This is a genomic window from Arthrobacter sp. 92, assembly GCF_050260325.1.
Lineage (GTDB): Bacteria > Actinomycetota > Actinomycetes > Actinomycetales > Micrococcaceae > Arthrobacter.
This window is the reverse complement of the sequence record NZ_CP189863.1, coordinates 1762820-1875605: the sequence shown is the minus strand read 5'-3', so window position 1 is coordinate 1875605 and position 112786 is coordinate 1762820. Positions and strand designations below refer to the sequence as shown.

At 65.5% G+C, this 112786-nt stretch carries 106 protein-coding genes, 6 tRNA genes, 1 pseudogene and 1 riboswitch (2 of these 114 cut by a window edge); of the genes and pseudogenes, 49 read left to right on the top strand and 64 right to left on the bottom strand.

Features of this window, described 5'->3' with window-relative positions:
• The 6 genes from trpB to hisI all read right to left on the bottom strand — a co-directional run.
• Positions 1–980, bottom strand: partial view of a tryptophan synthase subunit beta gene (gene trpB, locus ACP4XC_RS08650; protein ID WP_427174500.1) — the 5' portion only. 340 nt of this gene lie to the left of the window's left edge; 980 of the gene's 1320 nt are visible here — the first part of the coding sequence; its start codon is at positions 978–980; its stop codon lies off the left edge, out of view.
• A gap of 88 nt (positions 981–1068) precedes the next feature.
• The gene (trpC, locus tag ACP4XC_RS08645; RefSeq protein WP_427174499.1) at positions 1069–1887 is read right to left on the bottom strand and encodes an indole-3-glycerol phosphate synthase TrpC; all 819 of its coding nucleotides are present in this window, start codon (positions 1885–1887) and stop codon (positions 1069–1071) included.
• A 2-nt stretch (positions 1888–1889) separates the two neighbouring features.
• Positions 1890–2177, bottom strand: a complete 288-nt coding sequence (locus tag ACP4XC_RS08640) for an HGxxPAAW family protein (RefSeq protein ID WP_427174498.1) — start codon at positions 2175–2177, stop codon at positions 1890–1892.
• Positions 2178–2243: 66 nt separating this feature from the next.
• Positions 2244–2888 (bottom strand): Trp biosynthesis-associated membrane protein, encoded by a 645-nt coding sequence (locus ACP4XC_RS08635; RefSeq protein WP_427174497.1) that lies wholly within the window; start codon positions 2886–2888, stop codon positions 2244–2246.
• Positions 2888–4474: an anthranilate synthase component I gene (locus ACP4XC_RS08630; protein WP_427174496.1), complete on the bottom strand. Its 1587-nt coding sequence runs from the start codon at positions 4472–4474 to the stop codon at positions 2888–2890. Before ACP4XC_RS08630 ends, ACP4XC_RS08635 begins: the two co-directional genes overlap by 1 nt.
• Before the next feature lie 88 nt (positions 4475–4562).
• On the bottom strand, positions 4563–4988 hold the full coding sequence (gene hisI, locus ACP4XC_RS08625; protein WP_427174495.1) for a phosphoribosyl-AMP cyclohydrolase: 426 nt from the start codon (positions 4986–4988) through the stop codon (positions 4563–4565).
• 101 nt (positions 4989–5089) lie between these two features.
• On the opposite strand from hisI, the gene ACP4XC_RS08620 reads away from it, so the two are divergent.
• Positions 5090–5734 carry a TIGR03085 family metal-binding protein gene (locus ACP4XC_RS08620; protein WP_427175060.1) on the top strand — a complete coding sequence of 215 codons (645 nt, stop codon included), beginning with the start codon at positions 5090–5092 and terminating at the stop codon, positions 5732–5734.
• A gap of 126 nt (positions 5735–5860) precedes the next feature.
• On the opposite strand, the gene hisF is transcribed toward ACP4XC_RS08620, so the two are convergent.
• The 13 genes from hisF to ACP4XC_RS08555 form a co-directional block, all read right to left on the bottom strand.
• On the bottom strand, positions 5861–6637 hold the full coding sequence (gene hisF / locus ACP4XC_RS08615) for an imidazole glycerol phosphate synthase subunit HisF (RefSeq protein WP_427174494.1): 777 nt from the start codon (positions 6635–6637) through the stop codon (positions 5861–5863).
• Positions 6638–6683: 46 nt separating this feature from the next.
• A complete protein-coding gene (gene hisG, locus ACP4XC_RS08610; protein WP_427174493.1) occupies positions 6684–7526 on the bottom strand; it encodes an ATP phosphoribosyltransferase in 843 nt (280 codons plus the stop codon).
• A 135-nt stretch (positions 7527–7661) separates the two neighbouring features.
• On the bottom strand, positions 7662–7925 hold the full coding sequence (locus ACP4XC_RS08605) for a phosphoribosyl-ATP diphosphatase (RefSeq protein ID WP_427174491.1): 264 nt from the start codon (positions 7923–7925) through the stop codon (positions 7662–7664).
• A gap of 106 nt (positions 7926–8031) precedes the next feature.
• Positions 8032–8517 (bottom strand): 6,7-dimethyl-8-ribityllumazine synthase, encoded by a 486-nt coding sequence (ribH, locus tag ACP4XC_RS08600; RefSeq protein ID WP_427174490.1) that lies wholly within the window; start codon positions 8515–8517, stop codon positions 8032–8034.
• 35 nt (positions 8518–8552) lie between these two features.
• Positions 8553–9272 carry a GTP cyclohydrolase II gene (gene ribA / locus ACP4XC_RS08595; RefSeq protein ID WP_427174488.1) on the bottom strand — a complete coding sequence of 240 codons (720 nt, stop codon included), beginning with the start codon at positions 9270–9272 and terminating at the stop codon, positions 8553–8555.
• Positions 9269–9973 (bottom strand): 3,4-dihydroxy-2-butanone-4-phosphate synthase, encoded by a 705-nt coding sequence (gene ribB, locus ACP4XC_RS08590; protein ID WP_427175059.1) that lies wholly within the window; start codon positions 9971–9973, stop codon positions 9269–9271. The genes ribA and ribB overlap by 4 nt, the downstream gene beginning before the upstream one ends.
• 35 nt (positions 9974–10008) lie before the next feature.
• Positions 10009–10653 carry a riboflavin synthase gene (locus tag ACP4XC_RS08585; RefSeq protein ID WP_427174487.1) on the bottom strand — a complete coding sequence of 215 codons (645 nt, stop codon included), beginning with the start codon at positions 10651–10653 and terminating at the stop codon, positions 10009–10011.
• Positions 10653–11846 carry a bifunctional diaminohydroxyphosphoribosylaminopyrimidine deaminase/5-amino-6-(5-phosphoribosylamino)uracil reductase RibD gene (gene ribD / locus ACP4XC_RS08580; protein ID WP_427174486.1) on the bottom strand — a complete coding sequence of 398 codons (1194 nt, stop codon included), beginning with the start codon at positions 11844–11846 and terminating at the stop codon, positions 10653–10655. The genes ACP4XC_RS08585 and ribD overlap by 1 nt, the downstream gene beginning before the upstream one ends.
• A gap of 207 nt (positions 11847–12053) precedes the next feature.
• A riboswitch (FMN riboswitch) is annotated at positions 12054–12209 on the bottom strand.
• A gap of 117 nt (positions 12210–12326) precedes the next feature.
• The gene (gene rpe / locus ACP4XC_RS08575) at positions 12327–12983 is read right to left on the bottom strand and encodes a ribulose-phosphate 3-epimerase (protein ID WP_427174485.1); all 657 of its coding nucleotides are present in this window, start codon (positions 12981–12983) and stop codon (positions 12327–12329) included.
• A 63-nt stretch (positions 12984–13046) separates the two neighbouring features.
• Complete coding sequence (locus tag ACP4XC_RS08570; protein ID WP_427174484.1) at positions 13047–14627, bottom strand: RsmB/NOP family class I SAM-dependent RNA methyltransferase; 1581 nt, start codon at positions 14625–14627, stop codon at positions 13047–13049.
• Entirely contained in the window at positions 14624–15544 is a 921-nt protein-coding gene (gene fmt / locus ACP4XC_RS08565; protein ID WP_427174483.1) for a methionyl-tRNA formyltransferase, read from the bottom strand. Before fmt ends, ACP4XC_RS08570 begins: the two co-directional genes overlap by 4 nt.
• A complete protein-coding gene (gene def / locus ACP4XC_RS08560; RefSeq protein ID WP_427174482.1) occupies positions 15541–16128 on the bottom strand; it encodes a peptide deformylase in 588 nt (195 codons plus the stop codon). Before def ends, fmt begins: the two co-directional genes overlap by 4 nt.
• A gap of 94 nt (positions 16129–16222) precedes the next feature.
• Positions 16223–17071 carry a cytochrome gene (locus ACP4XC_RS08555; protein WP_427174481.1) on the bottom strand — a complete coding sequence of 283 codons (849 nt, stop codon included), beginning with the start codon at positions 17069–17071 and terminating at the stop codon, positions 16223–16225.
• A gap of 261 nt (positions 17072–17332) precedes the next feature.
• Here ACP4XC_RS08555 and ACP4XC_RS08550 point away from each other — a divergent pair, with 261 nt between their 5' ends.
• From ACP4XC_RS08550 to ACP4XC_RS08515, 8 genes are all read left to right on the top strand, one after another.
• Positions 17333–18433 (top strand): tyrosine-type recombinase/integrase, encoded by a 1101-nt coding sequence (locus tag ACP4XC_RS08550; protein WP_427174480.1) that lies wholly within the window; start codon positions 17333–17335, stop codon positions 18431–18433.
• 397 nt (positions 18434–18830) lie between these two features.
• Positions 18831–19031 carry a helix-turn-helix domain-containing protein gene (locus ACP4XC_RS08545; RefSeq protein ID WP_427174478.1) on the top strand — a complete coding sequence of 67 codons (201 nt, stop codon included), beginning with the start codon at positions 18831–18833 and terminating at the stop codon, positions 19029–19031.
• A 524-nt stretch (positions 19032–19555) separates the two neighbouring features.
• Positions 19556–20287, top strand: a complete 732-nt coding sequence (locus ACP4XC_RS08540; protein WP_427174477.1) for a hypothetical protein — start codon at positions 19556–19558, stop codon at positions 20285–20287.
• On the top strand, positions 20284–21522 hold the full coding sequence (locus ACP4XC_RS08535) for an AAA family ATPase (protein ID WP_427174476.1): 1239 nt from the start codon (positions 20284–20286) through the stop codon (positions 21520–21522). Before ACP4XC_RS08540 ends, ACP4XC_RS08535 begins: the two co-directional genes overlap by 4 nt.
• 38 nt (positions 21523–21560) lie before the next feature.
• On the top strand, positions 21561–22109 hold the full coding sequence (locus ACP4XC_RS08530; RefSeq protein WP_427174475.1) for a hypothetical protein: 549 nt from the start codon (positions 21561–21563) through the stop codon (positions 22107–22109).
• 258 nt (positions 22110–22367) lie between these two features.
• Positions 22368–23525 carry a hypothetical protein gene (locus ACP4XC_RS08525; protein ID WP_427174473.1) on the top strand — a complete coding sequence of 386 codons (1158 nt, stop codon included), beginning with the start codon at positions 22368–22370 and terminating at the stop codon, positions 23523–23525.
• Between the two features lie 53 nt (positions 23526–23578).
• Positions 23579–23707, top strand: coding sequence for a hypothetical protein (locus tag ACP4XC_RS08520; RefSeq protein WP_427174472.1), 129 nt, complete (start codon positions 23579–23581; stop codon positions 23705–23707).
• Positions 23704–25236 carry a hypothetical protein gene (locus tag ACP4XC_RS08515; protein ID WP_427174470.1) on the top strand — a complete coding sequence of 511 codons (1533 nt, stop codon included), beginning with the start codon at positions 23704–23706 and terminating at the stop codon, positions 25234–25236. The genes ACP4XC_RS08520 and ACP4XC_RS08515 overlap by 4 nt, the downstream gene beginning before the upstream one ends.
• A 160-nt stretch (positions 25237–25396) precedes the next feature.
• Here ACP4XC_RS08515 and ACP4XC_RS08510 read toward each other — a convergent pair whose 3' ends face one another.
• Together ACP4XC_RS08510 and ACP4XC_RS08505 are read right to left on the bottom strand one after the other, a co-directional pair.
• Positions 25397–25885 (bottom strand): acyltransferase, encoded by a 489-nt coding sequence (locus tag ACP4XC_RS08510; protein ID WP_427174469.1) that lies wholly within the window; start codon positions 25883–25885, stop codon positions 25397–25399.
• Between the two features lie 140 nt (positions 25886–26025).
• Positions 26026–26712 carry an SGNH/GDSL hydrolase family protein gene (locus ACP4XC_RS08505; protein ID WP_427174467.1) on the bottom strand — a complete coding sequence of 229 codons (687 nt, stop codon included), beginning with the start codon at positions 26710–26712 and terminating at the stop codon, positions 26026–26028.
• Positions 26713–26830: 118 nt separating this feature from the next.
• Here ACP4XC_RS08505 and ACP4XC_RS08500 point away from each other — a divergent pair, with 118 nt between their 5' ends.
• Positions 26831–27121: a hypothetical protein gene (locus ACP4XC_RS08500; protein WP_427174466.1), complete on the top strand. Its 291-nt coding sequence runs from the start codon at positions 26831–26833 to the stop codon at positions 27119–27121.
• A gap of 234 nt (positions 27122–27355) precedes the next feature.
• Positions 27356–27553, top strand: coding sequence for a hypothetical protein (locus tag ACP4XC_RS08495; protein ID WP_427174465.1), 198 nt, complete (start codon positions 27356–27358; stop codon positions 27551–27553).
• A 42-nt stretch (positions 27554–27595) separates the two neighbouring features.
• Here ACP4XC_RS08495 and ACP4XC_RS08490 read toward each other — a convergent pair whose 3' ends face one another.
• The gene (locus ACP4XC_RS08490; RefSeq protein WP_427174464.1) at positions 27596–28324 is read right to left on the bottom strand and encodes an HNH endonuclease; all 729 of its coding nucleotides are present in this window, start codon (positions 28322–28324) and stop codon (positions 27596–27598) included.
• 162 nt (positions 28325–28486) lie between these two features.
• Between ACP4XC_RS08490 and ACP4XC_RS08485 the strand changes: the two genes are divergently transcribed.
• The 4 genes and pseudogenes from ACP4XC_RS08485 to ACP4XC_RS08470 all read left to right on the top strand — a co-directional run bounded on the left by ACP4XC_RS08485 (position 28487) and on the right by ACP4XC_RS08470 (position 30633).
• Positions 28487–29182 carry a recombinase family protein gene (locus ACP4XC_RS08485; RefSeq protein ID WP_427174462.1) on the top strand — a complete coding sequence of 232 codons (696 nt, stop codon included), beginning with the start codon at positions 28487–28489 and terminating at the stop codon, positions 29180–29182.
• Between the two features lie 299 nt (positions 29183–29481).
• Positions 29482–30057, top strand: a complete 576-nt coding sequence (locus tag ACP4XC_RS08480; RefSeq protein WP_427174461.1) for a hypothetical protein — start codon at positions 29482–29484, stop codon at positions 30055–30057.
• Positions 30058–30309: 252 nt separating this feature from the next.
• Positions 30310–30417 (top strand): annotated as a pseudogene (locus tag ACP4XC_RS08475) (recombinase family protein); the annotation flags it as partial.
• A gap of 57 nt (positions 30418–30474) precedes the next feature.
• The gene (locus ACP4XC_RS08470; protein ID WP_427174459.1) at positions 30475–30633 is read left to right on the top strand and encodes a recombinase family protein; all 159 of its coding nucleotides are present in this window, start codon (positions 30475–30477) and stop codon (positions 30631–30633) included.
• A gap of 764 nt (positions 30634–31397) precedes the next feature.
• Here ACP4XC_RS08470 and ACP4XC_RS08465 read toward each other — a convergent pair.
• The 4 genes from ACP4XC_RS08465 to ACP4XC_RS08450 form a co-directional block, all read right to left on the bottom strand.
• Entirely contained in the window at positions 31398–31652 is a 255-nt protein-coding gene (locus tag ACP4XC_RS08465; protein WP_427174458.1) for a hypothetical protein, read from the bottom strand.
• A gap of 414 nt (positions 31653–32066) precedes the next feature.
• Positions 32067–32333, bottom strand: coding sequence for a hypothetical protein (locus tag ACP4XC_RS08460; protein WP_427174457.1), 267 nt, complete (start codon positions 32331–32333; stop codon positions 32067–32069).
• A 122-nt stretch (positions 32334–32455) separates the two neighbouring features.
• A complete protein-coding gene (locus ACP4XC_RS08455) occupies positions 32456–32770 on the bottom strand; it encodes a hypothetical protein (protein ID WP_427174456.1) in 315 nt (104 codons plus the stop codon).
• Positions 32767–33438: a hypothetical protein gene (locus ACP4XC_RS08450; RefSeq protein ID WP_427174455.1), complete on the bottom strand. Its 672-nt coding sequence runs from the start codon at positions 33436–33438 to the stop codon at positions 32767–32769. The genes ACP4XC_RS08455 and ACP4XC_RS08450 overlap by 4 nt, the downstream gene beginning before the upstream one ends.
• 60 nt (positions 33439–33498) lie before the next feature.
• On the opposite strand from ACP4XC_RS08450, the gene ACP4XC_RS08445 reads away from it, so the two are divergent.
• On the top strand, positions 33499–34158 hold the full coding sequence (locus ACP4XC_RS08445; RefSeq protein ID WP_427174454.1) for a recombinase family protein: 660 nt from the start codon (positions 33499–33501) through the stop codon (positions 34156–34158).
• 13 nt (positions 34159–34171) lie between these two features.
• On the opposite strand, the gene ACP4XC_RS08440 is transcribed toward ACP4XC_RS08445, so the two are convergent.
• The 5 genes from ACP4XC_RS08440 to ACP4XC_RS08420 all read right to left on the bottom strand — a co-directional run bounded on the left by ACP4XC_RS08440 (position 34172) and on the right by ACP4XC_RS08420 (position 36207).
• The gene (locus tag ACP4XC_RS08440; protein WP_427174453.1) at positions 34172–34546 is read right to left on the bottom strand and encodes a hypothetical protein; all 375 of its coding nucleotides are present in this window, start codon (positions 34544–34546) and stop codon (positions 34172–34174) included.
• 75 nt (positions 34547–34621) lie between these two features.
• Positions 34622–34840, bottom strand: a complete 219-nt coding sequence (locus ACP4XC_RS08435) for a hypothetical protein (protein ID WP_427174452.1) — start codon at positions 34838–34840, stop codon at positions 34622–34624.
• Between the two features lie 74 nt (positions 34841–34914).
• A complete protein-coding gene (locus ACP4XC_RS08430; protein ID WP_427174451.1) occupies positions 34915–35157 on the bottom strand; it encodes a helix-turn-helix domain-containing protein in 243 nt (80 codons plus the stop codon).
• A gap of 313 nt (positions 35158–35470) precedes the next feature.
• On the bottom strand, positions 35471–35893 hold the full coding sequence (locus ACP4XC_RS08425; RefSeq protein WP_427174450.1) for a hypothetical protein: 423 nt from the start codon (positions 35891–35893) through the stop codon (positions 35471–35473).
• Positions 35894–36135: 242 nt separating this feature from the next.
• A tRNA-Val gene (locus ACP4XC_RS08420) sits at positions 36136–36207 on the bottom strand.
• A 297-nt stretch (positions 36208–36504) separates the two neighbouring features.
• Here ACP4XC_RS08420 and ACP4XC_RS08415 point away from each other — a divergent pair.
• The 6 genes from ACP4XC_RS08415 to ACP4XC_RS08390 all read left to right on the top strand — a co-directional run bounded on the left by ACP4XC_RS08415 (position 36505) and on the right by ACP4XC_RS08390 (position 37522).
• Positions 36505–36577: transfer RNA gene (locus ACP4XC_RS08415), tRNA-Gly, on the top strand.
• 46 nt (positions 36578–36623) lie between these two features.
• A tRNA-Cys gene (locus tag ACP4XC_RS08410) sits at positions 36624–36694 on the top strand.
• 39 nt (positions 36695–36733) lie between these two features.
• Positions 36734–36808, top strand: a tRNA-Val gene (locus ACP4XC_RS08405).
• Positions 36809–36864: 56 nt separating this feature from the next.
• A tRNA-Gly gene (locus tag ACP4XC_RS08400) sits at positions 36865–36937 on the top strand.
• Positions 36938–36990: 53 nt separating this feature from the next.
• Positions 36991–37065 (top strand) — tRNA-Val (locus tag ACP4XC_RS08395).
• Between the two features lie 169 nt (positions 37066–37234).
• Positions 37235–37522: an antitoxin gene (locus ACP4XC_RS08390; protein ID WP_427174449.1), complete on the top strand. Its 288-nt coding sequence runs from the start codon at positions 37235–37237 to the stop codon at positions 37520–37522.
• A gap of 87 nt (positions 37523–37609) precedes the next feature.
• On the opposite strand, the gene zapE is transcribed toward ACP4XC_RS08390, so the two are convergent.
• Entirely contained in the window at positions 37610–38647 is a 1038-nt protein-coding gene (gene zapE / locus ACP4XC_RS08385; protein WP_427175058.1) for a cell division protein ZapE, read from the bottom strand.
• A 218-nt stretch (positions 38648–38865) separates the two neighbouring features.
• On the opposite strand from zapE, the gene ACP4XC_RS08380 reads away from it, so the two are divergent.
• The 3 genes from ACP4XC_RS08380 to ybaK all read left to right on the top strand — a co-directional run bounded on the left by ACP4XC_RS08380 (position 38866) and on the right by ybaK (position 40845).
• Positions 38866–39783, top strand: coding sequence for a sulfurtransferase (locus tag ACP4XC_RS08380; RefSeq protein ID WP_427174448.1), 918 nt, complete (start codon positions 38866–38868; stop codon positions 39781–39783).
• Positions 39784–39859: 76 nt separating this feature from the next.
• Complete coding sequence (locus ACP4XC_RS08375; RefSeq protein ID WP_427174447.1) at positions 39860–40321, top strand: SufE family protein; 462 nt, start codon at positions 39860–39862, stop codon at positions 40319–40321.
• Positions 40322–40347: 26 nt separating this feature from the next.
• Positions 40348–40845 (top strand): Cys-tRNA(Pro) deacylase, encoded by a 498-nt coding sequence (ybaK, locus tag ACP4XC_RS08370; protein WP_427174446.1) that lies wholly within the window; start codon positions 40348–40350, stop codon positions 40843–40845.
• Here the strand turns inward: ybaK and ACP4XC_RS08365 are convergent.
• The gene (locus ACP4XC_RS08365) at positions 40842–42065 is read right to left on the bottom strand and encodes an alpha/beta hydrolase family protein (RefSeq protein ID WP_427175057.1); all 1224 of its coding nucleotides are present in this window, start codon (positions 42063–42065) and stop codon (positions 40842–40844) included. The genes ybaK and ACP4XC_RS08365 overlap by 4 nt on opposite strands.
• 321 nt (positions 42066–42386) lie before the next feature.
• Here ACP4XC_RS08365 and ACP4XC_RS08360 point away from each other — a divergent pair, with 321 nt between their 5' ends.
• The 9 genes from ACP4XC_RS08360 (at position 42387) to ACP4XC_RS08320 (ending at position 52643) form a co-directional block, all read left to right on the top strand.
• Positions 42387–42878: a hypothetical protein gene (locus tag ACP4XC_RS08360; RefSeq protein ID WP_427174445.1), complete on the top strand. Its 492-nt coding sequence runs from the start codon at positions 42387–42389 to the stop codon at positions 42876–42878.
• A 14-nt stretch (positions 42879–42892) separates the two neighbouring features.
• Entirely contained in the window at positions 42893–43423 is a 531-nt protein-coding gene (msrB, locus tag ACP4XC_RS08355; protein WP_427174443.1) for a peptide-methionine (R)-S-oxide reductase MsrB, read from the top strand.
• A 160-nt stretch (positions 43424–43583) separates the two neighbouring features.
• Positions 43584–44996 carry a DUF6421 family protein gene (locus tag ACP4XC_RS08350; protein ID WP_427174442.1) on the top strand — a complete coding sequence of 471 codons (1413 nt, stop codon included), beginning with the start codon at positions 43584–43586 and terminating at the stop codon, positions 44994–44996.
• Positions 44993–45715 carry an SDR family oxidoreductase gene (locus ACP4XC_RS08345; RefSeq protein WP_427174441.1) on the top strand — a complete coding sequence of 241 codons (723 nt, stop codon included), beginning with the start codon at positions 44993–44995 and terminating at the stop codon, positions 45713–45715. Before ACP4XC_RS08350 ends, ACP4XC_RS08345 begins: the two co-directional genes overlap by 4 nt.
• Before the next feature lie 69 nt (positions 45716–45784).
• Positions 45785–46873, top strand: a complete 1089-nt coding sequence (locus ACP4XC_RS08340; protein ID WP_427175056.1) for a threonine aldolase family protein — start codon at positions 45785–45787, stop codon at positions 46871–46873.
• Positions 46874–46934: 61 nt separating this feature from the next.
• Positions 46935–47585 (top strand): DUF3000 domain-containing protein, encoded by a 651-nt coding sequence (locus tag ACP4XC_RS08335; protein ID WP_427174439.1) that lies wholly within the window; start codon positions 46935–46937, stop codon positions 47583–47585.
• Positions 47586–47642: 57 nt separating this feature from the next.
• Positions 47643–48983 (top strand): HRDC domain-containing protein, encoded by a 1341-nt coding sequence (locus ACP4XC_RS08330; RefSeq protein ID WP_427174437.1) that lies wholly within the window; start codon positions 47643–47645, stop codon positions 48981–48983.
• A 157-nt stretch (positions 48984–49140) separates the two neighbouring features.
• The gene (locus tag ACP4XC_RS08325; RefSeq protein WP_427174436.1) at positions 49141–50463 is read left to right on the top strand and encodes a thiolase family protein; all 1323 of its coding nucleotides are present in this window, start codon (positions 49141–49143) and stop codon (positions 50461–50463) included.
• Complete coding sequence (locus ACP4XC_RS08320; protein ID WP_427174435.1) at positions 50460–52643, top strand: 3-hydroxyacyl-CoA dehydrogenase NAD-binding domain-containing protein; 2184 nt, start codon at positions 50460–50462, stop codon at positions 52641–52643. The genes ACP4XC_RS08325 and ACP4XC_RS08320 overlap by 4 nt, the downstream gene beginning before the upstream one ends.
• 77 nt (positions 52644–52720) lie before the next feature.
• Here ACP4XC_RS08320 and ACP4XC_RS08315 read toward each other — a convergent pair whose 3' ends face one another.
• The 12 genes from ACP4XC_RS08315 to ACP4XC_RS08260 form a co-directional block, all read right to left on the bottom strand.
• Entirely contained in the window at positions 52721–53677 is a 957-nt protein-coding gene (locus ACP4XC_RS08315) for a hypothetical protein (RefSeq protein WP_427174434.1), read from the bottom strand.
• A gap of 58 nt (positions 53678–53735) precedes the next feature.
• Positions 53736–55286, bottom strand: a complete 1551-nt coding sequence (locus ACP4XC_RS08310; protein WP_427174433.1) for an ABC transporter ATP-binding protein — start codon at positions 55284–55286, stop codon at positions 53736–53738.
• Positions 55283–56041 carry an energy-coupling factor transporter transmembrane component T gene (locus tag ACP4XC_RS08305; RefSeq protein WP_427174432.1) on the bottom strand — a complete coding sequence of 253 codons (759 nt, stop codon included), beginning with the start codon at positions 56039–56041 and terminating at the stop codon, positions 55283–55285. The genes ACP4XC_RS08310 and ACP4XC_RS08305 overlap by 4 nt, the downstream gene beginning before the upstream one ends.
• Positions 56042–56878, bottom strand: coding sequence for an ECF transporter S component (locus ACP4XC_RS08300; protein ID WP_427174430.1), 837 nt, complete (start codon positions 56876–56878; stop codon positions 56042–56044). It lies immediately after the preceding gene.
• 121 nt (positions 56879–56999) lie between these two features.
• Complete coding sequence (locus ACP4XC_RS08295; RefSeq protein ID WP_427174429.1) at positions 57000–58058, bottom strand: nucleoside hydrolase; 1059 nt, start codon at positions 58056–58058, stop codon at positions 57000–57002.
• Positions 58058–59035: an aldo/keto reductase gene (locus tag ACP4XC_RS08290; RefSeq protein ID WP_427174428.1), complete on the bottom strand. Its 978-nt coding sequence runs from the start codon at positions 59033–59035 to the stop codon at positions 58058–58060. The genes ACP4XC_RS08295 and ACP4XC_RS08290 overlap by 1 nt, the downstream gene beginning before the upstream one ends.
• An 83-nt stretch (positions 59036–59118) precedes the next feature.
• The gene (locus ACP4XC_RS08285; protein ID WP_427174427.1) at positions 59119–59337 is read right to left on the bottom strand and encodes a hypothetical protein; all 219 of its coding nucleotides are present in this window, start codon (positions 59335–59337) and stop codon (positions 59119–59121) included.
• Between the two features lie 36 nt (positions 59338–59373).
• Positions 59374–59934, bottom strand: a complete 561-nt coding sequence (locus ACP4XC_RS08280; protein ID WP_427174426.1) for a hypothetical protein — start codon at positions 59932–59934, stop codon at positions 59374–59376.
• Between the two features lie 181 nt (positions 59935–60115).
• Positions 60116–62092, bottom strand: a complete 1977-nt coding sequence (gene dxs, locus ACP4XC_RS08275; RefSeq protein WP_427174425.1) for a 1-deoxy-D-xylulose-5-phosphate synthase — start codon at positions 62090–62092, stop codon at positions 60116–60118.
• 155 nt (positions 62093–62247) lie between these two features.
• Positions 62248–65058 carry an aconitate hydratase gene (locus ACP4XC_RS08270; protein ID WP_427174423.1) on the bottom strand — a complete coding sequence of 937 codons (2811 nt, stop codon included), beginning with the start codon at positions 65056–65058 and terminating at the stop codon, positions 62248–62250.
• A 170-nt stretch (positions 65059–65228) separates the two neighbouring features.
• The gene (locus tag ACP4XC_RS08265; RefSeq protein WP_427174422.1) at positions 65229–66593 is read right to left on the bottom strand and encodes a class I SAM-dependent RNA methyltransferase; all 1365 of its coding nucleotides are present in this window, start codon (positions 66591–66593) and stop codon (positions 65229–65231) included.
• The gene (locus ACP4XC_RS08260) at positions 66590–68566 is read right to left on the bottom strand and encodes an APC family permease (RefSeq protein WP_427174421.1); all 1977 of its coding nucleotides are present in this window, start codon (positions 68564–68566) and stop codon (positions 66590–66592) included. Before ACP4XC_RS08260 ends, ACP4XC_RS08265 begins: the two co-directional genes overlap by 4 nt.
• 152 nt (positions 68567–68718) lie before the next feature.
• On the opposite strand from ACP4XC_RS08260, the gene ACP4XC_RS08255 reads away from it, so the two are divergent.
• Both ACP4XC_RS08255 and ACP4XC_RS08250 read left to right on the top strand, forming a co-directional pair.
• Positions 68719–69390 carry a potassium channel family protein gene (locus tag ACP4XC_RS08255; protein WP_427174420.1) on the top strand — a complete coding sequence of 224 codons (672 nt, stop codon included), beginning with the start codon at positions 68719–68721 and terminating at the stop codon, positions 69388–69390.
• Entirely contained in the window at positions 69391–70128 is a 738-nt protein-coding gene (locus ACP4XC_RS08250; RefSeq protein ID WP_427174419.1) for a potassium channel family protein, read from the top strand.
• A gap of 74 nt (positions 70129–70202) precedes the next feature.
• Here the strand turns inward: ACP4XC_RS08250 and ACP4XC_RS08245 are convergent, their stop codons facing one another.
• The 4 genes from ACP4XC_RS08245 to dut are packed head-to-tail and all read right to left on the bottom strand — an operon-like array spanning position 70203 to position 72616.
• A complete protein-coding gene (locus ACP4XC_RS08245) occupies positions 70203–70940 on the bottom strand; it encodes a DUF3159 domain-containing protein (protein WP_427174418.1) in 738 nt (245 codons plus the stop codon).
• Positions 70937–71332, bottom strand: coding sequence for a hypothetical protein (locus ACP4XC_RS08240; protein WP_427174417.1), 396 nt, complete (start codon positions 71330–71332; stop codon positions 70937–70939). The genes ACP4XC_RS08245 and ACP4XC_RS08240 overlap by 4 nt, the downstream gene beginning before the upstream one ends.
• Positions 71325–72038 carry a DUF3710 domain-containing protein gene (locus ACP4XC_RS08235; protein ID WP_427174416.1) on the bottom strand — a complete coding sequence of 238 codons (714 nt, stop codon included), beginning with the start codon at positions 72036–72038 and terminating at the stop codon, positions 71325–71327. The genes ACP4XC_RS08240 and ACP4XC_RS08235 overlap by 8 nt, the downstream gene beginning before the upstream one ends.
• Before the next feature lie 47 nt (positions 72039–72085).
• The gene (dut, locus tag ACP4XC_RS08230) at positions 72086–72616 is read right to left on the bottom strand and encodes a dUTP diphosphatase (protein ID WP_427174415.1); all 531 of its coding nucleotides are present in this window, start codon (positions 72614–72616) and stop codon (positions 72086–72088) included.
• 107 nt (positions 72617–72723) lie between these two features.
• Between dut and ACP4XC_RS08225 the strand changes: the two genes are divergently transcribed.
• Positions 72724–73212 (top strand): DUF3093 domain-containing protein, encoded by a 489-nt coding sequence (locus ACP4XC_RS08225; protein ID WP_427174414.1) that lies wholly within the window; start codon positions 72724–72726, stop codon positions 73210–73212.
• A 70-nt stretch (positions 73213–73282) separates the two neighbouring features.
• Here ACP4XC_RS08225 and ACP4XC_RS08220 read toward each other — a convergent pair whose 3' ends face one another.
• Positions 73283–73582: a DUF4193 domain-containing protein gene (locus ACP4XC_RS08220; protein WP_427174412.1), complete on the bottom strand. Its 300-nt coding sequence runs from the start codon at positions 73580–73582 to the stop codon at positions 73283–73285.
• A 324-nt stretch (positions 73583–73906) separates the two neighbouring features.
• Here ACP4XC_RS08220 and sepH point away from each other — a divergent pair, with 324 nt between their 5' ends.
• On the top strand, positions 73907–75376 hold the full coding sequence (sepH, locus tag ACP4XC_RS08215; RefSeq protein ID WP_427174411.1) for a septation protein SepH: 1470 nt from the start codon (positions 73907–73909) through the stop codon (positions 75374–75376).
• A 69-nt stretch (positions 75377–75445) separates the two neighbouring features.
• Here the strand turns inward: sepH and ACP4XC_RS08210 are convergent, their stop codons facing one another.
• The 4 genes from ACP4XC_RS08210 to ACP4XC_RS08195 are packed head-to-tail and all read right to left on the bottom strand — an operon-like array spanning position 75446 to position 80876.
• A complete protein-coding gene (locus ACP4XC_RS08210; RefSeq protein WP_427174410.1) occupies positions 75446–76174 on the bottom strand; it encodes a thymidine kinase in 729 nt (242 codons plus the stop codon).
• Positions 76167–77405 carry an alkaline phosphatase family protein gene (locus ACP4XC_RS08205; protein WP_427174409.1) on the bottom strand — a complete coding sequence of 413 codons (1239 nt, stop codon included), beginning with the start codon at positions 77403–77405 and terminating at the stop codon, positions 76167–76169. The genes ACP4XC_RS08210 and ACP4XC_RS08205 overlap by 8 nt, the downstream gene beginning before the upstream one ends.
• A 1-nt stretch (position 77406) precedes the next feature.
• A complete protein-coding gene (locus ACP4XC_RS08200; protein WP_427174408.1) occupies positions 77407–78150 on the bottom strand; it encodes a DUF5998 family protein in 744 nt (247 codons plus the stop codon).
• Positions 78151–78182: 32 nt separating this feature from the next.
• The gene (locus ACP4XC_RS08195; RefSeq protein ID WP_427174406.1) at positions 78183–80876 is read right to left on the bottom strand and encodes a GNAT family N-acetyltransferase; all 2694 of its coding nucleotides are present in this window, start codon (positions 80874–80876) and stop codon (positions 78183–78185) included.
• A 54-nt stretch (positions 80877–80930) separates the two neighbouring features.
• Between ACP4XC_RS08195 and ACP4XC_RS08190 the strand changes: the two genes are divergently transcribed.
• Positions 80931–83459 carry a DNA gyrase/topoisomerase IV subunit A gene (locus tag ACP4XC_RS08190; RefSeq protein ID WP_427174405.1) on the top strand — a complete coding sequence of 843 codons (2529 nt, stop codon included), beginning with the start codon at positions 80931–80933 and terminating at the stop codon, positions 83457–83459.
• A 76-nt stretch (positions 83460–83535) separates the two neighbouring features.
• On the top strand, positions 83536–84054 hold the full coding sequence (locus tag ACP4XC_RS08185; protein ID WP_427174404.1) for a DinB family protein: 519 nt from the start codon (positions 83536–83538) through the stop codon (positions 84052–84054).
• A gap of 174 nt (positions 84055–84228) precedes the next feature.
• Here the strand turns inward: ACP4XC_RS08185 and cydD are convergent, their stop codons facing one another.
• From cydD to ACP4XC_RS08170, 3 genes are read right to left on the bottom strand one after another with little or no spacing between them, the layout of a single operon-like run.
• Entirely contained in the window at positions 84229–87831 is a 3603-nt protein-coding gene (gene cydD, locus ACP4XC_RS08180; RefSeq protein ID WP_427174403.1) for a thiol reductant ABC exporter subunit CydD, read from the bottom strand.
• Positions 87832–87837: 6 nt separating this feature from the next.
• Positions 87838–88887 carry a cytochrome d ubiquinol oxidase subunit II gene (gene cydB, locus ACP4XC_RS08175; RefSeq protein WP_427174402.1) on the bottom strand — a complete coding sequence of 350 codons (1050 nt, stop codon included), beginning with the start codon at positions 88885–88887 and terminating at the stop codon, positions 87838–87840.
• A 21-nt stretch (positions 88888–88908) separates the two neighbouring features.
• Complete coding sequence (locus ACP4XC_RS08170; RefSeq protein WP_427174401.1) at positions 88909–90510, bottom strand: cytochrome ubiquinol oxidase subunit I; 1602 nt, start codon at positions 90508–90510, stop codon at positions 88909–88911.
• A gap of 271 nt (positions 90511–90781) precedes the next feature.
• Here ACP4XC_RS08170 and ACP4XC_RS08165 point away from each other — a divergent pair, with 271 nt between their 5' ends.
• Positions 90782–91168, top strand: a complete 387-nt coding sequence (locus ACP4XC_RS08165; protein ID WP_427174400.1) for a BlaI/MecI/CopY family transcriptional regulator — start codon at positions 90782–90784, stop codon at positions 91166–91168.
• A gap of 6 nt (positions 91169–91174) precedes the next feature.
• Positions 91175–92164 carry a M56 family metallopeptidase gene (locus tag ACP4XC_RS08160; protein WP_427174399.1) on the top strand — a complete coding sequence of 330 codons (990 nt, stop codon included), beginning with the start codon at positions 91175–91177 and terminating at the stop codon, positions 92162–92164.
• Between the two features lie 61 nt (positions 92165–92225).
• Here ACP4XC_RS08160 and ACP4XC_RS08155 read toward each other — a convergent pair whose 3' ends face one another.
• Positions 92226–94334, bottom strand: a complete 2109-nt coding sequence (locus ACP4XC_RS08155) for a DNA gyrase/topoisomerase IV subunit B (RefSeq protein WP_427174398.1) — start codon at positions 94332–94334, stop codon at positions 92226–92228.
• A 223-nt stretch (positions 94335–94557) separates the two neighbouring features.
• On the opposite strand from ACP4XC_RS08155, the gene ACP4XC_RS08150 reads away from it, so the two are divergent.
• A complete protein-coding gene (locus ACP4XC_RS08150) occupies positions 94558–94779 on the top strand; it encodes a DUF7455 domain-containing protein (RefSeq protein ID WP_427174397.1) in 222 nt (73 codons plus the stop codon).
• Between the two features lie 308 nt (positions 94780–95087).
• Here ACP4XC_RS08150 and ACP4XC_RS08145 read toward each other — a convergent pair whose 3' ends face one another.
• The 4 genes from ACP4XC_RS08145 to ACP4XC_RS08130 all read right to left on the bottom strand — a co-directional run bounded on the left by ACP4XC_RS08145 (position 95088) and on the right by ACP4XC_RS08130 (position 100499).
• Entirely contained in the window at positions 95088–96425 is a 1338-nt protein-coding gene (locus ACP4XC_RS08145; protein WP_427174396.1) for an RNA polymerase sigma factor, read from the bottom strand.
• A 319-nt stretch (positions 96426–96744) separates the two neighbouring features.
• The gene (locus ACP4XC_RS08140; protein WP_427174395.1) at positions 96745–98091 is read right to left on the bottom strand and encodes a DUF4192 family protein; all 1347 of its coding nucleotides are present in this window, start codon (positions 98089–98091) and stop codon (positions 96745–96747) included.
• 102 nt (positions 98092–98193) lie between these two features.
• The gene (locus ACP4XC_RS08135; protein ID WP_427174394.1) at positions 98194–99525 is read right to left on the bottom strand and encodes an MFS transporter; all 1332 of its coding nucleotides are present in this window, start codon (positions 99523–99525) and stop codon (positions 98194–98196) included.
• A 35-nt stretch (positions 99526–99560) separates the two neighbouring features.
• A complete protein-coding gene (locus ACP4XC_RS08130) occupies positions 99561–100499 on the bottom strand; it encodes a proteasome assembly chaperone family protein (RefSeq protein ID WP_427174393.1) in 939 nt (312 codons plus the stop codon).
• A gap of 309 nt (positions 100500–100808) precedes the next feature.
• Between ACP4XC_RS08130 and ACP4XC_RS08125 the strand changes: the two genes are divergently transcribed.
• The 5 genes from ACP4XC_RS08125 (at position 100809) to ACP4XC_RS08105 (ending at position 106995) form a co-directional block, all read left to right on the top strand.
• Entirely contained in the window at positions 100809–102338 is a 1530-nt protein-coding gene (locus tag ACP4XC_RS08125) for a leucyl aminopeptidase (RefSeq protein WP_427174392.1), read from the top strand.
• A 246-nt stretch (positions 102339–102584) separates the two neighbouring features.
• The gene (lpdA, locus tag ACP4XC_RS08120; protein WP_427174391.1) at positions 102585–103970 is read left to right on the top strand and encodes a dihydrolipoyl dehydrogenase; all 1386 of its coding nucleotides are present in this window, start codon (positions 102585–102587) and stop codon (positions 103968–103970) included.
• A gap of 115 nt (positions 103971–104085) precedes the next feature.
• Positions 104086–105846, top strand: coding sequence for a 2-oxoglutarate dehydrogenase, E2 component, dihydrolipoamide succinyltransferase (gene sucB / locus ACP4XC_RS08115; RefSeq protein ID WP_427174390.1), 1761 nt, complete (start codon positions 104086–104088; stop codon positions 105844–105846).
• A 99-nt stretch (positions 105847–105945) separates the two neighbouring features.
• A complete protein-coding gene (locus ACP4XC_RS08110; RefSeq protein ID WP_427174389.1) occupies positions 105946–106314 on the top strand; it encodes a hypothetical protein in 369 nt (122 codons plus the stop codon).
• A gap of 252 nt (positions 106315–106566) precedes the next feature.
• Positions 106567–106995, top strand: a complete 429-nt coding sequence (locus ACP4XC_RS08105) for an OsmC family protein (RefSeq protein WP_427174388.1) — start codon at positions 106567–106569, stop codon at positions 106993–106995.
• A 203-nt stretch (positions 106996–107198) separates the two neighbouring features.
• Here the strand turns inward: ACP4XC_RS08105 and ACP4XC_RS08100 are convergent, their stop codons facing one another.
• Positions 107199–110804 carry a S41 family peptidase gene (locus ACP4XC_RS08100; RefSeq protein ID WP_427174386.1) on the bottom strand — a complete coding sequence of 1202 codons (3606 nt, stop codon included), beginning with the start codon at positions 110802–110804 and terminating at the stop codon, positions 107199–107201.
• A 73-nt stretch (positions 110805–110877) separates the two neighbouring features.
• Between ACP4XC_RS08100 and ACP4XC_RS08095 the strand changes: the two genes are divergently transcribed.
• The gene (locus ACP4XC_RS08095; protein WP_427174385.1) at positions 110878–111777 is read left to right on the top strand and encodes a TIGR01777 family oxidoreductase; all 900 of its coding nucleotides are present in this window, start codon (positions 110878–110880) and stop codon (positions 111775–111777) included.
• Here ACP4XC_RS08095 and ACP4XC_RS08090 read toward each other — a convergent pair.
• Positions 111774–112786 carry the 3' portion of a protein kinase domain-containing protein gene (locus ACP4XC_RS08090; protein WP_427174384.1) on the bottom strand. 748 nt of this gene lie beyond the right edge of the window, so the window shows 1013 of its 1761 coding nt (coding positions 749–1761); the start codon falls outside the window, past its right edge — the gene reads right to left on this strand; its stop codon occupies positions 111774–111776. The genes ACP4XC_RS08095 and ACP4XC_RS08090 overlap by 4 nt on opposite strands.

The window sequence follows — 112786 nt, the reverse complement described above, 5'->3', positions numbered from 1 at the left end:
CCGGCCGAGATGGAGTGGGACTCGATGGTCTGGCCGTCGTCGTCCTGCATGAGGTAGGAGCGCGCGCCATGGAGGACGCCGGGCTTGCCGAGGGTGATGGTGGCGGCGTGACGGCCGGTGTCCACGCCTTCGCCGCCGGCCTCGAAGCCGTAAATCTTCACGGACGGGTCATCCAGGAAGCCATGGAAGATGCCGATGGCGTTGGAGCCGCCGCCGATGCAGGCGCAGACGGCGTCCGGAAGCCGGCCTGTCTGCTCCAGGATCTGGGCGCGGGCTTCCTCGCCGATGACCTCGTGGAAGTAACGGACCATAGCCGGGAAGGGGTGGGCGCCTGCGGCCGTTCCGAGGAGGTAGTGGGTGTTGTCGACGTTGGCCACCCAGTCCCGGAGCGCCTCGTTGATGGCGTCTTTCAGGGTCTGTGAGCCGCTGGTCACTGGAATCACGGTGGCGCCGAGGAGTTCCATGCGGGCCACGTTCAAGGCCTGGCGCCGGCAGTCCTCGGCGCCCATGTAGACAACGCACTCGAGGCCAAGCAGCGCGGCTGCCGTTGCGCTGGCAACCCCGTGCTGGCCCGCGCCGGTTTCGGCGATAACGCGGGTCTTGCCCATGCGCTTGGCCAGCAGAGCCTGGCCCAGCACGTTGTTGATCTTGTGCGAGCCCGTGTGGTTGAGGTCCTCGCGCTTCAGGAAGATGCGGACTCCGCCGGCGTGCTGGGAGAAGCGCTTGGCCTCAGTGAGCAAGGAGGGGCGGCCGGAGTAGTTCTTGTTCAGGTCCGCGATCTGAGCGATGAACTCCGGATCCGCCTTTGCCTTCTCGAAGGTGTCCTCAAGCTCATCCAGGGCGGCAATGAGCGATTCGGGCATCCAGCGCCCGCCGTAGGAGCCGAAGTAGGGACCCGGCGCGTGGCGCAGGGACCGGTCTCCTTGCAGAAATGCGTCCGCGGTGCTCTCATCAGAGCCGGCTGTTGGCGCGTCGACCATCGGTCTCACCATCCTGTTCCACTGTTTCATAAGAAATTTTCGGGCAGCGTCCAGACCGCAGCTGCCTGCGGCCCGGACGGGCCTCCTGTCAGAGCCGGGCTGCGATGGCTTCCGCGCCTGCAGCGGCAAATTCGCCAATCCGCTCGCGCGGCGTCGCGTGGCTCACCAGCGCCTCGCCCACGAGAATGGCGTTGGCGCCGTTCGCGGCGTAGTGCCGCACGTCCTCAACGCCGCGGACCCCCGATTCGGCAACCACGAGCGCTTCCGGCGGTATCCCGCCGGCCAGCGACGCGAAAACGGAGTGGTCGACGTCGAGCGTCTTCAGATTGCGCACGTTCACCCCGATGATGCGGGCTTCGGCAGCAACGGCGCGTTCGATTTCCTCGGCCGTGTGGGTTTCCACCAGGGCATTCATGCCCAGCTCCCTGGTGAGCTGGCTGAAGTCGCGGAGCTCGGAGTCCGAAAGAGCCGCGACGATGAGCAGGATGAGGTCGGCCCCGTGCGCGCGCGCTTCCCAGATCTGGTATTCGTCCAGGGTGAAGTCCTTGCGCAGCAGCGGGATATCCACAGCCGCCCGGACAGCGTCCAGGTCTGCGAGGGATCCGTTGAAACGCCGCTGTTCGGTGAGGACACTGATCACGGAAGCTCCGCCATCGGCGTACTGAACCGCCAATTCGGCGGGGTCGGCGATGCTCGCAAGGTGGCCCTTGGACGGGCTGCGCCGCTTGATCTCAGCGATCACCTTGAGCTCGTTGCGCGGGGATGCGTTGCCGCCCAGGACGGACCAGGCATCCCGGGCCGGCCCGGCAGCGTCCGCGCGTTCCTTCAGCTCCGCGAGTGAGACGAGCCGCTTGCGTGCCGCCATATCCTCCCTGACACCGGCATTGATGTCATCGAGAACTGTCACTACTAGTGGCCGGAGTTCTTGAGCTTGCTGCCGTCCACGCCGTAGCCGGCCTTGCGCATGATCCAGCCGAGAAGCAGTCCGATGACCATAACGACGGCGCCGCCAATGAAGATGGGCGTGCTGGCGATGACAAACGCGATCGCCGCGATAAGCGCGCCGACCAGCATAACGATCACGCACGTCCATGCTGCCGGGCTGTTGCCGTGGCCGAGGTCTGCGCTGTGGTCGACGCCGGTGTTTACTCCCGCAGGGGCAGCGGACTTGGATGCGGAAACAGTGGCTTTGCTCATGTGAATCTCCTCAGGATGAATACTGCTTACATTCTGCCATTTTTTAGCCGGGCCTTGGACATCGGCTTACGTGGGGTCATCGCCCCGTGACAGCCTGTCCCAGCTGTCAATCTCGTCCGTCGGGCCGGCCTGCTGGCCGGAGGCGCCGCGCGCCCCGGCAGCCGCGGCGTCGTACTTGGTCCGGGTCTTCCAGTAACGGCTCGCGGGAATGATCAGCAACGCGGCGAGTCCCAGGAACAGACCGCTGACGACGGCGAGGGCCGGGAACACGCTGGCATCCACCTGCACGCTGCTCCCGGTAATGCCGGTGGCCGAGGCGATGGAGCCCTGGGCCGCAGCCAAAGGATTGGCAAGGACCGTCGCGGCCGCGGCGGCAATCCCCGCGGAGGCCAGGACGATGATGGCGGTGATGATCCAGCGCGAAACCCGCCCTGCGATTGATGCGGCGAGTCCGCCGGCCAGCGCCACCAGCGCAAGAGCGGTGACGGTGGTGGCGGCCTTGCTGCCTTGGACCTGCAGGCCGTCCTGGGTGCTGACCGCCTGGCCCAGCTGGGCCGGATCAAGGTGAACGAACAGCCACGTCTGCGTGGTGGTTCCAAAGGCGGCCAATGCCATGGCGGCAATGAGCAGAACGAGCGTGGACTTGCGGGCCCAGGCTGGCGGTCCGCTCCTTGCCGGCTTGACTCGTGTGGTTTCCGGTTCGACGTTCATCAGTGCCCTGCCACGGCGGGGCCGGTCGAATCGCCCTGCTCCGTGACCGATTCGGCGGTGACGTTGTGCAGGGAGCCCGCCGTGTGCACGGCGCGCAGCGGCGCGGCGGCCTTGTTGACGGTTTCCAGGGCTTCGGTGGGGTTGACGGAGTCAGCCACGATCCCGCCGCCGGCCTGGACGTACGCCCGGCCTTCACGCAGCAGGGCGGACCGGATGGCGATGGCCATGTCCATGTCGCCGGCAAAGTCCAGATAGCCCACCACCCCGCCGTAGATCCCCCGGCGGTGCGGTTCGAGTTCGTCCAGGAGCCGCATGGCCCGGGGCTTGGGCGCGCCCGACAGCGTGCCGGCCGGGAAGGTGGCTTTCAGGACGTCGTAGGCCTTGGCCTTCGGGGAAAGCTTGCCCACCACGGTGGAGACCAGATGCATGATGTGGCTGAAGCGCTCCACCTCCATGAACTGGGTGACATCGACGGTGCCGGCCACGCAGACCTTGGAAAGGTCGTTGCGGGAGAGGTCCACCAGCATCAGGTGCTCGGCGCGTTCCTTCTGGTCCGCCAGGAGTTCTTCGGCGAAGGCCTTGTCCGCTTCGACGGTCTTGCCCCTCGGCCTGGAGCCTGCGATCGGATGGGTGATGACCTCCTCGCCTGTGACTGTCACGAGCGCTTCCGGGGAGGAGCCAACAATGCTGTAGCCGCGGCCTTCGGCGTCTTCGAGGCTGAAGATGTACATATACGGGCTCGGGTTGGTGTTGCGCAGCACCCGGTACACATCCAGGGGGTCGGCGTTGCATTCCATTTCAAAGCGGCGGGAGATGACCACCTGGAAGACTTCGCCGTCGACGATTGCCTCTTTGCCGCGGTCAAGGGCGGCGAGGTAGTCGGGTTCGTTCCAGCGTTCCTGCACGCTGGAGGCGAAGTCCAGGGCAGCCGGTTCCAGGACCGAAACGGGCTGCCGGACGGGGGCGCTGATCCGGGCAAGGAGATCCTTGACGCGCGCCACTGCGTCGTGCCACGCCTCGTCCACGCGCTCGGAGCTGTTGTCGAAGTTGATGGCGTTGGCGATCAACAGCACGGTGCCGTCCATGTTGTCGTGGACGGCCATGTCGGTGACGAGGTTCAACGCCATTTCCGGGAGTTCCAGGTCATCCTCGGGCGGGCTGGTGAGCTTCTCCCAGTGGCGGACAGTCTCCCAGCCCAGGAATCCCACCAGTCCGGAGGTGAAGGGCGGCAGGCCGTCAAAACGCTCGGTGCGCAGCGCCTCGATGGTGTCGCGGATCGCTTCCACCGGGTTTCCGCTCACGGGCACGCCCGCGGGCGGCTCGCCCTGCCAGTAAGCCTGTCCGTCCTTGGTGGTGAGGGTGGCGCGCGACTTTGCGCCGATGAAGGAGTAGCGCGACCATGATCCGCCCACGGCCGCGGATTCCATCAGGAAGGTTCCCGGCTGGCCCTGGGCCAGCTTCCGGTACAGGCCGATGGGCGTTTCCGCGTCGGCCAGGACTTTGAGCCGCACGGGGATGACCCGGCTGTGGCCTGCGAGTTCCCGGAATTCCTCCAGGCCCGGGCTGATGATTCCAAGGTCCTGCATGGTTATGGTTCTCCGCCTGTTCTTCTGTAATGCCTGAGTCTGCTGCCCGGCTGATGCGCGGGCCAGCGGTGGTTGTCCGGTCTTCCGGCTAGCCGGCGTTCCCGGTCACGACGTCGAGGTCCCGGCCGTCGAAGCAGGTCCGCGTCCCGGTGTGGCAGGCAGCGCCCACCTGGTCCACGCGGACCAGCAGGGCGTCCCCGTCGCAGTCAAGGGCCACGGACTTCACCCATTGGACGTGGCCGGAAGTATCGCCCTTGCGCCAGTATTCCTGGCGGGAGCGTGAGTAAAACGTCACCCGGCCGGTGGTCATGGTCCGGTTCAGGGCTTCGTCATCCATCCAGCCCAGCATCAGCACCTCGTGGGTGTCGTACTGCTGGACGATGGCCGCGACGAGGCCGGCGCTGTCGCGTTTGAGGGTGGCGGCCAGCCCGGCAGGAAGGACGTTTCCGGCCGGTTCAGGGGCTCCAAGGGATCCTGGAACGCTTGCGGGGGCGGGGGCGGGCTGCTCAGACATCAGCTCAAGTCTAGTGCCTCACCGAAGTGTGAAGATGAGCACCGACTTCTGCGGCGCTTCCACTGCGCAACCGGCGCCGTCTCGTGCTAGTTTCACAAGTGATGCATTTCGTCGATCCGTCCCGAGAAGTCCTGGCCGAAACCCTGCTTGCGGCCGGCCCTGACTCACCCACGCTCTGCAGGGGTTGGCGCACGCGCGACCTCGCCGCCCACCTCTACTTGAGGGAGCGCAAAGCGGCCGTTGGGCTCGGCCTGCTGATCAAGAGGCTGGCAAAGGCCTCGGATGAAGCCACCGCCAAGTTGGCCGCGAAACTGAAGACCCCCGAGGACTACACGCGGCTTGTCAACGCCTTCCGCGCGGGTCCTTCGGCGCTCTCGCCGCTGAAGATCAAGGCCCTGGACGAGAGCGCGAATCTCATCGAATATTTCGTGCATACCGAGGACGTCCGGCGCGCGGTGGATCGCTGGGCGCCGCGGGCCCTGGACGAGGCCTATTCGGATGCACTGTGGGATGAACTCATCAAGCGCGCCGCCATCCTGTACCGCGGCGTGGACCTCGGCATTGTGCTGGTGCGTCCGTCCGGGCCCCGGCATGTGGCCAAGCGCGCGCCGGTGTCCGTCGCAATCGTCGGCGAGCCCGGGGAACTGCTGATGCATGCCCACGGCCGCACCCGCCACGCGCTGGTGACCTTCGAGGGCCAGCCCGACGCCGTCGCGCTCCTCCAGTCCGCCGAAGTGGGCCTCTGAGGACGCTCCGTCAGACGACGTCCGTCAAGAACACACTCCTCAAACGATCAACGCGGGACCCCTGACTCCGGTCAGGGGTCCCGCGTCTTGAATTCTGGATTGTCCTGGCCGAACTGGCCGGGCCTGCTAGCGGACTTCGAAGCCTGCGTCCCGGATGGCCGCCTTCACCTGCGAGATCATGTCCAGTGGTCCGAAGTGAAAGACCGACGCCGCCAGGACGGCGTCCGCTCCGGCCGCAACGGCAGGCGGGAAGTGCCCGGGTTTCCCGGCACCGCCGGAAGCGATGATGGGGACCCGCACCGCGGCCCGGACCAGCTTGATCAGCTCGAGGTCGAAGCCGTCCTTGGTGCCATCGGCATCGATGGAGTTCAGCAGAATTTCGCCCACGCCGCGGTCGGCGGCCTCGCGGGCCCACGCGACGGCGTCAATGCCGGTCCCCTGCCGGCCGCCGTGGGTGGTGACCTCAAAGCCCGACGCCGTTGGTTCGGATCCGGGGCGGGTGCGGCGGGCGTCAACGGACAGCACCAGGACCTGGGAGCCGAAGTGCCTGGTGATTTCGTCGATGACATCCGGACGGGCCACGGCCGCGGTGTTGATGGAGGCCTTGTCCGCCCCGCAGCGCAGGAGCTTGTCCACTTCGGCGACGCCCCGGACTCCCCCGCCCACGGTAAGTGGAATGAAGACTTCCTCGGCGGTCCGGCGGACCACATCGAAGGTGGTCTCGCGGTTGCCGGACGACGCCGTCACGTCCAGGAAGGTCAGTTCGTCAGCACCGCCGTTGTCGTAACGGTGCGCAAGCTCCACGGGGTCCCCGGCGTCGCGGAGACCTTCGAAGTTGATGCCCTTGACCACGCGGCCGGCATCCACATCCAGGCACGGAATGACTCGTACGGCTACAGCCATGATTTCTCCTGAGGATTGCTGGAGGGGAATTGCGTAGTGGTCAGGCTCAGATCCGGCAGGCGTGGATGCTGCTGACCAGGATCGCCCGGGCGCCCAGGTCGTAGAGCTCGTCCATGATCCGGTTGGTGTCCTTTTTCGGGACCATGGCCCGGACTGCGACCCAATCGGAATTCCGGAGGGGCGAGACGGTGGGCGATTCCAGGCCCGGGGTGAGCGCGGCGGCCTGTTCCACGAGGTCCTTGCGGACGTCGTAGTCCATGAGCACGTACTGCCTCGCCACCAGGACGCCCTGGAGGCGCCGGATGAGGACGTCGGCGGCGGGGTTGCGTTCTCCCTTGCGGCCAATGAGCACAGATTCCGAGCGGAGGATGGGTTCCCCGAAGATTTCCATGCCTGCGGCTTTGAGCGTGTTGCCCGTCTCGACGACGTCCGCGATGGCGTCCGCCACGCCCAGGCGCACGGAGGATTCCACCGCGCCATCGAGGCGGACCACCTTGGCGGTGATCCCGCGTTCGGCGAGGTAGCCGCGGAGCAATCCGTCGTAGCTCGTGGCCAGGCGCTTGCCTTCGAGCTCTTCGACCTTGGAGAAGTCGCCCACGGGTCCCGCAAACCGGAACGTTGAAGCGGCGAAGCCCAGCGGAAGCAGTTCTTCTGCCTCCACCTCGGCGTCCAGCAGCAGGTCGCGGCCGGTGATTCCGACGTCGAGCGTTCCCTGGCCGACGTAGACGGCGATGTCACGCGGGCGGAGGAAGAAGAATTCAATGTCATTGTCAGGATCCACCATGACCAGCTCCCGGGTATCGCGGCGCTGGCGGTAGCCGGCTTCGGCCAGCATGGCGGAAGCGGCTTCGGACAGGGATCCCTTGTTGGGGACGGCAACTCGCAGCATGAGTGGTTCTCTCTTGGTTAGGACGTTTGTTGAGTCAGGCAAAGCGGGCCACGCAAGGCACCGGCTCTCCGGCGCCCGGGTGTCTCCGGGGAGCCGGTGACACCCGTAGGCCGGGGCGATCCGGCCGCAGCGTGGCTAGAGATGCTTGTAAACGTCTTCCAGGCTTAGCCCCTTGGCCAGCATCAGAACCTGCAGGTGGTACAGCAGTTGGGAGATCTCCTCAGCGGCCGCTTCATCGGATTCGTACTCTGCAGCCATCCACACTTCGGCGGCTTCCTCCACGACTTTCTTGCCGATGCCGTGGATTCCGGACTCCAATTCGGCGACGGTGCGGGAGCCTGCCGGACGGGTGGCTGCCTTCTCACTCAGTTCTGCGAACAGCGTCTCGAAATTCTTCACGCCCTCCAGCCTACTTGCTCAGGGCAGGAGAGCGCCTGCCCTGCCGTTCCATGACGGCCGGGATGTGAGTGAACACACAAGGTGAACGGCGACGCCGCCGGCGCCACTAACGGTACTGCTTCAGGGTGACGGCGGTGGCCAGCGCGGCAGTGACGGCCTCGTGGCCCTTGTCCTCGGAGGAGCCCGCCAGCCCCGCGCGGTCCAGGCCCTGCTGCTCGGTGTCGCACGTCAGCACACCGAAGCCCACGGGGACACCGGTCCGGACGCTGACGTCCGTCAGTCCCATGGTGGCCGCCTCGCACACGTATTCGAAGTGCGGCGTGCCGCCACGGATGACCACGCCCAGCGCCACCACGGCGTCAAAGTGCGGTGCCAGCCTGGCGGCGGCGACCGGCAGCTCAAAGCTGCCGGGAACGCGGAGGACGGTGGGCTCGCTGATTCCGGCGTCTTTGGCCGCGCGCAGGGCGCCGTCCAGGAGCCCGTCCATGATCTGGGTATGCCAACTGGCGGCCACGATGGCAAGTTTCAGCTTGGACGTCTCCGCCGGGTTGAGGGTTGTGAGGTCGATCTGGGGTGCGCCGTGTCCACTCATTAAGAAATCTCCTGGTCCTAAGCCTTGTTGTGTCTTCAGTCTTGTTCGTGCTTGAAAGTGCCCGGCGGGGTGACGGTGACAGGCAGCGCCGTCACCGGTGCGCCCTTGTGGCCATCGAGGCTCAGGCGGTGGTCCATCCGGTCCTTTTTAGTCTGCAGGTACCGGATATTCTGTTCGCGCGAGGGGACTTCAGTGGGGACCATCTCCACCACCGTGACCCCGGCGGCAGCCAACCGGTTCTGTTTGTCGGGGTTGTTGCTCAGCAGCCGGACTTCGTGCAGTCCCATCTCGGCCAGGATCTGAGCCGCCGCGTTGTAGCAACGGGCATCCACGGGAAGGCCCAGCTGCTCGTTGGCTTCAACTGTGTCGAAGCCGGCCTCCTGCAACGCGTAGGCCTTGATCTTGTTGGCGAGGCCGATTCCGCGGCCCTCCTGGCCGCGAAGGTACAACAGAGTGCCGCCCTCTTCGCTGATCTTCTCAAGGGCGTAGGCCAGCTGCTCCCCGCAATCGCACCGGTAGGACCCAAAGACGTCACCGGTCAGGCATTCGGAGTGCAGGCGCACCAGCGGCGGGTGACCGTCCATGGGAGGGATGGGTGAACTGACCGCGAGGTGTTCGGCCCCGGTGACCAGGTCGGTCCAGGCCTGTGCCACAAACTCCCCGAATTCGCTGGGCAGCTGGACGATGGGTCCGGAGCTTACCGGATGGGGCCGCCGTTCGGCCTTCACGACTTTTCGTGCCTCTGATGCGGTCATCGTCTTTCCTCATTCCATGCCGTGCCGGATACCTGCCCAACCCGCTGCGGTGCTCCCAGGTATGCCACCAGATCCTCGATCGAGATCAAAGGGCAACCATGCTCCGCAGCGAATGAACGAAGCCCATCCAGGCGCATCATCTCTCCGTTGTCATATACCAGTTCCGCAATCACACCCACGGGTTCCACGCCGGCAAGCCTGCACAGATCCACGGCCGCTTCGGTGTGGCCGGGGCGTTCACGCACTCCACCGTTAACGGCGCGCAACGGAAAAACATGCCCGGGCCGCGTGAGGGAACCGGGCCTGCTGCCGGGGTCCGCCAGCACGCGGGCGGTCAAGGCCCTGTCCGTGGCAGATATGCCTGTGCTCACGCCGGCCGACGCATCACAGGAAACGGTGTAGGCGGTCCCCTTTGAGTCCTCGTTGATCTCCACCATGGGCGGGAGCGCCAGGGCGTCGGCGCGGGCGCCATCGAGCGGCACACAGATCACTCCGGAGCTGTACCGGACCGTCCAGCCCATCAGTGCCGGCGTGGCGAACTGCGCGGCGAAGATGATGTCGCCTTCGTTCTCGCGGTCCTCGTTGTCCACCACCAGCACCGGACGCCCCGCCGCCATGGCCCGTACCGCCTCCTCGATCGGATCGAGGCGCGCGGCACCGTTCTCCGTCGGGGCCGGAAGGGTGTGGTTGGACGTCACCACAGCCTGCAGCACGTCGGGAGTGTGCTTGACCTGGCTCACTTTGCCTCCTCCGCGCGTCGTCCGGAAGGACGTCCGGCGAAGGCGAGCAGCCGCTCGGTGTACTTCGCCAGGACGTCAACTTCAACGTTGACCTTGCTTCCCACGGATTTTGCCCCCAGTCCCGTCTCGGCCAGGGTGGTTGGGATCAGTCCCACTTCGAACCACGGCGCTGTCTCGCCGGCGTGGCTGACCGCAGTCACCGTAAGGGATACGCCGTCGACGGCGATGGAACCCTTTTCGGCGATGTACCGGGCCAGCGGACCGGGAACTCCAAAGCGGAGCCGGTCCCAGTTGCCTAGGGCCTGGCGCTCCAGGAGTTCGCCGACTCCGTCCACATGCCCCTGGACCACGTGTCCGTCCAGCCGGCCGCCGGCAGGGACGCAACGTTCCAGGTTCACGGCGTCCCCGGCGTCGAGGTCCCCGATGGTGGTGCGGACGAGCGTCTCACCCATCACATCAACGCTGAAGTCCTTGCCGTCGATCTGAGTGGCGGTCAGGCAGACTCCGTTGACGGCAATGGACCCGCCATGGGCCAGGTCCTCAGCGGTGCCGGGGGCGTGCAGGCGGACGGTGGCGCTGACGTCTCCGTTCCGTTCAACAGACAGGACCTGGCCCTGTTCGGCAATAATTCCGGTAAACATCAGTGCCCTCCTGTGGCAAGGTGCGCGCCTGTTCGGTGCGGTAAGAGTTCGTGGGTGGGTGTGGCGGTGGAATCGAATGCGGCCTCGCCGCGTCCCGAACGGCCTGCAGGCCGGCTCGGGCGCAGGTGCAGCCGGAGGTCCCGGCCCAGGACCTGGACGGCCCCGCCGAACGCGGGGTCCCAGTCCCAGTGCTGGGCATCGGCCAAGGTGGTGATGCCCAGGTCCCCAAGCGCCAGGGTGCCGGAGCCGAGCAGTGTGGGCGCCAGGTAGACAATGAGTTCGTCCACCACCCCTGCGGCCAGGAACGCGCTGAGGATCAGCGAGCCGCCCTCCACCATGACATGCCGGACGCCGGCCGCAAACAACTCGTCCAGGGCTTCCTGCGGGTCCCGGGTGGCCAGGTGCAGGACCTGACCGTCCTCGCCGTGGACCGCGGCTCCGTCTGGAATGCCGCGCAGCCCCATCACGGCGCGGAGCGGCTGCTTGCCCGTGACCTGGCCGTTGGGGTCCCTGGCGGTGAGGCGGGGGTTATCCACCAGCACGGTCTGGGTTCCCACCAGGATCGCGTCGATGCGGTTGCGGAGGGCGTGATTGTCCTCGAGGGACTCCGGGCTGGAGATCCACTGGCTCGTGCCGTCCTGGGCGGCGATCCGGCCGTCCAGAGTCTGGGCGATATGCAGCGTGACAAACGGCCGTTGGGCCGCCACGGCGTCGAACCAACGGCGGTTCAGGTCCAGTGCGGCGTCCGCACCCAGCCCCGACCGCACCCGGACTCCGGCGGCACGCAGGGTCGCGGCACCGCCCGCGGCGGGATCGTGCGGGTCATCGACCGCGTAGACAACACTGGCGATGCCGGCGTCGATGATCGCCTGGGCACAGGGGCCCGTGCGTCCGCAGTGGTTGCAGGGCTCCAGGGTCACCACCATCGTGGCGCCGGTCAGGTCAATGCCGTTCCGGGCCGCCTGGGCGATGGCGTCTGCCTCGGCGTGCGCGGTTCCGGCGCCGCGGTGGAATCCGGTGACCAGATGCTGTCCCCGGTCTCCCACGACGACGGCCCCCACCAGCGGGTTGGCCCCGCGCGGGCCTTCGAGTGCGGCCTTGAGGGCGGCTTCCATGGCGGCCGCCTCGGTGGGAGTGAATTCAGGGCTGCCGGACTGCAGGCTGCTGATTCCTTCGGGGGTGGGCGGCCTCATATGCTGGCCGCCAGGGCACGAAGCCCGCGTGGTTTAGCTGGCACTTGGCGAAGAGTTGGATCAGAGCCGCCGAAGACGTCCTGCACTTCGAAGAGCCATCGCAAAGGGTTCAATGTGTCTGTCGTTCCTTCCCTCAAGAACCGCGATGGCTCCGGGGGTATACGACAGCGCAATACCACACCGCCCAAGGGCGCTGCAGTAACAGCTGTACGTGCTTCTCTCATCCAGACTTTAACTGTCGGTACCGGAATTTCACCGGTTCAACCGTTCGCTGGCGACAATTCCCGTAAGGGAAGGGCGCCGGTTCGCGGGTCGCGGACTGTCACCGCCGGTTCGGACTTACACCGACCCCGGAGCACGTATGTGTGTTGTTATTCTGACACAACTGCGGAGCACTTCCCGCTATTCCCCAACCCCGGGGTTACGCCCGGCGTCATTTTTGCCGCGCCGGGGAGATGCCGGCGGCTGGTCGGGCCGATATTAGAGGGTTCCGGCCGCCCGCAGCCGGTCGATGGCTTCCGAAGGGTCGTCGGCGCCGTAGACGGCGGACCCTGCCACAAAGACGTTGGCTCCCGCCTCGGCCGCGCGCTGAATGGTGTCTTCGGTGATGCCGCCGTCCACCTGCAGTGCCACTTCGAGGCCCGAGCCGTCGATCGCGGCACGGGCGCGGCGGATTTTCGGCAGGGTCAGGTCAAGGAATTCCTGTCCGCCGAACCCCGGTTCCACGGTCATGATCAGGAGCATGTCCACTTCACCGAGCAGGTCCAGGAAAGGCTCGATGCCGGTCCCCGGGCGGAGCGCCAGTCCGGCTTTGGCCCCCCGTGCCCGCAACTCGCGGGCCAGCTTGATCGGAGCAATCGAGGCCTCGGCGTGGAATGTCACGGAGGCCAGCCCTGCGTCGGCGTAGGCGGGCGCCCAGCGGTCCGCATGCTCGATCATGAGGTGGGCGTCCAACGGCACGGGGCTGATTTCCTGGAGGCGCTGGACCACCGGCAGGCCGAGCGAGAGATTGGGGACGAAGTGGTTGTCCATCACATCGACGTGCACGGCGTCCGCGTTACTGATCTTGCGAAGCTCGGCTTGCAGGTTCGCAAAATCAGCGGAGAGAATGCTTGGGTTGATGCAGCACTTGGCCATGTGGGTTTTCCTTGTCGTTCTGCTTAAGTAAATCGCGTTCCGGGCCTCAGTATGGCCTGCTGATCAGGCCTTTTTGTGGATGAGCGCCAGAAACATGGCGTCGGTCCTGTGGACATGTGGCCAGAGCTGGGCGGTGAGTTCATGGCCGGCATCAAGCCGGCCGGTGAGGCTGACACTGTCCAGCACGGCGCCGGCGTCAAGAAGCTCCAGATCCTCACGCTTGCGCAGCGCGTCGCTCACGACGGCGGTGGTTTCCGCAGGGTGGGGCGAACAGGTCACGTATGCCACGACGCCTCCGGGCTTGACGGCGTCCAGCGCGGACTTCAGCAGCTGGCGCTGCAGCGGCCCGAGATCCACGAGGTCCTTGGGCGTGCGGCGCCACCGTGATTCCGGGCGGCGGCGGAGGGCCCCGAGACCGGTGCAGGGAACGTCCACGAGGATCCGGTCGAAACTGGCCGGCTGCTCGGCGCCGACGTCGCGACCGTCCCCGGTCCGAACGTCCCAGACATCCCTGGGCACCGCGGAAAGGGCCTGGCGGACCAGTTTCGCCCGGTGGGGTGCCGACTCGTTGGCCAGCAGATGGGCGCCCCGCTGGCCCGCGAGGGCGCCAAGCAGGGCGGCCTTGCCTCCTGGTCCGGCACAAAGATCGAGCCAGCGTTCGCCCTCGCCACTGCTCTCCCTGCCGTCGCCAAGGTCCACAGCGGCCATGGCCCGGGCCACGAGCTGCGAGCCAACGTCCTGGACCCGGACACTGCCCTCACGCACGGACGCCAGCCGGCCAAGGTCTCCACCGCTGGACAGCGCGGAGCCCTCCACGAGCTCGCCGGGAGTGGCTCCGCCTTCGAGCGCCTCGTCAAGGCTGCCCAGTCCGGGCAACGCCACGAGGTTCACCACGGGAGCGGCATTGTCGGCCTCGAGGAGCTCGTCGATTTCGGCGACTGGACGTCCGTGTGCCGCCAGGGACTGCCGCAGTGCCCGGACGATCCATTCGGGGTGGGCATAGCGGACCGAGGCGATCCGGACCTCGTCCGTTTCGTCCCGGAGCAAGAGCTCAAGCCATTCCTCCAGGGTATGGGCGGAAACCTTGCGGAGCACTGCGTTGATCAGGGCCGACGGTCCGGCGCCGATGACAGCACGCGCCAGTCCCACGGTCTGGTCCAGTGCCGCGTGCGCCGGCACCCGCATCGCCAGCAGCTGGTGCACGCCGATCCGGAGGGCATCGAGAATGGCAGGGTCCAGCTGCTCCAGGGGCCGGTCAACACAGCGGGCCAGGATGGCGTCGTAGGTACCCTGTCCCCGCAGGGCGCCGTAGCTCAGTTCCGTGGCAAAGCCTGCGTCGCGTTTGTCCAGTCCGTGGTGCCTGATCCGTGCCGGAAGCACGAGGTTGGCGTAGGCGTCCTCGGAGGCGACGGCGCGCAGCACCTCGAAGGCCACCAGCCGGGCAGGGTCCGCCCGGCGGGTGCGCTGCGAGGGGGCGCTCTCGGTGAAGCCGCGTTGCGGGCCGCGGTTCCGTTCGCGGCCCTGGGCATTGCGCTTGCTGCTGTCGCGGCCGGCCGCGCCGCCCCCGCGTTGGCCGCCGTCGCCTTGCCCCCCGCGTGCAGGTCCCCTGCCGCGGCCGGTGCCGCTGGTCCCGGATTCGCTCATTCGAACACCACGCTTTCAAGTGTTGCCTGTCCGCGTGCCCAATCAGCCGCGGTCATCATTTTCTTGCCCGAAGGCTGGACCCGCGTGAGCTCCACCGGGTGGGAACCGGTTCCCACCAGAACGCTCTTCCCGTCAAGGGCCACGTGCCCCGGTTCCAGGACTGGTCCGTCGGTGCGGAGCCGCACCGGTTCAAGTTTGACGCGTTGGCCCTCAAGTGTGGTCCAGGCTCCCGGCTCGGGTGTTACGCCGCGGGTGCGCCGGCTGATCGAGAGGGCGGGCTGGTGCCAGTCCAGCCGTCCGTCCTCGATGGTGAGCTTGGGCGCCAGCGAGACCTCGCCCTGTTGGGGCAGCGGAGCAGCCTTGCCGGCCTCGACGGCGGACAGAGTCTGCGAGAGCAGCACCGCGCCGCTGTGGGACAACCGCTCCAGCAGCGATCCCGAGGTGTCCTCGGGGCGTACCGCCTCGGTGAGCGTTCCCAGGACGGGCCCGGTGTCCAGCCCTTCCTCAAGAAGGAATGTGACGGCGCCCGTGATGTCGTCGCCCGCGATCACGGCACGCTGCACCGGGGCGGCACCGCGCCAGGCCGGAAGGAGCGAAAAATGCAGGTTGATCCAGCCGTGGCGGGGAATGTCCAGGGCCGCACGTGGAATAAGGCCTCCGTAGGCCACGATGGCGGCAACGTCCGGCGCGGCCGCGGCGATCTTCTCCGTGACGGCGGCGTCGACCTTGGAGGCACGGATCACCTCGATGCCAAGCGCGGCGGCGCGCGCGGCAACGGGCGAGGGCGTGAGCACCCTTTTGCGTCCGATCGGAGCGTCAGGACGGGTCAGTACCGCCACGACGTCGAACCCCGCCTGGACGATGGCGTCCAGGGACGGAACGGCGACGGCCGGCGTGCCGGCGAAGAGGACCCTCACTGGCCGGCTCCCGGACCTGCCGCGCCGAAGCTCCCGCGGCCGAAACTGGAACCCACGGTCTTCGCCCGTTTCGACGTGGTCCGTTCCGTGATGGCGTCATAGTTGGCGTTGCGGATCGAACGAAGGGCCGTCTTGCGGTCTTCGCCCTCGAGCCGGTCGGTGAAAAGGATGCCGTCAAGGTGGTCCGTCTCGTGCTGGAAGCAGCGGGCCAGCAGCCCCTCTCCTTCCAAGGACACCGGGTTACCGTGCAGGTCCACGCCCGTCACCCGGGTGGCACGCCGGCGGCGCACCGGGAACCCCAGTCCGGGGATGGAGAGGCAGCCTTCGATTTGGTCGGGTTGGAAGTCCTCGCTGTTTTCCAGGACCGGATTGATGACGTGGCCCTCCACTCCACCGATGCGGTAGGTGAAAACGCGCAGGCCGACGCCGACCTGCGGCGCGGCAAGGCCTGCGCCGTCCACGTCTTCCATGGTCTCGGTCATGTCGGCGACAAGTTTTGCAAGCTCCGGCCCGAAATCCGTCACAGGATCCGCCACGGTGCGCAGCACAGGATCGCCGATGATACGGATATTCAAAATGGCCATGTGCAATCTGTCCTCACGGTGGGCGGCAGGGAATCCAATCCAGTTTAGTTGCACCGGGCCGGGATCAGTGCCGTTGATGAAGGCCGGCTCCGGATCAGGGGGCGTGGGACGGCGGAGCCAGCGGCAGCAGCGCTTTTCCGGCGCTTCCGGTGTCGGCCGACATTTCCCAGACCCGCCGGAGGGCGCAGAACTTCCACCAGTGGTGCTTGAGGACGTCCGGGTTCGCGCGCATGGGCCGGACCTCTGTTTCGCCCACCGCCACGGCCAGCAGGATTGGTGATTCACCGTGTTGCCACGGCTCCCACTCCCCCGCCACGGGATCCACCAGGCTTTCCTCGGCCTTCATGCCCGCCACCAGCTGCATGACCACCTTGTCATCCAGCGGCTTGACCGTTCCGTCACGCGCCGTGCCCTTGGTCTTGTAGTCGATGATGCAGGTGCGGCCGTTGATCCTTGCCACAAGATCCAGTGTGCCGGCGTAACCCACCGACTGGTTCCAGACGGTGACTTCGGGAGCGATGGGTTCCACCCGGAAGAGTTCCCACCATTCGTCAAAGCGGGCGGCGAAGGCTTCCTCGCCATTGGCGGCCAGGGCCTCGCGCGTTTCCTTCATCAGGTGCGGCCGTCCGAGCGCGCGCAGCGCCACCTGTTCGCAGTAGTTGTGGACGCGGTCGCCGCGTTGCGCGGCTTCATCGCGGTAGGTCTCCGCCGCCTTCGCGGCACGGCTGACCGCCTGGCGGACCTTCGCCGGACTGCCCATGATTCCAGGCAGCAAGGGATCGTTCGCGAGGCTGTTCGCCCCCATGTACCCGAACCAGCCGTCAAGGCCGTGGGGCTGTTGGCCAATCACCGTGGTGATCGACGGTACGGAGAACTGCTCCGACGTGGAACGGGCGTACATCCGCCCGTGGTCGGTGGCATGGGCGAGAAGCGGGTCGGTCATGGGAAGACTCTTTCACGGGGGTCAGACAGTGGTGCCAAAGCAAAATGGTCCGTTCCGCTTAACCAGCGGAACGGACCATTTTTTTCGGTGGGCGATACTGGGTTCGAACCAGTGACGCCTAGGTACAAGCGATACTGGGTCATACCGCCGAAAAGTGCCTCTGGCCTGCGGATTCGTATAACAGTATCGCCTGACGCGGTTAGCCACAAGCGGACACTGATTTACACTGTTATTGCACATATGTTGCACGAACGGAGAATCATGGCAACGTCAAGGCGAGGCTTCGGAGCGATCCGCAAGCTCCCTTCCAAGCGCTACCAGGCCCACTACGTGGGGCCGGACACCATCAAGCATTTGGCCCCCACCACCTTTGACACCAAGGAAGATGCTGAGGCGTGGCTTTCTGATCGCCGCCGGGAAATCAGCAACGGGACATGGGGAACCGCCCAGGCTGTGAAGAAGAAGAAGAGCACATTCGGCGCGTTCGCCGAGAAGTGGATCGTCGAGCGCGAGCTCAAGCCCCGCACTCGCGCACATTACCGGTCGTTGCTGGACGACAAGATCCTGCCGACGTTCACAGACATCAAGCTGACGTCCATTACTGCCCCACTGGTCCGGGAATGGCACTCCGGCCTAGGTTCAGCCCATCCCACCTACAGGGCGCACGCTTACGGCCTCCTGCGGACCATCCTTGCCACCGCCGTCGAGGATGAACTGATCCCTGCCAACCCCTGCCACATCCGCGGTGCCGGTACTTCGAAGCGCGTCCACAAGATCAAGCCAGCGACTCTTGATGAGCTCACCTTGTTGGTTCAGGCCATGCCGCCCAAGTACAAGGCCCTGACGCTGGTAGCCGCGTGGTGCGGACTGCGGTTTGGAGAGCAAGTAGAGCTGCGCCGGGAGGATGTCGACGTGAAGAACGGCGTCCTGCACGTCCGCCGCGGTGTCGTCAGGGCAGACGGGGAAGTCATTGTGGGCAAGCCCAAGTCCGATGCCGGCGTCCGTGACGTCGCTGTGCCGCCGCACCTGATGGAGATGCTCAAAGCCCACATAGCGGACTACGCACAGCCGGGGCGGAAGGGTCTGTTGTTTCCAACTGTCAAGGGCGGGCACCTGGCCCCCAGCACTCTCTACAAGAGCTTCTATAAGGCCCGCAAGGCTGCCGGGCGGGAAGATCTGCGCTGGCACGATCTGAGGCACACAGGGGCCGTTCTGGCGGCTTCTACTGGCGCCACTCTCGCCGAGCTCATGGCACGGCTTGGCCACTCCACATCACAAGCCGCCCTCCGCTACCAGCACGCAGCGGCCGGCAGGGATGCTCAGATCGCGGCGAAGCTTTCCGAAATAGCAGACGCCGGGTAGATATTCCTGTATCAATAAGGTCTGCAGTGGGGGGTTTTGACAAAATCCGAAACGGCACATAATCTGTGATAGCAGTGAGGTTCAAATAGGAACCCCGGCGACCATGAATGCCCAACGGGACCCCGATGGGCATTTTTTGTGTCCGCATGGCCCAGAAATTGACAGGACATCCTTGTCCCGCTAGGTTCGTTATGATCACGCTTGAGGTAGGCAACTAAGACTATCTCGGGCAACCAACCCGAACGGCAACGCCGAACGGGTTTTTTTGTGCCCGAAATCAGGGCCCCGCCGCTTAGCCCGGCATTCTTTCCCCATCCCCCAAAAAGAACCAAGGCCGTAATCGGTCATGCCCTCAAGGCGTGGCCCATTGCGGCCTTTCGCATTTAAGGAACCCTCCATGACCACGCCCAAATTCGCCAGCCTTGCCACCGCCGCTGAAATCGCCGGAGTTTCAACCAAGTCGATTCGGCGCTACATCGCGGCCGGACGCATTACCGGATACCGCGTCGGCCCCCGCATGATCCGCGTCAACATCAGCGAGCTCCAGGACCTGCTCGCTCCGATCCCCACAGGCACCGCCGATTCCCGGAGGGCCTAACCATGGTCCGGGCATCAACCCCACACCGCCGCCAATGCCAGTCCATCAGCATGCCCATCAGGGCAAGACAGAACTACTCCCCCGACAATCGCCCTTCACGAGGAGGCCGCTCAGCATGAGCGCAAAGAAAAAGCCCCGCAGTCTGGCAACTGCGGGGCTCTCAAAATCTCAATCCACGAAGAGTCTACAGCACCCCTGCCGCCGCGTGGTGGTCGCGTGATCAATATCGTTTCGGCCATCACCGTTGACGTCCGGGCCTACCGCTTGGGCCGGATCTACGATGCAGCGCAGTTAGACCGCCACGCGGCGGAAGCCCTGAGCCAGGCCAACCCTGGGGACTTCGTACGAATCCTTGTCGGTGACTTGGAGCCGGCGCCAGTTCCTGAGTCGTTCTCTTGGGTACGCGGGGACCTTGCCTACACGGTCGACGGGCCGTTCCCCCGCGTGAATGAGGCTTGGAAGCAGATGCTCCGGGCTGCGAGCGCTGCTGGGATCGCCAGCTCACCTAGGGCCGGTGACCACTGATGGCGCGCATTCGTACAATCAAGCCCGAATTCTGGACCGATGGAAACATCGTCAAGCTATCGCCACTGGCAAGGCTGTTCTTCATTGGCATGTGGAACTTCACACTTTGCGATCACGGGCACGTTGCTGACGACGCCTTTCGGTTGAAGCTGCAGATCCTCCCTGCCGACGACGTAGACCCGCAAGACCTCCTCTTGGAAGTCATGAATGCGGGCCGCGTGCAGCGGATTTCCGATGGCACCGGGCGGTCATTCCTCCACGTCAAGCGGTTCGAGGACCACCAGAAGATCGACCCTCGGTGGAAAACACGTTGCCCCGCGTGTGCTCAACTAGGCTCCCTCGCCCCCGTCGAAACTCCGGTGAGTTTGCCGGAGCCACAGCGTGACTCACCCACACTCCCCCTAGGAAGGGATGGGATGGGAAGGGATGGTAAAAAGACTCCCTCAGCACCGGCTCCGCCGTCGCAGGATTTCCTGGATTTCTGGGCGGCGTACCCAAGGAAGATTGGCAAGGACCTCGCACGGAAGGCCTTCGAGAAGGCGCTGAAGCGGACGGATGCCCGGACGATTATGGACGGCCTCGAAACCCTCCGCATCGAGGTGGCTGGCAAGGATCAGCAGTTCATTCCCCACCCGAGCTCGTGGCTGAGCGCCGGCCGCTGGCAAGATGAAGCGCCCCAGGGCGCCCTGCTCGCTATCGTTCCTCAGCAGCATGGGTGGGCGAACGTATGAACCCCGACCTGAACGCAGAGCATTACGTAATCGGCGCCTGCCTCCTTTCTGCCGATGCCGTCCGGTTCGCTGAGCAGATCCTCCACCATTCGGATTTCTACCGTCCGCAGCTCGGTGAGGCATTTCGCATCATGTCAGCGATGCGAACGGCCGGTGAACCTATCGAGCCGTACACGGTAGCCACGAAGCTGAAGGAACACCAGGTTGGTGGGCTGGAGTATGTGCACCTCTTCAGCTTCATGGAAGCCACATCCTCCGCCCATACGGTGGAGTTCTACGCTAAGCAGGTCCGGGAGGATGCCGTGAAGCGGGCACTCCGTGCCGCGGGGCAGAAGCTGATGCAACAATCCGGACAGGAGGGCCTCCCGCCCGCCCAGGTTCTCAGTGAAGCCCTCGAGGGGCTGCGGGCCATCCGAGAGAACACCCCGGGGAAGTCCCTGACCTCCAAGAAGCTCGCGGAAATCCTGGCTGTCGTGGAAGACCATGACTGGGTAGTGCCGGGCCTTTTCGAGCGTGGCGACCGGATGATAATCACCGGATATGAGGGCCTCGGCAAATCCACATGGATCCGACAGATGGCCATCCTGTTTGCGGCCGGCATCAACCCCATAACGCTGGACCACATCGAACCCGTTCGGGTGCAAGTGGTCGACGTGGAAAACACCGAGGGGCAGTGGCGCAAAGAGGTCCGCGGGATTGTGGCCAAGGCCGCCCAGTACGGAAAGCACGATCCCGGAAATATCGACATCGCTTGCCACGGGCGTATCGACATCACCAAGGACACGGGCCTGTCCGCCATCCACCGACTAGTGGACCAGAACAGGCCAGACATCCTCTTCATCGGGCCGATCTACAAAATGGTGGCGAACGGAATAAACAACGACGACGACGCAGCCCCGCTCATCACAGCATTGGACTCACTCCGGGACCGCGGCCTCGTGCTCGTCATGGAGGGCCACTCACCCAAGGGAAACGGACAGCAAGTCCGCGACCTGTCCCCCCGCGGATCGGCTGCCCTCATGGGCTGGCCCGAGTTCGGCTTCGGCCTGGCGCCTGAAGGTGATGGATCCAGCGCGGCGACTATCCAACGCTGGCGCGGGGACCGTACCCGGGGCACCGACTGGCCCAAGCGCCTCGAGAAGGGCGGCCCATTCCCTTGGACCGCAGACAATGTCCACCCAGAAACCCGCCGCAAGTTCTACGGCTGGGAAAAATCGCAAGGCGGTGGCTTCTGATGACAACACCCATGGAAGCCCGGAAGGAAGCCCGACCTATGAAGACCAAGTGCAGCGCCCGCCGCTCTAACGGTGAACCATGCCAGCGCTCGCCAATTGCTGGTGGTGCTGTGTGTGGAACTCATGGTGGTCGGGCTCCCCAGGTAAAGGCTGCAGCAGCCCGCAGGAAGGCAGCCGAAGCGGTACAAGCCGAGGCGCAAGCAATCCTGGCTCATGAGGGTTTTGCTGGCGTCGAATCCCCACTGGAAGAACTTTCCAGACTGGCAAATGAGGCGCTCGCGGTAAAGACAGCCAGCGCAGCAAGAGTGAATGCTCTCACGACCATCTCTACAACAAGCAAGCTGGGCGTGGATTCACTCGCCGTGGAGGTTGCTCTTTACGAAAGGGCGATGGACCGCGCAGGCCGCTTCCTAGACATGCTGGCGAAGTCCGGCTTCGAAGAACGGAGACTTCGCATCGATGAGCAAACGGCCGGAATGTTTGTCACCGTGATGCGCAATGTGCTGGCTCGGCTGGAGCTCACCCCGTCACAGCAAGCGCTCGTCGGCACGGTTGTGCCTGAGGCGCTGAGAGCGCTCAATGCGTGAACCGCTGAAGCCCCCCAAAGGCCACGCAAGCACCGGGGCCGAACAGACTGCCACCGCTGCCCCACGAGGCCGAGACAGAGGCCTCCAGCGCCCGGCACAAAGCCTTGCCGGCTACGTCCCTCCCAGCGTCTGCGAGCGCTGTGTCCCCGTCGTTCGCATTGTCGAGGATAGCTATTTCCTCACCGTCAGCCAGTCGGCGCATGAGCCCGGCTGCCAGAACCACCCCTGCACTCAGACACTCTCAAAGGAAACCTCCCCATGGTGAATGCCATTCTCGGCGACAACTACTACCTCAGCCAGCGCCTTAATAACATCGAAGCCCAACTCCGGGGCCTCTCCACCCAGCAGATCCTGCTCAACGCCTCCACCGGGCAGGACGGCGGGCAGGGACTGAGCATTGACGCCGGTGGAATGCACCTATTCAACCCCGCCGGGGTGGAGGTCACCACGCTGAGCACGGCCACCGGAGAGCTCAAGACCGCGGGTACCAACGGCGCCGTGACCATTGCGGCGAACGCGACACCGGTAACGGGAACGCAGCCCGTCCCAAATATCCTCTTGCAGTGGACGGCCGCGGGCACCACGCAGACAAAGCCGGCCGCCATCTATTCCTATGAGAATCGGGTAGGGATACTGAGCCCGGCACAGTCCACGGTTCCCACCGCGGGCTATCTCTCAGTGAACAATGACTCGTGGAGCCTGGCCTGCACGGACAAGTCAACCGGTCTACAGTCCGGAGCCGCCGTCACCGGAACCAACACCGGAACTTGGGGAATCGCGGGATCGGGCGCGGCAGCCCCGTACGCTCAGGGCAACAGTGACAGCTCCTGGACAGTGGCGCAGTCCGGCAATGGCCCCTCGGTGTATTCCACCCCCGGTGTGAATGGGGCTGCCAACTTGGCCGGAGGCGGAACCAACGGCAGCGTCAACCTTGTCTCACATGGCACGGGCAGCGTGGCGCTCTATGGAAACACGACAGTCAGCGGCACGTTCTCAGCGACAGGGACCAAGGCATTTGTTATGCCGCACCCGCTGGACCCTGCCAAGACCCTCATGCACGCCAGCACAGAGTCCCCGGTCAACGGCGTCGAGTATTGGGGCACCGCGACGACGGACGCCACGGGCACGGCCACGGTCACTCTCCCCACGTATTTCGAGGCACTGACCAAACCAACGGGCCGGGCCATCCTGCTTACCCCCGAAGGCCCAACCCCGGCACAGCTCAGCTATGAACCAATCGCAGCCGGGGCCTTTACCGTGCACGGGCCCGCCTGGCAGTCCTTTAGCTGGTTGGTCAAAGCAGTCCGGCAGCAGATCGTCAACGGCACTGATGTCCTGGCATTCCAGCCCGAACAGACCCAAGCGCTAGCCCCGGCATCCCGCCCGGCACCGGCCGAACCCGCGGCCGTCGCATGAGCACCACACCAAAAACTGACACAACCTCACGCAACCCATCGACAGGAAACCCCTTGACACATCTCAACTCACTCTCGAAGCCATCCGTCGAATACTTCGGCACTTCCACCTTGGATGAGTCCGGAACCAGCACCATCGACTTGCCCGGGTATTTCGAAGCCAAGGGAGCCGTGCACGCATGAGCCGATCACTTAGCCAGCAGGGCTCACTTCGGGTCCCACCCGAAAGCGCCATCTACGCGGTCAATACCCCATCACTGACGCCGCCAGCCAACCCGCAGAACGGGCAAGTTTGGCTATCCTCGCGCTGGCAGGATAGCTATATCCCGGCAGGCGCGGCCCAGCATAACCACATCGTGCAACCGGCAGGCGGCTGGGAAGGCGCATGGGTGCAGGAACCGCAGGTCTGGTACAACACCGCTACAAGCCAGTTCTGCATGATCTATACCGGCGGCGTTGCCAGCGAATACCTGGGCCTGATGACCTGCCCCGGAACCTCTGACCCCATGGTCCTGGGGAACTGGACCCGCAGCGGACCCAACCCCGTCATTGGAAACACCTATGGCGGGTGGGCAGGATCGGCGCAGCACTCCGGTGTGCTGGTCGAAAACGGCACTATCTACGTCTATTTCTGCGACCCCGCCACGGGTGCGCTCCATGTGGCCACCGCCGCCACCTCAGCCCCGTCCGTGTTCACTCATGTGGGTATCGTGTTCACCCCGCCGGCCGGGACCATTGCGCCGTCGGCAAATCCTCACGTCATGAACGTTGCGGGAACCTACACGATGTTCTTCGAAGTGCGGGACAGCACCGGTAACCGCTGGCAGCTTGGCAGGGCCACTAGCGCCACGCCCACCGGCACGTTTACCAGCGTCTCCTACCCGATGCCCGGGCTCGAAATCAACCCCGGAAAATCCTGCTTCTCCAACATCTTCATTGTCAAAGAGGGCCCGCTGTACGTTGCGTGGCTTCACTGCACCTGGGGGCAGTTCCAAACCACCATGTACCTCCCCTCCGCCGTATACCGTGCCACCTCCACAGACCTGAACACATGGACTCTCACCGATGGTCAGATGCCCCTCATCAGGCTGGATCATCAATTCGAAGTGGATCAGGTAGCGGACGTGTGTCTCGTGACCGGGCCGACCGGGATTAACTACGCATTCTGGTCCGCATGTGACAACGTCTTCTCCACCGGCCACATCATGGGCGCCGTCGTTGCACCCCGCCCGATGCAATGGGACGGAGCCAAATGGAAGCCGCTAGTCTCTGCGACCCCAGCAGGACCGAACCTGCTCATACCCTTCCATGGGGCGAACCAGCTTGGCAGCACCCTCACCACAACAACGGCCAACGGCACCGCCGTCGCAGTTGGTATCGGCTTCGGCACCGTGACGCTGCCTGACGCATCATCCCTGACCGCGTCAGCGGCTCTCCGCGTCAAAACTGATACGGCGGGGAAGGTCATGGTCAAAGTTTCCATCCTTGACCAATTCAGCACCGTCAAGGCGTCAAGCTCCTTCGCGGTTGACGACATGCCCGTCAACACGTACAGGTCCTTCGCCCCACCAACGATCCAGTCGAACATGACCAGCGGAAGAACTTACAGCGTCAAGGTGGAGGTCACAAACTACGCGGCGACCGCAACGACAACCGTTGAAGCCAGCGACGGAAGCCAATTGGTTCTTACCGGAACTCCCGCAAGGCTGTAGTTACGTCTCGGGCCGGTGCGCGGGGTTCGAAGCCTAGCTTCGAGCGGTCTCTCTATGAACCTGTAGAGCAGCGCTGACAGCCCCGCGCACCGGCCGACATCTGCAACGAGTAGCCACGATAGGCGGACCCAGAGACAAGACGGGCGAATTGGCGGCACGATCAGGGGCGAACCAGCGATGACTTAGCCTTTGCTGGCACGCCGGCCCAAAGCTGATCGGCGGTGCATGTACCAACCACCACCGCTCCGGCAGCGATGACGCAACCTTTCTCGATGACTGTCCCCGGAAGGATGATCGCCCCGGCGCCAATCCAGACACCATCACCGATGACCACTGCGCCGGATGTTGGCACCCCGCCGCCCGCACGCCATTCCGAAGGCCCAAGGTCGTGCGTGGACGTGATGATCATTACCCGCGGACCGATAGCCACGTTCCTGCCGATTGTTATCGGGGCAATCCCTTCGAACAGAACCTCCCGGTTCACGTATGATCCGCGCCCAATAGACAGGTTGGAGTTGTGGATTTGAACGTTCGCCTCGAACCCCACTTCGGCCACGTCGAAGCCGGCCGCCGTGAGAAGCCGCCACCGCCTACTTGTTGACAAGAGAGGCTGAGCGGCAAGCCACTTAAGCACATTTTGCAGAGTCATGCGCCCCATCTTATGGGGCAAACAAAGATTCAAATTGTTTGCTCATGGGGATCGCAGGTCTGCCCATCCTGACGGCGCGCGAACTCCTGTTAGAAGGCATCCACCGGAACGGCCAAAAAAAGACCGACACTTGGTGTGGCCTAACGAATCAGCACGGGAATCTGTTGGGCGGCGGCATCAGCCATGAGCTTCGCGCCGGCCTGATTGGCGTGCACGCCGTCGTCCGACAGCCCGTCTTTCCACTGACCGCCGGGCGTCTCCACTGCGGTGGTCACGTCCAGGAGGCCGATCTTATTGGCGGTGGCATATGCGGTCAGGAGCTTGTTTGTGTCCAGCACTTCAGGGCCGCGCTTGGCGGATGGCGGGATGAGGGCAACGACCGGTTTCGCGCCGCGTGCCTTCACGCCGTCGATCAAGTCCTCAACATTGGCGGCGGTCCGGTCAGCACCAACGGCAGACAGCAAGTCGTTGGTCCCGGCCTGAACGATCACGATCCCTTTGGAAGCGGCGGCCTCATCAAGCTTGGCGGTCAGCACCGTGGCGGAGGCGCCGGGCTGGGATGCGAACGCGCCAAGCCTCACGCCCGGGATTGTGCCGGCCTCCACCGTCTGGCGGAACCAGGAACCGGCATTGAACGCGTGGGAGTCGCTGAGCACGCTCACGACCACGGGCGCGACTGAAGCTGTGGGTGTTGCCACGGGCGCAGTGGACTTCGGAACCGCGGCGGCGTCGGCGGACGGAGCTCCCGGCTTCAGCGCCACAGCCACGACGAACACGGTCGCCGCAGCCAGCACGGCCAGCCAAACGTACTTCAATTCAAACCGCATCTTCCGGCGCGCCATCAATCCCCCATCTTGAAATATTCAAACCTTCGCAAGTCTACTGCCCGCCGAACGTTAGCCCCACCCTCAAGGCCCTCGCCACATGGCGGGGGCGTGTCACCCGATGAATAACAAGGAAGAGGCCCTCTGCCATATGAGCAATCAGGATCCACATCTAAACGACGTAATGCCAGCTGACGAACAGGCGGAGATCTTCCGCGATGGCCTCTTGGGCCACCACTATGCCCTCATGAAGCAGATCAGCGCACAACTCGAAATGGCCAAGTCATCGCCGGGAGCCATGACTCCGGAAGTCGTCACATTTTTCGAGCAAGCACTGGCCGCGGAAAGGCATTGGCTCGAGTCTCGCGGGATCTACTTCCCTGACTCAACGGCGGTCGAGGAGGGAGAATGAGTGACATGCACGAAATTGAAGCGGCAATGAGTCCCCTGACCAGGGAGAACGTGGCCACGGTGATGTCTCAGTTGGAGGCGTTGCTTGAAGTCCTCCCGCCTGATGCCTCAAGTGATACGGATGCACGTTTGAGGCACGATATCGAGGTCTTGCTCGCGGGATACAAGGCAGGCGCGCCATGCCACCGGCCAAAGCCACCGTGAGCAAACCCCAGACATGCAGGAGAATCGGACCATGAGCACTAACCCAGCACCGGACGACGTGACCCCACAGCTTCCCGCCTCCGTGGCGGGCAAGTCAGCCGAACAAATCGAAGACATCCTCGCAATGATCGACTCAGGCGAACTGGACGCCACAACCGCGCAGCGCGCCTATCTGGCCGGTGCTGCGTTCGCCCTCCGCGAGCAAGCAAAGTTGACCGCGACAAACTAAGAGACCCAGAACGGTCCAACGGGTCCGCTTACGCTATCGTTCTTAGGAGTCCCCTGCGCCGGTATGGCCGGACCGTGCGGGTGCAGGGGAATCTCGAGTCACGTCGGGCAACTCCCTATCGGTGGCGACGCATGCGGCCAGTGTGGCGGCGGCGTATTGCACCACAAGGTCTCCCAATAGCACTCTCAGACGTTGAGCGCATCGTGAAACATGGTCCTCGGCCCGCTCAAGGTCGTCGACGGCGGAAGCTAAACGCCAAGTCGGCTCCTTTCCGACCGAGGCTCGACGTTCGGCCGTTGCCTGCTGGAGGGCCAGGGACTCCTTGTAGCGATCGAGTTCGCGTTCGCTGGCCTCGAAATAGATGGTGGCCTTCTCCACGTCCATCGGGAGATAGATTTCCGGATGAGTGAACCGGCGCACGGCGCGATGAAGGCGTTCCAACGCAATCTCTGGGGCGACTTCGGACGCATTGCGCTCCAAGTTGCATTGACGATGAGCCAGCCGCAGATTGGCCCACTCGTGGGTGGACCCGCGGTTGGATCTATGGATGATGTGATCCATGGACGCGCTACCGGGATGGGGGTGCCGAAGGGAGATGTCCACAGAAGTTCCGCAGATCCCGCATACTCCCTTGTCACGCACGTGCAAGACGAAGTGGGCCTTCCGTGCGTCAGAGGGAACCTTGCCGTTCAATTCCTCGAGCACTAGCGATTCATACGTTTGTAGGCTCATCGGGCGAATGTTGAATGCCTCGATGGGTGGGAGATCCATTGCCCCATGCTACTAGTGGCTGCTTGGGACAATGCGGAGGACTTCGGAAGCCCACGCAGTCGACCCTCTGAGAAGGGAATTCCCCAACCGGGCCGTGCCGTTCCCGTTTTTCAAGCCAGCGGCCTATATACAAAAGAGTTCATTTGTATATACGCTCGGGACATGGCCACCAAGACAGCCCCCCGCAGCAAGCCCCTCGCTCTTGCGTACTTGAGAGTTTCGACCGCACGTCAGGCGGACCACGGCGCATCGCTGGAGACGCAGCGGGCCGCGCTTGTGGTGGAAGCGGACCGCCGGGGATGGGATGTCGAGATAGTGGCCGATGAAGGTCTCTCTGCCAAGAACATGAAGCGTCCGGGCCTTACTTCAGCCCTGGACCGTCTGGATGCCGGGGAAGCCGACTACCTGATGGCCATCCGCCTGGACAGGGTCAGCCGAAGTGTCGTGGACTTCGCTGGACTAATGGCCCGCTCCGACCGCAAAGGCTGGGGAATTGTCCTGATCACTCAAAACATGGACACCAGCACCCCGACAGGGCGCCTGACGGCCAACATCGTCGCTTCCACGGCGCAGTTCGAGCGGGAACTGATCAGCGAGAGAGTCAGCGAGAACATCGCCAGGCTCAAGGCCGACGGCGTGACGAAGGATGGGCGCCGGGTACGGTTTGGACGGCTTCCCGTTCTTCCCGAGGACATAGTGTCGGGGATCCGCGCCGACTTTGCAGGCGGCAGTTCAATGAACGCCATTGCCAAGAGCTTGAACGAACGAAACGTCCCCACCGCCCACGGCGGCAAAGCCTGGTACGCGGCCACGGTGAAGCGGATCATCGAATCACAGCGGATCATGGTCGACGCCTGAACCGGTGTTGCCCACGCTACTTCCTGCCGGGTTCGTCAGCGAGTCCAGCTAAGTATGCACAGAAGTCGGACATCGCTTGGATCCGCCATTGCTGAAGGCGGAGATCGGCATTGGCCAGGTCCCCATGCAGACAACGCAAGGTGTCCTTCGGGTGAGTCCGATTCCGTCGGGGCGCTCGTCGTGCGCGACAGCCGACGCTATCCAGAGCTGTCCTCCTTCAGATAGCATCACTCGCAGTGCGCGTTGACAATATCATCGCGCATTGGTCTCATGTCTCTTCCTTTTGAAAGGACCCTGTCATGGCAGGAATCATCACTTGGCTTGGTGCGCTGGGCACCACAGGCAAAGCAGTCGTTGTAGCTTCGGTTGTCGCCACCGGGGGCGCCGGAGCTGCGGTTGCCACCACGGCCGCCATATCATCCGTACCAGCTACAACCACGGCTCCTACGGTCACCGATTCACCCGCTCCTACGGTCACCGATTCACCGGCTCCCACGGCCACCGACTCACCCGCCCCTACGTCCACAGCCTCACCCGCCTCTACGGCCAGCCCGTCAGAAACCTCTGTGCCGGAACCTGCAGAGACATCTGTACCGGAACCTGCCGAGACGAAGGGGCAGGCAGAAGCTCCCGAGTCTGAGCACGCAGAGGCTCCTGAGACGGAACAGGCTGGGTCCGAGGGCGAAAGTGCGAAGGCCCATGTCGGCGCCGCCGAGCACCGTGCCGCCGGTCAGGAGAACGCTGCCAGCCACCGTGACGAACACGCCGCTACCCCGGCCACCCCGTCGCACGTTGAAAAAGACGCAGTACCCGCCGCCCCGGCACCGCAGCCTACTCGGAGCGGCGAGTCGGATGAGCACAGCGACGGCAAGTAACGTCACCGGCTCGAACCGGATGCGCCCTCTACGAACCGGGGGAGGCTCTGCCACTGGCGCCTCACCCTCAAAGCACCCCGCGGTTGATCAGCCGACGATCTGATCGGATCAACCACGTTCAAGCAGGTCGCGCACAAAGCGGTCCCGGATAAACCTGGGGTCCGCTTGTGTCTGATGTCTGCGTTCGTGCGCCGGATATCGCCACAACACCAGCCAAGACTCGCCGCCATGTAGTCGCTTCTTCCCTCGAACATCACCGCATCAGATCCTGCAAACCGCTTCACCGGCAATATACTCGCTGCCGCCGCGCAGTATGAGCGGGAGCTTATCGGCGCCCGCACTCGCGAAGGCATGGCTGAGAAGCGGCGTCAGGCTATAGAGACAGGCATTCCAACCAACTTTGGCCGGCCGCGCACCATGTCCGCAGATGTCGTGGGAGAAATAACGGCATCGCACGCCTCCGGGATGTCCATGCTGGCCATCGCCAACGGCCTCACGGAACGTCGAGTGCCCACAGCGCAGGGTGGTGTCCGCTGGCACGCCTCCACCATCAAAAAGGTCCTGCAGGGCGCATAGCGCGGGCTGCGTCTAACGTGCAGTCGATACGGGCTCACGCTAAGGGTCCCCGTTTTGCAGACTTCTGCGAATGGCGGTAAGTTGGCCGCGGCCCTTCCGCATACCCCCCAGCTGCGGAGGCGTCGAACACCAGGGAGCCCCCACGCTCGAATCCGCCCGATTCGCGTGGGGGCTTTCTTTTTCGGTTCGCAGGGCTGGCCGGATGTGACCCGCATATCCCTCGGCCTCACCCAGGACATCGCGGCGTTACTCACCGACCAACTGCACGGAAACGTGTCAGCTGTCCGGCCTGCTGGAAGGGCGGCCAAATACGGACGTCGCCGCGCCCATTCAGCGCCTCGCGCATCCGCCCGCGGCTATCGGGGAGACTGCGGCTGGGGCACCACCAAAGCTAATGCGGCCGGCGCCTGAACCGAGGCAGGACCTTCGATGAGTCGGACCAGGCGGGCAAACTGAGCAGATCCCACGTGATCACACCTTCAGTGAACACCCGTGCGCACACGGTGCACGAATAGATGTGCCGTAGCGCTTCGTGCGTCAGTTCGTCTTCGCGTGTCGGATGGGCGACACCGTCGGCGTCAACTCTCATAACCGCACAATACCTTCGGTAGAGGCGAAAGTCCCGGAATTGTTTCTGAACCAGGAATGGCCGTGTTGTGCGCGGTGCCGGGATGACAATCGCCGGAATAGCGGCTCAGTTGACCGCAGAAGCAGTGCCAACGGCCCGCGGCGTGTACATCAACGCCTGAGCCCGAATCCCCACGTCACCGCATGTAGGGGGCCCATGCGTCCAGCATGGAGACGACGTCCCTGATTTGCCCGTTGGCCAGGGTCTCCTTTTCGTCGCAGGCCGCGCTGTTCGGGTCTTTGCAGGCCGTAACCGCGTCAACGTTCGACAGCGGAGTTAGGTCGGCGATCGCACGATCCACGAGCCTGCTTACCTCGGGGTTTGGTTTGGGCAGGGCGACTATGTCTCTGATGGCGTTTTTCGCGGTGAGCGTTACGGTGACAACCGTCATGCCGCACGTCATAACCTTGATCTGTTCGGCGGTGCTCTTACCAAGGACTCGCGCTAGTCCGCACTCCACGATGTTGGCGTTATAGTCCCGCCAGACCTTCTGATTTTCCGAGAGGATGCTCGCGAATTGGGCGGGCGTGGCCGTCTGGACTGGCGATGGAGTTGGAGAACTTGGGGTCGCAGCGGGCGCCGGTGTTGATGGGCTTCCGCAAGCGGAGAGCGTCACCCCTGCCCCGATCGCGAGTGCAACTAGTTTCTTCATGTGTCCCCTGCTCATGAGATTCCCCATTTTTCTGTGTGTGAGCCTTCGGTGGCTCGGGATGATCGTAAGTTCTCAACGATTCGATGGGGCTCGTGAGCCTCCGTCTCTTCGTCACGTTTGTTTGGCGGCGTGTCCTGCCTTCGGACCTTCCCGTCAGGGTTGATTGTTCGTGGCTTCCCGGGTGGCATTGCCTTCGAGGTGCTCACGTGTCAGCCGCTGGATTTTGGTGGCCCATCGAGACCAGCCGACGCCCGCGATAATCACCAGGACAACGCCAGCTTGAGCCAGCGCCTGCGCGCCCGCGAAGCCCGCGATTAGGCAGATGAAGGCGGCGAGGATGACCCAAGCGACTTTAGATTGCGATTTCTTGGCCTGTTCAACGGATGCGGCCGTGAACTTCAAGAGCTCTTCGGACATCATTACCTCCAGAGGTATTCGGCAAGCTGAGCGACCGTGCGCGTACGCGGAGCATCGTGCGCGAATTGACACATTCCCCCAGAATGAATTTTGAGTCCTGTCCGGAATCCGGTTTTGTTCGGACGCTACCATTCGCCGGACTTATCGGTGCCCGCCGAAATCAAAACGTGATTGTTGCCCCCATTGAGTCGAGACTTCGCCGCCTGCCTAAACGGGGCAGCATGCGTCCCGGATGGCTGCGGCAGCACCGAGGTCACCGGGGGCGCCGATAATGCGTCAGCGGCCATGTGACCCGCGCTCAGGGCCCCGTGAGGCTGCACGCGATATTCCTCCGGGATTAGCGACATGACGGCGTCGCGTGTTTCCTGAAGCGACAGATCGGCATCGATGATGTCGCGGACTGCATGGCGCAGCACTGCGGCGCAGGTCAGGACCATCACTCCACCGGCTCAGATGCCAAGAATGCAGTCAGCTTCCGGCCCATCGTGGCGAAGAGCTCAGCGGCCGCGGCGATTTCTTCCCGCGTTCCCGTGAGTTCGAGCAAGTTGGATTCCGCTAACACGTCCAGACCCAGGTTCTCGAAGTCTTCGAGCGCGATGGTGAGATGAACACCGATGGGGACGCTTCCACCCATCACCGTGGAAGCGTTCAAGGTTGGTTCCTCGCGAGCGTTCAGCACGAGGTCTCGAGTGTCGTGCCACGGGGGGTCGAAGTTGTAGCCGCAGTCATCGTTAGCGCGGTAGGCGCGGACCAGTTCGGCTGGAGAGGTTGTCTCGGCTTCGAGTGCGGCGTATTTGAGCAGAGCCTCAAGCCGGTTTAGTGCATCGTCCAAGTCGTTGGAATCATCCGGGTAGATGTCTTCATCCAGGACGTAGGTGAGGCCGCCCTCTGGAGCCCACGTTAGGGCTGCCGCTGACTGCGGCCGCCCATTGACGAGAGCGGCGCCGTAAATGAAGGGGCCAACCCATCCATTCGGACGGTCTGTAAGGTCTGCGGGCGTTGCGCGTCTGAAGCCGGCAGGGACGCTAAGCGGCGCGTCATCTCGGACGGTCTTGGTGGTGGTGGTGTTGCTCATGATCTTCCCCCCGTGGAGTGGATTGGCTGACATTGAAAGACTAGATGAGATTTGCCATATACACAATGGGAACCCTTCATGTATGTTTGAAACATGAACAGCAGCCAGCCACTCAAGGTCATTGGGTACATCCGCGTATCGACGTCGAAGCAGGACATCGGCCCGGAAGTACAGCGCACCGAATTGGAAGCGGAAGCCAAGCGGAACGGCTGGGAGCTCACGATCCGCCGGGAAGAGGCAGCGTCTGCCACAAGCTTGAAGAATCGGCCCGTGCTCGCCTCCGCGCTCGCAGACCTGAAGGCCGGCACCTATGAGGCCCTGGCCGTGTCGAAGCTTGACCGGCTTTCCCGGTCGGTCAGCGACTTTGCCGGCATGCTGGAAACGGCGAACCGTCAGCGATGGGCGCTCATCTGCCTAGACCTTGGCATTGATACCTCCACCATCACCGGCGCGGCCATGGCCCAGGTGACATGCGCCTTCGCGGAAATGGAGGCCAAAAAGATCTCGGAGCGTACCCGCAAGGGCATGGCAGAGATCAAGAAGGGCGGGAAGCACATGGGGCGCCGGAGCGTCCTGCCCGCCTCCACCGTCCGTCAGATCGTCTCAGAGCGCCAAAATGGCGTCTCGCTGGCAGGGATTGCCCGGAACCTCAACGAGGGCGCGGTGCCGACTGCTACGGGCGGGAAATGGTACGCCTCCACAGTGAAGCAGGTGCTCGGGAGCGCGGCGGCCGTGCGCTATTCAAACGCTTGAGCCGATAGCCCGCTCAGGGAACCACCAACGATCCGCCTAGCTTGTCCTTGATCTTGGCCAGCACCGACGCGTCATGAGCCTCCACGATCCAGTGAGGTCCCTGCAAGGACGTGGTCTTTGTAAAACCCATGAGGGTCTTACCCAGGCTCATGTCACTGTCAGTCTTGAAGACGTGCAGCCCCATGTCACTGGAGCATTTGATGAAGTCCTCGTTTCCGTCCTTGGACGGGTCCGGCGCGTCCCCTGGGCAATCCACCCCTGAGGCGATCACAGCATCTCGCAGCTTGGTTGCATTCTCATAGGTGGCATCTTTGGCCGGCCCGCAGGCGACCATCGAGAGCACAACAATGACAGCACCTAGAAGTGCCGGAAAGACGGTCTTATTCACTGATTCCCCCAAAGCGAACACAAAACACGGCCCCCAGTCCGGGGATGATCGGAGACTAACACTCACGTTGCCGTTTTACGGAGCAGTGACAGGCTTCCACTCAGGAGTACTGCCCTTCCAGCTCGCAGGAAAGCCCAACGCCTGAAAACGGATCTGCGAAAGCGATAAATGCACGCCTTCCTGGCCTTGCCACGCCGCTTGTTCGACCATGAGCAGATAAGCGCGCTCCCCCGCCAGAGTCAACCGCACGCCCCGCTCTTCGGCCAAGACGTAGCCGAACCCGTCGGCGTTCAAGGGGAGGCCCCTTTGGTGCGCCTCTTCCATCGTCCAGAACCTGATCTTGTCAACGCGCATCACACCGCGGGCGGTCACAACGACGGACGCCGGGTTCGACGCCGGACGGACGCCTGTTGTGGCGGGGCTGCTTCGGACCTGGTGAGGATTGCCTGTAGGTGGGCTTCGGTGAAGCGGATGGTGCGTTCGCCGAATCGGAGGTGGGGCCAGGTGCCGGCTCGTGCGTTGGTGCGGATGGTTGCGGGTTTGAGTTGGAGGATTTCGGCTAGCTGGGTGACGGTGTACGTTTGCGGAACTTTCGGCGTTTCGTCGTTCAAGCTCAAAGTCTTGGATCCAATCAGTAGCGGTTGATATCGGGGTCTAAGCCCTGAAGATAGCCCAGTTGGGCACTCAAAAGCTACTGAAGGCTTGATTTGCCTGAAACTTAGTGGTAAAAGCATCACTTTCTGATGCTTCAAGCACCAAACCCGCTGAAGGCGCCTCCGCATGCCCCCAATTTTGCGGAGACGTCGCCCGTGAGAAAGCCCCCACTGCTTGAGTCCGCCCGACTCGCGTGGGGGCCTTTCTTTTTGCATACTGGCTGGCTCCAGGCCAGAAAGACGGCCATGGATAGCGTAGTTGCACCCGGACCTAGAACCTCAGATCCTTGGCTATGTCCTTGACTTTTTGGTGGTGGGTGGCTTCGCGTACCTGCTCGTCGACCTCAGCCTGAGCATCACTACGATGCTGCGCCTCGGACAGTTCGTTTACCTTGGCTACGACAGCCTCTAGCGTCCGCTGATGGTAATCGCGGACTTCCTCAATGGTGGTCCGGGCCAAGACCATTTTGTCGCTATAACACCGGGCGATGCCTGACCGGTGCATGTTCGAGTACGAGGGCGGGTTATCCCAGATAGCGACGATGGCTTTCTGCTCGAAGTCGCTGAGCGCGCGAGAAAATGCAAACGGCACCGGATAAAGAGCAGATCCGGGCATTCCATCGTTGACTGGTGAGCCCACCGCCGCGGTGATGACTCCGGTGATCTTGAATGGCACGTACTCAGTGGTTGTCATGCGCCTAGTTTCACACCTGGCCTCGGAAAGCAGGGCTCACTGTCTGGCGTGTCTCAGACATCGCTGCGCGGACTCAGCTATCCCGAGTGGCCATGATCCCGCACTTGATAGCAACTTGAGTTCAGTGAAGGAATTGCAGGTCGTACGGGTGGCACTCCCCAGACGACAGACTCTATCGCACGTAAGTTGCACGACCCAGATCAAACCTTCAAAAAACGGCTTCTGACCTGCGGTTTTGTTAGTGGGCGATACTGGGTTCGAACCAGTGACCTCTTCGGTGTGAACGAAGCGCGCTACCACTGCGCCAATCGCCCTAACGACATTGAATGCTAGCCCACCCTGGACGATTTTAGAAATCGGCGTTCCGGAAGTCCGGCAAGTGGGAAGACGGACAGGCAGAACACGAGACGGTCCACCGGCAGCGTCCCCACGCCTGCCCTGCCGAATTACATGGCTGTAATTCGGAAAAAGGCCTAGAACTCAAGGAAGCAGGCCCCTTGGGCCGGCCACTCGACGGCCCGATTTGTGGATTCCCCGAACCTCCTATAGAGTTCTTACTCGTTGGAACGCGAGGAAATGCCGAATGCGGCACGGAAATGCAGCACAACACTGCGGACGTAGCTCAGCTGGTAGAGCACCACCTTGCCAAGGTGGATGTCGCGAGTTCGAATCTCGTCGTCCGCTCGCAGGACACTGTCACAGCAAAGGTTCTTCGGAATCCTGCTTACACGGTGGGTTGGCCGAGAGGCGAGGCAGCGGCCTGCAAAGCCGTATACACGGGTTCGAATCCCGTACCCACCTCGGTGAAAACCCTGGTTCCGGTTCATTCCGGATGGCATTGGGCGATTGGCGCAGCGGTAGCGCGCTTCCCTGACACGGAAGAGGTCACTGGTTCGATCCCAGTATCGCCCACCAGAGCAAGGCAACTTGCTTGTTGTTGAACGTCCGGGAAACCGGATTGGACCTCATGTGCGGACGTAGCTCAGCTGGTAGAGCACCACCTTGCCAAGGTGGATGTCGCGAGTTCGAATCTCGTCGTCCGCTCTCTTGTTTCGTTAAACAAGCAATACATCGGCATACCGGATTCTTCCGGTCGCGGGCGATTGGCGCAGCGGTAGCGCGCTTCCCTGACACGGAAGAGGTCACTGGTTCGATCCCAGTATCGCCCACCATCGGCAGCTCTTCGGAGCTGCTTTTTTGTTGCCGCGTCGCGGGCGCTCTTCCGCCCATGGGGCCAAAGCCCCTCGACACCGCCCCTGGCCTCCCTTGGCACCTTCGGAGTCTGCGGATAGGATCACAGGCGGAGGAGCGATCTGGCTCCGCGACCGAAGGGAGGTGCCCGTGGGAATTCTTGACGATCTGAAGGGCAAGGCTCAGCAACTGATTGGTGGCAACGAACAAGCCATCAAGGACGGCATCGGCAAGGCCGGTGACTTCATCGATTCCAGGACCGGCGGCAAGTACGCCGACACGATCGATTCCGTCCAGCAGGGCGCTGCCGGCCTCGTGGACAAGGTTGACCCGCAGCCGGGAACGGTTCCGGCAACCGAAGCACCCCACGTCGCCGGTGAGCCTCCTGTCGCCGCCGAGCCTCCTGTGGCCGGGCAGCCCCGGCAGCAGGGCCTCTAACCCAGGTACGTCAGCGAGGTGCCGGTCCCGCCGAGAGGCGGCGCCGGCACCTTTGGCGTTTAAGAAACGCCGTGGCCTGGGGAATGCCTAGGACGGCTCGTGGTTCTGGCCCTCGCGTGCCAGCGCCGTCAATCGGGACACAGCACGGAAATACTTCTTCATGTACCCGCCGGTCATCATCTCTTCCGTGAAGAGCTGGTCGAACGGCACCCCGCTCGCCAGGATGGGAACATCCTTGTCGTACAGGCGGTCGGCCAGCACCACGAAGCGCAGGGCCACGGCCTGTTCGTTGATCGTTTCGACGTCGCGCCAGACGACTGCCTCGATGCCATCCAGGAGCTGCCGGTAGCGGCTCGGGTGGACGCCTTCGAGGTGGGCGATAAGGGTCTTGAAATCATCCCTGGCCACGGTCTTGCCATCGAACTCGGCCTGCATATGGTGAGTCAGGTCCGCGTTCCGGAGCGGGGCGGGCGCGGCTGGCAGTCCGCGGTGCCGGAAGTCCTCGCCGTCGATTCGGACCACGTCGAACTGGTCCGCCAGCACCTGGATTTCGCGTTGGAAGTCCACTGCGGCGAATCGTCCGTCGCCGAGTGATCCGGGCAGGGTGTTCGACGTGGCGGCCAGCTTTACTCCGGCGTCGGCCAGTTCACGCATCAGCCGGGACATCAGGACCGTGTCGCCCGGATCATCGAGCTCGAACTCGTCGATGCAGACCAGCTTGTAGCTGCTCAGCGCCTCCACGGTTTTGCGGAACGACAACGCTCCCACGAGGTTGGTGTACTCCACGAACGTGCCGAACGCCTTCGGGCCCGGGGCGGCATGCCAGAGCGAGGCCAGGAGGTGGGTCTTGCCAACGCCGAAGCCCCCGTCCAGGTAGATCCCGGCGCGGGAGTTGTCCTTCTTGGCGAACAGCCTCTTGAACAGGCCTGCGCCATCGCCATTGCCCACGCCGGCGGCGAAGGACTCAAGCGCCGTCACAGCGCCGGCCTGGCTCGGCTGTTTGGGGTCTGGCCGGTAACTTGCGAATGAAACCTTTCCGAACCGTGGTGACGGATAAAAACCATTAAGGAGTTCATCCACGGAAACTGCCGGCGTACGCGCGGCAAGCTGCTCAATCTGTACCAAAATGGTCCGTTCTGCTGGTTTCTTCTCCCCAAAAAGAATACCGGCAATGCCGGATGCTCCCGTGAGCGGAGGGATCCACGTGATGAAGGCCATATTTCGCTCTGTGAATGCAGGGACGCAAACATGCCGGCCCGTGGTTAGTGTTGGAGAAGGCCCGGCTGCCGCTGCACCATGTCCATGGCCCGGGCCCCTGACAGATTCAGCGAAAGGCCATCACCGTGTCCTACCCGATTGAACAAAACGAGAAGTTCGCCGCCTACGCCCACCCGGAGCGCCTCGTATCCACCGAGTGGCTGGCCGCGGCCCTTGAGGGTGGCGCACTCAACGAAGGCAAGCTGGTGGTGGTGGAATCGGACGAAGATGTGCTGCTCTACGAGACCGGCCACATTCCCGGCGCCGTCAAGATCGACTGGCACACCGAGCTGAACGACCAGGTCACCCGCGACTACATCGACGGCCCTGCCTTCGCCGCGCTGGCCGCGGCCAAGGGAATCTCGCGGGACAGCACCGTGGTGATCTACGGCGACAAGTCCAATTGGTGGGCCGCGTATGCCCTGTGGGTCTTCAGCCTGTTCGGCCACGAAGACGTCAGGCTCCTCGACGGCGGTCGCGACAAGTGGGTTGCCGAAGGGCGCCCGCTCACCACCGAGGCCAGCACCCCGGCGTCCGGCAATTACCCCGTGGTGGAACGTAATGACGCCCCCATCCGGGCCTTCAAGGACGACGTTCTGGCGCACTTCGGCAAGCCCCTGATCGATGTCCGCTCCCCCGAGGAGTACACCGGCCAGCGGACACACATGCCCGCCTATCCGGAAGAGGGCGCGCTGCGCGGCGGCCACATTCCCACTGCGGCCTCCGTCCCGTGGGCCCGTGCCGCCGCTGAGGACGGCACCTACCGCAACCGTGAGGAGCTGGAGGCGCTCTACCTCGGCGAGGCGGGCCTCAAGCCCGGCGACGACGTCGTGGCGTACTGCCGCATCGGCGAACGTTCCAGTCACACCTGGTTCGCCCTCAAGTACCTGCTGGGCTTCGAAACGGTCCGGAACTACGACGGTTCCTGGACCGAGTGGGGCAATGCGGTCCGCGTGCCCATCGCCAAGGGCGCCGAACGTGGCACCGTACCGGCGTCGAAATAGGCAGCCGCAATATCGTCCCGGTGTCCGGAGCCGCCGCGGTGCACTCCTCTGTCAAAAACTGCGTAAGCTGGAACTGATGACTAACCTTGCCCTTCCCGCCGCACTGGCGGAAATTGTTGATGACTTCCAGGCCCTGACGGAACCTGAGCGGCTGCAGCTGCTGCTGGAGTTCTCACGCGAGCTCCCGGACCTCCCGGAGCACTTGCGCGACCACCCGGAGCTCCTCGAGCAGGTGGTCGAGTGCCAGTCGCCGTTGTTCCTGACCATTGAAACGGAAAAGAACGACGACGGCGCTCCGGACACCGTGCGGCTGTACTTCAAGGCTCCACCGGAAGCACCCACCACCCGCGGTTTCGCCGGCGTCCTCCATGAGGGTCTTGACGGCCTGACTGCTGCCCAGATCATGGCCGTTCCCGACGACATGCCCGAGCTCCTGGGGCTCACCCGCGCTATCACGCCCCTTCGCATGCGCGGCATGACCGCAATGCTGGGCCGGATCAAACGCAAAGTGGCCGCCACCGGCGTGCCGCTGTCCTAGCAACGGACCACCCGGACTAGCAGCCCATGGCCCGCAAACAGGCGTCGCAGGGAACGCCGGCCACAGCAGCCTTGGCTGCGGCCGGCGTTCCCTTTGTGTTGCACCCGTACGCCCACAGTCCCTCCGCCGCCAGCTACGGCATGGAGGCCGTCCAGGAACTAGGCATTGACCCCGCCAAGGTTTTCAAGACCCTGATGGTCGACGTCGATGGGCGCCCCGCAGTGGGCGTGGTCCCAGTGAGCGGCAACCTGGATTTGAAAGCCATCGCGGCGGCCCTTGGCGGGAAGAGAGCCGTAATGGCCGAACCGGCCGCTGCCGAGCGCCGGACGGGATACGTTCTCGGTGGCATCTCACCCTTGGGGCAACGCCAGCCCTCCCCCACTGTGCTCGATGACTCCGCCTTGGTTCAGGAAACCATTCTGGTATCCGGCGGCCGGCGCGGGCTGGACATCGAGCTAAGCCCGGCTGAGCTGGTCCGTTTGACCGGAGCCGTCACCGCCCGGATCGGAACCGGCGGACGCTAGGATCCCCCGGCAGCATGGGCCGGTGCCGCCCCGGGATTGTTGCGCGGAGCGAGTTGCTGCCGCAGCCACGCACCCACCAGGGCCTCCCAGCGCTCAGGATGCACGTTCCACTCCTTGGTGTGCCGGGCGCCCTGAAAGGCCTCAAACGTCACCATTTCGGGGTTCTTCTCGGCAATGCTTGCGGACGGGCCGTAGGGAACGTATTCGTCGTCCACGCTGTGCAGAATCAAAGTCGGCGTCCGGAGCTCCACCGCCCGGGACACCCAGTCCATGGACTTGAGGTCCACCGGGGCGGCAAGTCCGGTTAACCGGCGGCCGAGCGGGTGGCTCATCATCAACTGGCCATAACGCCCAACGGCGGACGGGATCCGGTTCAGCTGCGCGTGGTGGGCCAGGACATTGACCCAGTCCACCACGGGCGCGTCCAGCACCATGGCCCGGATCAGGTGGTGGTACCGGGAGAGATCCGCCGTCTGCAGGCAGATCGCGCCGCCCATCGACCAGCCGAACAGCACCACCTCCGTGGCACCGTTGGCCAGGGCAAACGCAATGGCGGCGTCGACGTCGCGCCACTCCGTGGAACCAAGTCCATAGCGCCCGTCCGGCGCCGACGGCGCCAGCCCGTCGTTGCGGTAGGAGATCACCAGGCTTGTGAGGCCCAGGTCCCTGGCCGGGCGCACCGCGCGAAGGCACTCCTGCCGGCTGGCCCCGCGGCCGTGCACCATGATCGCCCAGATTCCCGTGGCAGGTTCCGCGCGCACCAGCCAGGCCGGGGCGGATCCGCCCTCCACTTCGATCTGGACTTCCTCGGCCGGCACCCCGATGGCGGCCGGATCGGGGTAGACGGCCCCGCTCCACCAGCCGCGGCGGGCGGTTGCGATGTCGCCGCTGTACACGGCCTCCACTTCCCGCAGCACCGTCCGTTCGGCCGGCGAGTAGGACAGGATCCTGCCTATCCGCGCATGTCCGCGGCCGCCGTCGAAGAACAATCCATAGACGCCGTCCACCGTGGCGTCGGCGGTGGCGGCAAGGATGATCTGCAGCCCACGTCCTTCGCGGATAACGGCGAGAACCTCCTGGTCCTCTTCCCTCCCCTTGGCGGGGGTGATCACCCGGCGGGCGAAGTAAAGGGCCAATGCCGAGGAACCGGCTCCGAGCAGCCCTGCGGCCGCGCTGCCGGCAATGACCCCGCCAAGAGCCCACTTGGCGCTCAAGGACATACGGCCCTCCGGGGTGAGGGCGCTTTCAGCGCCGCCCGGACCGCGGGCAGCCAGGCCGGCGGCCGCATGTCCGCTCGGCACATGTCCGTCGGTCACGGCCAGGGAGCGGTGGGGGTACGTGGCCGGGCGCAGCCGCGGAGAGGTTGCCATGGAACCATTCTTACTGCTGCCGGGCGCCTGCACATACTCGGGGCGTTCCGCGGCGCGACCCGAGTCCACCGCGGCGTCCGCCGCAGGGGCGCCAGGAGGCTCCAGTGGCCTTCCGGCGGCCCGGACGCCCAAATCCATGCAGGGAGAGCCCCCCGGGTCTAGGCTGGGGGCATGAGCGATCCAATCGTCATTCTCACAGAAGAGCCGCTGGGTGCGGACGACCGCGTCAACATCGAACGTCTGGTGGACGGAGGTGATACGCCCCTCGTGGTGCTGGTGCCGGCCAACACCGAACGTCACCTGCTGGTGGATTTCCTCGAAAACCTCTCCATGCTCGACGTCGCCAAGGCCTTTCGCGAACTGACCACCCGTGCGCCGGATCCGGCGTCGGAGCGGGCGGCCGCCGCCGAAACGTTGTCCATTTCGCTCAATACACTCGCTGGCCTGGGGGCCGGAGTCACCGGCGAGGTGGTGGACGGCGATGCTGTCCGAGGACTCGTGTCCAAGGTCAAGGAAGTGGGAGCCGGCCAGGCTGTTGTGGTGACCCGGCCGCATGCGATCGCCGACACCTTCCACACGGACTGGGCCAACAAGGCTCAGGACCAGTTGGGGCTTCCTGTCCTGCATTTGTACGCCGGTTCGGGATTTATCGGGGACTCCTGAGCGTTACTTCAGGCATGAGTATCTTCAGCAAGAGGTCGGAAAACACGTCCGCGGCATCGTCATCGGTGGTAGGTGCCGTCACCGCGGTGTCGGCACCTGAAGGGGCGGCCGCCGGGAAGACGGATGAGCAGTGGCGCCAGGAACTGACTCCGGAAGAGTATCGGGTACTGCGGCAGGCGGGCACCGAGCGTCCTTACACGGGCGAATACTGGGACTCGCACACCGCCGGGGTGTACCAGTGCCGGGCCTGCGGGGCGGAACTGTTCACGAGCAACGAGAAATTTGACTCCCATTGCGGGTGGCCGTCCTTCTGGGCCCCTTTGGCCGAGGGAACCGTCCGCTACATCCACGACAGGACCCTGGGCATGGACCGAGTCGAGGTCCGCTGCGCCACCTGCGACTCCCACCTGGGCCACGTGTTCGAGGGTGAAGGCTATGGGACACCCACCGACCAGCGTTTCTGCATCAACTCGGTGTCCCTGAGGCTCGTGTCCAAACCCGAGCAGGCCGACGGATCGCCCTCCACCGGCACCGTGGCGGAGTAAGTCGCCACCCGCCAGACCCTTTGCCGCTATACCTGGGGCCCATGGCACCTGACCGTTGACCAAGACTTTCTTATGCTCGAGGGGTTTTTGCATAAGAGCCACTGATTGCTTGCTACGCTCACGGTAAAAGCTTCAAGCAACAGAAAGGCGATCACCGACGATGACCACTTCTCCCCTCACCGCACCGGCCTCCATCACCTCCAGCACCCCGGCGTGGCTGCGGCTCAAGGCTGCCGCCACGGCACTGCAGGCTCTCCAGGTGCAGGACGGTTCTGTGCCCGACCCGGCGGACCACGCGGCCGCCGGAGTCCACGCGGCCAGCATCAAGGATTCGATAGTGGAGCTGGCACCCGCCTTTCCGCACGACGCCCGTTACCTGGAACTATTGGTCACTGATTTTGGGAAGTGGCAGGCCGGCGGCTTTGGCGTGCCCGATTTCCTGGACTCCCTTCTCGCCTTCCAGCCGCAGGCCCGCCGCGAGAACGGGCTACAGCATCTGGTGGTCTTTCCGATGTACACCCAGAACGGCAGCAGCAGCCGGCTCGTGGAGGCGGTGCTCATCGAGGTGATCTGGCCTGAGTTCATAGCGGAGCTGGAAGAGGGCGATTACTCGAACAAACTGTTTGTCCCCATCCGATTCGTGGATTTCACCGCCGGCTACAACACCAATTCCGCCGTGCTATTCCCCGAGACCGTTGCGGTCCGCGAAACCCCGACCTTCACCTGGGGCGCCATTTTTGCCGATCGCGAAGCAGCCCGTTTCCGCCGAGTGGTCCGCGCGGCGGCAGAGATCACCTCCCTGGAGCTGCCGGAGGAGGCGGCTGCGTTGCTGGACGACCAGGAACTGACGCAGGCAACCTTCGTGATGTGGGACCTGATCCATGACCGCACCCACATGCGCGGAGACCTGCCGTTCGATCCGTTCATGATCAAACAGCGCATGCCGTTCTTCCTGTATTCGCTGGAGGAACTCCGCTGCGACCTTGCGGCCTTCCGCGAATCCGTGCGGATCGAAAAGGACCACGAAGCGTCACCGGACGCGCGCCGGCACGCCAAACTGGTCCAGTACGCCGTTATCTTCGACCGGATCTTCCGCTTCGCCATCACGGGCAGCAGGGTCCGCAACTACGACGGATTGGGCGGTCAGCTTCTCTTCGCCTGGATGCACCAGCACAGGGTGCTCCACTGGACCGACAGCCGTCTCACCATCGACTGGGACGAGGCCGCCGGCGTCGTGATGGAACTCGGCGCCAGGATCGAGGAGCTGTACTGGCGCTCCATCGACCGCCCCAAGACCGCCCACTGGCTGGCCGCCTACCAGCTCATCGCCGGCACCGTTACCCCCAACCCGGCATCGGTCTGGGCAAAGGGCCCTGAAGCCCTGCCGCTGGACGGACCGCCGCGGGGCCTCACCGATCAGGTGCTTAACGACGAATTCCCACTGTCCATGTTCTACGAGGCACTGGAGAAGAAGATGCGTCCGGTCATCGAGTCGACGGCCGGGATCACGGGGTCCTCCGATTCCGACCTTCCCGAAGGCGCATTGGCCCCGCAGGCAATGACTGCCGGATGACCGCCCGGCAGAACCTCAATGTCCTGATCACCGGAGGAAGCGGCCCCTCGGGAATTGCGGTTGCCCGTGCCCTTCGTGAGGCTGGCTTCAACGTCTTCACGGTGGGCTCGGACAGCGCCCGGATCGCGGCTGCGGCCGCTGCGGCAGGCGGCGGCGTCACCGCGCTGACCTGTGATCTTGCCAGCCTTCCCGAAGTCAGGGAGCTCCGCGGGACACTGCTCGAAACCGCAGGAAGGATCGACGGGGTGATTCATCTCGTGGGCGGTTGGCGGGGGGCGAAAGGCATTACGGACCAGAGCGACGAGGACTGGGCGTTCCTCGAACGGAACGCCATCACGACGCTCCGGAACGTGACCCGCGTGTTCTACGACGAGCTCGCGGCATCGAAGACCGGACGCTTTGCCATGGTGTCCTCCACGGCCGTCAGCGCCCCGGCCGCCGGAATTGCAAGCTACGCCGCCGCCAAGGCGGCGGCGGAGGCCTGGACCATGGCCGTTGCCCAGGGTTTCAGGTCCGGGCAGGCGGAGAACCCCGATGGCTCCAGCGCCGCCGTCGTCCTTGTGGTCAAGGCGCTGGTGGATGCCGGCATGCGGCAAGCGGCGCCTGAACGGAAGTTTCCGGGCTACACCGACGTGGATGAACTGGGCGCGGCGGTCGTGCGGCTCTTCAGCACGCCCGCGGCCGAGCTGAACGGACAACGGATCCTGCTGACGCCGTGACGCTGCCCCACCCCCATTGAACAGGCATTCGACGCCGGACCTCCCTAGACTGAAAGCGTGACCAAAGCGATGACAACCACAGTTGAAACTGCCCCTGCCGGCACCCCCGCGCGGCTCCATGACCCCTCCGTCCGCGGTTTTGCCTCCGACAACTATTCCGGAGTCCATCCCGAGGTGCTGGCGGCGTTGGCCGCGGCCAACGAGGGACATCAGGTGTCCTACGGCGAGGACGACTACACAGCCCGGCTCCAGGTGCTCATGGAGCAGCACTTCGGGAGCGGCATTGAATGTTTCCCGGTCTTCAACGGCACGGGCGCCAACGTTCTCTCGCTGCAGTCACTGCTCCCCCGCTGGGGCGCAGTGGTCTGTGCCTCCACGGCGCACATCAATATGGACGAGAACGGCGCCCCCGAACGTATCGGCGGGATCAAGCTGCTCCAAGTGCACGCACCGGACGGGAAGCTCACTCCCGAACTGATTGACAAGGAGGCCTGGGGCTGGGGTGACGAGCACCGCGCCCAGCCGTTGGCCGTCTCCATTACCCAGACCACCGAACTGGGCACCTGCTACACTCCCGACGAAGTCAGGGCCATTGCCGAACATGTCCATTCCAAGGGCATGAAGCTCCACATGGACGGCGCCCGGCTGGCCAACGCCGCGGCCCACCTGGGGGTGCCGTTGCGCGCCTTCACCCGCGACGCCGGTGTGGACATCCTCTCCTTCGGAGGGACGAAAAACGGCCTGCTCTTCGGCGAAGTGGTGGTGGCCCTGAACCCGGACGCCGCCCACGGCCTGATCTACCTGCGCAAGATGAACATGCAGCTGGCCTCCAAGATGCGGTTCATGTCCGCCCAGTTCATCGCGCTGCTCGAAGGCGATCTCTGGCTCCGCTCGGCCTCGCACGCCAACGCGATGGCCGCCCGGCTGCGCGCCGGCGTGGAGTCCATCCCCGGCGTCGAACTCACCCAGAAGACCGAGTCCAACGGCGTCTTCGCGATCCTGCCCGCCGGGGTCGCCGACCGTCTCCGGAAAACCTTCCGGTTCTACGACTGGAACGAGGCAGCCGGCGAGGTCCGCTGGATGTGCTCCTTCGACACCAGCGAGGACGACGTGGACACCTTCATCGCCGCCATCAAACGGGAGTTGAGTGCCGGTTGAGCCCGCATCCAGGGCGGCGAGCCTGCGTGGATCGGCGGCAAATCATGCGTAACCTGCGTAGGTGAACGCACTTGCCCAGGTCCCCGCGGATTTCCTTGCCGCCCTGGGGACCCTCCGAGAAGCACGGTGCCGCAGTGAGCTGCACCTGGACGAGATCCCGGCGCCGTCCAGGCTTGCACCCTACGCCGTAGCCCTTGGCGCCGAAGTCATCGGCCCGGCTCCGGCGCCTGGCCCCGCAGCCGTCCACGGCCCGGTCTCCGCGGCCTTGGTCCGGGCCAAAGGCAGCCGGACCGAAGACGACGAGGAATTGGCCACCGGCCGTTTCATCCTGCTCTACGACCCGAACGGCTCCGCGGTGTGGGACGGCGAATTTCGGGTGGTGACCTACATCCGGGCCCAACTCGAGCCGGAGATGGGCAACGACGAAATGCTCGGCTCCGTGGCCTGGACCTGGCTCGTGGAGGCACTGGAAAACCATCGGGCGCCCTACCGCGCGGCCGGCGGCACCGCCACCCGGGTGCTCTCGGAAAGCTTCGGCACGCTGGCTGACAGGCCAGGGACAATCGACATCGAGCTGCGGGCTTCCTGGACTCCGGCCAGCCCCGACATCCGCCCGCACCTGGAGGCGTGGTCGGATATGGTCTGCACGTTCGCGGGCCTTCCCCCGCTGCCCGAGGGCGTGTCGCCCTTGCCCCGCCGGCGGCGGAACTGACTATGCGGCCCACGGCAAAAACGCCCTCCAGCGCCTTGTCGGTAAACTGAAGGCATCATGACCCCTCAAAATCCGGAACACACCACAGCCGGCGTCCCGGCTGCTGACCTTACCCCCCACATCACGGTGGAAGGCTTTGACAGCCTGGTGCCCGAGGTGATCGACCTCGATTCCCCTCGCGACGGAGTGCCCCTTGTTATCGAAACTCCGGCAGGACTGGAGCGGTGCGCCGCAGCCATCGCCGCCGGAACCGGTCCGGCGGGAGTGGACGCGGAACGGGCCTCGGGCTTCCGGTACGGCCAACGGGCGTTCCTCGTCCAGATCCGCCGCGAGGGCGCCGGCACCTGGTTGATCGATCCGGAACCCTTTGGGGACCTCGGGATCATCAACGATGCGCTGCAGGGCGTCGAATGGATCCTGCATGCGGCCAGCCAGGACCTCCCGTGCCTGTCGGAGCTTGGAATGTGGCCCGACAAGCTCTTTGACACCGAGCTTGCCGCGAGGCTTGCGGGCCTGCCGAGGGTTGGTCTCGCCGCGGTCATTGAACAACTGCTCGGATTCGGCCTTGCCAAGGAGCACTCCGCCGCCGACTGGTCCACGCGGCCGCTGCCCGAACCCTGGCTGCGGTACGCGGCACTGGACGTCGAGGTCCTGACGGAACTGCGCGAGGAACTCATTGAACTGCTTCAAGGCGACGGCAAGCTTGAATACGCCGAACAGGAGTTCGCCGCGATCCTGGCCGCCGGAGTGGCTCCGCCGCGGGTGGATCCGTGGCGGAAGACCTCAGGGCTCCACCAAATCAGGGACCGCCGTCAACTGGCAGCCGTTCGGGAGATGTGGCTGGAACGTGATTCACTGGCGCGGAAGCGGGATGTGGCACCCGGCCGGCTGATCCCTGATTCCTCCCTCGTGGCAGCGGCCAAGGCCATGCCGTCCACTGTTCCCCAACTGCTGGCCACCAAGGGATTCCATGGACGTGCCGCCCAACGCGAGGCACCCCGCTGGTTGCGCTGCATCGCCACGGCCAGGGCCATGGAGGAGCTGCCGCCGCTGCACCTGCCCACCAATGCGCCCCCACCGCCGAGGGTCTGGGCGGACAGGGATCCCGAGGCGGCTGCCAGGCTCGCCACCGCCCGGCCCCTGCTGCAGCAGAAGGCCGACGAACTGAATCTTCCGCTGGAGAATCTCCTGACGCCCGATTTCCTGCGACGCGTGGCTTGGCGGCCGCCGGAGGAACTCACCGAGGAAGGCGTGTCTGAAGAACTCAGCGAGCTTGGCGCCCGGCCCTGGCAGATCGAGCTTACGGCTCCTCTGATCACGGCGGCGTTCCTGAATCCCCAGCCCCTGCCCCCCAAAGAACCGAAGGCGGCCAAGGCGGCCCCGGCGGTTGGCGCCTAGCACCGTTCCTCACCGTGCGAGGGCACGAGCATTGCGTCCTTGCCAGCTAAGTTACTCACGAGTAACATGAGATCAATGCCGCCCGGATAGTTCGTGCCTTTGGCCGCCGCGCCCGCTGGCCCGCATCCGGCATCTATGTCTCAATGAGGAGTAACACGTGAGCCAACACCCGAACAGCGGAAGAACCAGCAGCGCGAATCCCCGCACGGTGCGCGACGTCGTCTTCGTTGACGGTGTCCGCACCCCGTTCGGCCGCGCGGGCGAGAAGGGCATCTACGCCGGAACACGGGCTGACGACCTCGTGGTCAAGTGCATCCGCGAGCTGATGCGGCGCAACCCGTCCCTTCCCGCCGGCCGGATCGACGAGGTGGCCATCGCGGCCACCACGCAAACCGGCGATCAAGGCCTCACCATCGGCCGCACCGCCGCGCTCCTGGCCGGACTTCCCCGGACCGTGCCCGGCTTCGCCATCGACCGTATGTGCGCCGGGGCCATGACCGCCGTGACCACTACCGCCAGCGGGATCGGCTTCGGCGCCTACGACGTCGTGATCGCCGGCGGCGTGGAGCACATGGGAAACCACCCGATGGGCGCCGGCGCGGACCCGAACCCGCGCTTTATGTCCGAGCGGATCGTTGACCCGGCCGCCCTGAACATGGGCAACACCGCCGAGAACCTGCACGACCGCTTCCCCGCCATCACCAAGGCGCGCGCCGACGCCTACGCCGTTGCCTCGCAGGAGAAACTGGCCGCGGCCTACGGCAGGGAACAGATCCAGCCGGACCTGGTGTCCGTGGCCACCATGAAACCGGGCCAGGGCTGGACGGTCAACACCGTGGACGAGCCGCCGCGCCCCGGCACCTCCCTGGCGGATCTCGCCACACTCAAAACCCCGTTCCGGGCCCACGGACGGGTCACCGCCGGGAACGCGGCCGGACTCAACGACGGAGCCACCGCCGCCCTGCTCGCCTCCGCCGACGCCGCCAACGAACTCGGCCTGCCAGTTAAGATGCGCCTGGTCACGTACGCGTTCGCCGGCGTCGAGCCCGACGTCATGGGCATCGGGCCGGTCCCGGCCACCGAGAAGGCCCTGAGGAACGCCGGGCTCGGCATCGAGGACATCGGACTCTTCGAGATCAACGAAGCTTTCGCCGTCCAGGTGCTCAGCTTCCTGGACCACTTCGGGATCGCCGACGACGACCCCCGGGTCAACCGTTACGGCGGCGCGATCGCCGTCGGGCACCCGCTGGCCTCCTCCGGGGTCCGGCTCATGAACCAGCTGGCCCGGCAGTTTGAGGAAGATCCCTCGGTTCGCTACGGGATGACCACCATGTGCATCGGCCTGGGCATGGGCGCCACGGTGATCTGGGAAAACCCGCACCACGCCGGCTACGGCACGGCCGTTGAGACAGACGCCGCCCACAGCATCGCTACCCACACCACCACATCCGCCGCCCCCGAGACTGGAGCCGAAGCATGAGCGCCGCAGATTTCCGCAAGTTGGCCGACCTCTTCCCGAACGAGACCCTCACCCACTCCTACGTCCAGGACATCGCCCTGCCCGCCGTGGGCGGCAAGAGCCCGGGGGTGTTCGCGCTCGTCACCCTGGACAACGGACTGGACCACTCCAAGCCCACCACCCTCGGGCCGAACACCCTGGTGGAACTCGGCACGGTCCTGGAGGAACTGAAGGAGCGGGCCGCACGCGGCGAGATTGCCGGCGTCGGCGTCACCGGCAAGCCGTACTTCCTTGTGGCCGGCGCGGACCTGTCCACGGTCAAGTCGGTCAGCGGCCGCGAGCAGGGGCTGTGGATGGCCCAGCTGGGCCATGAGGTCTACGCCACCCTGGCCGACCTCGGCGTGCCGAGCTTCGCCTTCATCAACGGCCTTGCCCTGGGCGGGGGCCTGGAGATCGCCCTGCAGTCCACCTACCGGACGGTCTCCACCGGGGCCGGCGCGCTGGCGTTGCCCGAGGCTTTCATCGGCCTTATCCCCGGCTGGGGCGGCGTGTACATCCTGCCGCGACTCATCGGCCCGGAGAATGCGCTCAAGGTCATGATCGAAAACCCGCTCAGCAACAACCGCACGCTCAGCGGCCCGCAGGCTTACGATCTCGGCGTGGCCGATGCCATGTTCGAGCCCGCGGATTTCGTGGAACAGTCCATCGGCTGGGCTGCGAAGGTTATCGCTGGTGAGGTGAGGCCGCAGCGGGCCAACGCAGTCGACCCCGCCGACCCGGACGTGGCCGCACGCTGGGCCGCAGCCGTCGCCAAGGCCCGGGCCTTCGTCGAGGCCAAGACCTCCAACGCCTCCCCCGCCCCGGCCAAGGTCCTGGAAGTCATGGAGGCCAACCGGACCATGACCCAGACCCAGTCCGCCCGGCTTGAGTGCGAAACGCTGGCGGACCTCATGCAGACCGACGAGTTCCGCTCCACCGTGTACGCCTTCCTGGACCTCGTGCAGAAGCGGTCCAAGCGGCCCGCTGGAGCCCCGGACCGCAAGCTCGCTCGCCCGGTGGGCAAGGTCGGCGTCGTCGGCGCCGGCCTGATGGCCAGCCAGCTGGCACTCCTCTTCGCCCGTCAGCTCAAGGTTCCCGTGGTCATGACGGACATCGACCAGGCCCGCGTGGACAAGGGTGTCGGCTACGTCCACGCCGAGGTGGACAAGCTCCTGGCCAAGAAGCGGATCAGCGCCGACGCCGCCAACCGCACCAAGGCGCTCGTGAGCGGCTCTGTCTCCAAGGAGGTGTTCGCCGACGCCGACTTCGTGATCGAGGCCGTCTTCGAGGAGCTCAACGTCAAGAAGCAGGTCTTCAAGGAGGTCGAGGCGATCGTCTCGCCCGAGTGCATCCTGGCCACCAACACCTCCTCGTTGTCCGTCACGGCGATGGCCGAGGACTTGGAGCACCCGGAGCGGCTGGTCGGGTTCCACTTCTTCAACCCGGTCGCGGTGATGCCGCTGCTGGAAATCGTCCGCGCCCCGAAGACCGACGACGCCGTCCTCGCCACCGCGTTCGAGCTCGCCAAGGGCCTCAGGAAGTCCGCGGTGCTGGTCAAGGATGCCGCAGCGTTCGTCGTGAACCGGATCCTGCTGCGCCTCATGGGCGAAGTGACGGCCGCCTTCGACGAGGGCACCCCGGCCGAGGTGGCGGACAACGCGCTGCGGCCGATGGGGCTGCCCATGACGCCCTTTGTGCTCGGCGCCATGGTGGGGCTGCCCGTGGCCCAGCACGTCCAGGAATCGCTGCACGCGGCCTTCGGGGACCGCTTCAGGGTCTCCGAAAACCTGCAGAAGCTCATCGATAACGGCGTGAAGTCCATCTGGGCGGCGGAGAACGGCACGCCGGTACCGGGTCCGGACGGCAAGCCCTTCATTCCGGCCGGGACCCTGGCGCTCATGTCCTTCGGCACCACACCCTCCACCGCGGACGAGGTCCTGCGCCGCACGCAGGACGCCCTGGCGGAAGAAATCGGGCTCATGCTCGAGGAAGGCGTGGTGGCCGGCCCGGAGGACATCGATCTCTGCATGATCCTTGGGGCGGGCTGGCCGATGTTCCTGGGCGGCATCACCCCGTACCTGGACCGGGTGGGCGCCTCGGAGCGGGTCAACGGCAGGAAATTCCTGGCCCCGGGTGTGGCCTCCGCGCCCGCGGCGGGCTGACCCCCGGTTTCCACGTCAGCGCGGAGGCGCCGCCGCCGTCCGCACTGCACATCCGCTGCAGGGGCGGCGGCGCCGTGTCAGGATCCAATGGCGTCGGCCGGGAGAACCTCGGCGCCGCGGTGGAAGTAACGCCCGGCGGCGGGAAGCCAAACGAGTACTGCAGGAACCATCCCGCCGATGAGCGGCAGCCCCTCGGACAAGACGGTCAGCAAGAGCATCGACAGCACCCCCCCTGCGGCCGCCGGGCTCTCAGAGGATATCGACGAATAGCCGCCGAGCGTAGCCAGCACGACGAGGACGAGTCCCGCCAACGGGATGACGGTGACAACCGGCCGGACGGCTGGCTTTCCCCGCTGGACCGCCCTGGCGCAGGCGAGGTCGGCCGCCGCCACCAAGGCGAGAGTCAGCCAAAGCACCAGCGCCGGAGTGGCGTTTCCTCCCGAACCAATAGTTCCCGCAAGCAATGCCAGCCCCAGCAAAGCCTGCAGAGCGGCAAGAGCGCCGGCGACGACCAGGATCCACACCGATGCCACGACAGTTTGCGGCGGCAGCTCCGAAGCGGCTGGCGACCCTAATCTCTGCGCACCACCGCGGGCGACATAGGCGTTGGCTGGCGGCAGCCACATGAACACTGTGGCGGCGACCGCTGCGGCAACGACCGCACCGACGGGCGACAGCAGTAACGCCTGCCATGGCATGTCGCCGGCCGACGGACCGCCACGGACGTAGAAGAACGCCGGAATGATCACGGCATACGCCGACAAGACAAGCCGCGCCAGTCGCGAACCCCGTCTCAGAAGCACGGACAACGCAGACCCCGCCACAAACACCGCCTCACCGGCCGCGTAAAGCGCCAGGGCTGGGAGGTAGGTCTGCGGCGGCACCATCCCGCCGAAGGCCAGGACAATGAGCAGCCCCATAAGCGCCCAGACAGTGCCGGCTACCCCGAGAACCAGCCATATCGAGGACGACGTCTTCAGGACGGCCGGCGCACCGGACATCGCGGCCGTGGCGGTGTCTGGTTCGGTGGTCATGCCCCAATGCTCGGGGACCGGCCGGCGGTCCGGTAGGGTCACAAGCCTCCCGTTCCCATCAGATCTCCCGCAGGCTCCCGCCGTCGAGTTCGAGAATCCGGTGAGCGTTGGCCCGTGCGTAGCCGTGGTCGTGCGTCACCATAACCACTGCGGCGCCCCGCGCGGTGACGCTGTCGTTGGCCTTCCGCAGACGCTCGAGTCCGTGCCGGTCCAGCCCCACGGTTGGCTCGTCCAGGGCCAGGACGTCCGGTTCGCGGGCCAGGACCGTGGCCAGGGCAAGCAGCCGCTGGTGTGAGGCGGCGAGCTCCAGCGGGTGCTGGCCGGCAGCACCGGCCAGCCCGACGGCGGCCAGCGCCTCGTGCGCGCGCCGCTCCCCTTCTTCCGCTCCAAAAAGTTCTCGGAGTCCGAAGTGCACTTCCCTCAGTGCTGTCCGTTCGAACAGCTGATCCCGCGGGTGCTGGAAGAGCAGGCCCACCGAGGCGGCGACCCGGCCGGTCGGAACGCCGGCAATGTTGGCCCCGCCCACCAGGACGGCCCCCGATGACGGACGGAGCAGGCCGTTGAACTGCCGCAGGAGGGTTGATTTGCCGGCTCCGTTCGGACCGGTGATGGCGACAATCTCCCCGGACCGCACCATCAAGTCCAGCCCGCGGAGCACCTGCTCCCCCGGTTCCTCCCGCCCGCGTCTGCCCGGGTCGTAGCCAAAGACGACGCCTCTCAGTTCAAGGGGCACGGCCGCTACGCCCGGTCCGGGACGCGGGCCCGGTCCGGTTCGCCGCGAGATGTTGGGTCCAGAGCGGTCGGGAAGCCCGGTTTCGTCAGGGACGACCACACCGGCCCGCTCCAGCCACGCCGAGCCGGCCAACCGGGACGGCGGCCCGCTGGCCGCCACCGTACCGGCACCGGACCGGCTCTCGAGGATGACCCACTGCGCGGCCCTGCCGGCGAGCCGGTCCGCGCTCTGGCTCAGGACCACAACGGCAGTGCCGGCGTCGAGCAGCCCCTGGATGAGCCCGTCCATCTGGACTGCTCCGGCGGCATCCAGGGACGCCAAGGGTTCGTCAAGGACCAGGATTTCCGGCTCCGTGATGACGGCGCAGCCCACCGCCAGCCGCCGCAGTTCGCCGCCGGAAAGCGTGGCGGGATCGCGCTCCAGCAGCCGGACCAGTCCGGTCACTGCGGCTGCCCGGGCCACTTCGCGGCGCATCTGCGCCTGTGGCATGCCCCGGTTCTCCAAGCCGAAGGCGAGCTCCTCCGCCACCGTGGAGCTCACGGAAGAGAGCATGGCAGCGGCGTCCTGCGGGACGAAACCCACGCTGCGCGACCAGGCAGCGGGATTGATCCGGGGATCGTCCGCCCCGCCGCGGAATTCAAGCAATTCCCCGCCAAGCTCCAGGCTGCCGAGGAGGCGCCCCGCGTGGCCGGCGCGAAGCCAGCCGGCCAGCAGTTTGCCCAGCGTGGTCTTGCCGCTGCCGGAGCCGCCCAGGACGGCTGTCAGGGTGCCGGGCGTGGCCGAAAAGTCAATGTCCCGCAGCACTGGCCGGTTATCGCCGTGGAACGTGAAGCTTTCGATCCGGGCGAGGAGCGCCGCCCCTGTCGTAGCGCTCACCCGGGCCCCGCGGCAGGCCACGAGAATGCCAGCCGAAGCGCCACGGCGCAGAACGCCAGCAGCAGTGCGAGTGCCCGGAAGAGCCGCTGGGCGGGCGGGTCATCCACCGTACGGTAGCTGCTGCGCGGTCCGGGCCCCCCGAACCCGCGGGCATCGAGGGCCTGGGCCCGGGCGCCCGCGTCCTCGATCAGTCCCAGGACCAGGGGAACCATTTGGAGCCGGACCGCAGCCAGCCGTGAGAGCATGCCGCCACCGAGCACCAGTCCCCGGGCTTCCTGCGCCTGGCGAATCCGGTCCAGCCTGCCGGCCATCGCCGGCACGAGGGTCAGGGTGGAGGCGAGGATGAACCCGAATTGCGGCGGGACCCTTCTTAAGGTCAGCGCGGCAATGAGATCAGGGACGCTGACAGTGAACGAAAAAAGCAGCAGGACCAGCACACACGCGGCCGTACGCGATGCGAGGTCCAAGGCGAAGCCGAGCCCTTCGGTGGTCACCCGGGCCGGCCCCCACTGGGCCAGGACGGTGTGGCCTTCCGGAAAAAAGAGCCCGTGCAGCACCAGTAGCGAGAGACACCATGGAGCCAGGATCACCGCTGCGGCAGGCAGCACCCGCCCTGCCACTCCGCTCCGCACGGCCAGCACGCCCGTGGCCAGGACCACCACGATGGACAGCGGCCAACTGGCAGCCGCCGTCGTCAGTACTGCGGTGCAGGCAGCGGCTGTGAGTGCCGTGAGGGGGTGGAGGCGCGGGGACATCTACTCAGGTTTCGGTGTTCCCGGCGCTTTGCCGGCGAGCACGCGGAACCGGCGGACGAAGGGGAACTGGAAGGTGGTGCGGCGAGGAAGCGCGTAAACCAGCAGCGCGGCCACCGTGAAGACGATCGCCTTGTCCATCGGGTCCGAGATGAGGGCCTGCTTGGTAATGGCGGCCAGGAGCGTGTCCCCCATGGCGCGGAAGGCGCTGACGATCGCGCCCGTGCCAAGGCCCGCGGTGCCGCCAAAGACGAACGCGGCGATCGGGGCGGAGACCACCCCGGCCAGGATGCCGGTGACGAAGCCGGCGATCGGGGCGAGGTAGAAACGGCGGAACAGGCCGCCGCGTGCGGCCAGACCGGCGAGGAAGCCGATGAGGGCGGCCCCGGCGGCGAAAGGCAGGACGGTGGGGTTGAAGAAGGACCAGATGATGCTGCTGAGCGCACCGGTGGCGGCGCCCGCCGCAGGGCCGGCCAGCACGGCGATCAGGACGGTCCCGATCGAGTCAATGTAGAAGGGCAGCCCGCTGCTGCCCATCAGCTGGCCCAGCACAACGTTCAGGACGATAGCCACCGGCACAAGGACCAGGGTGGAGGTGGGCAGCACCGGCAGGACAGCGACGACGAGCAGTGCTGCCCCGATGAGGAATCCGCCCAGGGCCACGAGGGCCGAGAAGCTTGTCAGCCCGTTCGCCAGGTCGGCCGGCTGGGTGAGGACGAGGAAGACATAGGTGGCGGCGATCGCCGCTGCGCCGGCAATCTCGAGCAGACGGCGGCCGCGGCTTACCGTCCCGCCGGAGCCGGCGCCTGAAGCGGGGAGGGTGAGTGATGACTGTGACATGGGGTGTTCCTTTGGCTGTGAGGTGCCTGCCGGGTGCAGCAAAACAGGCGCCTATGTCACCTCGGCGCAGCTACTATCCTAGCGATCGGCTGTGGTGCCGAGGAACACTCCGCGGTGACCGTCACGGGCTGGTTCCGATCTGGCCCTTCTGCGGGACGCCCAGCCTGCGGGCCAGGGCCCCGATTGAGGCAATGAGCTCGTCAAAACACTGGTCGGGGTTGTTGTCGGAGACGATCCTGGCGTTGGCGGGCAGCCCCCACAGTCCGCGGAAATCAGCCACCGTGGTGCCCACGAGCAGCGGGGAGTCGGTTTCGACGTCGACTGTGGCGAGCCGGGTGCTGAACGGCGTGCGTCCGATGGCGGCGCAGGCCGCAAAGGCATCGTGCACATGCGCCACGTACCCCTGGTCATAGAGGCGGTGGAACTCCATGTAAAACCGGACGGCATCGGACAGGCAGGCCACCAAGGGATTGCTGGACGCGCTGCGGAGCCCCTCGGGCTGTTCCGGCAACACCAGTTCGGGCTCGGGGGTGCCGGCGGCTTCACCCAGGCGGCGCAGGTGCTCCGGCCGCATTTCGATCCGCTCCGTGGTTTCCAGCGCGCACACGATGGGCAGCTTGTCCTCAGGAAGCCCGCGGTAGGCCGCGAAGACCTCCTTGGCAGCGTGAGGGTCCACCGAGGTGTTCCATTCCGCCGTGGGCGTGGTGTTGCCCTGGTAATAGAAACTTCCGCCCATAATAACCAGCCCCTTCAGCAGCCGGGGCAGCCGGGGTTCGCGGCGAAGAGCCAAGGCGAAGTTGGTCAGCGGACCGGTGATCAGTCCGGTGATCTCCCCCGGGTGGGTCCGGACCTCGTCCACCCAGACGTCGACCGCGTGCCGGGGCGAGATCCCTTGGGCCGGCTGCGGTAGCTCCGCATAGCCGATCCCCTGCGGCCCGTGCGTTTCCTCGGTGGTAACCAGCGGGATTTCCAACGGCGTTTCCGCGCCGATGGCCACTTCCACCCCTTGCCGGCCGCACAGTTCCAGCAGGGCAAGGTTGTTCAGCGCCACCTGCCGGGCGCCCACGTTTCCGGCCGTGCAGGTGATGGCCTGGAGCCGGACCTCGGGCCGGGACAGGAGGTAAACGAGAGCCAGCGCGTCGTCGATCCCGGTGTCGACGTCCATCAGGACCGAGTGCATTAGAACAGGGCAACCTTGGGTGTCCGGGGGAAGATGTCATCGAGCTCGGCGAGATCATCGGCCGTGGGAACCCAGGCCACTGCTGCGGCATTCTGGCGGACCTGTTCGGGCCTGGTGGCCCCGGCGATCACGCTGCCGACGGACGGCTGGGCCGCCAGCCAGGAGAATGCCACCTGGATTTCGCTGAGGTTCCGTTCGGCGGCGAATGCGCTGAACCTGCCGAGCTGATCCCAGTCGGCGTCGTGCACCAGGTTGGTGCGGGTGTGGCTGAGCCGGGATCCCTCGGGGGCGGTGTCCTTGGAGTACTTGCCGGTCAGGAGCCCGTTGGCCAGCGGGAAATAGGGCAGCACTCCCAGCCCGTAGGCCTCGGCCGCGGGGGTGACCTCGAGTTCGGCCCGCCGGTCCAGCAGGTTGTAGTGGTTCTGCGTGGAGATAAAGCGCGAGCCGCCGCGTTGGCGGGCCACGAATTCCGCCTCGGCGATCTGCCAGCCGGCCCGGTTGGAGTGCCCGATGTAGCGAACCTTGCCGCTGGTCACGAGCTCGTCCAGGGCCGCCAGGGTTTCATCGATGGGTGTGAGGGGGTCCGGGGTGTGGAACTGGTAAAGGTCGATCCAGTCGGTGCCGAGCCTCCGGAGCGAGGCTTCGGCCGCTTGAACGATGTACCGGCGGGACCCGCGTGCACCGAAATCGTTGCCGTTGGCTCCGCGCATGTCCATGCCGAATTTGGTTGCCACGATGGCATCCGCACGTCGGGTGCCCAGCGCTTTGCCCAGCATGGTTTCGCTGAGCCCAGGTTCCCGGCCATAGGTGTCCGCCACGTCGAAGAGGGTCACGCCCGCCTCCAGGGCAGCATGGACGACGGCGTCGGTGCCCTCCTGCGATTCCGTCGCCGTGCCGGCACGGCCAAGGTTGTTGCAGCCGAGGCCCACAACAGAGACGGTCAATCCGGATTTTCCGAGGCGGCGGTATTCAGTCATGAATTCAGCCTATAACGACGGAGGCCGGGTAATGGCGGGGGCGGCGCTCCGTCGCCGCGCCCCGTCGGCGGTGCTCCTGCCCGTCAGGTGGCCGGGAACTGGAGACCGTGCTCGTCCATGGCCTCCATCAATTGCGCCATGGTCCTCACTCCCATTCCATGCAGCTTCGACAACTCCCGTTGACCAAATTGGACCACCTGTTCCAGGGTTTCAAGCCCCGCGTGGGCCATGGCCCTGCGTGCGGGTGCCGCGATTCCGTGCGGAATGGGCGTGTGGCCGGGTCGAACGGTCTTTGACGTCATGGCAGATGCCTCCCAGAGAAGTAGCGTGCCCCCCTCTTAGAGGGTAAAGGCAGAGGCCGGTTTCGGCGAGTGCTTTAGCCGAAGTGCCTGCAAATCCCCGAACGGCGCCGAGCCTATGCTCAGCTTGGTAAAGTCCAGGTCTTCGCCTCGAATGCAGATCTTGATGGCGTTGACAGCCTTGTTGACGTCCGGGCAGAGGCAGAAGATGTTGAGCTTGGCATCCCCAAACTCCGAGCGGTCAACGATGCCGAGGCCGCGCCAGGCCAGATGGCTGATCAGCGCGTCCTTTGCTTTCTCTTCCAGATAGCGGTCCCGGTCGGTGCCTTCCCTGGTTTTCAGCGCGTACTGGGCAACCACCCAGTGCTGCTCCTCTTCGGGAATCTCCGCGTAGCCGTCCTCGGCGCACTGAACGGCGAATGCGTCCATGAGACTCTCGGCGGCGTCCACATCGGGCACGTCCGTCTCGTCTGTCTTGCTCTGGTGGCCCACCACGCCGTGATTCATCACGAACTGGCTGTAGTCCTCATCAAACCAGGCCTCCCTGAACAGCAGGGTTCCTTCGTCGTCGCGCTTGTACACACGGATTATTCCGCTCATGCCCGTCCTTTCCTGGACTGTCCGGCGGCCATGCCGCCGAACGGTGCCTGCTGTGCCTTGAGGGCCTGATAAAGCTGTTCTGTAGACGCCGGGGGAATCGCCCCTGATGGCGTCCAGGTCGATCTCGGTCCCATGGAACTCCGTGACGCCCGGACGGATGCCGGTCCGGGCTGAGGCGGGATCACAGTTTGGGCAAACTGCCCGTGGTGGGATGTTCCTGGCCGGGCAGCGGACGGGCGAACGGCACCTTCGTGCCCAGAACCTGCGCCACCACGTCATGCGTGATCTGGCGGGCGGTCAGCCCAACGCGCTCCATGACCTGGCCGCGGGTGCCGTGATCCAGGAATTCCACTGGGAGGCCCACTTCGTTCAGGGCGGTGTCCACACCGGCGGCGCGCATTTCCTGCCGGATCCGGGATCCAACACCGCCGGCACGGACGCCGTCCTCGATGCAGACCACCAGCCGGTGCCGGGCAGCCAGGGCAACGATGGACTGACGGACCGGGAGAAGCCAGCGCGGGTCAACCACAGTGGAGCTGATTCCCTGGGCTCCCAGTCGGTTCGAGACATCGAGCGCGAGTTCGGACATGGCGCCCACACTGACAATCAGGACGTCGTTCTCCGTGGAACCGGCAGGACGGCGGGCCAGCACGTCAACGCCGTCACTCAGGCGTTCGAGCGCTTCGACCTCTGCGCCGACACTCCCCTTGGAGTACCGCACCACGCTGGGTGCGTCCTCGATGGCCACGGCCTCGCGGAGTTCCTCCCGGAGCCTGGTGGCGTCGCGGGGAGCCGCTAGGTGAAGTCCGGGCACGATCTGGACCATGGCCATGTCCCACATGCCGTGGTGGCTGGCCCCGTCGGGCCCGGTCACGCCGGCACGGTCAAGGACGATGGTCACACCCGCCTTGTGCAGGGCAACATCCATCAGCAGTTGGTCGAACGCGCGGTTCAGGAAGGTGGCGTAGACGGCCACCACGGGGTGCAGGCCGCCGAAGGCCATGCCGGCGGCCGAGGTGAGCGCATGCTGCTCGGCGATGCCGACGTCGAACACCCTTTCCGGGTGCCGCGCCGCGAAGGTGTGAAGGCCGACAGGGATCAGCATGGCCCCGGTGATTCCGACGATGTCCTCACGTTCGTCAGCGATCTTCGCGATTTCATCAGCGAAAACAGAGGTCCAGGACTTGGCGCCGCCAACGGCCTCGGTGGATTCGCCGGTCTCGGGGTCGATGATCCCGACGGCGTGGAACTGGTCCGCTTCGTGGGCCCTGGCGGGAGCGTAACCGTGGCCCTTCTCCGTCATGGCGTGGACAATCACCGGACCGGCGTAATTCTTGGCCGTGGACAGTGCGTGCTCCATGGCCTGTAGGTTGTGGCCGTCCACGGGGCCGATGTACTTCATGCCGAGGTCCTCGAACATGCCCTGGGGCGCCCACCAGTCCTTGATGCCCTTTTTCATGGCATGCAGGCTGCGGTAGGTGAACTGGCCCACGGGGCCGCCGTTCTGGAGCTTCCGCTTCCACCAGTCCAGGGTGCCTTCATAGGCGGGCGCGGCCCGGAACGAATCAATGGTGGGACGCAGGGACGCGAGGTAGTCCGCGAAGCCGCCAACGGTGGGGGCATATGAGCGGCCGTTGTCATTGACCACGATCACAACGCGGCGCTTTTTATCCGCCGCGATGTTGTTAATCGCTTCCCAGGCCATGCCTCCGGTCAGGGCGCCGTCACCCACAACCGCGATGACGTAGCGGTCGCCGTTGCCGGTCAACTGCCGGGCGCGGGAGATGCCGTCAGCCCAGGACAGCGACGAGGAGGCGTGGGAGCTCTCCACAATGTCGTGCTCGGATTCGGCCCGGGCGGGATACCCTGACATGCCGCCCTGCTGGCGGAGGGTGCTGAAATCCTGGCGGCCGGTCAGGAGCTTGTGAACGTAGGACTGGTGCCCCGTGTCAAAAACGATGCTATCGCGTGGCGAATCGAAGATCCGGTGCACAGCGATGGTCAGCTCGACCACCCCAAGGTTGGGCCCGAGGTGTCCGCCCGTCTGCGAGACGTTCCCGATGAGGAAGCTCCTGACCTCCGCAGCCAGCTGTTCCAGCTGCTCTTCGGTCAACTTACTCAGGTCCTGCGGATCATGGATGGTGTCCAAAATTCCCAACGGGCCCCTCCTTCGGGTGGTAGACATGCCTTTTAACTCTAACGCCTCGAAAGCGGCGCCGTATCCGGACCGTAGTGGCGCAATGCGCAAGGCCCCGGCCGGTCAGTGACCGGCCGGGGCCTTCAGCGTTCACACCGCAGGTTCGCGGTGATCAGCTAATTTGCGGAGATCTGCCGCAGCACATACTGCAGGATGCCGCCGTTGCGGTAGTAGTCCGCCTCGCCCGGGGTATCGATGCGCAGGACCGCATCGAAGGACGTGACCGAACCGTCCTCAGCGGTGGCTGTGACCTTGAGGGTCTTCGGCGTAGTGCCTTCGTTCAGGGCAGTGACGCCCTCAACCGCGAAGGTTTCCGTGCCGGTCAGGCCCAGGCTGGCGGCGTTCTGGCCGGCCGGGTACTGCAGCGGCAGGACGCCCATGCCGATGAGGTTGGAGCGGTGGATACGCTCGTAGCTCTCGGCAACGACAGCCTTGACGCCCAGCAGCGCCGTGCCCTTGGCGGCCCAGTCACGGGAGGAACCCGAGCCGTACTCCTTGCCTGCCAGGACAACCAGCGGCGTGCCGGCGGCCTGGTAGTTCTGGGCAGCATCATAAACGTAGGCCTGCGGGCCGTCAGCCTGCGTGAAGTCACGCGTGAAGCCGCCCTCGACGCCGTCGAGGAGCTGGTTCTTGATGCGGATGTTCGCGAAGGTGCCGCGGATCATGACTTCGTGGTTGCCACGGCGGGAGCCGTAGGAGTTGAAGTCCTTGCGCTCCACACCGTTGGCCAACAGGTACTGGCCGGCGGGGGTGTCCGACTTGAAGGAGCCAGCCGGGGAGATGTGGTCCGTGGTGACGGAATCGCCGAGCTTGAGCAGCACGCGCGCACCGGTGATGTCCTGGACCGGCTCCGGCTTTGCCTTCATGCCCTCGAAGTACGGGGGCTTCCGGACGTATGTGGACTTCTCGTCCCAAGCGAAGGTGTCGCCGGCCGGGGTGGAGAGTGCCTTCCAGCGGTCGTCGCCTTCGAAGACGCCCTCGTAGCCGCGGGCAAACATTTCCTTGTCGATCGAGGAATCGATGACCTGCTGGACCTCCACCGGGTTCGGCCAGATGTCCTTCAGGAACACGTCGTTGCCGGCCTCGTCCTGGCCCAGGGCGTCGTTGTCGAAGTCGAAGTCCATGGAACCGGCCAGGGCGTAGGCGATGACCAGTGGCGGGGAAGCCAGGTAGTTCATCTTCACGTCCGGGTTGATCCGGCCTTCGAAGTTACGGTTGCCGGACAACACTGCGGTGACGGAAAGGTCGTTGGCCTGGATGGCCTCGGAGATTTCGGCGTCGAGCGGTCCGGAGTTGCCGATGCAGGTGGCGCAGCCGTAGCCCACGATGTAGAAGCCGAGCTTCTCCAGGTAAGGCGTCAGGCCGGACTTCTCGTAGTAGTCCGTGACGACCTTCGAGCCCGGGGCCACCGACGTCTTGACCCACGGCTTGGAGGCCAGGCCCTTGTCGACGGCGTTGCGCGCCAACAGTGCGGCGGCAAGCATCACCGACGGGTTGGAGGTGTTGGTGCAGGACGTGATCGACGCGATGGAGACCGCGCCGTGGTCCAGCTCGAACTCGCGGCCGTCAGCGGTTTTGACGTGTACCGGGCTGGACGGACGTCCCTCAGCGCCGTTGGCTGCGGACTCGACGCGCGCGCTTTCGGTGGTGTGGGAATCGGCGTGGGTGAACGAGGGCGGGTCCGAAGCCGGGAAGGACTCATCAAGGGACTCGTCAACGCTGCCGTCTTCGATCGCCACGTAGTTGTGGATGTCCTTGCGGAACTGCTCCTTGGCATCCGTGAGCTCGATGCGGTCCTGGGGACGCTTCGGCCCTGAGATGGAGGGAACCACTGTGGACAGGTCAAGCTCGAGGTATTCGGAGAACTTGATTTCGTGCGAGGGATCGTGCCAGAGGCCCTGTTCCTTCGCGTAGGCCTCGACGAGCGCCACGTTTTGCTCTGACCGGCCGGTGAGGCGGAGGTACTCGAGGGTGACGTCGTCGATCGGGAACATCGCCGCGGTGGAACCGAATTCGGGGCTCATGTTGCCGATGGTGGCGCGGTTGGCCAGCGGCACTGCCGCCACACCTTCGCCGTAGAACTCCACAAACTTGCCCACCACACCGTGCTTGCGCAACTGCTCGGTGATGGTCAGGACCACGTCGGTGGCGGTGGCGCCGGCCGGAATGGAACCGGTCAGCTTGAAGCCCACAACGCGGGGAATCAGCATGGAGACGGGCTGGCCAAGCATGGCTGCCTCGGCTTCAATTCCGCCCACGCCCCAGCCGAGCACTCCCAGGCCGTTGACCATGGTGGTGTGGGAGTCGGTGCCCACGCAGGTGTCCGGGTAAGCGCGGAGCGCCCCGTCCACTTCGCGGGTCATCACGGTGCGTGCCAGGTACTCAATATTGACCTGGTGCACAATGCCGGTTCCCGGGGGCACAACCTTGAAGTCATCAAATGCGGTCTGGCCCCAGCGAAGGAACTGGTAACGCTCACCATTGCGCTGGTATTCGATCTCCATATTGCGCTCCAGTGCGCCGGAGTTGCCGAAGGCGTCGATCTGCACGGAGTGGTCGATCACCATTTCGGCGGGAGCGAGGGGGTTGACCCGCTTGGGGTCACCGCCAAGCTCCTTGACTGCTTCACGCATGGTGGCCAGGTCCACAACGCAGGGCACGCCAGTGAAGTCCTGCATGATCACGCGCGCCGGCGTGAACTGGATTTCAGTGTCGGGCTCGGCGTTGGGGTCCCAACCGGCCAGTGCGCGGACGTGATCGGCCGTAATGTTCGCGCCGTCCTCAGTCCTCAACAGGTTTTCAAGCAATACCTTGAGGCTGAACGGAAGGTTTTCTGCACCTTCAACGGAGTTCAACCGGAAAATTTCGTATTCGGTACCGGCTACATTAAGTTTGCCTTTTGAACCGAAGCTGTCCACAATGCTCATCGCAGGACTCCTCTCGCAACAGTTTCATCTTTGTCGCGCCGCAGACCCCTTGCTAGTTAGGTGGCCCTAACTAGTGCTTGGCCTTGTTCACACAAGGTTCGTACAGGGTGCAGGAGGTCAGCCGTGATTACGGAGCGCGACGTCGGACTACTCCGCCCATCCTAGTGGCCTCAGCCCCGGGGAGTCAGTAGCGCCACAGTCTCCATATGGTGGGTATGCGGGTACAGGTCGAAGGCGCGGAGGCCCGACAGTTCCCAGCCGGAGTGCCGGAAGTAGCCCACGTCGCGGGCAAAGGACGCCGGATCACAGGACACGTAGGCCACGGCCCGCGGGCCCGCCCCGACCAACTGGCTCACGACAGCCTTGCCGGCGCCGGCGCGGGGCGGGTCCAGCAGGATGGCGTCGAACGTGCGCGCTTTCTCGCGCAGGACGCGTTCCACCCGGCCCTGAACGATCTCGACCTGGGGTGCGTCATGCAGGTTTTTGCGTGCGTCCCGGCTGGTGCCGGGCGATCCTTCCACGGACAGCACGGACCCGGTGACACCCACGGCGTCGGCGAGCGGGGCGGTGAACAGGCCGGCCCCGGCGTACAGGTCCGCCACCGCGGCGCCCGGTTCCAGGAAGGCGCCCTCGCGCAGGAAGCCGGTCACGGCGCCCGCGAGGGTGTCCGGGCCGTCCCGGTGGATTTGCCAGAAACCGTCGCCGGTGACCCGGAAATCATGGCCCGCGGCGCTCTCCTGGACGTAGGTGCGTCCGCGCAGCCGCAGCACTTCGCCCTTGACCGGATCGAAGCTGGCCACCGAGACGTCCTCGGGCAGCTGCGCGAGGACCGCACTGAGCCGGTTGGCCCGGGTTCCCTCGGCCGGGACCAGGAGCACGAGTGGCCGGGAGCCGTTGGCCGGGGCGGCAACCTCAATGCGTTCGATGCCCTGCAGGTCGATGTCCCAGAGCCGGAGGGCGTTGATGGCATCCACGGCCAGGGGCATTTCCCGCACCGGGAGGACCGTGTCGGAGCGGTGCGCGTGCATGCCGAGCTTTCCGGCGGGGGTCACCGCGAAGCCGGCCCGGGTACGCCAGGCGAGGCCCGGCGTCGTTCCGGAGTCCCCCACAGCCCCCACGGCCTCCACGCTGAGCTGCTCCGCCGAGGGCGCGAAGTCGACGCCAGCCAGGCGCTTGAGCTGTTCGGCCAGGACATCGGCTTTGAGGCTGCGCTGCCGGTCCAGGGAGATGTGGCCCAGTTCGGCGCCGCCCACCGGCGGGTGGCCGTGCGACCAGGCGCGCAGGGAATCAGCAAGATGCCAGAAGTGCGGCACCCGGTCCGGTGAGGCCTCGAGAACCTCCACGACGTCGGCCCGCCAAAATTTCGAGCCCTCCCCCGCATCCGTCAGGCGGATCCGTACTTTCTCGCCGGGCACGGCATGCCGGACGAACACCACTCGGCCTTCGTGGCGTGCCACGCAGTGGCCGCCGTGCGCGATCGGCCCGATATCCACCACGATATCGGCTTGGGTCCGGGTCCTGGTCTCGGCGTTCATCGGATGTCCTGCAGTTTCTTCGCTTCTTCGGATGACTTGAGCTGCCAGGGAACGCTGGCCACCATGACGCCGGGTTCGAAGTGTAGCCGGGTCTTGATGCGCAGAGCAGTCTGGTTATGGACCAGCTGCTCCCACCATTTGCCCACGACATATTCGGGGATGTAGACCACGATGAGGTCGCGGGGCGAATCCCGCCGCATGGTCTTGATGTACTCCATGATGGGCGTGACCGTTTCACGGTACGGGCTGGCGAGGACCGTCAGCGGCACCGGGATCTCGAGCTTCTCCCAGTCGGCGAGGGTGTGGGCGGTCTCCTCCGTGTTGATGTCCACCGTGATCGCGTCAAGGCGCGAGGGCCGGGAGGCCCGGGCGTAGGCCAGCGCGCGCAGCACCGGCTTGCGGACATGGGACACGAGCAGCACGGCGTGCACGCGGGAGGGAAGCGCGCGGGGCGAGGAGTCCTCGTCAACGGCAAGTTCCTTGGCCACGTTGTCATAGTGAGCACGGATGCTCCACATGATGAGGAACAGGATGAACATGGCCAGGAGGGCGATCCAGGCGCCCTGCTGGAACTTCGTGATCAGCACGATGGTCAGCACCAGTGCGGTCATCCCGAAACCGACCATGTTGATGCTGCGTGATTTCAGCATCCGGCGCCGCAGCGTTTTATCCTTGGCCAGCTTCAGCTCGCGCCCCCAGTGCCGGATCATGCCAAGCTGGCTCATGGTGAACGAAATGAACACCCCCACGATGTACAGCTGGATGAGCTTGGTGACGTCCGCGTTGAAGGCCAGGATCAGCACCAGGGCGCCGGCGGCCAGTGCGATCACGCCGTTGCTGAATGCGAGCCGATCTCCCCTGGTGCGCAGCTGGCGCGGCAGGTAGCCGTCCTGCGCCAGGATTGATCCGAGCACGGGGAAGCCGTTGAAGGCGGTGTTGGACGCGAAAACCAGGATGACGCCGGTGGCGGCAACCACCAGGTAGAACGGGAACGAGCCCGCTCCGAAGATGGTTTGGGCGATCTGGCTGATGGCTGGGTTCTGGATGTAGTCTTCCGGCAGCGGCTTGCCGTCCAGCAGGAATTCCTTGGCGGGATCGAGCACAATGTGAACTTTGGTGGCATTGGCCAGGTAGAGGATGCCGGCCAGCATGGACGCGGCAATGACGCCCAGCAGCAACAGCGTGGTCGCCGCGTTCTTGCTCTTGGGCTTCTGGAAGTTCGGAACACCGTTGCTGATGGCCTCCACACCGGTCAACGCGGCGGCGCCCGAGGAGAACGCGCGGAGCAGAAGGAAAGCACCGGCCAGGCCCACCACGCCCTGGTCGAAACCCGCCTCCGGCACGATGGTGAAGGCGGCCGACGGCGCCTCTCCGAGTTGGCCGGTGGCGGCCTGGAACACCCCGACGGCAGTCATGCCCAGGATCGACGCCATAAAGATATAGGTCGGCACCGCGAAGACGCTTCCGGCCTCCTTGATGCCACGCAGGTTCACGAGGGCCAGGACCACAACGCCAATGGTGGCGATAGCGGCCTGCTGCCCATGCAGCGACGGGACAGCGGTGGTCAGGTAGGCAGCCGCTGAGGACATGGAGACAGCGACGGTCAGCACGTAGTCGACCAGGAGCGCGGACGCAACGGTCAAGCCGGCGAATTTGCCCAGGTTCTCGTTGGCGATTTCGTAGTCGCCGCCGCCCGAGGGATAGGCATGCACGTTCTGCCGGTAGGACGCCACAACGGTGAGCAGCACCACCATAACGGCGATCCCAACCCATGGCGAGAACGCCACGGCACTGACACCGGCCAGGGCGAGCGTCAGCAGGATTTCATCCGGGGCGTAGGCCACCGACGAAAGTGCGTCGGAGGCGAAAATAGGAAGCGCGATCCGCTTCGGCAGCAGGGTGTGGGCCATACGGTCGTTCCGGAAGGGCCTCCCCACCAGCACCCGCTTTACGGCATTCAGAATTGTCAGCACTCAACAAAGTTAGTCTGATTCGGACGCGATGTCATGACGGTAACTTCACGGCACCGCGCTGGCCCGCGGTGACGGGCTCCCGGCTGCGATGAGCGGCCGGGCTGCCGGTAGAGTCTAGGCAGCAGCAGGAACAAACACTTTGAGGAGGCACGTTGGCGCACTTCGTGATCATGGGTTGTGGACGTGTGGGGGCAACGCTGGCGCACACCCTTGAGGACGCGGGCCATTCCGTGGCCATCATCGACCAGGACGACCGCGCTTTCCGCAGGCTCAGGACAGGATTTTCCGGCCGCAAGGTCACCGGCGTCGGCTTCGACCGGGAAACCCTGAAACAAGCCGGTGTAGCCGAGGCCTATGCGTTCGCGGCGGTGTCCAGTGGTGACAACTCGAACATTCTGGCAACGCGCGTTGCGCGCGAAACGTTCCACGTCCCCCACGTTGTGGCCCGTATTTATGATCCGGGACGGGCCGAAATCTACCAGCGCCTGGGCATTCCCACGGTGGCGGCCGTCCGTTGGAGCGCGGACCAGGTCCTGCGCCGCATCCTCCCCGAGCAGCACCTCGCGGGAGACTTCCGGGAGCCCTCGGGGCGGCTGATGCTCGCGGAACTTGAGCTCGACCCCGCCTGGATCGGGCATCCGGTCTCCGCCATCGAAAAGGCCGCCGAAATACGCGTCGCCTACCTGACCCGCTTCGGCGAAGGCATGCTGCCCGGGCCCGGAACCTCCTACCAGGAGGGCGACACGGTGCATGCGATGCTCCGCCTCGACCGGAGCGCCGAAGTGTCCCACATTCTTGCCAAAGCACCCGCCAAGGAGTCGTAAGTGAAAGTCGTCATCGTAGGGGCGGGCAGCGTCGGGTCATCGATCGCCCGTGAACTCCTGTCCCACAAGCATGAGATCCTCCTCATCGACCTTAAGCCCGAGGTGATCGGCCGCAGCGGGCTGCGCGGCGCCCACTGGCTGGTCGGCGACGCCTGCGAGCTGAGCACGCTGCAGGACGCCCAGCTCGAGGACGCCGACGTCGTGGTGTCCGCCACCGGTGACGACAAGGTCAACCTGGTGGTCTCGCTGCTGGCCAAGACCGAGTTCGGCGTCGGCAGGACCGTGGGCCGGGTCAACAACCCCAAGAACGACTGGATGTTTGACGACTCCTGGGGCGTCGACGTCGCGGTTAACACCCCGCAACTGATGACCGCGCTCGTTGAGGAAGCCGTTGAAATTGGCGACCTGGTCCGGTTGCTGACGCTGCAGACCGGCGTCTCGTCCCTGGTCGAGTTCACGGTGCCCCATGATTCGCACGTGATCGGCCTGACCGTGGGCGATATTGAGTGGCCGGAGGACTCCACCCTGGTGGCGATCCTGCGCGACCAGGCACCCATCACCCCCAGCCGCGACGACGTGTTGGACGGCGGTGATGAGCTGTTTTTCGTCACCACCATCGCAGCCGAAGACCAGCTGCGCGCCCTGCTCTCACCCGAACAACCGGCGGAGCTGCACGACGCCGACGAGCCGCCCGGACCGCATGATGTGGTTGGGGAAGACAACGGCTTCGACGGCTGATCAGCCCAGGCAGAGGGCCCCAAACCAAAAAGGCCCCGGGCGTGCAGTCCAGCACGCCGGGGCTTTCTCATGGTCTACTGGTGCGCGGCTGACCGGTCTGCGGCGGCCGGTTTGGTGAGCAGCCAGGCGACCCACACGCCCAGAATGTACAGCGGCGCACCCATGATGAGCCGCGTGGTGGCAAGGGCCGCCAGGCCCGGTTCACCCAGGAAATACAACGGAACCTGGACGATCAGCCGAAGCGCCAGCACGGACACGATGACCCATGTTCCCAGCCGGTACGCCCTGACGCGCGCCGGATCCTTGCGCCATTCCAGGCCCTCGTTTCGGACAAAACCGAACAGCAGGCCGGCTATGGGCCAGCGGAGCGCAATGGAGAGGACCATCGCTGCGATGTAGGCGGCATTGGTAAAGAAACCCGGGACGTAGAAATCTTCGGCTTTTCCAGTGGTGTTCGCGAGCCACGCGGAAATTCCGACGCCGACAATTCCCGCCAATGCCTGGGTCAGGGGGCGCCGCTGGACCAGCCGGACCACCGTGAAGACCGCCGCGGCGGCCAATGCCGCCACCAGCGAAAGCGTCAGTTCGCGGGTCACGGTGAAGGCAACGAGGAACACCAGGCCGGGAAGAATGCTTTCGGCGATGCCCTGCATCCCGCCCGCGGTCTTGAGGACGTCGACGCGTCCGTCGCTGGAGCGGTGAAGACCCGCCTTGACCGCGTAGCCTTCGGCGAGCTCGGCAACGGAGGCGGACTCGGAGACCGGCCCGCGCTTGGCGGTGCCTTCGGAGTCCGGGTTGTTGGGCGAGGTCATTGGTCCTCCTGGCGGGACAATATTTCATAGCGTGGGTTGAACATGGTGGGCAGCCCGTCGCGCATGGTCAGCATGCCTTCCAGGCGGAGTTCGCTGCCGGCCTCAATGCCGGGCACCCGCCGCCGGCCGAGCCAGATGACCCGGAGCCGGTCACGTTTCGCGAAAGCGCCCGTCTTCCGCACCTTTGTTGCCTCACCGTTGGCGCCGGAGCTGCTGCTTTTCCTCTTTTGCGGAAGGTCGTGCTCGGTGACGATCGCCGTGAAGCTTGCCACCTGGCTGGCCGGAACGTAGGTCACCGATTCGATATAACCCCGGCACAGCGCCCGTCCGCGGTCGGGCAATCCACTGATGGAGAGTTCCGGCTGCCGGGGTTTGCCCGCGGGATCAGCCAATCTGGGTAATCTCCGGTCCACGTTCGGGACGCTCGAACTCGGGGGCGCCGGGCTGGGGAACCGCCGCGTCCTTCGGCAGGCGGAGCTGGAGCAGGTCCCGCGGCGGCATGGGGTTTTCGCCCCGGACCACCACAATCTGGCGGAACATCGCTTCCAGCCTGGCCGCGGCATCCCGGTCCACGGCAGCGTCGCCGCCAAGGACGCCGCGCAGGAACCAGCGCGGGCCGTCGACGCCGATGAACCGTGCCACGCGGTAGCCGCTGCTGCCGTCCGCGTTTCCTGCGGGCAGCTTCGCCACCAGCTCGGTGCCGAAATTACCCGGGATTTCCTCGACCTGTCCGCCTTGGCTTCCCACGGACTGCCCGATCTGTTCGCGGATTTCGTCCCACAAACCTTCGGACCGTGGGGCGGCGAATGCCTGGAGCTGAAGACTCGAACCATCAAGGTCCATGGTGACTGCCACCACCCGCTGCGTCGCCTCTTCGACTTCGAGCCTCAGCTGGAGACCCTCACGCGGCGCTATGAGCAGTGCGCCAAGGTCCACGTAGCCGTCCGTGCTTTCGATCTCGGAAACGTCGAAGGGCCCGGAGGTCCGGTCGGAACCGTCCGCCGCGTCTTTGGCCGAGCCGCCGGCTGCGGCTTCCTGGGCTTCCCCCGGCTCTGCTGCCTGGTCCTTCTTGGCTTTCCTGCCACGCCCAAAAACCATGGGGTTGTCTCCTTAGTAGTGATCCCGCGTAGTTGTGATCCCGCGGCCTATGCCTGCGGTGAAGCGAAGCCGCCGGTTGACCCAAAGCCGCCATCGCCCCGGACTGACGCGCTCAGTTCCGCGACAGCCACAAACTGCGCGTACTCCACGCGTTGAATGACCATTTGTGCAATTCTATCGCCGCGGCGAAGCTCGATGGCGTGCTCGCGGTCCGTGTTCAGCAACGTCACGGCGATCTCACCGCGGTATCCCGCGTCAACGGTTCCGGGGGCGTTGACCACAGTGAGTCCATGCTTGGTGGCCAGCCCGGAGCGCGGGTGGATCAGCGCAACGTAGCCGTTGGGCAATGCGATGGACACGCCGGTGGGTACCAGCCGGCGTTCCCCAGGACCCAGCAGCACATCCTCCCGGGCGCGAAGGTCCGCTCCAGCGTCGCCGGGGTGGGCGTAGGACGGCATCTCAAGGCCGTCGTCGAGCATTTTCAGCTGGACCGTGAGGGTGGGGGATCCGTACGCCCCCGCGCCGGCGTCCGCGGAGTTTTTCGGCAAAGTGCTTACGGCTGCAGTTTCTTCAGTCACAGTCATTCACTCTAACGCCCGCGCCGCGCGTGCTCCTAGCCGCGGGCGCCCCACCCCGGCTCCGACGCCAAGGTGAAATACCCAGGCAAAGGTGGAAAGCTGGGCATATGCCCGAATCAAGCGCAGCCGCGTCTGCCCCCAACAGCACTCCCCACGGACCCACTGTTCTTTACAGCGAAAAGCTGAGCCCCAGCCTGTGGATCTGGCTGGTGGCGGTGGGGGTCTCCGCGGCCGGCATCCTCGTGCTGGCGCCGATCAGCATGAGCGCCGGTTACACAGCGGCGGTGGTGCTGTTCGTCATCATTTCGGTCCTGCTGCTGGTGTCCACGCCGTCCATCACCGTCACAACCGAGTCCCTGCAGGTTGGGCGCGCCACCATCGAGCGCCGCTATGTGGGCACAGTCCAGCAGTTCCGCGGTAAGGAAGCCACGGCGGAACGGGGAACCCGGCTGCACGGGCTCGCCTACCTGTGCCTCCGCGGCTGGGTGGATCCGGTGGTGCGGATTGAGATCACGGATCCGTCGGACCCCACGCCGTACTGGCTTACGTCCACGAGGCGGCCGGAGGCGCTGGTCCAGGCGCTCACCACATCCTGAGCCCTCCCTGCATGCCGGATATCCACGATCCCGCAGTCTTCGGATCCTGCCGGCCCGGTCCCTCGCCAGCTCAGCCTTCGCAGTCCTTGCAGAAGAGCATCCCGTCCTTTTCGCGGGCGATCTGCGAGCGGTGACGGACCAGGAAGCATGACGAGCAGGTGAATTCATCAGCCTGGGCGGGCAGGACCCGGACCAGGAGTTCCTCACCGGACAGATCGGCCCCGGGGAGTTCGTAGCCTTCCGCGAGGTCGGACTCGTCCTCATCCACCACCGCCGTGGGCTTGTCAGTACGCCGGGCTTTCAGCTCCTCGATGGAATCTTCGTTCAGTTCCTCTTCTGATTTCCGCGGCGCATCATAATCTGTCGCCATTAGCTCTTGCTCACACTCCGCATTGGTTCGGTTGGTTCGCCAGCCTCCTGAGCGCGGGACCAGGGATTCCTCCCCGATGGCACGGCTTCGGCGTCCGGTTCACCGATGTCAACGCTGGATCCCCTGTTTTTGTGCCCGGTCCAGGGAGCCATTTTTACGCATGTGGCGGCCAAAAGCGAGAGTTTCGCGGGGCCGCCACCGGGCAGGCGGCTCCGAGGGCCGGAAAGTCGCGGAATATCGCGGCGCGCCCTCTCCCCTAACAGGTATTTGGGCCGCCGGGTGGCAGAGTTTCGAATGTCAGTAATGCCAGGGTGGAGGATTTGTATGCAGGATCTACGGCTTGTAGGCGTCCACGACGACGGGAAGCATCTCCTGTTGAGCGGCGCCGGCGGCGAGATGTTCCAGCTGCCGATCGATGAAGCACTGCGGGCGGCGGCCAGCCGGTCTCCCGGGAAGGCTGCGGCAAGTGCCGCGGCAGCACCGGTGGCTATGTCCCCGCGCGATATCCAGGCGCGCATCCGCAGCGGAGCCACGGCTGCCGAGGTGTCCGAGCTTTCCGGCATTCCGCTGGCCAAGGTCCAGCGCTACGAGGGGCCGGTGCTGGCTGAACGCGAATATGTGGCCCAGCAGGCGCGGAAGGTGGAAGTGGCCTCACCCGCCCCTGGCCACGATGCCTACCGTTCCGCTTTCGGCGACAATCCAGCATCCTTGGGCGAAATGGTGGCGCACCGCCTGACCGCCCACGGCATTGAAGCATCATCCGTGGAGTGGGACTCATGGCGGCGCCCCGACGGCAGCTGGACAGTGGTGGCGCGGTTCGAGGCCCGTCCCGGCGGTTATGCCAACATTGGCGAGGAACCTCCGGCCATGTGGACGTTCAACCCTGCCCGAAAGTCGCTCCACAACGCCAACCGCTGGGCACAGCAGCTCAGCGAGCTTGAACTCATGGACGGACCTGTTCCCGCCCGCCGCCTGACCGCGGTATCGGACCGTCCCTTTGATTTTGAAACCGATGCCGAAGCAGCCGCCGCCCGCACGGCGTCGGGAACATCCGGCAAGGACCCCGACGGGCTGCTGGACATGCTGCGCTCGCGCCGCGGGCAGCGACTCGGCGTCGATGAGGACGCCGACGACGCCTTGGCGCTCCTGTTGACCAACGGCGTTCCGGCGGCGCATCCACGGCCATCCGAAGTGGAAGCACAGCCCGAACCCGAGGCCACCCAGCCGGTCTCCGCTGAAGCGGGCAGTGAAGAAGAGGGTGCCCCGGCCGCCGAGGTGGACACCCTCAGCCGCAAGCGGGAAAGCCGCGCTTCGGTCTTTTCCCGCCTGAGCCTGGCGCCGCGCCGCTCCGGTGACGAGGAGGACCTCCTGAAGCTGCATGACGGCGTCAGCACGGATACCCGGGAAATCACCATTGTGGCGTCCCAGCTGAGGCCGGTGCTGGCAGATGAGGCAAAAATAGCTCAGACGCAGGCCGACCAGACGCAACCCGGTCCAACAAAGGCCGGTCGGGCAGAAGCTGCCCAGGGCCGCACGGGCCAGTCTCAGATGGTCGACAGTGACCAGGACCGGGACCAAGGCTCCCGTAACCCGGCGCTCTCTGGCCGCGAAGGCAGCCCCAATGTGGGACTCGATGAGCTCCTGGGCGGCGGCGGCCCTCGTCGTCGTGCGGATGCCACCGCGGCCGGCCGCGGTGAGCGTGACCCGGAGCAGCCTGAACGGCAGCCGTCAAAGCCCAAGCGCTCCAGCGTTCCCAGCTGGGACGAAATAGTTTTCGGGGCGCGGGGCGACTAGACCAGGCCGAAGCTTCAGCTGCGCCGGGACTCAAGCCCGGCCAAGGCCCGCCCGCCGCTCAACCGCCGCTCAATTCCGGCTGGGCCGCTGACCGTTGGAGCCCTGCCACAGGCAGGCGTCCACCTCGAAGGGCAGCAAAGGATCCTGTTCGGCCATCATGTTGGCCCCGTGTGCCGTGACCCGGCGCATGAAATGCCGCCGGCACAGCGTTTCGTAACCCACCACCGGGGTGCGTCCTTCCCCGCTCGGATCGGAAGCGTCCACCGCCATATCGACGTCGCCCACCACAACCTGTGCGCCTTCGGTGACCATGACACCGTCCACGGTGCGGGCGTTGTGGGTGGCCCGCCGTCCGCACCAGCACAGGGCCTCAACCTGCAGGACCTGCACGCGGTCAGCAAGTTCGATCAGCCGCTGGGAGCCGGGGAAAAGGCGGGTGCGGAAATCCGCGCTGATCCCGAAGGCGAAGACATCGACGTCGATTTCGTCCACCACCCGCGCCAGCTGCTCCACCTGGAGGGGCGAATAGAACTGGGCCTCATCGCAAATCAGATAGTCAACGCGCAGGCCCAAGGTGCGGCGCTGCACCACTTCATCCCAGAAGTCCGTGGAGTCCAGAACCTCCACGCAGCCGGTCTCCAGCCCCAACCGGCTGGAGATGCGGGATCCGCCTGCCCGGTCGTTCCGGCTGAACCTCACGCCGCCTCGGCCACGGGCCCGGTGGTTGTAGTCCATCTGGAGCGCGAGAGTGGACTTTCCGCAGTCCATGGTGCCCGAGAAAAAGACCAGTTCAGCCACGGGCGCCCTTTCGGCCCTGGGCTTGGAAACAGAGCAGCGGCACCTCCCGCTCGGCCTTCGTCAGCGAGCCGTGCTGGCCCACCACCTCCAGCGCCGTGGGCCGGACCCGGCGGGTGTCATAGAAGGCCAGTGCGTCCCGCGCGGCGATGAGGACGTGACCGATCCGCGGGGCCACCTCCGGGCGGACTTCGCCAAACAAACCGGCGGACACGGCCTGTTCGCGGGTGAACGCCCAGATACGTTCGCCGAAGCGTGAGCGCCAGGACTCCAGCAGCCGGGCGCGGGCCTCCTGGTCCGCGCCGTCCTCGAGATAAAGGTGGACCATTCGCGGTTCCCCCGCGGTGTGGCGGACCCCCTCGATCAGGTCCGGCTCCGCGGAGTAGTCAATGCGCTGGGACTCGGGAACATCCAGCATGCCGTGATCGGCCGTCAGCAGCACAGTGGTGCCCGGCGGCAATGTGGCATTGAGCCGCCGGACAGTGGCGTCGAGTTCTTCGAGCTGGTGCTCCCACTGCGCGGACTGGCAACCGTAGCGGTGGCCGGCTTTGTCGAGGTCGTTGAGGTAGAAATACATCAACGAGCTGTCGGCCTCCAGCATGGCCTCAGCGGCAGCGGCGGTCCGGGCGTGCGCCGTGGTGGCCGCCAGGAAGCGTCCGCCCCTCAGCGCAGCCTGCGTCATGGGCGAGTTGCCGAACTGAGGCAGGCTGACCGTGGTGACGTCGGTATGCGGCGCGGCGCGCTCGAACACCGTGGGGAACGGCTGCCATGCGAGCGGGTCCACGCCGGGATCCCAGTTCCCGAGCATGTTCACCACTTTGTCCTGGTCCGGATCCAGGACGTCATAGCCCACCATGCCGTGCTGCCCGGCTGCCAGTCCGGTGCCGAAGCTGGCCAGGGACGACGCCGTGGTCGAGGGAAAAGCGGCGTCCAGCCAAACCGGCACGCCTCCTTGGCCCTGTTGCATCACCGAGCGCAGGAACGGTGTGTGGGCTATCTTTTGCTTCAGCAGACTCCTGCCCAGGCCATCAGCCAGCACCACGCATACGCGCTTGGCCCGGGGAAGATCCAGGCGGTTCTCAAATCCCGGGATTCCCAGGCTGGCGGCCGCGCTCGTGAGGACCTCGGCCACGGACTTCTGGCCAAAGGCAGGGGCGGCCGGCAGCGGGAAGCCGGCGGGAGCGTCTGCGTCGCAAGGACTGGTGGTGGTTTCGGCTCGCGGAATGGACGTCATCTCAGCGCTGGTGCCCGCGGCTGAGGCGGCTGGCGAAAACGCCCATCCGGGGGCGCCGCGGAAGAGCAGGGGCCACGTGCGGCACCGGCGCGGGCGAGCCGGTGTTCACCGCGCGGAGTGCGCGGGCGAACAGCTTGGCATCCTGCACGGCCTGGAGTCCGTCCGCTTCGGCACTGATCCGCAGGACGATGTCCTCCTGGGCGATCGTGCCGCTGTAACCATGGTCGGCCTCGCACTGCGGATCCCCGCAGCTCGCCGGTCCCATGTCGAGGCGCTGGCCGCCGGACCATGCGATGGACAGCGTCAGTTCCCGCACGGGGTCCGACGGCTTGTAGTTCTGCGGCTGCGCGTACATGTAGCTCAGCACCACGGACCGGATCTGCGCTACCGGGACGGACTCGGTGGAGATCTGGGCCACGATCTGCTCGCCGGCTTCGTCAAGCTGCTGGTCGTCCACGTGGGCAATGACCATCATGTCGTCCGTGAGCACCAGGACGGTGATGTGGCGGCGGACCTCGGCGCGGTCAAAGTGCGTTTCAAGATGCACCAGGTGGGCCACGCAGTCGCGGCCGTCCAAGGCATCGTCCACCACATCAGCCACCAGCCGCGGGTAGAAACCTGCCTGCTGGAGCGCCCCCTCAAGGCTCTGGCCCTGGGCACTATGGTCATGAGAGCCGTGGCTGCGTGCGGCCGGGTGGCCGGACCTGGATGCGTGCGGCTTTGAGATGGGAGGCTGGGGGCTCATTACCCCATTTTCACAGATCGGCTGGGCACTTGCTAACTGCGCATGGCCCGGCGTGCGCTGTCCGTCCGCTGGGCGGCGTTGGCAATCCGCACATCCGCGGCCAGGATTGTGGCGCCGGCGGCACCAGCCAGGACGGGATTGAACTCCACGAGGGCGATCTCGGGGTGATTGTCCTTCAGCCTGGTCAACCGTGCGGCCAGATCCTCCAGGGCGGCCACATCAACCGGCGGCAGTCCCTGGTAACCGAACAGTTTCCGGGAGGCGCGGGGCCCGCGGATGAACTCCTGGACATCGGTGCTGGAGAGCGGAGGCACGCGGTGGGCCCAGTCATCGAGCAGGTTGACGGCGTCCCCGGCCAGGCCGAAAGACACCACCGGACCAAGCAAGGGATCCTCAATAGCCCGGAACGTGCAGGCCTGGCCCACGGGGGCCATGGCTTGGACCTCCATGGAGGGCGAACCGTACGGGGCCAGGGACCTGTGCATCTGGACTATATTGAGCCGCAGCGAGTCGGCGTCCTGGATGTCCAGCCGCACGCCGCCGAGGTCCAGGCGATGCCGCAGTGCCGGGTCCGTGGTCTTCAGCACCACCGGCCAGCCCATTCGTTCCGCGGCCGCCACGGCCTGCTCGGGTGTTTCGAAGCCCTCCGAGGGCAGCACGTATATGCCATAGTGGGCCAGCAGTTTCGCCGCGGTGTCAGGCTCAAGTTGGACAAGCTGGTCACCGGTGACTCCTTGGAGAAGGTCCTCCAACCCGGCCCGGACGCTTTCGGCGTCGCAGCCGTCCGGCTCAACGAACAGGCCCTTGTCCCGGTCCACCCACTCCGCATACTTCACCACTGCGGCGAGGGCGTCGACGGCGGCCCCCGGGTTGGAGTAGCAGGGCACCGCTACGGGGGCCGGGTCCGCGCCGCCCACCATTCCCTCGACGTAGATGGAGGGATCCAGGATCCCGGTGAAGGCCGCCACTGCGGGTTTGCCGGCTGCGGCTGAACACTCGGACAACACTCCGGCGATGTTCTCCACGGTGAGTCCCCGGGCCGGAAGCAGCGCCGCCACAACCGCGTGCACGGTGTCCGAGGACATCGTTTCCGCGAGCCTGCGCCGCAACGCCGGAAGCGCAACCGACATGCCGGCGTCGAGGTCCACGTCGGTGACGATGTGCTGCACGCCGAGGCCGTTGGCGGTGGCACTGTCCGCCACCACTTTACCGAGGGCACGGGAGTTGCTGAGGATGGCCACCCCTGCGCCCTTCGGAAGCGGCTGGGCCGAGACGATCTGGGCAACATCCATTAGTTGCTCAATGGTTTCCACCCGGATGACTCCGGCCTGGCGCATCATGGCGTCCAGGGCGCCGGGCGGCGCCTGGGTGGTGCGCACGGCGTGACCGGGCGGGAGCTGGAGCCCCATCGAATCGGACTTGGCCACGATAACCGGCTTGGTGCCTGCGAGGCGGCGGGCAAGGCGGGAAAACTTACGCGGATTGCCAATTGATTCCAAGTAGAGGCCGACGGCGGTGGTGTTGCCGTCGTCTTCCCAGAACTGCATCATGTCATTGCCCGAGACATCCGCCCGGTTGCCGGCGGAGAGAAAAGTGGAGATCCCCACACGGCGCCGGCTTGAAGCGGCGTAGAGGGACACCCCGATGGCTGCCGACTGGCTGAACAGGCCCAGTCCGCCCCGGCGGGGCAGGCTCGGGGCCATCGAGGCGTTGAGGGAGACTGCCGGATCGGTGTTGACGATGCCCAGCGACGCGGGCCCGATGACCCGCATGCCGTTTGACCGCGCCTGCCGGACCAACTCGCGCTGACGGGCCATCCCGCGCTCTCCGTCCTCGGCGTAGCCTGCGGTGGCCACCACGAGGCCCTTCACGCCAGCGGCGGCGCATTCATCGACCACCTTGGGAACCTCTTCATAGGGGACGGCGATAATGGCCAGCTTCACGGGTCCCGGAACCTCGGCGAGCCGGGCGAACGACAACATGCCGGCCAGCTCCAGGGCTTCGGGGTTGATCGCGTAGACGGGTCCTGTGAACCCGCCCTCGATGATGTGTTCGAGGAGCTGGTAGCCGATGCTTCCCCATTTGCGGCTGGCCCCGATGACAGCCACGGAGGACGGCGCGAGCAGCTCCTGGATGCTGCGTGCCTCAGCGCGGTGCTCGCGGGACTCCATGACTTCCCGGGACTTGTCCGTGGGGTCGATATTGAACTCCAGGCTCACCACGCCGTCGTCGAAATGGCGTTTGACGTCGTAGCCGGCGTCGGCGAACACCATGAGCATCTTGCGGTTCTCGGGCAGGACCTCGGCGCTGAATTTCCGGATCCCGTTTTCACGGGCGGCCGCGGCCAGGTGCTCGAGCAGGATGGAGCCGATGCCGCGGCCCTGGTGGGCGTCGGCGATATTGAAGGCCACCTCGGCTTCCTCGGGGTCGTCGAGCCGGTCATAACGGCCGATCCCCAGGATTTCGCCGCCGATGGTGATCACCAAAGCCACCCGGTCCTTATAGTCCACTTCCGTGAACCGCTGGAGCTCTTTGCTGGACAGCCGGGATTTGAACGCGAAAAAGCGCATGTAGATGGATTTTTGTGACTGCCCCGTGTGGAAAGCCTGCACGGCGTCCGCGTCGGAGGGGTGGATGGGCCGCAGATGTGCCGTCCCGCCGTCGCGCAGAACGACATCGGCCTCCCAATATTCCGGATATACGCCGTCCCCGGGCTGATCCACCATAGGCTTAGCCTAGCTATAAGTCCCGCAGTAAACCCTTAAGGATCCACCAGCCCCATGGCACGCCGCCAAAGTTCCGCCCCTGAACCGGACACCAGCCAGGATTACACCGAGAACATCGTCGACATCGATGTCACGTCCGAAATGGAAGGCTCGTTCCTCGAATACGCCTATTCGGTCATCTACTCGCGGGCCCTCCCCGATGCCCGTGACGGCTTGAAACCGGTTCAGCGGCGCATTCTTTTTATGATGAGCGAGATGGGCCTGCGCCCGGACCGGGGTCACGTGAAGAGCGCCCGCGTGGTGGGCGAGGTCATGGGCAAGCTGCACCCGCACGGCGACACCGCAATCTACGACGCCATGGTCCGCATGGCGCAGGACTTCTCCCTGCGGCTGCCCTTGATCGACGGACACGGAAACTTTGGTTCCCTCGACGACGGCCCCGCTGCCCCCCGCTACACCGAAGCGCGCCTGGCCGCTGCGGCGTTGACCCTGACGGACCACCTCGACGAGGACGTGGTGGATTTCGTCCCCAACTACGACAACCAGCTGACCCAGCCCGATGTGCTTCCCGCCGCGTTCCCCAACCTGCTGGTCAACGGCGCCACCGGCATCGCCGTGGGCATGGCCACCAACATGGCCCCGCACAACCTCGTGGAGGTCATCTCCGCCGCCCGGCACCTGATCGACAATCCCGATGCCACCCTCGAGGACATCATGCGCTTCGTTCCCGGCCCCGACCTGCCCACCGGCGGCCGGATCGTGGGCCTGGACGGGATCCGCGAGGCCTACGCCACCGGCCGCGGCTCCTTCAAGACCCGGGCAAAGGTGGAGATCGAGCAGCTCTCGGCGCGCCGCACCGGCCTGGTGGTCACGGAGCTGCCGTACATGGTGGGGCCGGAAAAGGTGATCGAGAAGATCAAGGACGCCGTCAACGGCAAGAAACTCACCGGTATCAGCGACATCGTTGACCTCACGGACCGCAAGCACGGCCTGCGCCTGGTGATCGAGTTGAAGAACGGCTTCAACCCGAACGCTGTGCTGCAGCAGCTGTACCGTTACTCGCCCATGGAAGATTCCTTCGGCATCAACAACGTGACGCTGGTGGACGGCCAACCGCAGACCCTCGGTTTGCTGCAGCTCCTCTCCGTCTACGTGGATCACCGCATCACCGTGGTGCGTCGCCGCACCGCCTTCCGCCTGGCCAAGAAAATGGACCGCCTCCACTTGGTGGAAGGCCTGCTGATCGCCATCGTGGACATCGATGAGGTGATCCAGATCATCCGCTCGTCGGACGAGGTGGCCGCAGCCCGTGAGCGCCTGATGTCCATTTACGACCTCACAGAAGTCCAGGCGAACTACATCCTGGAACTGCGGCTGCGGCAGCTGACCAAGTACTCCCGCATTGAACTCGAAAAAGAGCAGGAGCAGTTGCGCCGCGAAATCGCGGAGCTGGAGGCCATCCTGGGCTCGGACCAGCTGCTGCGGGAACTCGTGTCCGGAGAACTGGGCGAGATCGCGGAAAAGTACGGAACTCCCCGCCGCACCGTACTGCTGGAATCCGAGGCCGTCTCCCCCACCGTGGCTGCCGCCTTGGCCGCCGCGCCCGGGGCCAAGGGCAAGGCGGCTCCGCTGGCCCTGGAGATCGCCGACGATCCCTGCTGGGCCATCCTGACGGCGTCCGGCCAAGTGGCCCGCACCTCCAACCAGGAGCCGCTGGCCGAAGCCGGGCCACGGTCAAAGCATGATGTCTTCCGTTCGGTGGTGAAAACCTCGGCGCGCGGGGAAATCGCCGCAGTCACGTCCCAGGGACGGATGCTGCGCCTCCAGGTCATGGACATGCCTGTGCTCCCGCCCATGTCCGGCCTGCCGAACCTGACCGGCGGCGTTCCGGCCAAGGACTTCATCACTTTGCTGAAGGGTGAAACCCTGGTGGCTTTCGCGCCGTTGGACCAGGTGCTGGCGCTCGGGACTGCGCAGGGCATCGTCAAGCGCGTTCAGCCCGAATACCCCCTGAACCGTGAGGACTGGGAGGTCATCGCGCTCAAGGACAAGGACACCGTGGTGGGAGTCGAAGCGGCGGCGTCCGACGACGTCGACCTCGTCTTCCTGACCCGGCAGGCACAGCTGCTGCGTTTCAACGCGGGCACCGTCCGCCCGCAGGGGCGCACAGCCGGCGGCATGGCCGGGATCAAGCTCGGCGCCGGGGACCAGGTGCTGTTTTTCGGTGCGGTCCGGGCCGATGACGACGCCGCGGTTGTGGTGACGATCTCCGGCACCGAAGGCGCACTGCCGGGCACTGCGCCCGGGGCCGCCAAAGTGACGGCGTTCGCCGAGTATCCGGCTAAGGGCCGCGCCACGGCCGGGGTCCGCGCCCACCGCTTCCTGAAGGGGGAGGACACGCTCCTGCAGGCGTGGGCGGGACACGGGCCCGCCAAGGCCTCCTCGGTGGCCGGAGTGGCCCGCTCACTCCCCCAGGAGCATGGCCGCAGGGATGGCTCGGGCATTCCCTTGTCCCAGGCGGTGGAGGCCATCGGGCCAAGCATGGCATGGGCCGAGGAAACCAGCGAGGCCATTGGGGCTTAGCGGCGCCGGGTTCCCGAACCGGGCGGCGGTGAACGTTTTTGCCCGGATTTACCCGGAGTCCGCCTACACTACTGGCATGCCTATCGTTCCCGATGAAAAAGACTGGACCTGGGTTTTGTCGCGGCCCTGCCCGGAATGCGGTTTTGACGCCTCAGCGGCAACGCCGGCCACGGCCCCGGGGATGGTGGAGAGCATGCTGCCCCGCTGGCGTGCCGCGCTGCGGCGCCCCGACGCGGCGGAACGCCCCGACGACGCCACGTGGTCCGCCCTTGAGTATGCCTGCCATGTCCGGGACGTGTTCGCCGTGTTCGACCACCGCCTGAGCCTGATGTTGCGCCAGGACGACGCGCGGTTCGAGAACTGGGATCAGGACCTGACCGCAGTCGAAAAGGATTACGCCAATGCCGACCCCGCGGAGGTCAGCGCCGAACTGACGTCCGAGGGCGAGCAGATCGCCGCTTCCTTTGCCGCAGTCCATGAGGACGACTGGGGCAGGAAAGGCACCCGCGGCAACGGTTCGGAGTTCACGGTGCTGACGCTCGCGCAGTACTTCCTGCACGATGTGGTTCACCACCTCCACGACGTGGACGGCTAGCCCTGGCCCCTTTCAGAGGTGGAAGCCCTGGCTACAGTGACTTGTCCCGGGCCAGGGTCCGGTGGACCGCCGTATACCCCAATCTCTTGTAGAGGGCCAGGGCGCCGGTGGCAACGCCGGCGAACGGCGCCGCTTGCCGAAGGAGCCTTCGTTCTCCGGGATCATGGGAACAGGCTAGCCGCGGCCGGCTCCCGGGACCAGCAACCCCGCGGCTCCGCTCGACCGCGCTGTTCCTCCGCTCCTTCCCGGAGTTGCGTCGCTGCTCCGGTCGGGCTTTCCCTCATCGAGGTTCAGGCGCCGGTCGGTGGGATCAAGGTCCGCCGGATTGTGGGTCACCAGGACCACGGTCCGGCCGCGGAGGCCCTTTCGCAGATCGGACAGCATCGCCTTGCCGGAGGCGGCATCCAGGTGGGCGGTCGGTTCATCCAGGAGGATCACATCGGCGCCGGTCATCAGGGTGCGGGCCACGGCCAGCCGCTGCCGTTCTCCGCCGCTCAGGAACGCGCCGCCCGGCCCGATCCTGGTGTCCAGCCCGTCCTGCAGCCGCGCCACGAGGCGGTCGAGCCCCACGGCGGCGAGGGCGTCTTCCATGTCGCGGCCGGCGTCGGAGTCAGGATCTGGGGAAGCGTGCTGTGACTGTCCGCCGCCGTGGGCGCCGCGGTTCGAGGGCTCCCCCTCCCCATTCTGGGTGGCGGGGCGCCCCAACAAGAGGTTTCCCCGGATGGTGGAGTCAAAAAGATGCGCTTCCTGGGGGCACCACGCGGCGCTGCCCGTGACGGCCACCTGGCCGCTCCGCGCGGGCAGGAACCCCAGCAGGACCGCCAGAAGGGTGGACTTCCCCGTGCCCGACGCTCCCGTGACGGCCAGCCAGCGCCCGGGTTCCGCCGCGGCCGTGACACCGGAAAAAACCGGCGGGGATCCGGGCCAACCGGCCGACAACCCCTGCAATTCAACTCCGGCCATGCCGGCCGGCCGCCCGGGAATGCTCACAAGGCCGCCGCTCTCCGCGCCGCCGTCCGCGTCCAGGACGCCCGACTCGCTGATCCGGTCCAGTACCTGGCGCAGCGCCGGGTACTGCCGGACCGCCGTCGTGGTGGCCGCGTAAGGTTCCACGAGCGCAAGCTGCAGCAGAATCACTACGGCGGCGATCGCCGGCTCCGCGGCCCCGGCCATGACTTGGGGTGCCGCAAGCACCGCCCCGGCGAATGCCGCCACACCGCCGGCCAGGACGGTCAGCGCCTGGCCCAGGCCCTCCGCCCAGGCGGAGCGGCCGGCAGCCGCGGTGGCGGCATGGTCGGCAGCCGTAATGGCCGACAGCACGGGGCCCGACACGTTGTTGGCATGCAGTTCTGCACGCGCGTCAAGTGCCGCGGCGACTTCGCGCAGCACTCCACTGCGCAAAAGCTGTTCGGTGCGTGTGGCCCTCCGGTCGGCGGCCAGCGCCAGCAGGGGCGCCATCATCAGGGAGAGCACAGCGGCTCCGATCGAGGCCGGAAGGGCGGCTGGAAGAAGGACTCCGGTGGTAGTCACGGCGGCGGTGCCCAGCGCCAGCGCCGTGACGGGCGGCAGGACCACCCGGGGCAGCAGATCCCGGACGGTGTCGACGTCGTCAATCACCGTTCCCAGGACGTTGCCGCCCTGAAGGAGCTTCCGGAGGGCAAGAGCGCGCCTGCTCAACGAATCCCACAAGCGGCCGCGCAGTGTGGTCAGGGCGGCGAAGACGGCGTCGTGCAGCAGGAGTCGTTCGGTGTAGCGCAGCACGGCACGGCCGATGCCGAAGAACCGAACGCCCACAATAGCCGTCAGCAGGTACAGAATGGGCGGCTGCTCGCTGGCCCGGATGATCAGCCAGCCCGAGAGGCCGGAAAGTGCCGCGGCGAACATCGCCGCCAGGGTGCCCACCACGGCGGCGGCCCCGAATTTTACCGACTCGGGTTTCAGTAGCCGCCGCAGGCGCGGGAAGACCGCGGCTCCTCCGGCACCGGGACGCCGCTCGCGGCTCTGCAGCGCGGCCCGGCGTCGAGAGGACGTCTTCTCCGGCACGGATGCCTGATCCGGATGATCGCCGTGCGGCGATGGCAACGGGACCGGAGCCAGGGCGCGGGCCAGCGCCGGTGCGGCTTTGCGTTCCGTCGCGCACGCCTCGGCAGGCGCGCCAGGCGCGGACGGAGACCCCGGACCGGCGGCGACTGCCACGATGTGATCCGCAAGTTCCCGGGTTTGGCGGTCGTGGGCCACCAGGAGGATGGTGGCCCTTCCGCGCAGATCCATGATTGCCCGGCTGACCACGTCCGCCGACTCGCGGTCCAGGTGTGCCGTGGGTTCATCGAGCAGGAGAACGGTGGCGCCGGCCTCGATCCGCGCCAGTCCGCGCGCGAGTGCCACACGGCGCAGCTCCCCCGGGCTGAGCCCGGCCGGGTGCCTTGCCCAGAGGTGCCCGGCTCCGGCTGCCTCGAGGCAGCGTTGCGCGGCTGGTCCTTCTTCCGCTGAGGCCGTCGTGCCGCCGAGATAGAGGCGGATTTCGGCAAGGACCGTATTTTGCACCATCACGGGGTGCTGAGGCACCCACGCGACCTCGTTCGGTGAAAAACCGGCGAGCTGACCGCTGACGGCAGACCCTTCGCCGGTTCCCACGGCGCCGGCCAGCACGCCGAGAATGGTGCTTTTGCCGGCCCCGCTGGCGCCATCCAGGGCCGTGATCCGGCCGGCGGGTGCACTGAAACTGATCGGCCCGGCTGCCGGATCCTGCCGGCCGCTGTACGTGACACTCAGATCCCGCACGGTCACGCATGGAAGGCCCGTTCGGCTGCCGGAAGTCTCCTCCACCGGCTCCAGCCGGAGGGTTTCGGGGGCGTCCATCACAGCCGTCACCTCAGCCAGGGCTCCGCGGCCGTCGTCGCTGGCGTGGTGGGCCGTGCCAAGTTCGCGAAGCGGGAGGTAGCAGTCGGGAGCAAGGATCAGGGCCAGCAGCCCGGCCTCCAGCGCCATGTCCCCGTGCACCAGCCGCACACCAATGAACACGGCCACCACCGCCACCGAGATGGTGGCTATGAGCTCCAGGGCGAGGGCGGACAGGAAAGCCGTGCGAAGGGTGCCCATGGTCCGGGTCCGATATTGCTCCGAGATCTCCTCAAGCGCCTTCCGCTGTGCGGAGGCTCGGCCCAGGCCCACGAGGACCGGCAGGCCCTTGGCCAGTTCCAGCATGTGGCCCGAGAGCCTGGACAGCGCCGATTGCGCCGCCTTGACGTTGTCCTGGGTATAGCGGCCGATCAGCACCATAAAGACGGGTACCAGCGGCACGGTCAGGACGATGACCGCGGCACTGACCCAGTCCGCGAGGAGGATCCGGGCACCCAACAGCAGCGGTATGGCCGCACAGTTCACCAGGGCGGGCAGGAACTGGGTGTAATAGCTGTCCAGTGCGTCCAGGCCCCGGGTGGCGAGGATGGCCAGGCCGCCGTCGGAAGGCCCGGCGGCCCGGGCGCCATTCCGGAGGGCCCGCGTCAGCAACGCGGAGCGCAGTTCCTCCTTGACCCCAAGCGCCGCCCGGCGCGACGCGACGCCCTGGGCCCAGACTGTGGCCGCCCGGAGCACCACGCCCGCCAGGCCCCAACCCAGCTGCTCACCCCACGCGGGGTTTTGGGACACCAGACCGGCGAGTATGGAGGCCACTGCCTGCGCCATCAGCACAAGGGCGAGTGCCTTCAGCGCCGCCAGCAAGCCCAGCAGATACAGTGCCCTGCGGTTGGCCGGTCCGGCCGGGAACTGCGGTCTCATGGGTTCCTATTCCTTGGGGGCCAGGGCCCTGGCGGCAATGGCCGGCAGGAAGCTGTGGGCCTCGGGAATGTGGGCAGCGCTGACCCGGCGGCGGAACACCCAGTACGTCCAGGCCTGATACGCCAGGACCAGTGGAAGCCCGATGCAGGCCACGACGGTCATCAGGCCCAGTGTGTAGTTCGAGGAGGACGCGTTGGTGACGGTCAGATTGAAGCCCGCGCTGATGGTTGAAGGCAGGACCACGGGGAAGACGGCCCCGAAAATGGACGCGCTGCCAAGCAGGAGGAACGCACCCAGGGACAAAAAGGCCTTGCCCTCCAGGCCTTTGCGGGCGAAGTACCAGGCGATGGCAGCAGCCACCACGGCGGCTGCGAGGATGGCGAGCGTCCAGATCTTGCCGTCGAGGACCTGGATGCTGATGGCCCAGCCCGCCATAGGCAGCAGGAGCACCGGCAGCAGCCGGACAAACCAGTTGCGGGCACGGTGCCGGACATCGCCGTCGGTCTTCAAGGCAAGGAAGGCCAGCGCGTGCAGGATGGAGAAGCCCACCACGGCCAGGCCGCCCAGGACCGCGTACCCGCTGAACCAGGCGAACGGGCCGCCTTCGCGGTCACCGTTGGCGTTCAGGGGCAGCCCGGTTGTGGTCAGGGCGAGTGCGGCGCCGACGCCAAAAGCCGCCACCAGGGAGCCGGCCGCGATGGCCCAGTCCCACAGTGTCCGCCAGCGCTCGGTGTCCACCTTGCCCCGGTACTCGAAGGCCACGGCACGGAAGATGAGAGCCACCAGCACCACCAGCAAGGGAAGATACAGGGCGGAAAACAACGATGCGTACCAGAGGGGGAACGCCGCGAACGTGGCCCCGCCCGCGGTCAGCAGCCACACTTCGTTGCCATCCCAGACAGGACCGATGGTGTTGAGCAGAACGCGGCGCTCGGTGTTGTTGCGGGCGAAGAGCTTCATCAGGACGCCGACGCCGAGGTCGAAACCTTCGAGGAAGAGGTATCCCGTCCACAACACCGCGATGGCAATGAACCAGATGGTGGGTAGCAGTTCCATTCCGAATATCCTCTGCTCTTCTTAGTAGGCGAATGCCAGGACGTCATCGCCGGCGCCGGGCTTGCCGGTGCCTCGCTGGCCGGGCGTGGCGTCTTCGTTTTCGTCGGCGGCCACGTGGACCAGTTCCGGCATGGCCGAGACAACCCCGCCCCGGATGTACTTCACCAGCAGCTTTACCTCCACCACCAGCAGCACGGCGTAGACGGCGGTCAGCACGAGCAGGGAGGTGAGCAGTTCGCCGGCCGATACACCGGGTGAGACGGCCGCGGCGGTGAACATGAACACCTGGTCGATCCCGCTGAGATCGGGGTTCGGCGCCACCACAAACGGCTGCCGGCCCATTTCGGTAAAGATCCAGCCGGCGGCATTGGCGCCAAAGGGCGCCAGGATGCCGAAGACGGCCAATCGCATCAGTCCGCGGGACACCGGCACGGTGCCCTTCCGTGTGAGCCACAGGGCCACGAGGGCGGCAAGGGCAGCCACTCCGCCAAAGCCGATCATCATCCGGAAGCCCCAGTAGGTCACCTCCATGACAGGGACGTACTGGATGTCCTGGCCCGCGCGGTCACCGTAGATGGGGTTGTTCGGAAGCTGGGAGCCGTAGTCGGCCTTGTACTGGTCCAGAAGGCTGTTCACGCCCTTGACCTCTGTGGTGAAGTCGCCCTTGGCCAGGAAGGAGAGGATGCCGGGCACTTCGATGACGGCCTTGATGTCGTCGCAGTTACGTGAGCCAACGTTGCCTACGCTCAGCACGGAGAAGCCGGTGCCGTCGTGGCAGGCCGCCTCCGCTGCGGCCATCTTCATGGGCTGCTGCTCAAACATCAGCTTTCCCTGGAGGTCGCCGGTCAGGGCCGTGCCGGCAAAGGAAATCATGGCAACCACGGCGCCGATACGGAGGGAGCGGATCCAGACCCGGTGGTCGGTATGGTCGCGGCCGGGGATGTTGGCCTCGCCCGGGATCACTTTCCCGTCCGCACCCACGCTGTCGATTCCGTCGTGGCGCCGGCGCCACAGGTGGTACCAGGCAATCCCCAGCAGGAACCCGCCGGCCACGGCCAGCGCGCCGAAGAGCGTGTGGGGAACGGCCACGAGGGCCGTGTTGTTGGTGAAGACGGCCCAGGCGTCGGTCATGACCGGCCGGCCGTTGATCATCTGCACACCCACGGGGTGCTGCATCCAACTGTTGGCGACGATGATGAAATACGCGCTGAACACCGAACCGATGACGGCTATCCACAGACAGGCAAGGTGGACGCCCTTCCGGAGCTGCTTCCAGCCGAAGATCCACAGACCCAGGAAGGTGGACTCCACAAAAAAGGCGAGCAGGGCTTCCAGCGCAAGCGGAGCACCGAAGACATCGCCCACAAACCGGCTGTACTCACTCCAGGCCATGCCGAACTGAAACTCCTGCACAATGCCGGTGGCCACGCCCATGATGAAGTTGATCAGGAAGAGCTTGCCCCAGAACTTGGTCATCCGTAGGTACTCCGGCTTGCCGGAGCGGTACCAGAGCGTCTGGATGACGGCCACCACGAGGCCCAGGCCGATGGTCAACGGGACCATCATGAAGTGGTAGACGGTGGTGATACCGAATTGCCAGCGCGCGATTTCCAAAGCTTCCAAGGCGGTCCCTACTTTTGGCTAGGCTCTCAATAGTCCAGGTCTTCTACGTTTTGTAGAAAAGCCACTTCTACGCAGTGTAGAACAATTCCGCAAGCACTGTAAACAACAGTTCCATTGCCCGGAGCCACTGGCAAGGGCCCGGCGCGCCGCCTGTTCTACCTCATGTAGAAAGAATGTCAAAAAGAAGGTAAATTTAGATCTTAAGGATTCGGATACCGCGACGCGAAGGCCAGATGGCCGGAGGTGGCGAAAGTTAATAAGGACGTATGGCATGGCAAGTCTTGGTGAACTGGAACGGGCAGTGATGGACCTGCTTTGGGCAGGCCAGGAAGCGGCCACCGCCAACACTCTGCGGGATCTGCTGGCGCAAAGCACCGAGGCCCGGGGCGGCGCGGCGGGGCACGAGGGTAAAGACCTCGCCGTCACCACTGTTCTGACCGTCCTCTCGCGCCTGGAGAAGAAGGGCCTGGTGGAACGGGAGCGAGGCACGCGGCCGCACCGCTATCAGGCGATCTCCAGCCGGGCGGATCACACTGCCGAACTCATGCACGAGGTCCTGGGATCGGCACCGGACCGCGAAGCAGTGCTGGCCCGCTTCATCGGCTCGGTGACGGAAAGTGAAGCCGAAACGTTGCGCAAACTGCTTGGCCACATCTAGCAACGCATGTTCTGGACCTCATACCTTCTGGCGGTCCTTGCGATAGTGCTGGCATGGCCGGTTCCTGTCCTCCTTTCGCGCGCCCAATGGCCTGCCCGCTCACCGTTCACCGCGATGCTGCTCTGGCAGGCCATCGCGCTTGCCGGGGGCCTGTCCATGATCGGGGCCATGCTGGTCTACGGCCTCGAACCGATTGGCGAGAACCTGCTGGCCGGGCTGCGATCGCTGGCGGGTATGGTGCTTTACAACGCGCCCACCACGGCGTTGGGCTTCTGGCACCTCTTTGCGTTGTCCGCCGCGGCACTGCTGACCGCGCACCTGGTGTTCACGCTGCTCCTGACCTATTACAAGATCGAACGCCAGCGCAGGCGTCACCGCGAACTGCTTGCGTTGCTCGCGTCCCCCTCCCACGACGGCCCGGGAACGGTGGTCATCAACCATGATTCCCCGGTGGCCTACTGCCTCCCCGGCGGTGCACGCTCAGTCACAGTTCTGAGCGACGGCCTGATGGCGGCCCTTGAGCCTGCCGAACTGCGGGCGGTGCTGATCCACGAGAATGCGCACCTGACCCAGCGTCATCACCTGTTGCTCTGGGCCTTCGCCGCGTGGCGGCAGGCCCTCCCATGGGTGCCCACCACCCGCCTCGCGCAGGATGCGGTGAACTCCCTTATCGAAATGCTGGCGGACGACGTGGCGCTGAAGACCGAGAGCAAGGCAACGTTGATCAAGGCGATCGCCATCGTCGCCAGCGGCCCTTCCGGTGCCGCAGGCGGCCGGGCGGCCTTCAGCGGGGCCCTATTGCCCGACGTCGAGCCGGGGGTCCAGGGAACGGGCGGCGGAGCCGGATCTGCGCGGACCACCGCCACCAGGGTCAGCAGGCTCCTATCCCCCAAGCCGCCGCTTCCCGCGCCACTGCGGTCACTTGTCCTCGCGGGCTGCCTTTTGCTGCTGGCTGTCCCGACGGCGTTGCTGATCGTCCCGGGCCTGCTTGCCTGATGGCGGGACCAGCCTGCCCGGCTGCTGCCGTGGCGGGGGCGCTTGCGCCGCGCCGCCCAGGTCAGGCGTCGATCCGCTCCCTGTCGAGGCTCGCGGCGCCGGCGATGATGAAGTCCTTACGGGGGGCCACGTCCGAGCCCATGAGCAGGTCGAAGGTTTCCTCGGCCTGCTTGGCGTTCTCGATCCCCACCTTCCGCAACGTCCGGTGCCTGGGGTCCATGGTGGTCTCAGCCAGCTGTTCGGCGTCCATCTCGCCCAGGCCCTTGTAGCGCTGGATCGGTTCCTTGTAGCGCTTGCCTTCCTTGGCGAGCCTGCCGAGGAGCACGTGCAGTTCCGCCTCGGAATAGGTGTAGATCATCTCATTGGCCTTCTGGCCGGCATTGCTGACTTCCACGCGGTGCAGCGGGGGCACGGCGGCAAAAACGCGTCCGTTGTCAATCATGGGACGCATGTAGCGGAAGAACAGGGTCAGCAGCAGCGTGCGGATGTGAGCGCCGTCCACGTCGGCGTCGGTCATGAGGATGACCTTCCCGTAGCGGGCTGCCCCGATGTCAAAGCTGCGCCCGGAACCCGCGCCAACCACCTGGATCAGAGCCGCGCATTCGGCGTTGGAAAGCATATCCCCCACGGAGGCCTTCTGGACGTTCAGGATCTTGCCCCGGATCGGCAGCAACGCCTGGAAGTCGGAGGACCGGGCCAGCTTGGCGGTTCCCAGTGCTGAGTCGCCTTCGACGATGAACAGTTCCGAACGGACGACGTCGTCGGTCCGGCAGTCGGCCAGCTTGGTGGGCATCGAGGACGTCTCCAGCGCGTTCTTGCGGCGCTGCGTTTCCTTGTGGACGCGGGCGGAAATGCGGGACTTCATCTCGCTGACGATTTTTTCCAGCAGCAAGGCTGACTGGGCCTTGTCGCTGCGGTTGGCCGAGTTCAGCTTCGCGTTGATTTCGCGTTCCACCACCCGGGCCACAATGGCCTTGACCGCGGAGGTGCCCAGGATCTCCTTGGTTTGTCCCTCGAACTGCGGTTCAGCCAGCCGCACCGTCAGGACCGCTGTGAGGCCGGCAAAGATGTCGTCCTTCTCGATCTTGTCATTGCCGGCCTTGAGCTTGCGGGCGTTGGCTTCAACGGCCTTGCGGAAGGTTTTGACCAGCGCCTGCTCAAAGCCCGACTGGTGGGTGCCTCCCTTTGGGGTGGAAATGATGTTGACGAAGCTGCGCACCGTGTTCTCATAACCGATGCCCCAGCGCAGGGCCACATCGACCTCGCAGTCACGCTCCACCTCGGCCAGCTGGCTGTGGCCTTTCTCATCGAGGACCGGCACCGTCTCCTTGAATTTACCGGAGCCGTGCAGCCGCCAGGTGTCGGTCACGGCCGGATCGGCGGCAAGGAAGTCCACAAACTCCGAGAGGCCGCCGTCGTGGTGGAAGACTTCCTCGTGTGGGCCTGATTCACCGGGGGTGCCGGCGAGTTTGCGTTCATCCCGAACAGTGAGTTTCAGTCCGGGCACCAGGAATGAGGTCTGGCGGGCGCGGGCAGCAAGTTCCTCGTAGGAGAACTTGGCATCGGGGGTGAAGATCTGCCGGTCCGCCCAATAGCGGATGCGCGTTCCGGTGACGCCGCGCTTGGCCTTGCCCACGATATCCAGCACGGAGCCGTCCAAGAAGGGCTCGAAGACTGACGCCGGGTCCGGTTTGGTGCCCGGGTCCTTGAAGCGGCCGGGCTCGCCCCGTCGGAAGGACATCTTGTAGGTCTTGCCGCCGCGGTCCACCTCGACGTCCAGTCGCGAGGACAGGGCGTTCACCACCGATGCGCCGACGCCGTGCAGGCCACCGGACGCGGTATAGGAGCCGCCGCCAAACTTGCCGCCCGCGTGCAGTTTTGTGAAGACCACCTCGACGCCGCTCAGCCCGGTTTTCGGTTCGATGTCCACCGGGACGCCCCGGCCGTCGTCGTGGATCTCCACCGAGTTGTCCTGGTGCAGGATGATCTTGATGTCATGCCCGAACCCGGCCAGGGCTTCGTCGACCGAGTTGTCGATAATCTCCCACAGGCAGTGCATGAGGCCGCGGGAGTCGGTGGAACCGATATACATGCCCGGACGCTTGCGGACGGCCTCAAGGCCCTCCAGCACAGACAGGTGCCGGGCGGTGTAATCAGAACTTGGTGCCACGGGTGGTGAACTCCTTCGGTGACGGGACAACGCGGGGTTTTATTGCTCCTCCTAGGGTAGTCGGCGGATGGGCCGGCCCCCGCTTCCCACACCCGCTGAGCCTCCGCGGGAAAGAACGCGTTACGGAGCTGTGATACGCGCACAGCGAAAGTGATCCATCCTTGTCATGGTTTTGCTACGAATGCTGGTTATATAGATATACAGATCTACTAAGGAGGCCGACATGACAACAGCAGTTGCGGACCGCACACTCAACGCACTGGACCGGTGCGATCGTTGCGGAGCACAGGCATATGTCCGGGTTGTTCTCGAGTCCTCCGGCGGGGAGTTGCTCTTTTGCGGCCACCACGCACGCGCAGTGGAGGCAACGCTCAAGCCGATGAGCTCCGGCTGGCACGATGAGACGGACCGGCTCAACGAGAAGGCAGCGGTTCCGGTCGACTAGCTCATGTGGTTGGCCAGGTGACTACCACCCCAAAGCTTTAGCCACTGTACCTATACCAAAGCTGTACCAATACCAAAGCAGGGCCCCTCCACTCGGAGGGGCCCTGACTGTTTGGGACTCCATGGGTTTGCGGAAAAGGTGCCCCCAGCGGCGCCTCGCTGAAACAGCGGCACCCGGGGCAACGTCGCGTTCCAGGAGAACGCTCATAAAAGAACGCGGGGTCACCTGGCGCCCGATCCTCCGGGGAGGTGGGCGGGTGACCCCGCGTTCTATGCTGCGTTGCTTGGACCGGTGACTCCGGGCCCGTCCTAGTCCAGGTAGTCGCGAAGAACCTGTGACCGCGACGGGTGCCGCAGCTTGGACATGGTCTTGGACTCGATCTGCCTGATGCGTTCACGGGTCACACCATAGACCTTGCCGATTTCGTCTAAAGTCTTCGGCTGGCCGTCGGTCAAGCCAAAGCGCATTGCCACCACTCCGGCCTCGCGCTCGGACAGGGTGTCCAGCACCGAGTGGAGCTGTTCCTGCAGGAGCGTGAAGCTCACTGCGTCGGCAGGAACAACAGCCTCGGAGTCCTCAATGAGGTCGCCGAACTCGGAATCGCCGTCCTCGCCAAGGGGCGTGTGGAGCGAAATGGGCTCGCGGCCGTACTTCTGGACTTCGACAACCTTCTCGGGGGTCATGTCCAGTTCAAGCGCGAGTTCTTCAGGAGTCGGTTCGCGGCCGAGGTCCTGCAGCATCTGGCGCTGCACTCGAGCCAGCTTGTTGATGACTTCAACCATGTGCACCGGAATGCGGATGGTGCGGGCCTGGTCGGCCATGGCCCGGGTGATGGCCTGGCGGATCCACCACGTGGCGTACGTGGAGAACTTGAAGCCCTTGGTGTAGTCGAACTTCTCGACCGCGCGGATCAGGCCCAGGTTGCCTTCCTGGATGAGGTCCAGGAACAGCATGCCGCGGCCGGTGTAACGCTTGGCCAGCGAGACCACCAGACGGAGGTTGGCCTCCAGCAGGTGGTTCTTGGCACGCTTGCCGTCGTGGATCACGAACTCGAGCTCACGCTTGAGCTTCGGGTCCATGGATCCGTCGTCAGCGTTGATCTTTTCCTCGGCGAAAAGGCCGGCCTCGATGCGAAGGGCCAGGTCCACTTCCTGCTCGGCGTTAAGCAGGGCGACCTTACCGATCTGCTTCAGGTAGTCCTTGACGGGGTCCGCCGTTGCACCGGCGGACATCACCTGCTGAACGGGCGCGTCGTCGTCGTCGGCATCGGAGTAGACGAAGCCGGTGCCGGTGGCAGCAGCCCCGGCCTTGGCGGCGTCGCCTTCTTCGGCCAGCTCAGAGACGTCGGGCGTCACATCGTCGAGGTCTTCATCAACGTCGATCTCGTCCGCGTCATCCGAGGTGCTCTCTCGACCTGACTTGCCGGCGGCCTCCGCCGCGGCTTTGGCACCAGGCTTGGGTCCGCGCTTCTTGGGCCCGGGCTTGAGGGCGGCCGAGACGTCGCCGTCCTCGACGGAGGCGGCGTCCTTGACGGCCTTGTTGGCTGCACGCGTTGCAGCACGCTTAGCGCTCGTCGCCGCCTTCTTCTCCTCAGGGGACAATTCGGCCTGGTCGGCGGGTTCCTTCTTGGCGGAAGACGGGGTCACAGAAAACCTTTCTAGCGGCGGTCTGTGGAATCACCATACGGGCAACACCACTATGACCCTGTCAAGTCCGTGATTCACATCAGATGCGATCGCAGCCAGCAGAGTCACTAAGTAGAACTGCTGACGCGCCCGTAATGTTCCCGTTTCCGGGCTCCAATACATGCACCTGATTCACGGACCCAACCGGGTCTCGGCAACCATTGTCTCATGATTTTCCCAATCAGCGCCTCAGCGCCGACTCCGGCGCTAATATTTCATCAGCCGCGGCCACCGCCCGCCCGCAGCACGCCCGAGCCTTGGCCGCACAACGGCAGCGTGGCTATGCGGCGTCGGGTTCAAACCGTTGCCACGCCGACTCCTTTCGCCCGGCCCAGCCGCAGAGCATGCCCCGCCGGACCATTTCCGCCAGAAGTTCAGCCAGCCTGTAGCCCGGCTGCACGCGGGCGGCCTGGCCCAGCAGCGCGTCGGCGAACGATCCCCTCCCCCGGCACCACTCGATCCATCCCCGGGCCGTCAGCGCGGCCGCCGATGCCTCGCCGCCGCCGCTCCATCCAAGCTCCACCAGGACCTGCTCCAGCCTCCGCAGACCCTCCCACCGCGGAACCGCCGGGGCCAGCCCCAACAGAACATCGCCGTACCCGGGCACTGCGCCAGCCGGTCCCGAACCCGGGCTGTCCGCACCGCCGCAGCCATGGTCCGTGGTACCGGGCTGCGGCCAATCCAGCCGGGGAGTCAGCACGGGCAGACACTCGTCGTCATCGAAGATCCCGAATTCCTCCGCTCCCCGCTCGGCCGCCAGACGGCCGGCAGCGGCCATCACCAGGACAGCATCCCGCCACGGCGGAACCAAAAGTGACGCCCGCAGGTACCCCGCCAGTTCCGACGGCAGCGGGCTGACCGCCTCGCTTGAGAGCACCCGGGTCCAAATGTTCAGGACATCTTCGAACTGACCCCGGCTCCGCCGGCGCGGCAATAGGTCCCGGGTCCACCGGCCCTCACACTCGAGAACCGGTAAGTCGGGGCAAGGTCGCGGGGCCGTCTGTGCCGCGGCATCGGCGGGATCCGCACCCACGCTGCTTCCCCGAAACACCATCTCCGCATTCAGGCGGCTGTTCCTGATCTCGTCGACCGGGTGTCCCGCGGGCGGGCAACAGTCAGGGTCCGAGCAATAGGCGCTGCGCCAAGAGACGTCGCCGATAACCCACGCGTCGCGTACGGGCATACCGGCAGAACAAAGCTCGGTTTCGAGGGCAACAAGCAGCTTTGCCAGCCGGGACGGGAGCGGAAAGCCGTTCTGGCGGCCGCCCGCCTCGACGTCGGCGAACCGGCAGTCGTCAGCGAACCACCCGTCGTTGGCAACGGCGCCGTTGAGCCCGTGGCCGGTGGGATGGCCTTCCAGGATCCGGGCCTCATTCGTGAAGAAGGCAAGGAGCGTGCCGTCGGCAGCGGCGTCCGCCTCGAGGTAGGCGCCCACGGACCGGGAGAACTGCCGCAACTCTGAAGGCGAGCCGGCGGCCGGCAGGTCGATCCGGAGCGTTGCTCCAAGCCGTTTGCCTTGCATGGTCAGGGCAACAAGGCTGTCGGCGGGCCAGTAGCCCAGCGAATGCGGAATGAAGCCGAGGATATCCTCCGGGCCGGTGATGGTCAGGTGTTCTGGAAGTGTCATAGAACCACCTTGAGGTCCCCTGGCATCAGCCGGACAGGCCGGACCCTTCCTATGTGGAGAACCCACGACCGTCAAGCCGGGCCTTGCACTTTCCCCTGCGCCCTACTGGGCCTTGCGGCGTTCGAGGTTGCGCTGGCGTTGTTGCGCGAGGGCCTTCAGGAGCGGCGGCACAACGACCCCCTGGGCAGCCATCTGCCGCCGCACCTTCCGGCGGGTAAAGACAATGGCGAAGGCGCCTATCCCAAGCAGGACGAACTGGACGCTGAGCGCCAGCCTGAAAGGTTCCAGTCCGTACAGCTCGCCCTGGGAAAAACCGGTGGCTTTGAGGAGGTCCAGCACCAGGCCGATCAGGTAGATGGCCACGAGCGCGGCGATGAATCCGCCCACGTTCACGATGCCGGTGGCCGTTCCGATCCGGTGTGCGGGGTTGAAGGTACGGGCAAAGTCAAAGCCGATCATTGAACCGGGGCCGCCGATGGCCAGGACCACCACAAGGGCTGCAAGCATCCAGAGCGGCGATCTGCCGGGCATCAGCAGCACCGCGGCCCAGGCGGCCGCCGTGGTCGCCGCGATCAGGAGGACCATGGTGGACCGGCGCAGGGGATGCCGGGAGACAAAGCGGCCGATCATCGGGCCGGCCGCGATTGCCGCAGCGACATAGAGGGCCATCAGCCCCGAAACCGTTCCCCTGTCCAGCCCCTGCGCTGAAATGAGGAACGGGTAGCCCCACGTCATGGCAAAGACGGTGCCGCTGAACTGGATGGTGAAATGGCTCCACAGCCCGAGCCGGGTCCCCGGTTGCCGCCACGCGCTGGACAGGGACACGCCGGTGGCGCGGAGGCCTTGGCCCGTTGTCGCTGCCGGATGCCCGGGGGGCTGATCCTGGAGCAGGACCAGCACCAGCACAACGGCCAGGGCGGACATCGCTGCCAATGTCAGGAATGCCGGCGTCCAGCCGGCGGAATGGATGATGAGCGCAAAGGGAACCACGCTGAAAAGCTGCCCCAACTGGCCGGACATGCCGGTCAGCTGCGTGAGCAAGGGCACCCGGACCGGCGCGAACCACAACGGGATCAGCCGGATCACCGATACGAAAGTCATCGCATCGCCAGCGCCGACCAGCACCCGCCCCAGGACCCCGCCGGGGATGTTGTCGGCGAAAGCAAGCTGAAGCTGGCCCAGAGCCATAAGAATGGCTCCCCCGGCGATCATCGCCCGGGAGCCAAAACGGTCCACCATCACCCCGACGGGTATCTGCAAGGCCGCGTAGACCAGCAGTTGCAGCACTGTAAAGAAGGAGATCTGCGCCGCGCTTGCATGGAACCGGTCGGTTGCTTCCAGCCCCACCACACCAAAGGAGGTCCGCTGGCTGACCGCCACCAGGTATGCAAAGATCCCGATTGTCCAGATGAGCCAGGCGCGCGGTGAAGTCACCCCTCCATTATGCCCGCACGTGAGATAAGTAGTATTTAAAGTCCCGGATCCTTACGGGCCAGGTAGGCCTCAACCGCGGCGCCCAGCGCGTCGGCGTTTGGAAGCTCATCATTTTCATCGGCCAGCAGCGACCGCCGAACAGTGCCTTCGGCCTTTTCGTCGTACCTGGCCTCCAGACGCGAAACCACCTGCTGCACTTCCCCGGACGCTTCGATCTGCTCGGCGATCTGGCGGCCCACCTCACGGCCCGCCTCACGCAGACGGTCGGCGGGAAGCATCAAGGACGTGGCAGCCCCCAGGTATTCCAGCCCGGCAACGGCAGCCGTGGGATATTCGGCCTCAGCAAGGTAGTGGGGCACGTGGATGACGTAGCCGGCAACGTTGCGTCCGGCCTCAATGAGCCGCAGTTCAAGAACGTGGCCCACCGCGGCCGGCACCTCGACCGTGGGCTTCCACACCGAGATGCCCTCCACCAGGTCAGGACGGTTGCCATGGACTGTGACGCCCACGGGACGGGTGTGGGGAACCGGCATCGGGATCGCATGGATCCATGTCACGAGATTGACGTCGAGCTGTTCCACGATCCCGACGACGGCGCGCGCGAACCGCTCCCACTGCAGGTCCGGCTCAAAGCCGGCGAGGAAAAGGAACGGGTTCCCGAGTCCGTCCACCAGCCGGTACAGCGCCAGGCTGGGCGGCTGATAATCCTGGAGGTGGTCCTCCACGAAGGTCACGTGCGGGCGCCGGGAGCGGTAATCGATCAGCTGGTCGGCGTCGAAAACAGCGACCACCTCCGAGTCAAGCGTGTCCAGCAACTCTGCGGTGATCTGCTTCACCACGTGACCGGCGTCGGCGAATCCGGTGAAGCCCATCACCATGTTCAGCCCACGCAGCGCGGGGCTGTGGAACAGCTCAATGTTGCTTGCATAGAGCGCAGCGGGGTCCAGCAGAGAGCCGGAAATCCGTTCAAGCACGGCATGTTCCTTTCGCAGTAACGGCGGGGCGTGGGAGGTTGCGGCGATACCGCAAGGGCACTCTGGGCGGATCCGCCGGATAATTCCTATAACGCGCCGGGCGCTGGAACCATTCCACGGCCACCTTGTGTCTCACGTCTCACGGAATTCCGCGTGGCCGCAGCGGAGAGACTACGATCGGAACTGGCCTTCACGGACGGCCTTGCAGACACCGGTTGCGTCTCAAGCCGACAACGGCCGGTTTCCATGGCGGTGCGCCCAAACATGCGTTTCCCGCCGTTAATCACAGAGAATTGAGGACTGATCCTCGTGGTCAAGAATACTGAAGTCAAACTTAGTGCCATCTCGGGAGACCTTAAGAAGTCGCCCGCGGACGCCTTGGTGATCGGAGTGGCACAGGGCCCGGACGGCCCGGTGCTGTTGGATAACCCGCTGACGGCCAAGTCCGCTGAAGCCGTTGCTGAGTCACTGAAGGTTCTTGGCCTCACCGGAGCCGCCGACCAGACCCACCGGCTCCCCGGACTGCCCGAAGCCGGAGCGACGGTGCTCGTGCTGGCAGGGGTGGGAAGGCTGGCCTCGGATCGGAAACTGTCAGAGGAGGCACTTCGCCGTGCCGCCGGCTCCGCTGTCCGGCAGTTGGCCGGAGTCGGCACAGTGACCCTGGCGCTTCCGACGGCGTCCCTTGCCGACGTTGCGGCCGTGGCCGAAGGCGCGGCAATGGGGGCCTACTCCTTCACCGAGTACCGCTCGGCCACCAACGGACTCAAGGAGCCCGTGAAGAACGTGGCGATCCTCACCGACTTCGCCGCCGACAACGGCCTGAAGCCTGTTCTGAACCGTGCCGCCTTAGTTGGCAAAGCAGTCAACGCCACCCGCTCGCTGGTCAACCAACCGCCAAGCCACCTCTACCCCGAATCCTTCGCCGACGCAGCCAAGGAACTCGCGAAGGGTCTCCCGGTCAAGGTGACGGTCTGGGACGAGAAGCGCCTCGAAAAAGAGGGCTTCGGCGGCATCATGGGCGTGGGCAAGGGCTCCGCCAGGCAGCCCCGCCTGGTGAAGGTTGAATACGCGCCCTCCAAGGCATCGGCCAAAATCGCCCTCGTGGGCAAGGGCATCACTTTTGACACCGGCGGCATCTCCATTAAACCGGCCGTGGGCATGGGTGACATGAAGAGCGATATGGCCGGTGCCGCCGTCGTACTTAACACGGTGCTTGCCATCGCGGGCCTGGGCCTGAACGTCAAGGCAACCGCATGGCTGTGCATCGCGGAGAACATGCCGTCGGGGGCGGCGCAGCGTCCGGCCGACGTCCTGACCATGTTCGGCGGCAAAACCGTCGAGGTCCTGAACACCGATGCCGAGGGCCGGCTGGTCATGGCCGACGGCATCGTGGCCGCCAGCCAGGAATACCCGGACGCCATCATCGACGTCGCCACCCTTACGGGCGCGCAACTGATCGCCCTGGGCAACAGGACCGCGGGTGTGATGGGCTCGGACAGCGTTACCGGCCCGCTCAAGGCGGCCGCCGACCGTGCCGGCGAACTGGTCTGGCCCATGCCGTTGCCGGAGGAATTGCGGCCCAGCCTGGATTCAGAGGTCGCCGACCTGGCCAACATCGGTGAGCGGCACGGCGGCATGATGACCGCCGCCGTCTTCCTGCGGGAATTCGTGGGCAAGGGCAAGGACGGCGAGCAGATCCCCTGGGCCCACATCGACATCGCCGGTCCGTCGTTCAATAACGGCAGCCCGTACGGCTATACCCCCAAGCAGGGCACAGGTTGCACCGTGCGCACCCTGCTCGCCTACGTCGAGGATGTCCTGACGCATTCAGCGGCCTAGGCACCGCGGGCGACACGCGGGCTTGTGTCCCGGCATGATTGCCGGGACACAAAGCCGCGTGACACTGGACACAAGCGCTCCCCAAACGCCTTGGCAGGGTGGAGCATGGATAAGTGGTTCGCTAAGGTGAACTGCGGTAGTCACAAATGCAAGGGAACTTAGCTGCTGGCATAATCACGGCAGAGCAAGTTCCAAGACCAGATGATGCGTACTCTCGTGTCATCGTTCACGCGAGGGAGCGTTTTAGTGGCCGATCAGGCAACTGCGCAAGAATTCGACATCCTGGTACTCGGCGGCGGCAGCGGCGGCTACGCCACCGCTCTGCGTGCTGTCCAGCTTGGCCTCACCGTTGGCCTTATCGAAAAGGGCAAACTCGGCGGCACCTGCCTGCACAACGGCTGTATCCCCACCAAGGCCCTGCTGCACTCCGCGGAGCTGGCGGACCACGCCCGCGACTCCGCCAAGTACGGCGTCAACGTGACCCTTGACAGCATCGACATCACCGCGGTCAATGCGTACAAGGACGGCATCATCGCCGGCAAGTTCAAGGGCCTCCAGGGCCTGATCAAGAGCAAGAAGGCCATCACCGTCATTGAAGGTGAAGGCAAGCTCCAAGGCACCGACACCGTGGTGGTCAACGGCACGGCCTATAAGGGCAAGAACATTGTGCTGGCCACGGGTTCCTACTCCCGCACACTGCCGGGCCTGGAAATCGGCGGCAAGGTCATCACCTCCGACGAAGCCCTGACAATGGACTACATCCCCCAGAGCGCGATCATCCTGGGCGGCGGCGTCATCGGCGTCGAGTTCGCCTCAGTATGGAAGTCCTTCGGCGTGGACGTCACCATCGTCGAAGGCCTCCCGTCCCTGGTCCCCAACGAGGACGCGACAATCGTCAAGAACTTCGAGCGCGCGTTCAAGAAGCGCGGCATCAAGTTCTCCACCGGCGTCTTCTTCCAGGGGGTTGAGCAGAACGACGACGGCGTCAAGGTCACCCTGGTGGACGGCAAGACCTTTGAAGCCGACCTCCTGCTGGTCGCCGTAGGCCGAGGCCCCGTCACGGCCAACCTGGGCTACGAGGAAGCCGGCCTGACCATCGACCGCGGCTTTGTGATCACCAACGAGCGCCTGCACACCGGAGTGGGCAACGTCTACGCGGTGGGCGACATCGTCCCTGGCGTGCAGCTGGCCCACCGTGGCTACCAGCAGGGCATCTTCGTCGCGGAGGAAATCGCGGGCCTGAAGCCAGTGGTTGTGGAAGACGTCAACATCCCCAAGGTCACGTATTCCGATCCCGAAATCGCCACTGTCGGATACACCGAAAAGGCCGCCAAGGCCAAGTTCGGCGACGACCAGGTGGAGACCCAGGAATACAACCTCGCCGGAAATGGCAAGAGCTCCATCCTGGGCACCAGCGGCATCGTCAAGCTGGTCCGCCAGAAGGACGGTCCGGTGGTTGGGGTCCACATGATCGGCGCCCGCATGGGAGAGCAGATCGGCGAGGCCCAGCTGATCGTGAACTGGGAAGCCTACCCCGAGGATGTCGCCCAGCTGGTCCATGCCCACCCCACCCAGAACGAATCGCTGGGTGAGGCACATCTGGCGCTGGCGGGCAAGCCCCTCCACGGCTAATTAGTTCAGCAAGACAACAGGGCTTAGTGCACCCGGCATGATCCGCAGGGTGCACTAAGCTCGAACAAGGCAGCAATCATCCGCACTAAAGATCAATAAGGAGAACGGGGACGACATGTCTGAAACCGTTAACTTGCCCGCCCTCGGTGAGAGCGTCACCGAAGGAACCGTCACCCGCTGGCTCAAGCAGGTAGGTGACCGGGTAGAGGTGGACGAGCCGCTGCTCGAAGTTTCCACCGACAAAGTAGACACCGAAATCCCCTCTCCGATAGCCGGTGTGATCGAGGAAATCCTCGTCGCCGAAGACGAGACCGCCGAGGTCGGCGCTGCGCTCGTCCGCATTGGTGACGGTTCCGGTGCGGCTGGTGGTGGCGAAGAAGCCGCTCCCGCCGCCCAAGCCGCACCGGCCGAGTCGCCGTCGGCTGCAGAAGCTCCGGCCCCCGAAGCAGAAGCCCCCGCTGCCGAGGCCGCGGCACCCGCCGCGCAAGCACCCGCTGCCGGGGCTGCCGCGCCTGCTGGCGAAGGCCACGAAGTCACCCTCCCGGCCCTGGGCGAGAGCGTCACCGAAGGAACCGTCACCCGCTGGCTGAAGAGCATCGGCGACACCGTCGAAGTGGACGAGCCGCTGCTTGAGGTCTCCACCGACAAGGTGGACACCGAGATCCCGTCCCCCGTAGCAGGAACCCTGCAGGAGATCCGGGTGAACGAGGACGAAACCGCCGAGGTGGGTTCCGTTCTGGCAGTCATCGGCTCCGGCGCGGCTGCACCCGCCGCACCGGCCCCGGCTCCGGCTCCGGCTCCGAAGGAGGAAGCGCCCGCCGCCCCGGCCCCCAAGCCTGAGGCTCAGCCCCAAGCACCAGCGGCTCCGGCTCCCGCTGCAGCCCCTGCGGCCGCCGCACCGGCCCCCGTGGTTGCCCAGGCGCCCGAAGCAGAGGCTGCGCCGGCCGAGTCCGGTTACGTCACTCCCCTGGTCCGCAAGCTGGCAAACCAGCAGGGCGTTGACATCTCGTCGCTGACCGGCACCGGGGTTGGTGGACGCATCCGCAAGCAGGACGTCCTGGCAGCGGCCGAGGCCAAGGCTGCCCCCGCCGCCGCAGCACCGGCCGCCACCGCGGCTTCGGCCGCCGCTCCGGCGTCCGCAGCTGCATCTTCACTTCGCGGCACCGTGCAGAAGGCTCCCCGGATCCGCCAGGTCATCGCGCGCCGCATGCGCGAATCCCTGGACATCTCCACCCAGCTGACCCAGGTCCACGAAGTGGACATGACCAAGGTGGCCAAGCTCCGCCTCACGGCCAAGGACACCTTCCTGGCCCAGAACGGCGTCAAGCTGACCTTCCTGCCGTTTATTGCCAAGGCTGTCGCCGAGGCACTGAAGCAGCACCCGAAGGTCAACGCGGCGTACGACGAAGACAAGCAGGAAATCACCTACTACAACGCCGAGCACCTGGCGATTGCGGTGGACACGGACAAGGGCCTCCTCGTTCCGGTCATTTCCGACGCCGGGAGCCTGAACCTTGCCGGCCTCGCCGGCAAGATCGCCGACATCGCAGACCGCACCCGGAAGGGCAAGATCGGTCCGGACGAGCTCTCCGGAGGAACATTCAGCATCACCAACATCGGTTCTGTGGGCGCGCTGTTCGACACCCCGATCATCAACCAGCCGCAGGTGGGCATTCTCGGCACGGGCGCAATCGTCAAGCGTCCGGTGGTTGTCACTGATGAAAACGGCGACGACTCGCTGGCCATCCGCTCGATGATGTACCTCTCCCTGACGTACGACCACCGCCTGGTGGACGGCGCGGATGCGGGACGCTTCCTGCAGACGCTCAAGGCGCGCCTGGAAGCTGGCGCTTTCGAGTCGGACCTCGGTCTCTAGAAGGCCGGCGCTGCAATTTAGCGGCTGAGTTGAGGGCATCTTCCCGCAAGGGAGGGTGCCCTCAACTGTTTACGCACACTTTGTCGCTAAGCTAGGGCCATGACCATTCTTTTCTACGTCCTGCTCTTCCTGCACATCGTCGGCGCCTCGATGGTCGTCGGTATCTGGATCGCCAACATGAAGACGCCCACCGTGCACCCGCGCCAGCGTGACGGCGCCTTTGTCCAGCTGATCACGGGCATCGCCATGATGGGTATCCTGCCGATACTTCACAACCAGAATCCCGCCGAGTTCGACCCCAACTACTTCAAGCTGGGCATCAAGTTCGCTGTCGGCCTGGCCGTGGCGGTCCTGGCGGTCATCGGTGCCCGGAAGGCCAAAAAGGGCGAAGCAGTCTCCACCGGCCTCGCCCACAGCGTCGGCGGCCTGGGCCTCCTCAATGTGGCCATCGCCACCCTCTGGCAGTAGCCCCTTCATACCGCCGACGGCGACGCCCACCACGCCGGTGGGCGTCGCCGTCGTATTTAATGCGGCCCTAAAACGGCCTCAAGACGGCTTTAAAGCGGCACTTCGCGCAATGGCGTCAACGCCGCGAAATGCCGCTGTCACAATCCACCCACAGCGGATATCTGTGGAATGACGGTCCTTTATCCATAGGATGGATTGGCAAGGATCCGGCGGAAGCCGGGTCCGGATGTGAACCTACGTTGAGGAGTGGACATGGCAACAACACGCACCGCGCACACAGTATGGAACGGCGACCTGATGACCGGCGCCGGCAACACGACGCTGGACAGCTCGGGCCTGGGCAACTTCGATGTCACGTGGAAGGCACGTGCCGAGGCCGCCGAGGGGAAAACGAGCCCCGAAGAGCTCATCGCCGCGGCGCACTCCGCGTGCTTCTCCATGGCCTTCAGCCATGCCCTTGCGCAGGCCGGCCACACCCCTGACGAGGTCAACACCAAGGCCGACGTCACCTTCGAACCCGGAACCGGCATCACCGGCAGCCACCTGACCCTCAGCGCCCGGGTCCCCGGCATCTCCGAGGAGGACTTCCAGCGGATCGCCGGGGAAGCGAAGACCGGCTGCCCCGTCTCGGCCGCACTGACCGGCATCAACATCACCCTGGACGCCACGCTGGCCTCGTAGTCTTCCTGGCCGCGGATTGCGCCGCACGCGCCGCCGCGAATGAGTGAAGGCCCCGTTTCCCCTGGCAACAGGGGGAACGGGGCCTTCACTTCGTCGGACGGTGCATCAGGCAATCACAACGGATGACCGCACCAGTCCGTCCAGTTGCGCCAGTCCGTCCAGTTGCGCCAGTCCGTCCGGTTGCACCAGTCCGTCCGGTTGCGCTAGTCCGTCTGGCGGCGCGCGGGCAAAGGGGCCGGCCGCAGCAGCCGGTACCCCTCGCGGGCGGGCGGCCGGTCGGTCGGCAACTCCTGGATCATTTCCTTCAGCGCGCCGATCCCGTACTCCAACTGCGGATCTCTGCCTGCGGCATACGCATGCGGCGGGAAGGTCACTTCAATATCCGGCGTTACCCCAAAATTCTCCACTCCCCAGCCAATGCCTCCCCCGAACCAGGTGGCATACCGCGGCTGGGTGACGCCCGTACCATCAGCCAGGGTAAAGCGGTTATCGATGCCCACAACGCCGCCCCACGTCCGGGTGCCGATGACGGGCCCGATGCCCCGGAGCTTGGAGACCTGGGTGATGATGTCTCCATCCGAGCCGGCGAACTCGTCCGCCAGGATGACCACGGGGCCCCTGGGAGCGTGGTGGGGATAAGTCCGGGGCTTTTCGCCGCGCGGCATGCTCCACGCTGTCACCTTGCGCCCAATGAGCTCGGCGACCAGCTGTGAGGTGTGGCCGCCCCGGTTACGCCGCACGTCCACGATCAGCCCGTCAAGGGCGGTCTCGGTGTCGAGGTCGCGGTGCAGCTGTGCCCAGCCGTTGGCCAGCATGTCCGGGATATGAAGGTAGCCGTATGTGCCGCCGGAGGCTTCACGGACTGTCCTGCGGTTGGCTGCAACCCAGTCCTGGTAGCGGAGCCGTTCCTCGTCCTTGACCGGGACCACAGCGATGCGCCGCTGCTGGCCGGCCAAGGCCCCATGGGCGGCGCCGTTGCGGACGGTCAGTTCCACGGCGCGCCCGGCGGAGCCTACCAGCTGCATGGCGGGCGTCAGGGTCTGGGACAGGTCCACGCCGTCGATGGCCAGAAGGATGTCCCCTGGCTTCGCATCCGCCCCGGGCCTGGTCAGTGGAGATGTGGCAAGGGGGTCCGAAGACTCCCCAGCCAGAATCCTGGTGATCTCCCAGCCTTGCCCGGTGAAGGCAAGGTCCGCTCCCAAACGCCCCTGCCCGTTGCTGCCGTTCTCGGTCACGGCGAAAGGACGGACGTAGGCGTGCGAGGTCCCCAGTTCGCCGTGAAGTTCCCACAACAGGTCCACGAGGTCATCGTGCGACCCGAGGCGTTCCACTATGGGACGGTAGCGCCGGTGGACTGCCTGCCAGTCCTGTCCCGCCATGTCCTCGGTCCAGAAGAAGTCACGCTGGAGCCGCCAGGCTTCGTCAAATGCCTGGCCCCATACGCTCAGGGGATCCATCAGCACTCGGACCCTGCCGACGTCCACCTTGACCAGCTGGCCCGATTCCTCGTCCGCCCTCGAGTCAGCCGGCACAGCCTTGATCTGCTTGTCATGGATCAGGACAATTCTCTTGCCGTCGCCCGAGACGCGGTAGCTTCCCACGGCATCCACGAGCGTGGTGGTCCGGCGCCGGGAGATATCAAAGCGCACCAGGCTTGGGGCGGCGCTCTTCTCATCGGTGGAGGCGCGGCCGTCGCCCGTCACACCGGAGAGCGCATTGTCCAGCCAGAGCAGTGCGCCTTCGGTGGACTCGAGCGCAGAGTAATTGCCCTGCGGGACCGGAACGGTGATCACCCGGTGGGCCAGGCCCTCGTCGTCCACCCGGACCACGGCTTCGCCGCGGTGGGCTCCGGGCTCGCGTGCTCCGGGGGCCGCGTCGCCATCCGCTGCAGCGTCAGCATCGCCGCCTGCGTCCGTCCCGTCGCCTGTATAGGCGCCGTCCTGGAGTGCCACGCAGGGCCCGAACGGCGACGGCGTGTCCGCCGCGAGTGCCACCAGGTACGGCTTGATGGGACTCGGGAACGCCAGATCGAAGGAATGGCCGTCGTATACGGGGTCAAAACTGCGGTTGGACAAGAAGGCGAGGAACTTGCCGTCCGGCGTGAACGACGGCGACTCGTCCCGGAACCGGCCATCGGTGACCTCGATGATCCGGCGCTCCTGATCCTCCACCCGGACGATGCGCAAGCGGCTGCGTGAGCCGAAGGACGTGACGGGCTCGGACCACCCGAGCCACGCCGAATCCGGGGACCAGCACAGTCCGTCAATGGTTCCCTCACCGATGCTGGTGACCAGTGACATGGAGCCAGTCCTTGTGTCGGCGAGATAGACGTCACCGAATGCGGTGCCCACGGCCAGCCAGCGGCCGTCGGGGCTCGCCTCCATGGCGTTGGACCGGGTGGACTTCGGGAAATCGATGCGCGTCGCGGACGGGGCTGCCGTCCTGACCGCCGCTGGCGTCGCGACGGCGACGGCGACGTCGGCCGTCGCTTCGCCGGGCCGCGCGGCGGTATCTTCCCCACCTGCGTTGTTCCCGGCGTGGTTGTTTCCGGCGGGAACCGCCTCGGAGCGGGAATCCCCGCCGGCCCGGGCCTCGACCCGAACGTCGATGCCGGGGCGGTGCCCGCCGGCCGCGGGAACGGGCTTGGGCAGCGGGACCGCGGGCGCCTGGGCCGTGACCGGCCGGGCCTGTTTTGGCGCGGCCGGCTGAACATCGGGCGCCGGTGCGGCAATCTCCCTGACGTAGAGGGCCTCGACGCCGTCGTGATCCGCCACGTAGGCAATACGGCCTGCGGCCAGCGGCCGCGGCAACCGTGCCCGCACCCCGGGAGTTGCTTCCACCACCCTCGACGGGCCGTCCTTGTGCGTCAGGAAGTGGATGGTGCCGTGGGCTTCCAGGGCGCTGGCTGACCCGGTGTGGTCCGGAATGACGTCGCCGAGATGCTGTGCGGTCTTCAGCAGGGAAGCCCTGCGCATCTGGGAAGCCGACCCCAGCACGATGTTGAGCTTCTTGGCATCCGCGTCCAGGCTGGTGAGAATCCACAGTTCGCCAGCCGACTCGTAGACCACGCGTTTGCCGTCTGTGGAGGCATGCCGGGCGTAGAAGTCCTCATGGTCCGTGTGGCGGCGAAGGTCCTTCCCATTGGGCAGCGCCGAATAGAGGTTGCCATAGCCCTCGTGGTCGGACAGGAACACGATGCGGCCATCAATCCACATGGGGTCGGCCAGGTTGCCGTCCACCTCCGGGAGGAGCCGCTCAAACTCGCCATTACCGTCGGCATCAATCCACAGCTTGCCCGCCGTGCCGCCGCGGTACCGCTTCCACCATGCGGGTTCGCGGGAGAGCACGCTCGAAACCGCCACCGGGCGCTCGTCACCGATCTCCGGTCCGTACGCCACGGACTCAACCGGGCCGAACGGCAGCTCCTCGGACCAGCCGCCGTCCAGGGACACGCTGTAGGCGTGCGTGTGACGGCTTTCGGCCTGCCGGAACGCGCTCGTGACAAGGACGTCGCCCGCGGGCGTAAAGCCCTTCACGCGGGTGGTTGCGTGTCCGAAATACGTCAGTTGCCGGTAGTCGCCACCGTCGACGGCCGCAGTCACAACTTCCGGCGCCGTCCCCTGGACCACGGTCCACACCAGGCGCTTGCCATCGGGCGTGAAGCGAGGGTTGCGCGCCGGCAGCTGAATCGAGGACACCCGCCAGGCGCGCCCGCCGTCAAGAGGCGCAACCCACACGTCGTCTTCGGCCACGAAAGTGACCAGATCGCCGTGCAGATGCGGGAAACGAAGGTAACTCGAAAAGGTCATCGTTTGATCATAGTCAACGGCAGGGCGGGTCCCGGCAGGTTCCCCGGCCGCGCCGGGCGTGGTGAGATGGATCATGCGAATCATCATGGCGGGCGCCTCGGGCCTCATTGGAAGCGACATGTCGGCCCGTCTGTGCTCGGACGGGCACACCGTGATCCGCCTTGTCAGGCGGCAGCCCGAATCCGCGGACGAACTCCGGTGGGATCCTGCTGCCGGCCAGCTGGACCCAGCACACCTTGAGGGAGCCGACGCCGTCATCAACCTGGCCGGCGCCGGGATCGGCGACAGGCCGTGGACGCGCCGGCGGATCGAGGAACTGTTCCGGTCCAGGCTGGACCCCACCCGTACCCTGGCCGCCGCCATGAAGCAGCTGGCGGAGCCTCCCAGAACGTTCATCAGCCAGTCCGGTTCCAACTATTACGGCGACTGCGGCAGTGCCGTCCTGCGGGAGAACGCACCCAACGGCTCGGGTATCATGGCGCGGATCTGCCTGGAGTGGGAAGCCGCGGCGCATGAGGCACCCGCCGGCGTCCGTGTTGTGACGCCCCGCACGGGCGTGGTGCTGAGCCAGTCCGGCGGCGCCCTCGGCAGGCTGTTGCCCTTGCTTCGCTTGGGAATCGGCGGCCCCCTCGGCAACGGGCGGCAATATTGGCCCTGGATCACCCTCCCGGACGTGTCGTCCGCCTTCTCCTTCCTGCTCTCAGCCCCCCTCGCCGGACCCGTGAACCTTTGCGCGCCGGAAAGCGCCGACGTCAACTCGCTCGTGGCCCAACTCGCCGCCGCGCTGCACAGGCCGGCATTTTTCCGAGTGCCGGCCCCGGTGCTCCGGCTGGTGATGTGGAAGCTGGCGGACGAATTGCTACTCGGAAGCCAGCGCATGGAACCGGCGCTGCTGGCCGAAGCGGGTTTCCAATGGCAGCACCCCTCCCTTGCCAAGGCCGTGGAGTGGGCCACCGGTTCGGCTCAGGACTAGGTGGCCGGCAGGATCTCCTCGATGCGCCACCTCCCGTCGATCAGGGCCATCACCAGCTTCAGCCGCTGCTCGGCTCCGGCCGGCCCGGCGCCCACCACATTGCCGGCGGAATCCGTCTCCTGATAGGCGGAGGTAACCGCTCCGATCTCGACGACGGCCCGCACGGCTGCGCTCTCCGGAGCGGCCTTCACATACGTCAGGGTGGTGTCGAAGCCAGCGAGGGTGTGACCGGCGTCGCGAAGCCTTGAACTGATTCTCGCGTCAGCGGCCGCCGCGGCCGAGCCGCCGGCGTTCACCTCGTCCAGGAGATCCAGCTGCCCTGAGCGCAGGGCAGCGGACCGGAGCCAAGCCAGCCCGCGGGCAGCATCCTCGGGGTTACCCGACAGCAGGAGCCGCGTGACGTCCTCCGGCGTTTCCACCCTGCCGGGGGAGGCCGAGGATCCCGGCGCTGAAGAGCCAGGCAGGCCGCCATGCTGCGCCGGGGATGGCACGTCCTGGAACAGAGGCGCGCCGGCAAGGAGCCAAAGAGCTATCACGGCGGCGGGCAATGCCAGGAACACCGACCTGGCCCCAGGCCGTTGCGTGTGTGTCCGCAGGGCGGCCCGTCGGGAATGGCTCCTGGGCTCTTCCTGAACTGCCGCACCAACTCCTGGATGCCCCGAGCCGGAGGGCTCCAGGGCCGCCGTCGACCGTCGACCCCGGGACACGGGCCCGGCGGGAGGCACGTGCCGGAGCGCCCGCATGCCGCTCTTCCCGAGGAACGCGGGCAGGGCGCTGCGGTCCGCCGGGGGCCGGATGGACGCTAACCGGGGACGCCAACCGCTGAGCCATGCAGTCCTGCCCGTCCGGGGCGTTTCCGGAAGGTTACGGCGGGTGAGCAACTCCGGAAGCACGCTCGAATGGGCAGAATGCGAGAGGTCCACCGGTGCTGCGGCGGCGCTGCGGTAAACCGCGGCGGCGAATTCCGCCGCTGTTGACCTTTCCCGGCGGTCCTCCCTTAACCCGGATT

Excerpts from the sequence above, each read along its gene's own strand:
- ACP4XC_RS08535 (WP_427174476.1), top strand. The coding sequence starts at position 20,284 with ATGAACCCCGACCTGAACGCAGAGCATTACGTAATCGGCGCCTGCCTC.
- ACP4XC_RS08320 (WP_427174435.1), top strand. The coding sequence starts at position 50,460 with ATGAGCGCCGCAGATTTCCGCAAGTTGGCCGACCTCTTCCCGAACGAG.
- ACP4XC_RS08150 (WP_427174397.1), top strand. The coding sequence starts at position 94,558 with ATGACAACAGCAGTTGCGGACCGCACACTCAACGCACTGGACCGGTGC.
- ACP4XC_RS08550 (WP_427174480.1), top strand. The coding sequence starts at position 17,333 with ATGGCAACGTCAAGGCGAGGCTTCGGAGCGATCCGCAAGCTCCCTTCC.
- ribH (WP_427174490.1), bottom strand. The coding sequence starts at position 8,517 with ATGAGTGGACACGGCGCACCCCAGATCGACCTCACAACCCTCAACCCG.
- ACP4XC_RS08585 (WP_427174487.1), bottom strand. The coding sequence starts at position 10,653 with ATGTTTACCGGAATTATTGCCGAACAGGGCCAGGTCCTGTCTGTTGAA.
- ribA (WP_427174488.1), bottom strand. The coding sequence starts at position 9,272 with ATGACCGCATCAGAGGCACGAAAAGTCGTGAAGGCCGAACGGCGGCCC.
- ACP4XC_RS08160 (WP_427174399.1), top strand. The coding sequence starts at position 91,175 with ATGTTCTGGACCTCATACCTTCTGGCGGTCCTTGCGATAGTGCTGGCA.
- ACP4XC_RS08095 (WP_427174385.1), top strand. The coding sequence starts at position 110,878 with ATGCGAATCATCATGGCGGGCGCCTCGGGCCTCATTGGAAGCGACATG.
- ACP4XC_RS08505 (WP_427174467.1), bottom strand. The coding sequence starts at position 26,712 with ATGCGGTTTGAATTGAAGTACGTTTGGCTGGCCGTGCTGGCTGCGGCG.
- ACP4XC_RS08640 (WP_427174498.1), bottom strand. The coding sequence starts at position 2,177 with ATGAGCAAAGCCACTGTTTCCGCATCCAAGTCCGCTGCCCCTGCGGGA.
- ACP4XC_RS08225 (WP_427174414.1), top strand. The coding sequence starts at position 72,724 with ATGCCCGAATCAAGCGCAGCCGCGTCTGCCCCCAACAGCACTCCCCAC.
- ACP4XC_RS08200 (WP_427174408.1), bottom strand. The coding sequence starts at position 78,150 with ATGAGCCCCCAGCCTCCCATCTCAAAGCCGCACGCATCCAGGTCCGGC.
- ACP4XC_RS08140 (WP_427174395.1), bottom strand. The coding sequence starts at position 98,091 with ATGACACTTCCAGAACACCTGACCATCACCGGCCCGGAGGATATCCTC.
- ACP4XC_RS08490 (WP_427174464.1), bottom strand. The coding sequence starts at position 28,324 with ATGGATCTCCCACCCATCGAGGCATTCAACATTCGCCCGATGAGCCTA.
- ACP4XC_RS08195 (WP_427174406.1), bottom strand. The coding sequence starts at position 80,876 with ATGGTGGATCAGCCCGGGGACGGCGTATATCCGGAATATTGGGAGGCC.
- ACP4XC_RS08545 (WP_427174478.1), top strand. The coding sequence starts at position 18,831 with ATGACCACGCCCAAATTCGCCAGCCTTGCCACCGCCGCTGAAATCGCC.
- ACP4XC_RS08375 (WP_427174447.1), top strand. The coding sequence starts at position 39,860 with ATGACTAACCTTGCCCTTCCCGCCGCACTGGCGGAAATTGTTGATGAC.
- hisF (WP_427174494.1), bottom strand. The coding sequence starts at position 6,637 with ATGGCTGTAGCCGTACGAGTCATTCCGTGCCTGGATGTGGATGCCGGC.
- ACP4XC_RS08540 (WP_427174477.1), top strand. The coding sequence starts at position 19,556 with ATGGCGCGCATTCGTACAATCAAGCCCGAATTCTGGACCGATGGAAAC.
- hisI (WP_427174495.1), bottom strand. The coding sequence starts at position 4,988 with ATGTCTGAGCAGCCCGCCCCCGCCCCCGCAAGCGTTCCAGGATCCCTT.
- sepH (WP_427174411.1), top strand. The coding sequence starts at position 73,907 with ATGCAGGATCTACGGCTTGTAGGCGTCCACGACGACGGGAAGCATCTC.
- ACP4XC_RS08105 (WP_427174388.1), top strand. The coding sequence starts at position 106,567 with ATGGCAACAACACGCACCGCGCACACAGTATGGAACGGCGACCTGATG.
- ACP4XC_RS08630 (WP_427174496.1), bottom strand. The coding sequence starts at position 4,474 with ATGCAGGACCTTGGAATCATCAGCCCGGGCCTGGAGGAATTCCGGGAA.
- ACP4XC_RS08350 (WP_427174442.1), top strand. The coding sequence starts at position 43,584 with ATGACCACTTCTCCCCTCACCGCACCGGCCTCCATCACCTCCAGCACC.
- ACP4XC_RS08340 (WP_427175056.1), top strand. The coding sequence starts at position 45,785 with ATGACAACCACAGTTGAAACTGCCCCTGCCGGCACCCCCGCGCGGCTC.
- ACP4XC_RS08235 (WP_427174416.1), bottom strand. The coding sequence starts at position 72,038 with ATGGTTTTTGGGCGTGGCAGGAAAGCCAAGAAGGACCAGGCAGCAGAG.
- ACP4XC_RS08555 (WP_427174481.1), bottom strand. The coding sequence starts at position 17,071 with ATGACCGACCCGCTTCTCGCCCATGCCACCGACCACGGGCGGATGTAC.
- ACP4XC_RS08620 (WP_427175060.1), top strand. The coding sequence starts at position 5,090 with ATGCATTTCGTCGATCCGTCCCGAGAAGTCCTGGCCGAAACCCTGCTT.
- ACP4XC_RS08185 (WP_427174404.1), top strand. The coding sequence starts at position 83,536 with ATGCCTATCGTTCCCGATGAAAAAGACTGGACCTGGGTTTTGTCGCGG.
- ACP4XC_RS08470 (WP_427174459.1), top strand. The coding sequence starts at position 30,475 with ATGTCCGCAGATGTCGTGGGAGAAATAACGGCATCGCACGCCTCCGGG.
- ribD (WP_427174486.1), bottom strand. The coding sequence starts at position 11,846 with ATGAGGCCGCCCACCCCCGAAGGAATCAGCAGCCTGCAGTCCGGCAGC.
- ACP4XC_RS08485 (WP_427174462.1), top strand. The coding sequence starts at position 28,487 with ATGGCCACCAAGACAGCCCCCCGCAGCAAGCCCCTCGCTCTTGCGTAC.
- ACP4XC_RS08530 (WP_427174475.1), top strand. The coding sequence starts at position 21,561 with ATGAAGACCAAGTGCAGCGCCCGCCGCTCTAACGGTGAACCATGCCAG.
- ACP4XC_RS08285 (WP_427174427.1), bottom strand. The coding sequence starts at position 59,337 with ATGACGTCAAAGACCGTTCGACCCGGCCACACGCCCATTCCGCACGGA.
- ACP4XC_RS08510 (WP_427174469.1), bottom strand. The coding sequence starts at position 25,885 with ATGACTCTGCAAAATGTGCTTAAGTGGCTTGCCGCTCAGCCTCTCTTG.
- hisG (WP_427174493.1), bottom strand. The coding sequence starts at position 7,526 with ATGCTGCGAGTTGCCGTCCCCAACAAGGGATCCCTGTCCGAAGCCGCT.
- ACP4XC_RS08525 (WP_427174473.1), top strand. The coding sequence starts at position 22,368 with ATGGTGAATGCCATTCTCGGCGACAACTACTACCTCAGCCAGCGCCTT.
- ybaK (WP_427174446.1), top strand. The coding sequence starts at position 40,348 with ATGGCCCGCAAACAGGCGTCGCAGGGAACGCCGGCCACAGCAGCCTTG.
- ACP4XC_RS08100 (WP_427174386.1), bottom strand. The coding sequence starts at position 110,804 with ATGACCTTTTCGAGTTACCTTCGTTTCCCGCATCTGCACGGCGATCTG.
- ACP4XC_RS08465 (WP_427174458.1), bottom strand. The coding sequence starts at position 31,652 with ATGACGGTTGTCACCGTAACGCTCACCGCGAAAAACGCCATCAGAGAC.
- ACP4XC_RS08500 (WP_427174466.1), top strand. The coding sequence starts at position 26,831 with ATGAATAACAAGGAAGAGGCCCTCTGCCATATGAGCAATCAGGATCCA.
- ACP4XC_RS08425 (WP_427174450.1), bottom strand. The coding sequence starts at position 35,893 with ATGACAACCACTGAGTACGTGCCATTCAAGATCACCGGAGTCATCACC.
- ACP4XC_RS08445 (WP_427174454.1), top strand. The coding sequence starts at position 33,499 with ATGAACAGCAGCCAGCCACTCAAGGTCATTGGGTACATCCGCGTATCG.
- ACP4XC_RS08270 (WP_427174423.1), bottom strand. The coding sequence starts at position 65,058 with ATGAGCATTGTGGACAGCTTCGGTTCAAAAGGCAAACTTAATGTAGCC.
- ACP4XC_RS08280 (WP_427174426.1), bottom strand. The coding sequence starts at position 59,934 with ATGAGCGGAATAATCCGTGTGTACAAGCGCGACGACGAAGGAACCCTG.
- ACP4XC_RS08330 (WP_427174437.1), top strand. The coding sequence starts at position 47,643 with ATGACCCCTCAAAATCCGGAACACACCACAGCCGGCGTCCCGGCTGCT.
- ACP4XC_RS08245 (WP_427174418.1), bottom strand. The coding sequence starts at position 70,940 with ATGACCTCGCCCAACAACCCGGACTCCGAAGGCACCGCCAAGCGCGGG.
- ACP4XC_RS08290 (WP_427174428.1), bottom strand. The coding sequence starts at position 59,035 with ATGACTGAATACCGCCGCCTCGGAAAATCCGGATTGACCGTCTCTGTT.
- ACP4XC_RS08360 (WP_427174445.1), top strand. The coding sequence starts at position 42,387 with ATGAGCGATCCAATCGTCATTCTCACAGAAGAGCCGCTGGGTGCGGAC.
- ACP4XC_RS08305 (WP_427174432.1), bottom strand. The coding sequence starts at position 56,041 with ATGTCCCCGCGCCTCCACCCCCTCACGGCACTCACAGCCGCTGCCTGC.
- ACP4XC_RS08345 (WP_427174441.1), top strand. The coding sequence starts at position 44,993 with ATGACCGCCCGGCAGAACCTCAATGTCCTGATCACCGGAGGAAGCGGC.
- ACP4XC_RS08515 (WP_427174470.1), top strand. The coding sequence starts at position 23,704 with ATGAGCCGATCACTTAGCCAGCAGGGCTCACTTCGGGTCCCACCCGAA.
- ACP4XC_RS08450 (WP_427174455.1), bottom strand. The coding sequence starts at position 33,438 with ATGTCAGCCAATCCACTCCACGGGGGGAAGATCATGAGCAACACCACC.
- ACP4XC_RS08205 (WP_427174409.1), bottom strand. The coding sequence starts at position 77,405 with ATGACGTCCATTCCGCGAGCCGAAACCACCACCAGTCCTTGCGACGCA.
- ACP4XC_RS08495 (WP_427174465.1), top strand. The coding sequence starts at position 27,356 with ATGAGCACTAACCCAGCACCGGACGACGTGACCCCACAGCTTCCCGCC.
- ACP4XC_RS08460 (WP_427174457.1), bottom strand. The coding sequence starts at position 32,333 with ATGATGTCCGAAGAGCTCTTGAAGTTCACGGCCGCATCCGTTGAACAG.
- ACP4XC_RS08480 (WP_427174461.1), top strand. The coding sequence starts at position 29,482 with ATGGCAGGAATCATCACTTGGCTTGGTGCGCTGGGCACCACAGGCAAA.
- ACP4XC_RS08365 (WP_427175057.1), bottom strand. The coding sequence starts at position 42,065 with ATGTCCTTGAGCGCCAAGTGGGCTCTTGGCGGGGTCATTGCCGGCAGC.
- sucB (WP_427174390.1), top strand. The coding sequence starts at position 104,086 with ATGTCTGAAACCGTTAACTTGCCCGCCCTCGGTGAGAGCGTCACCGAA.
- ACP4XC_RS08265 (WP_427174422.1), bottom strand. The coding sequence starts at position 66,593 with ATGAACGCCGAGACCAGGACCCGGACCCAAGCCGATATCGTGGTGGAT.
- cydD (WP_427174403.1), bottom strand. The coding sequence starts at position 87,831 with ATGAGACCGCAGTTCCCGGCCGGACCGGCCAACCGCAGGGCACTGTAT.
- ACP4XC_RS08190 (WP_427174405.1), top strand. The coding sequence starts at position 80,931 with ATGGCACGCCGCCAAAGTTCCGCCCCTGAACCGGACACCAGCCAGGAT.
- ACP4XC_RS08110 (WP_427174389.1), top strand. The coding sequence starts at position 105,946 with ATGACCATTCTTTTCTACGTCCTGCTCTTCCTGCACATCGTCGGCGCC.
- ACP4XC_RS08220 (WP_427174412.1), bottom strand. The coding sequence starts at position 73,582 with ATGGCGACAGATTATGATGCGCCGCGGAAATCAGAAGAGGAACTGAAC.
- rpe (WP_427174485.1), bottom strand. The coding sequence starts at position 12,983 with ATGGCCAAGTGCTGCATCAACCCAAGCATTCTCTCCGCTGATTTTGCG.
- ACP4XC_RS08295 (WP_427174429.1), bottom strand. The coding sequence starts at position 58,058 with ATGCACTCGGTCCTGATGGACGTCGACACCGGGATCGACGACGCGCTG.
- ACP4XC_RS08570 (WP_427174484.1), bottom strand. The coding sequence starts at position 14,627 with ATGAGCGAATCCGGGACCAGCGGCACCGGCCGCGGCAGGGGACCTGCA.
- ACP4XC_RS08635 (WP_427174497.1), bottom strand. The coding sequence starts at position 2,888 with ATGAACGTCGAACCGGAAACCACACGAGTCAAGCCGGCAAGGAGCGGA.
- msrB (WP_427174443.1), top strand. The coding sequence starts at position 42,893 with ATGAGTATCTTCAGCAAGAGGTCGGAAAACACGTCCGCGGCATCGTCA.
- ACP4XC_RS08165 (WP_427174400.1), top strand. The coding sequence starts at position 90,782 with ATGGCAAGTCTTGGTGAACTGGAACGGGCAGTGATGGACCTGCTTTGG.
- ACP4XC_RS08300 (WP_427174430.1), bottom strand. The coding sequence starts at position 56,878 with ATGTCACAGTCATCACTCACCCTCCCCGCTTCAGGCGCCGGCTCCGGC.
- ACP4XC_RS08315 (WP_427174434.1), bottom strand. The coding sequence starts at position 53,677 with ATGACCACCGAACCAGACACCGCCACGGCCGCGATGTCCGGTGCGCCG.
- def (WP_427174482.1), bottom strand. The coding sequence starts at position 16,128 with ATGGCCATTTTGAATATCCGTATCATCGGCGATCCTGTGCTGCGCACC.
- cydB (WP_427174402.1), bottom strand. The coding sequence starts at position 88,887 with ATGGAACTGCTACCCACCATCTGGTTCATTGCCATCGCGGTGTTGTGG.